Raw genomic sequence first — 115,343 nt, forward strand, 5'->3', positions numbered from 1 at the left:
CTTGGAGTAGGGATCGCCACCCTGCACGACAAATTCCGGAATTACGCGGTGGAACCGGGTGCCGTCGTAGTAGCCACTATTGGCGAGTTTTTCAAAGTTCTCGACGGTGCCGGGGGCATCCTGATCGTAGAGTTCGGCGACGACGGTGCCGCGGGAGGTGACGATGGTGGCCTTCTTCATCGGGCGGGGAACGGGGTGGTCGGGGTCGAGGTCGAAAGGTAGTCAGCGCCTGTGGGGAGGGCTACACGAGGGCGGATGGACAGTGCGTCCGGAGGGTGCACTCGCCGCATTTGGGCCTGCGGGCATCGCAGACCCGTCGGCCATGCCAGATGAGGAGGTGGGAGAGCAAGGCCCAATGCTCGGCGGGGAAGGCGCGCATCAGGTCCTGTTCGACCTTCACCGGGTCGGTTTCGCTCGTTAGGCCCAGCCGGAGGGCGAGGCGGCCGACGTGTGTGTCCACGACGACGCCCTCGTTGATCCCGAAGGCGTTGCCCAGGACGACGTTGGCGGTCTTGCGGCCCACGCCGGGGAGTTTCACCAGCTCGGCGATGGTCCGGGGGAGCTCGCCGGCGTGCCGCTCCGAGATGGCGACCGCTGCCCCGCCGAGTGAACGGGCCTTGGCCCGAAAGAAGCCGGTCGTGCGGATGACGTCCTCGACGTCGGCCGGTGGCGCGGAGGCGAGATCAGCGGGGGTGGGCCAGCGCCGGAAGAGCTCCGGGGTGACCATGTTCACGCGCTTGTCGGTGCACTGCGCGGAGAGGATGGTGGCGGCGAGCAATTCCCACGGGGATCGGTAGTCGAGCTCGCAGTGGGCGTCGGGGTACAAGGCGGTCAGGGCATCCCATAACCAGCGCGCGTGGTCGATCAGCGCGTCGCCGGAACGCTGGGCGATGCGTGGTTTTGTCTGGGTTGGGGATGGCGAGGTTGTAGTCCCCGGCTTTTTCGGCCCTATCTTCGAGTTCGGGGGGGGGGCCCCCCGCGCCCCGCGGGCCGGGGTCGTGGCGAGCGGCTTTCGCCCGGTCGCCACCTTCGGTCGTCGCTGCGACAAGGGCTGTCGCGGTGCTCCCCCTCCCTTCGGCATCTCGGATCTCTCAGGCGTAGGCTCCAGCGAAACCTACCCCGACTGCCCGCCTGCCACGAACATTCTCAGGCGGGGACCCCGGCAAAGTGACGCAGCTCGTCGATCATGGTGTGGAGCTTCTGCTCCGTTTCGTCGATCTCGGCCGCTGCCTCGTCCACTGCGAGCAGCCCGGCACGCATCGAGGTGGCCACCTTGTTGAGGTGGCGGATGTTCTCGAGGACCTGTTCGGTGAGTTTCCGCAGGCCGTGATGCCGACGCTGGTCTGCCTGGGCACGCCGGAATCGTAGCGTCAGGTCGTGGATCGAGAGGGCCCGCGCATGCGCAGCCACCTCTTGCGACGACCGGCCCGGGATGGCGCCATGGTCCCGCACTCCCTCGTCCTCCCACGCCTCATCGGCAAACCAGAGGTGGCCGACGAACTCGATGCCGTCGTTCTCGATGGCCACCGTGACGTTCCAGGTGCGTCCGTCCGCTTCGACCGCCCCGATGTTCACCTCTTCGGCCTGACCCGCGACTGTCATGGGCCTATCCTCCCGCGGAGTCCCGCAAGAATTGTTCGATGGTGGAGAAGAGAGCCTCTGGCTGCTCCACATAGGGCACATGCCCGGATGCCTCGAGGACGACCAGGCGGGCGCTCATGGCACGGGCGGCCTCGATCGAGGAATCCACCGGGATGGGATCGTGCCACCCGTGCGTGATGAGTGTCGGCACGCGAAGCGATCGCAGTCGCGGGAGGAGGTCAAAATCGCCGAGGCTCTCCCAGATCGATTGCTGGACACGCCCGGTGACCCGGAAGGGGGTGAGGTCGGTGGCTCGTCGCGGGTCGGCGAAGTAGCCGGCGACCGAGAGCTCGAACGCGCGTTGGCGGTAGGCGTCGGGATCACGCTCTCGGAGCCCCGACGCGGCGAGCGCGTCCCGGAGGGCCCGGATCTCCGCCCCCTGTTGGCGACTCGCAAACTCCTCCTCGAACCGGGTGCGATGCGTGCGAGTGACCGGCGCTGGGTCGATGAGAACCAGGCGCCGCGGCATCGGGCCCCCGCGTTGAGGGGCTTCCAGCGCGTAGAGGAGCGCGAGGAGCGCCCCCCACGAATAGCCGACGATCGTGAGCGGGTCGCAGGCGAGCTCCCGAGCCACCCTGGCTACGTCGTGGACCTGTTCACTCCAGCCGATGGGGGCAGGGTCGTCAGTGCGGGAGCGTCCACCCCCACGCTGGTCGTAGAACACCAGCTCGCGCGCGTCCCCAAGGGCGAGCATCTGTGGCAACAGGTAGTCGTGGTGGGCGCCCGGGCCGCCGTGGAGGACCAGGAGGGGCGAGACTCCCGCGGGGCCGTACCTTGCCCAGTAGAGCGGGACGGGAGTCGAGGTGGTGAGGCCGCTCTCGCGCGGGGCAGGGATGGGGGAAGGCATGCCGAAAAGTAGGCGCAGCGTCGCCACCGGAAGTGCTGGTCCCGAGAGGCCATCGCACTCGGCTGGCTTGTGCCACGAGGTGGCATTAGGCTGAACCAGGTGCCAACGGATGAGGCGAAGATGCGCCGGAGTTTGTTTTGCGCCCTTGGGCTGGCCGGCTCGGGAATATTGGGCGCGCAGCCTGTGCAACCGGGCAAGCGGGTGAAGGACACCACGCCGGCCCAGTCGTGGGTCGGTCGACTCGACCCCGCGGCAGAACGACGCGGGGCGAACATCACCGAGAACACACTCCTCCAGTCTGGTGACGGGCTGCGGGTGACCACCGTGGTGCCCGCGATCTACTGGCGCGCGGCCAACCTGGCATCGGGCACCTACATCGTGAAAGCGGACTTCGCCCAGGCGCGCGGGTCGGCCACCGAGTTCCACGGCCTCTTCCTCGGGGGCCGTCAGCTCCAGAAGGGTGTGCAGAACTACCTCTACTGCGGGGTCGCCGGGAACGGCACCTTCGCGGTCCGACACATCAACGGGCCCGAGGTCAATGAGCTGGCCGGGCGTACCGCCAGCGTCGCCATTCGCAAGGCGAATGCGGAGGGGCGAGCAACCAATCAGGTGGCGCTGAAGGTCACGCTCGAGCGGACGTCGTGCGTGGTGAACGGGACCGAGGTCTGGGGTTACGCCACGAAGGCGCTGACCGGCCCCGGGAGGCTGGCGTCGACGGATGGGTTGGTGGGGATCCGCGTGAACCAGGCCCTCGACGTCGAGGTGACCGGGTTCACGATCACGGGGACCTAGGCGCTGACGGCAGGCCGTGCGGCCGCGTCGTAGCCCCTGTATCGCGGGCGCGGGGGGCAGTAACTAACGCGCCGAAGCAAGAAGGACATCGCGCGCCAGGCGCACCGTGCGCACATGCGCCTCGACGGTGGTGGCGACGTCCCGGCCATACCCGCCGGCGATGGTGATAGCGACCGGAATCCCCACGTCGCGGCAGGCGGTGAGCACCATGTGATCGCGCCGCGCCAGTCCCTCGTGGGTGAGGGCCAAGCGCCCCAGGCGGTCCCCTTCGTGCGGGTCAGCGCCCGCCAGGTAGAACACCAGGTCGGGCTGCGCGCGCGCCAACACCGCGGGCAGGTGCCGGCCCAGGACCTCGAGGTACTCGTCATCGCCGGTGCCGTCCGCCAGCTCAACATCGACCATCCCCGCGACCTTGCGGAACGGGTAGTTGCGGGCGCCGTGCATGCTGAAGGTGAAGACGTCGGGGTCACCGGTGAAGATCGCGTGGGTCCCGTTTCCCTGGTGGACATCCAGGTCAACGATCGCCACCCGCCGTACGAGGGCCTCCGCCTGCAAGGCCCGGGTCGCCACGGCCACGTCGTTGAACACGCAGTACCCTTCGCCGTGGTCCGCGAACGCGTGGTGGGTCCCCCCGGCCAGGTTCATCGCGATGCCGGACCGCAACGACTGCTGCGCAGCGGCCAGCGTCCCGCCCACCGCCCGCAATGATCGCTCTGCCAGGGCGGCCGACCATGGGAACCCGAGCCGCCGCACCTCTGAGGCTTCGAGACCCCCGTGCAGGATCCGGTCGATGTAGGATGGGGCGTGGACCCGGGAGAGGTCGGCGACGCTACTCCGCTCCGGTTCGTGAAGGTGCGACGGCTCCACCAGGCCTTCCGCGCACACCCGGTCGCGCAACAGGGCGTACTTCGCGATGGGAAACCGATGCCCGTCCGGGAGCGGGATTTCGTAGCGGGCGGAGGTCCAGCAGTGGAGCGGCATGGCGGCGGTTCGGCGTGGCGCCCCCATCCTAACGCCGCGCGCCGCGGCGTGCGCGAGGTCGTTTCCCGGGGATGCCGCCGTGCGTCAGTACGTGTGGAACACCTCCCCGACTCATGACCGCGCAGAATCCATCCAACCCGGCGTTCAACGGTGAGCTGGCACACCTGGTCTGGCTCCTCGTGTACCGGCCAACGCACCTCGACGCCCAGAAGGGAGCGTTGCGACGCGCGCTGGCGATCGTGCTGGAGGACGGTTGCCGTGTGAGCCAGGTGGATGTCGCCAACGCGGCTGCCGAGTTGTCCAGGGCCGAGGCGCGCCCGGACGACTTCCTCTGGCTGACCGAGCTGGCGGCGCGCATGGGGGCCCACGCGGTGCGCGTGGTTGAAGTGCACCAGGGGGCTCGCGCGGTCGATGTGCTCGGGTTGGCTCGCGCGCTCGCCGCGGCTGGCGCGCAGGACGACGGGCGGTCGTTCGACGCGGAGATCCTGTCACTGGCACCGACCACCTTGACCGTGCACCTGGGGCGGACCGGCTTCGTCCGAACGCCAACCCCGCCCGGCGGAATGCGGCCCATCGGTCTGCGGCCGAGTCTCACCCCGCCGGTGGGCCAGATGTCAGTGGCTGACGCCATCAAGGAGCGAGGGCCCCGCTCAGCACTGGAGACGCCCTCTGCACTCCGGCGCCCGACCCCGGAGGCCGCGGTCCGGATCATCCAGGACGCGATCATGCCGCAGTCCACCGACCTTGCCCCGAGCGACCTGGTGATGCGGTTGCGAGGCGAGCTGACGCCCGACGATGCTCCCCCGGTCCTCGATGAGATCGGCCGGATGCTCGAGAGTGCGGCCGGGGTCGGACGCTGGGACCTCATTGTCGACGTGGCCACCAAGCTGCTGGATCGCGAAGCCTTGGTCACCGACCCGGATGTGCGTCGTGCCTTCGGGATCCAGTTCCGTCGGCTCGCCAAGCCGAGCAACATGCGAGGCATCATTGACCTGCTCGTGACCCGTCGCGAACTCCGGGACGACATCCACCGGTTCCTGCAGCGGCAGGGGGAGCCGGCGGCCGACCTCCTGGTGGAGATGCTCGTCGCGGCCGAGGGCGCCGCGGCACGTCGGGCCTATCGTGATGCGATCCTCAAGTGTCCGAGCGCGGTCGAACCGCTGATGCACCTCCTGCGTGACCACCGGTGGTTCGTGGTCCGCAATGCGGCTGAGTTGTTAGGAGAACTCAACGCTACCGAGGCCGACCAGGAGCTGATCAACACCGCACGACACTCGGACGTTCGGGTGCGTCGAGCGGCCACCCTGGCCCTGATTCGCCTGGGGACGCCTCGTGCCATGCACACGATGCTGCATGCCCTGGTCGATGAGGAAGCAGAAGTGCGCCGCCGCGCGGCCAGTGGACTGGGCGCGATGCGACACAATCCTCGGGCCGCCGCGGGGTTGCTGGCCGCGCTGGACGACGAGGAGGACGCGGATGTCATTCATGCCGTCCTCGCCGCGTTGGGCCATCACGCGACCCCGGAGGTTGTCACGCGGCTCATCAAGGAGTCGAGCGCCGGATCGATTCTCCGGCGCCGGACGTCAGCCCGTCGGGTTGCCGCGATCGCGGGGCTGGCCGAGGCCGCGACGCCAGAGGCGCTGGCCCAGCTGCGCGCACTGGCGGGAGACAAGGACCGGGCCGTGCGAGAGGCGGCGGAGCGAGCGCTCGCCGCCTCCGCTGAACCGGCTACTTCGCCCGCTTGAGGATCGAGTACCCGTAGGAGCTGTCGATCCGGAGTTCGGTGGTCGCCGCTCCCGACATGGTGAACACGTAGTGCGTTTCGTCGTCGGCCCATGTCCCGCCACCGAGGTAGACCAGGGTCACCGGCGCGGGCTCCGGGGTGGGCGTCACCATGTTCCGGTCTGGTCCCGCGCGCAGCCTCAGCGTTCCGTTCTCGACGGCAACCCGGGCGCGCATCGTTTGGCCACGAGAGACGCCGGTGTACTCCCCGGCGAGGGCGTTCATGTCGCCGCTGAAGGTCTCGGTCTTCGCCGGCGCACGGCCGAGGATGCTCATCGCCACGTCGACCGCGAGCGGGTCGGCAGCCATCGGCCCGACGGTGTTGATCAGCACGACCACGGTGAGGGAGTCGTCCGGATAGTAGTGCGATGCTGATACAAACCCGTTGATGCCACCGCCGTGCTCGATGAGACGGTGGCCACCGACGGTGCGGAGGGCGAGGCCGGTGCCGTAGCGGAGCCGCGTGCCGTCGTTGAGCACGCCCGGGGTGATCATCTCCGTGTAGGAGGCCGGGGGCAACACCTGGCCATTGTGCAGGGCGCGATTCCAGGCCGCGAGGTCACGCACCGTCGAGCAGAGCGAGCCTGCGGCGTACGGCCAGGTGTGCACGAGGAATCCCTTGTGGTGCAGTGCGCTGTCCGCCCCGTACTCGTAGCCCTTCACCTTGCGCTTCATGATGTCCTTCTCCGAGCAATACGCGGAGCTCGCCATGCCGGCCTTCTCGAAGAGGTTCTTCTGGACGTAGTCGGCGTAGGACATGCCGGACAGTTTCTCGATGATCAGCCCGGCGAGGAAATAGGCAGAGTTGTTGTAGACCTCGAGCGCGCCGGGGGCGAACTCGAACTTCTCGCGGCTGAAGGCCGCGACCAGGGTATCCTTGGGGAGGTCGCGCAGCATGAGCGGCCCGAACATCGGCATCTCGGTGTATCCCTTGATGCCCGAGGTGTGGTCCAGGAGGCGGCGAATCGAGACCTTCTGCCCCTGCATGGGATAGTCCGGGAGGTGCTTGGAGAGGTCGTCGTCCAGGGCGAGCTTGCCGGCGTCCCGGAGTTGCATGATCGCAGCGGCCGTGAACTGCTTCGTGACGGACCCAATCTCGTACACGGCACCCGCTGGCGTGGGCACTTCGAGCTCCAGGTCGGCCGAGCCGTAGCCCTTCATCAGGACCGTGTCCGCACCCTTCATGACGCCAATGGAGAAGCCGGCGGCTTGTCCCGTCGCCATGCGGGCGGCCGCAATGGAGTCGATGCGCGCGACGATCGCGCGTGCGGGCGCGGAGGACGAGCCACCACCCTGGCAGGCGGTGCCGACGAGGGACAACACAACGAGGCGCGCCGCAGCGCGCCATGGATGATGCTTCATGGGAGGGGTCGCGGGAGGGGAACTACCGGGCGGAAAAATCCGTCGCGCGGGTCACGCGGCGGCAGGTGGCCGCGATTAAGGTAGCGGCGCGATCGACGTCGTCCAGACTCACCATCTCGTTCGGCGAGTGCATGTACCGGTTCGGAATGGACACCAGGCCGGTGGCGACCCCTTCTCGCGCGATATGGATGAAGTCGGCATCGGTCGCGGTGTCGCGTCCGACGGCATGCACCGAAACCGGGATCTCCAGCGCGGCGGCGCCCTCGCGGAGCAGCGAAAACACGACGGGAGAGATCACGGAGCCCCGGGCAAGGACGGGACCTCCGCCCAGCGTGTGGTCGCCGTGCTCCTTCTTCTCGACGCCCGGATGGTCCGTGGCAAAGGTGACATCGACCGCAATGGCCATGACCGGCGAGAGGCGGTTGGCCGCGACGAGCGCGCCCCCTCCGTGGTAGGCGATCTCCTCCTGCGCCGTGGCGACGGCCACGACGCGGGCCTCCCCTGGTTCCGCGGCGTACCGGCGGAGCGCTTCCGCGACGACAAAAGCTCCGATGCGGTTGTCGATGGCGCGCGAGACGAGGCGGCCGTTGGGAAGCTCGATGGCCTGCCCGTCGATCACCCCCGGGTCGCCGACCTGCACGAGCTCAAGGGCCTGAGCCTTGCTCGACGCCCCGATATCGACCCACAGGTCGGTCACCTTGGACGCCTTCTCACGCTCGTCCGGCTTCATCACGTGAATGGGCTTCTTTCCCACGACCCCCAGCACGGGACCGCGGGCCGCCAGGAATCGGATCCGCTGGCCGACGAGGACCTGTGGGTCCCATCCCCCGATGGGCGCGACATACACCAGCCCGCCGTCATCCACCCAGGTGACGATCAGGCCGATCTCGTCGATGTGCCCGGCGAGCATGATGGTGGGTCCGCCGCCACCCTCCACCGTGGCCACGCTGTTCCCCATGACGTCAGCATGCACCACCGCCACGTCAGCGACTCCCTCGCGCCACACACGCGCCGCGGCGCCCTCGAAGCCGGATGGCCCCGGCGTGTCGAGCAATTTCTTCAGGAAGCTGACGGATTGGGCGGAAAGCATCACGAAGGGGAGGCGGGTCGGATGGCGCGGCGTCTCACCCGAACGCGCCCCGAGGCACGCGGGCGCTGGGGGCCGGCGACGGCAGGGGCGGGGGCGGGCGTCGTTACATGGACGAGGTGCGTGGACTCGAGGTAATCCAGCCAGCCCCACCGCACCGACATCAGGAACCCCGGCGCGCCGGAAAGGCCATGAAGGTGATGAGGAGGAACAGCAACCCCGGGATGTACCAGACCGGGGAGCCCCCCAGGAACCAGACCACCGCACCAAAGAGGGCCACGGTTTCGCCGAGCGCCCACCCGATGATCGACCAGGTCTGGCGGTGCGAGGATGCCTCGGACTTGTGGTATTGCTGCAGTGCGAAGGCGGAGCCACCAATGGCCATCACCCAGAGCCCCTGACCGATCCACCGGAGCTGGCGCAGCATATCGGCGGTAAGCGTTGGGGCGTCTGGCGAGAGGCGTGAGGCATAGACGACGCCCCCAAACAGCAGGACGCCGAGCAGCATCGCGAACCGGATCGTGAGGGTGGGAGACATGGTGACCGCGCCTTACATGGATGCTTTGCGTTCGTAGGCAACCTTGCCACCCACCCAGGTGGACAACACCCGCGTCTTGAGCACCAGCTCGGCCGGTACCTGCATGATATCCTGGTCAAGGATGACGAAGTCGGCCAGCTTGCCGGCTTCGAGGGAACCGACCTCCTTCTCCATGTTCCCGGCCCAGGCGGCCCAGATCGTCATCGACTTGAGCGCCTCCTCGCGGGTCATGGCTTCCTGCGGAATCCATCCACCGACCGGCCAATTCTTCGCGTCCTGGCGGGAGAAGGCCGCATGGAAGGAGATCAGGGGATTCACCATCTCCACGGGGAAATCGGACCCGTTCGCGATCACGACTCCCGTGTTCAGCAGCGAACGCCAGGCATACGAGCCAAGCAGTCGGCCCTGGCCGAGCCGGTTGCCCGCCCAGTACATGTCGCTCGTCTGGTGGCTCGACTGCATGGCGGGGACGACCCCGAGCTGGGCAAACCGTGGGATGTCCTCGGAGTGGATGATCTGCGCGTGTTCGATGCGAAATCGATGGTCGCCACTCGGGACGGCGGCCAGCGCCTTTTCGTAGGCATCAAGGACCATGCGATTGGCGCGGTCGCCGATGGCATGTGTGTTGAGCTGGAAGCCGTTGCGCAGGGCGCGGGTCGCAACATCGGCGAGTCGCTCGGGGGCGACGCGCACGAGGCCCGTGGTCTTGGGGTCGTCCGCGTATGGCTCAAGAAGGGCGGCACCACGTGACCCAAGGGCACCGTCAGCGTACGCCTTGATGGCGGTGATCCACAACTTCCCGTCGTGCAGCCCGCGCTGGGGTCCGCGCCGGAAAAAGGTCGCCAGCGAGGAGTCGTCGGGCTGGATCATCACGTAGTGACGCAGCGGATAGTCTCCGGTTTTCGCTAGTTCTTCGTAGACGGCGATTTCCCGTCGCCCAACCCCGGCATCGTGGACGCTGGTCAGCCCCCACTTGTTGACCTCGGCAATGGCGGCCCGCGTGGCCGCGCGCAGTTCCGCATCGGAGGCGGGCGGGATCTTCGCGCCCACGGACCCCATGGCGTCGTCGATGAGGACGCCGGTGGGTGAGCCATCTGCGTTTCGCTCCAGCTTGCCCCCACGCGTGTCCTGGGTCGCGGCCGTGACGTTCGCGGCCTTCATGGCCGCGGCGTTCACCAGGGCGGCGTGTCCGTCCACACGCACAAGGTAGACGGGGTGATTCGGCACCGCGCGTGACAGCGCCTCATGCGTCGGGAAGCGGGTATCGGCCCAGTCGTTCTGGTCCCAGCCGCGACCGACGATCCATTGTCCAGCGGGCGTCTCCTTCGCACGCGCGGCGACGCGTGCGACAATCTCCTCGTAGGATGTGGTGCCGACCAGGTCGACCGTGCGGAGGGCCGAGCCAAGACCACCGAGATGGGCGTGGGCGTCGATCATCCCCGGGATCACGGTTCGGCCGTCGAGGTCGACGACCCGGGTGCCACTTCCTCGATAGGTCATGGCCTGGCGTACCGGACCGGTGAACAGGACCTTGCCGTCCTTGACCGCCATCGCGTCAACGAACGGTCGGTTCTGGTCGACGGTGTAGATGCGACCGTTGTGGACGATGAGGTCGGCGGCTGGCGGCTGCGCGTGGAGCGCAGTGGCGAGACCGAGGAGGGGAAGCCAACAGGTGGTCCGGGACATAATTTGGGGAGAGATGCTCCCGAAACATGCTGACGCAACTCCTCGGCCGGGAGGTGTGGTTCGTGGCGGAACCTCGAGCCCACCGATAATGCCCGTCGCCCGCCTCGCCCTGTGCGCCTGCCTAACGTTGATGCCTGGTGCCCTGGTGGCACAGGGTGGCGCGGTGGCGCCCCGAGTGGCCCAGGTCGTCCGCGCGGCCGCCGTGCCCACGATAGATGGTCGGCCGACGGAGTCAGCGTGGCACGCGGCTCCGCTCCTCGGCGGCTTTGTCCAGCGCGAGCCATTCGAGGGGCAACCCGCCTCGGAGCGGACCGAGGTGCGCTTCCTGTACGACGACGACTTCCTCTACGCGGCCGCCTGGCTCTACGACCGGGAAGCGTCGGCGATTGTCGAAGGGGAAGTGCGACGTGACGTCGACGTGTCCGAGATGGACGGAGTCATCCTGGTGCTCGACACGTTTCGCGATCGACAGAATGCATTCCTGTTCGGGACGTCGGCGGGTGGGATCGAATACGATGCGCAGGTGACGCGGGAGGGGGAGGGCGGGTTCAGCGGGAACACGACCCGCCAGCAGGCCGGGGCGGGGGGTGGGCTCAACCTCAACTGGGATGGCAAGTGGGAGGTGCGCACGTCGCGTGACAGCGCGGGCTGGTATGCCGAGTTCCGGATTCCGTTCGCGACGTTGCGGTACGCGAAGGCCGGGCCGCAGGAGTGGGGACTGAACATCGTGCGGTTCATCCGGCGCCGGAACGAGGAAAGCGTCTGGTCGCCGCTGCCGCGCCAGTTCACGCACCTGCGCGTCTCGATGGCCGGGACGTTGCAGGGTGTGTCGCCGCCCGTGCAACGGCCGCTGCAGGTCACGCCGTATGTGTTGAGCGCGACCTCGCGGCAGTTCGCCCCCGGGGCGGCCACGAGAAGCACGGGAGAGTTTGGCGGCGACCTCAAGCTCGGGGTGACGTCCAGTCTCGCACTTGACCTGACGTACAACACCGACTTTGCACAGGTGGAGGTGGACGAGCAGCAGGTCAACCTCACCCGCTTCAACCTCTTCTTTCCAGAGAAGCGCCCCTTCTTCCTGGAGAATGCGGGCATCTTCGCCGTGGGCACGCCGCAGACCGTCGACCTCTTCTTCAGCCGGCGCGTCGGGATCTCCGATAACGGGACCCCGGTGCCGATTGTCGGGGGCGGGCGGCTGACGGGCCGGGCGGGGGGGATGCAGCTGGGACTGTTGAACATCCAGACGGATGGGGTCGGGGCGATTGCGCCGGTGAACAACTCGGTCGGTCGTGTGCTGAAGGAGTTGCCGAATCGGTCACGCGTCGGACTGTTTGCCTCGCACCGTCGCGACACCGAAGGGACTCCCGATGGCAATACCACCCTCGCGGTCGACGGTCGGCTCGGCGTCGGGACGGCGTGGACCTTCGATGGCTACGCGGCGCAGACCACCACCGATGGCGCGCTCGGGACCGGTTATGCGTACGCGGCGAGTGGGGCGTACCTCACGCGGACGTGGGAGGGCGGGCTGACGTATCGCGAGGTGGGCGAGGGTTTCAACCCCGCGATGGGATTCATGGAACGTGGCGCCAATCGGTTCGTGAGTGCGCGAGTGCTGTACCACATTCGGACCCCGGGGGTGCGCTGGTTCCGCGAGTTCCGCCCGCACATCACCTATCGCGAGAACTTCGACCTCGACTGGTTCACCCAGACGCGGTTCTTGCACTTCGACTCGCACTTCGAGTTCGCCAATGGGTCCTTCTTCCAGCTGCCGGCGTTCAACCTCACGCGCGAGGGGCTGCGGGCGCCGTTTACGATCGCGCCGGGGGTGACGATCCCCGCCGGGTCCTACACGAACGCGGAGTGGGGGTTTGCGTACAACTCCAACCTCAGTGCGCCGGTGTCGGTGCAGGGACGCATCGACCTCGGCGGCTTCTATTCCGGGCGTCGGGCGGGCGCGCAGGGAACCCTTAACCTGCGACGTGGCGAGACGTTCACGGCCCAGCTGCGCTACAACTACTACGATGTCACGCTACCGGAGGGTGCCTTCTACACCTCGGTGACCGGGATGCGTCTGTCGTATGCGTTCACCCCGCGGATCTACCTGCAGTCGCTGCTGCAGCGGAACAGCCGCACGGGCCAGTTCAGCAGCAACGTGCGGTTGGGGTGGCTGGGGGACGCGGGGACGGGCCTGTTTGTGGTGCTGAACGACACGGAACTGATGCGCCCGGTCTGGTCGTCCCAGGATCGCGCGTTGATGGTGAAGTTCACTCGGCAGTTCGAGTTGAATCGTTAGGCACTGTCCGTCTCCAACCACCGTCCGCGCCGCTACGATGCCCGAAGCACCCGCCGATGCCCGGCGCTTTCCGTGGGCCGACCACCTTGGCACCATCCTGACCGCCGGCTACCTCCTCCTGGTCGCCATTGGGATGTTCCACAGCTTGCTGGGATACCGACACTTCGGGATCAACATCCTCGACTACGCGGAGGCCAGCGACTTTCTCCTGGCGCCGTTCCACGATCCCATGGTCATGCTGGTCACCGTACTGCCCGCGTTTCTGGCGTGGCGATACCTCGTGTTTGTCGAGCGGATGTCGCGCCGCGCCACGGAGCGCCGTCGAGCCACCGGCCAGGGGCTTGCGTGGTGGGAGAGCAGTGACGCGGCCAAGGCACGGATGAGGCCGTACGTACCGGTGATGAGCGTCGCACTCGGGCTCTTCTGGGTGTTTGTGTCGGCGAGCTCGTACCAACGGATCAACGCGTACCGAGCGATGCGGGGACTGGGAACGAATGTCACCCTGGAGCTGTCGGACGGCACCCTGGAGCAGGGGACCGACGCGCGCCCCCTCGTCCTCATCGGGACCACCGGCCGATACGTGTTCCTGTTTCGCACGCAGGAGTTCCGCACCGTGATCGTGCCGACGGAAAGCGTGCAGCGCATCCTCCCGATCGGCTCGCTGCCGGCGTCCACCGTGGAGCGCCGACAGCGCACCTGGGAGCGGCTCGATCGCTCCCAACGCGACACGGCAGCGCCGTGAATCGGCTAGGCGGCAGCGGGAGGTTCCGCGGCGCGATCCGCTGACGCGGCGTCGCGCGGCGCGTCTCCACCCAGGCGGCCCGAGGCCCCCGGCAGCTCAACGCCGGCGATCTCCTGCAACACGTTCATCATCGGCGGCAGGCTACGCGCCATCCCCTGCAGGAAGCCGGAGGCCCCGCCCGTACCCTGGCCGTTCCCGCTGTCCCACACGACCACCTTGTCGAACTTGATGTTCGAGATCGCCTTGGCCGATGTCTCCGCCAGGGTGTCCAGCTTCTCGATCATCAGCAGTTGAAAGGCTTCCTTGGCCCCTCCGGCCGCCGCGACCAGCTCCTTCATCGCGTCGGCCTTGCGTGCCAGGATCTCGTACTGGCCGCGCGCTTCCGCCTCCAGCTTGACGAAGATCGCGCGTGCCTCGGCTTCGGCCTCGATGCGGCGGCTCTCCGCGGCCGCTTCCGCCTCGACGATGGTCTTCGCCTTGAACGCCTTTGCCACGGCCTCCAGGGCGGCCCGCTGCTCCGCCTCCACGCGCTCCGCGTCGGCGATGGCCGCGCGCGCGAGGGCCCGGTTCTGAGCCTCCTGGACTGCCGCCTCCGCTTCGCGCTTCCTCGTCTCCGACACCTGGTACGCCTCGGCTTCGCGAACCTGCAGCTGTGCGCGCGTCGTCGCGATGAGTGCCTGAGACGTCGCCTCGCCTTCGATAGCGCGCTGCTCCGCCTCGGCCACCGCGATGCGCCGTTCCCGCTCCGCGTCCTTAATCTGCGCGTCGCGCTCGAACGCGGCGCGTTGCTCCCCGATGCGCTGCTCCTTGTCCAACTCCGCCATGCGCACAGCCTGCTCACGCTCGGCCTGTTTCACCAGCGCTTCGCGCTGCAATGCCGCCGTTTGCTCGCCGACCCGCTGTTCCTTGTCGAGTTCCGCCAGGCGCACGAGCTTCTCGCGGTCGGCTTCGCGCATGCCGATCTCGCGGAACTTGCTCGCCGTCGCCACCTGCACGGAGCGTTCGCGCTCTGCCTCGGCCACGCGCACCTCACCGAGCTTCTCCTGGTCCGCTACGTCACCACGCGCCTGCTGCACGGCCATGGCGGCTGCCTTCTTCCCGATCGCCTCGATGTAGCCCGAGTCGTCCTTGAGGTCGGTGATGTTCACGTTGATCAACACGAGCCCGATCTTCTTGAGCTCGGGCTCGAGCGAGGTCTGAATGCGATGGAGGAAGCCCTCGCGATCGCGATTGATCTCCTCGATGCGCATGGAGGCGATCACCTGGCGCAGCTGGCCGAATATGATGTCCTGCGCCTGGCGCTTGATGAGATCGTGGTTGAGCCCCAGCAGGCGCACGGCGGCATTTCCACGCACCTCGGCCTCCGTGCCGATCGCCACCGTGAACACGCTCGGTACGGCGACGCGGATGTTCTCGAGCGACAGCGCATCCTTGAGCGGGATGTCGATCTGGATCGGCTCCAGGCTGAGGTAGGCGTACTCCTGGATGACGGGCCAGACGAAGGCTCCACCGCCCGAGATGCACTTCGCGGCGCCGTCGCCCCCGACGCGGCCGGAAATCACGAGCACGCGGTTGGCCGGGCAGCGTCGGTAGCGCGTGACGAAGAGTGCCACGACCCCGCCGATCGCGGCCGTCGCCAGGGCTGGAATGCCGAGGGTCACGAGCCAACCACCGACATCAGCCACCTGCAACAGGCCCAGTACGTCAGGAAACATCGTTTGCCTCAGGGAGGAGGGGGAGGGACGTCGCGACCACGAGGGTGTCCTGGTCGATGTCCGTGACGAGGATCGTCGTGCCACTGGTTATCGCCGGTCCAGGGGTCACGGCAGGGAGCTCAAGCAGGCGATCGTGCAATGCCACCAACACCTTTCCCGCTCCTTTGCGCTGCGCAGGAATCGTAAGGTGCACACGGCCCTCGATGCCAATGGCGGATCCCAGGTCGAGGGTCTTATCCACTTCCAGCCGTCGGAGCGAACGCATGAGCCACGCGATGCCGGTCGACGCGCCGAGGCCGCTGGCGATGCCGAGCCCCAGCGCGAGGACCGGGCCAGTGCCAGCGCGGAGCGACGCAAAGCCGATGATGCCAAGGAACCCGGTGCCCGCCGCGAGGGCCCGCACGCTCAGCAGGTCCAGTCCATCGTGCGTGAGCGTGTGGGGGTCAGTCGACACGTCGTGCGAAGCCAGGTCATGGTCACCGCCCATGCCCAGAAGGCTCATCGCCAGTTGCGCGGTCAGGACGACCCCACCAATGGCAAAACACGCAAGGAAGAACGTCGCCACGAAACGCCTCGACCGAGTGTGCCCTCAAGCTGGGGTCCGCGCCCAGCCAGTACCAGTGGTGATGGCCCGGCTGGGCCGCTTGACTCGACGCCCGAAACCCGGTAGCGGCCCCGACTAGGCGGTGTGCTTTTTTCGGCCGAGGAAGCGCCAAGCGAGTGCCAGCGCGATCGCCACCGGGATGACTACGCCCAGCGAGCTGATCACCCACGCCACCAGGCCAACAAAGTTGCGCCACATGTCGCGGAAGGCCTCAGCGATCACGTTCGTCCCCGGGTTCGGGCTCACGAGGGGTGCCTTCTCGTGCACCGTGACGCTCAGCGTGCTGATCGCGACGCGCGTCCGGAGGAAGCGAAGTCGGCCTTCGTAGCGCTCGATCTCCTCGCGGACGCGGGCCAGCTCGCGCTCGACCGCCAGAACGTCCTCCAGCTTGCCAGCCCGGGTCGCGAGCAGGTTCACGATGCGCTCTTCCAATCGTTTGGCGTTGGCGACGCGTGCCGTGACGTCCACGAACTCCTCGCCGACGTCCTCGGCGGTCGTGTTGCTTTGCTCGACCTTGCCAAGGGGTGCCACGCCGCCCAGCGCATCGTCGAATCGCGCGGAGGGGACTTTCACCTCAATGGTCGCACTTCGGACCGCATACTCGCCGGTGCTCGTCGACACATTGCCGACATATCCGCCGAGGGTTGCCGCGAGCGTGCGCACGGCGTCGATCGCGAGTTCCAGGGAGTCGACCTCGATCATCACGTTCCCGTTGCGGATGATCATGTTGGGCGCCACGGAGTCCTGCCCGCGCACCGACGGGAGCTGGGAGCCCTGCGCTCCCCCAGGAGCCGGAGCGGCGACCATATCCGACGGCGCGGCCATGCGTGAGGCGACGGCGGGCCCGGCGTCCACATAGTCTGCCTTGGCTTCGAGCGCAGCGGCCGCGGGCGGCACGGCATTTCCGGTGCGCTCGCCGCAGGCGAATGCGCTCGCCAGGAGTGTGGCGCCGAGGAAGTGGACGAGCGGCGTTCGGGTCGAGCGGGACATGGCAGGAGCTCCACGGAGAGTCGGGTGACAACAGGGAGACGTCACCGGCCGGGAAAGTTGCACACCCGGGGGTCGGTGGGGACCCCTTACGTTGGGGTGTCACAGGACCATGACCCGCTCGATGAGTGTTTCCATGACGCGATACCTCACTGGATTGCTGGTTGGGCTCGCCGGGACGGCGTGGGCCCAGGCGGGCGGTGGCGTCCAATACGACGTGACGTTCACCCGGGCGCTCGCGGCGCGCCGCACCCTGCATGTGGAAGCCCGGTTTGCCAGCAACGGTTCGACCCCCCTCGTGGTCAGCCTTCCGGCCTGGACCCCCGGCGCCTATGAGCTGAGTTGGTTCGCGCGGAATGCCACGGCCTTTGCGGCGTCGGCGGGGGGGCGTGCCCTCAGCTGGGACAAGGTGGATCACGACACCTGGCGCGTGTTGCCGGCCGGGGCACGGGAGGTCACCGTGGCATTCGACTACCGGGCGGATTCACTCGACAACGCGATGGCCTGGTCGCGGGACGACTTCGCGTTCTTCAACGGGACCAACCTGTTCCTGTATCGTGAAGGCGCGTCGCTGGAGGGGCCGGCGTCGGTGGCGATCCATTCCGAGCCCGGATGGAAGGTCGCAACGGGGATGCGCGGGTCGAGCGTCACGCGACGGTACTCCGCGGCCTCGTACCATGAGCTGGTCGACATGCCATTCTTCGTTGGTGCGTTCGACCTGGACTCGATGAAGATCGCGGAGCGTTGGGTGCGCCTGGCGACGTACCCCGAAGGCAAGCTGGCCGGTGACGACCGCCGGGCGTTGTGGGATCAGGTCGCGCGGAGTATCCCCCCAATGGTTGCCGTCTTCGGGGACCAGCCGTACGACGACTACACCAACCTGCTGGTCTTTGACGAAGGGACCGATGGCGGGAGTGCGCTCGAGCACGCGAACTCGCACCTGGGGATCTACACGCCGTTCATCATCGGGAACCCGGCGCTGCCGTCGATCACGGCGCACGAGATCTTCCACCTCTGGAACGTGAAGCGCGCGCGGCCGGCGGAGATGTGGCCCTACCGCTACGACGTCGCGCAGCCGACAACGCTCCTCTGGGTGAGTGAGGGGATCACGGACTACTACGCCGATATCGCCCAGTTGCGCGGGGGCGTCCTCGACTCGCTGGACTTCCTCGACGTGGTCCTGGGCAAGATGCTGGAGGTGGACGCGGCTCCTCCGGTCGCGCTTACCGACGCGTCACTGTCGACCTGGATTCACCCCGTGGATGGCACGGCGTACCTCTACTATCCCAAGGGGTCGCTGGTCGGCTTGCTCCTCGACATCCACATCCGCGACGCCAGCGACAACGCGGGCTCGCTCGACCAGGTCATGCGGGACATCTACAACGCGAGCTGGAAGCGGGGACGTGGATTCACGGCAAGCGAATTCTGGGCGGCGGTCGCCCGCGTGTCGGGGGGCAGGGATTTCGCCGACTTTGCCGCCCGCTATGTCCATGGGCGGGAGCCACTGCCCTACAGCTCAACCTTCGCGCTGGCGGGGATCCGGCTCCAGGTGGATAGCACCCGTGAGCCACGACTCGGGCTCTACACCGAGCAGGACTCCAGCGGCGTGCGGGTGACGGCCGTGGACTCGGGGAGCTCAGCCGAGTTGGCCGGCGTCCGGCCGGGAGATTACCTGCTGGTCATCGGGGACGTGCCGGTGACCGAAGGCTTTGGCGAACGATTCCGCGCCCGCCACGCGCGCGGTGAGGGACGGGAGGTGACGGTCAAGGTCCGGCGCGACGGCAGTGAACTGGTGCTGCCGATGCGGATCCAGATGGCCGTGCGCACGTCGTCGCGGCTGGTCTACGACGCGGCCGCGAGTGCGCGCGCCCGGCGCGTGCGGGCCGGGTTGTTGACGGGTCGAACGGGCCGCTGAGCCGCGACCGGGCGGCTCACGGCGTGTAGGCGATGCAGTCGATCTCCACCTTCAGGCCGGGGAGCGGCAGCGCCGCGACCTGGACGGTCGTACGCGCCGGCTTGTGGCCCCCGAAGGCTCGTTCGTACACCGCGTTCATGCGTGCAAACTCCGCCATGTCCGTCAGGTACACGTTGCACCGGAGCACGTGCTGCATCGAGGAGCCGGCGGCTTCGACGATGACGCGCACGTTCTCGAGCACCTGGGCGGTCTGCGTCTCGATGTCGTCGCCGGCGAGCTGGTTCGTGTCGGGTCGACGTGCGCCCTGGCCGGAGACAAAGACCAGCCGATCGAAGCCGATGGCGGGGACGTAGGGGCCGACGGGCGGTGTAGCGCCGGCGGGGAGGATGGCACGATGGGCGGTCATGGATGGGCGAGGAGGGCGCGCTTGAGCATGAGGATCTGGCCGGCGTGGTAGGCATCGTGCTGCACGAGGCCGTTGATCATTCCCTGGTAGGTGTGGCCGGTGCCTAACGGGGGCGACTCCTCGTCACCCGCCTTGCGCTCCAGGAGCGAGGGATCCAGGGCGAGCACCGCCTCGATGACCTCGGCGTGCACCGCGTCGAGGCGTGCGAGCAATCGCGTCCAGGCGAGGTCGTCGACCGGGACGGCTGGATCCGGGAAGTCGCCCTCGTCCGGCGCCTGGGCGGCGCGGCCGTGGAGACGTTGCAGGACTTCGTTGGCCCACGCGGCGACGTGGTGGGTGAGGGCGTGGATCGAGTGGGCGCTTGGGAGGACCTTCGCCGTGGCCATGGCGGCCGTCACGCCGTCCAGAGCCTCGTGCAGGGAGGGGCCGTGCCAAGCGTTTCCGCGCTGGACACGGCGGAGCTGGTCGGCGAGGAAGACCCGAAGGTCAGTCGGCGGGGTCATGGGCAGGATGGGGTTCAGTCGACGGGCGCGAGGCGGCCGCGCCGGTGGACCTGCAGGGTGAAGCAATCGGGACGGGCGTAGTGGCCGGTGACGTCCAGGGCCATTGACTCCTCCCGGATGCGAGCGAGGTCAAGTTCGGCGTGCAGGATGGCGGGGCGGTCGTACACGGGCTCCACGAGGTACTGCCCGTCCGGGCCGATGATGGCGCTGCCGCCGCGAACGATCCACGCATCGGATGAAGGGACGCGCGTCGTGTCCACCTCGAAGCCGGTGGGCAGGGAGCTCCCCCGCATCACCGACGCCGCCACGAGCACGAAACAGCGCCCCTCGAACGCGTATTGGCGGGACGCCACCTGGTTGCGCTCGTGTGCGCCGGGCCAGGCGGCGACGTGGAGGTCCTCCCCGCTCTCATGCAGCGCCTGGCGAGCGAGGGGCATCCAGTGCTCCCAGCAGATCAACCCTCCGACGCGGCCCACCGGTGTCGGGACCGCGCGCACGCCATCCGCGTCGCCGAGCCCCCAGACCAGCCGCTCGGTGTGGGTTGGCATCAGCTTGCGGTGGTGGTTGAGCAGGGCGCCGTCCGGCCCGTACGTCAGGAGCGCATTGAACAACGTGCCGCGACCCGGCCCGCTCGCAACCTGTTCCGACACGCCGATCACGAGCGTCACCCCCAACGAGCGCGCCAACTCGGCGAGCGCCGCACCGGAGTCACCGTGTACGTCGATGGATGCCGCCGCGTACCGGGCATGGAGCGCCTTGGTGGGTGCATGATCCCAGAGTCCGATGTCCCGGCAGACGTCGAACCAGGCGGGGTAGCCGGGGAGCCAGGTCTCGGGGAACACCACACATTGCGCGCCACCCTCGGCGGCCTCACGAGCCAGCGTCCGGGTACGATCCAGGCATCCTTCCCAGTCTGGGAGAATCTCCCGCTGGATGATGGCGACGCGCACGCGGGTCATGACGGCAGATGGGAGAGGAGGGGTGCGGGAGGATGGCGTGTGCGCGTGGCGCGGCGCAAGCGGCCCCGGCGCATGTCCCCCGCGCTGCATCGGAGCCCCGGGTGGCTGGCGCGTCGTCCGGCTGCGGTCGCACGCGTGCTACCATTCGGCATGACGCGACATGCCCTTCGACTCGGGATCTTCTTCGCGGCCCTCGGGGTGGCCGCCGGGGCCTTCGGCGCCCATGCGTTGCGCGGACGGGTGGATGCGGGAGGGCTCGCCACCTTCGAGACGGCCGTGCGATACCAGATGTACCACGCCTTTGGCCTCCTCGTCGCCGGCTGGCAGGGGGCGCGCGCACCGACGGCGGCGGTGTCGTGGGCCGTGCGGTGTTTTACGGCGGGGATTGTGCTGTTCAGCGGCTCGCTCTACGGGCTCGTGCTGCTCGGCGTGCCGGCCCTGGGCGCGGTGACCCCGCTTGGCGGCGTGTGTTTCCTCGCGGGGTGGGCCGCCTTGTTTGTAGCGGTGTCCCGCACCGGCGCCGGGGAGCCGTAGCGGCTCCGGCGCCCCGATGGGTGCCTAACGCAGCACCGCCTTCGCGATCGTCTGCAACTGCATGTTGGACGTCCCCTCGTAGATCGTGCCGATCTTCGCGTCGCGGTAAAACTTTTCGACGGGAAAGTCCTTGGTGTAGCCGTAGCCGCCGAATAGCTCAACGCACAGGGACGTGACCCGCTCACACACCTGGGACGAGAAGAGCTTCGCCATCGCCCCCTCGCGCGCGATATCGCCCCCGGCATCCTTGATGCGCGCGGCGTTGTAGACCATCAGGCGGGCGGCCTCGAGCTCCGTGGCCGCCTGCGCCACCTGAAACTGGATTCCCTGGAACTCGGCCAGCGCCTTGCCGAACTGGCGCCGTTCCTTGAGGTACGCGACCGCCGCCTGCAGCGCGCCACCGGCGACACCGATCATCTGGGCGCCAATGCCAATGCGTCCCACGTTGAGCGTGTCGATGGCAATCTTGTATCCCTGCCCCACCTGGCCCAGCACGTTCGCCGCGGGGACGCGGCACTGGTCGAGGATGAGCTCCACCGTGCTCGAGGCTCGGATGCCCAGCTTGTCTTCCTTTCTGCCCACGGTGAATCCCGGAAAATCGCGCTCGACGATGAAGGCCGTGATCCCCTTGTATCCCGCGTCCGGATTGGCGTTGGCAAAGACGATGTAGACCTGGGCTTCGGCGCCATTCGTGATCCACATCTTGCGACCATTGAGGACCCAATCGTCCCCATCCCGGGATGCCCGTGTCGCGAGTGCAAAGGCATCGGAGCCAGAGCCCGCCTCGCTCAGGGCGTAGGCCCCGACGGTGTCTCGCGTGAGCCGGGTGAGGTACTGCTGCTTCTGCGCCTCCGTGGCGTAGGTGCGCAGCGGATACTCCACAAGGGTGTTCTGCACGTCGACCAGGATCGCGGACGACGCGTCCACCTTGCTGATCTCCTCGACGGCCAGTGCCACCATGGTCAGCGAACCGCCGGCGCCGCCATGTGCCTCATCGACCTCGATCCCCATCAACCCCAGTCCGAAGCACTGTTCGATCAGGGTGGGCTCGATTTTCGAGGCGCGCTCCATGGCCTCCACACGCGGTCGCACCTCGGCGTCGGCAAACGCCGTGACGGCGTCACGGAACAGCACTTCTTCGTCGGAAAGGTGAGTCAGGGGAGCCGACATGTGGGGGGCGCTGGAGGTGGGAGGCAGTCGCAAAGTTGGCAGCGAGCTGTCGCGATCTCCAGTGTGGACGCCGCCGGACCTGTGCCGGTCACCCGGGACGCCGGCCATCAGGCCAGCGTTCGAGGGTCGGCGACACCCAAAGCGCCTCCGCGTCCTCCCCGGACACATCGAGTCGGCGCCTTTGGAGCCAGTCCATCAGCGCGAGGTACAAGGTGGGGAGGACCAGGAGTGTCAGTAGCGTTGAGGTCACCAACCCCCCGATCACGACCGACGCGAGCGGGCGCTGTACCTCGCTGCCCGGGCTCGTGGACAACGCCATCGGGACGAAGCCGAGCGACGCTACCAGGGCCGTCATGAGCACGGGGCGCAACCGATCGAGTGCTCCGCGCCGTACGGCGTCCGCGAGGGAGGCTCCCGCGTCACGCAGCGCGTTCATGTGTGAGACCATGACCACGCCGTTGAGGACCGCGATCCCGAACAAGGCGATGAATCCGATGCTCGCCGAGAGGTTGAGGTTGAGGCCGCGCATCCAGAGAACCGCGATGCCGCCGACGAGGGCGAACGGCACGTTGGTGAGCACGAGGGCGGACTGCGGGACGGACCCAAACGAGGCAAAGAGCAGCAGGAAGATCAGGAGCAGGGAGAGCGGGACGACGACCGCCAGGCGACTCATCGCCCGCTGTTGGTTTTCGTATTGCCCGCCCCACTCGAGAAAGGTGCCAGCCGGGAGCTGGATCTCGCGCGCGACGCGGCGCTTGACCTCGGAAACGAAGCTTCCCAGGTCGCGGCCGCGCACGTTGCTCAGGACCAGGGACCGCCGCTGGCCGTCCTCGTGACCAATCAGTTCGGGCCCGGTCGTGGAGACCAGCTGGGCGAGGGCGTGGAGTGGCACCAGCGCGCCAGCGCTCGTCCGGACCGTCAAGGCTTCCAGCGCGTGCAGGTCGTTCCGGTAAACGTCGGGGTAGCGCACGGCGACGCCAACGCGACGCGGTCCCTCCACCAGCTCGGTGGCGACCCGCGCGCCCATGGCCAGCTCCACCGCGCGCTGGACTTCGGCGACCGAGACGCCGTGGGCTGCCAGGGCATCGCGATTCACGCGCACCGCGATCTGTCCCGTGCCGTCGGCGATCTCGACGGCCCCGTCCGCGTTGCCCGGGACCTGCTCAATGATGCGCAGGATGCGTTCGGCCAGCGCGGCGTTCCGCTCGAGGTCCGGGCTGACCACCTTCACCCCGAGGTCGGAACGAATGCCGCTTTCGGCCTCGTCGATCCGCATGGCGAGGGGCTGGGTGAATGACACCTCAACACCTGGGACGACGGCCAGCGCCGAATCAAAGGCCGCCACGAGGCCCTCTGGATCGTCGGCCGTGGTCCACTCGTCGCGGTCCTTGAGGATGACGTACAGGTCGCCCTCGAAGAGTCCCATGGCCTCGGTCGCCAGGTCGGGCCGCCCCTCCTTGGTCACGACCGTCGTGACCTCGGGAAAGCGACGGATGATGCGCTCCGTTTGTGTGGAGATCTCCACGGCCTCGGCGAGCGCGATGGAGGGAAGGCGCCGCGTGGTGATCAAGATGGAGCCCTCATCCAGGCGCGGCATGAACTCCGTCCCGATCACGGCGAGCGAGCTGACGGCCGCGAGGACGAGCACCACGGCGACGGAGACCACACGTCGACCATGCGCCAGCGACCAGTCGAGTGCCCGCTCGTACGCGGCGCGCACGCGCTCGAACACCGGGGCGCGAGATTCCTCCGCGTGATCGAGCAACCACGCGCTGATCGCCGGCACGTACGTGAGGGCGAGGAGGAGCGATCCCAGCACTGCGGCGACCACCGTGAAGGCCATCGGCTTGAACATCCGGCCTTCCATCCCATCCAGCGTGAAGATGGGGATGTACACCGCCACGATGATGGCGATGCCAAACAAGATCGGCCGCCCGACTTCCTGGGCCGCGGACAGGAGCAACGCGCGTCGCTCGTGCGGGGCGGGCCGGCCGTGTTCGAGGCGTCGCACGAAGTTCTCGACCATGACCACCGAGGCGTCGACGATGAGCCCGAAGTCGAGTGCGCCGAGGCTCATGAGGTTGGCCGAGTACCCAAAGGCGTACATCGCCAGGAAGGCGACGAGCATCGACAGCGGAATGACCGATGCCACGATCAGCGATGCGCGGACGTTGCGCAGGAACAGGAAGAGGACCGCAATGACCAGCAGCCCGCCCTCCACCAGGTTCTTGAGAATGGTGCGCGTCGTGCGACGAATGAGGTCGGTCTGGTCGTAGAACGGCACGATCTCGACATGCCCGGGGAGCGCGGCTCGCACTTCACCCATGCGGATGGCCACGTCGCGAATCACCTGGCGCGAATCGGCACCGCGCAACTTGAGGATCATCCCCGCGACCACCTCGCCGTTCCCGTCCTTGGTGACGGCGCCGGAGCGCTGGAGCGCGCCCGGCTCGATGGTCGCCACATCTCGCACGCGGGTCGCCGTGCCGCCATGCGCTCCGATCACGATCCGCCCGAGCTCCTCACGACGATCGATGCGGCCCAAGCCACGCACCGTGAAGCGTTCCCCGCCGCTCTCGAGGTACGATCCGCCGAACGTCAGGTTGTTCTCGGCGAGGGCCCGGTCCACGTCAACCAGCGTCAGGCGACGCGCGGCGAGCCGGATCGGGTCCACGACGATGTGCACCTGCTCGGTAAAGCCGCCCCACGAGTTCACCTCGGACACCCCGGGCACGGTCCGCAGTCGCGGCCGGACGACGGTGTTGTGCAGGGTGGTGAGTTCGGTCAACGAGAGCGAGTCCGAGGTGAGGACATACTGGTAGAGCTCACCCATCGGGGTGGAGACCGGGCCTAACGACGGTTCGACCCCGTCGGGGAGGAGGTCGCGGGCGTCTCCAAGTCGCTGTTGGACCAGGGTCCGGGCGAAGTAGATGTCGAAGTCATCGGGGAAGGGCACCGTGATGAGCGATAGGCCGAACTTCGAGACCGACCGGACCTCGCTCGCCCCGGGGATGCCCATCAGCGACGACTCGATCGGGAAGGTCACCAGACGCTCAACGTCTTCCGGCGCCATCCCGGGTGCGACGGTAATCACCTCGACGCGGGTCCCGGTGAGGTCGGGGAAGGCATCGAAGGGCACACGCATGACGGCAAAGAGCCCCGCGCCAACGAGCGAGAGGACGCCGCCGATGACAAACAGGCGGTTGCGAACCGAGAACTCGAGGAGGCGTCGCATCAGTGGGCGTCGCCGCCCCCGCTGCCCTGGCGCTTGAGGATCTCGGCGCGGGCGACGGCGGCGCCCTTCACCACAACGCGCGTGCCGGTGTCGACCCCAGCGAGGATCTCGGCGCGATCGCGCGTCAGGCGTCCGACGCGGACGCGCACCGCTTCCACATGGAGCCCCTCGCCACGTGGCGTGGCCGCAATCACGACCGTGTCACCCTCGAACGCCTGCACGGCGGCGGCCGGGATCACGGTCGTCATGGCCGTGCCGGCACCTTCGACTTCGGCCGAGGCAAACATCTCGGCCTTGAGGACCCCACCGGTGGCGGCGATCGCGGCATGCACTTCGACCGTCCGCGTGACACTGTCCACCGCCGGAAAGACGCGCGTCACCCGTGCGGTAAACTGGCGATCCCCGGTCGCGGCCGTCGTGAAGCGTACGGTGGCGCCGGCGGACACGGGAGATGCATCCGGAAGTTGGAGCACGAGGACCAGGCTCGACGTCCGGCTCACGGTCACCAGCGGCGCGCCGACGAGCACCACGTTCCCCGGCTCGACGCTACGGCCCGTCACCTGGCCGTCCATCGGGGCGCGGATCAACACCCAGTGTTCATCGTAGTCGGCGGGGAGGGCGTCGTGTCCTACCAGGTGCTCCACGAGTGCTTCGGAGCGTTCCAGTTCCGCGACCGCCGTGGCGAGCATCGCATCGCCATCCACCAACTCGGCCCGCGCGCGCTCCAGGTCTGCAGTGGAAAGTGCCTTGAGGCCAAACAGTCGCTCGGCACGACCGGCCGCGCTTGCGCGGAGGCGTTGCATGGATTGCGCTCCGGCAAGTCCCGCCTTGGCTTTCGCCAGCGACGCCCGCGCATCCATCAGCTCATGCGAGTGGATGGCCACCAGCACGGCCCCGCGCCGCACCCGGTCGCCCGGGAGGACGTACACCTTCGCGACGCGTCCCTCCACGATCGACCCGATGGGCTCGGTCGCGGAGGGATCCAGTGTGATGCGGGCCGGTGCGGCGACGACCTCGTGCCATGGACTGCGCTCCACCGGAGCGGTCGTGAAGCCGGCGATGCGAACCGTCTCGGCACTGAGGGCCGCCGTATCGCTTGCCGTTGGCGCGGCCGCCGTGGTCGTGGGATCTGCGGCGGGCGTGTCGTCGCCGCACCCCAACGTCAGGCACAGGATCACGGGGAGAAGGCGTCGCATCTCAGGGCAGGAAGGGAAGTCCACTGGTACGGAGCAGGTCGAGTCGGGCGAGGTGCGCGTCGTGTGCCCATCGGGCCGCGGTCGCGCGAGTTTCCGCACGGGCGCGCTGGGCCTCCAGCAGTTCGATGAGCGAGGTCGCCCCTTCGCGATACAAGGCTTCGGCGATTTGGGCGACTTCACTGGCTCGGGTGTCCAGGGTGGTTGCGCCATCGCGCCCGACATCGCGAATCCCCTCCCACGCTCCGAGGGCCGCAGCGAGCTCGCCTCGGGCGCGTGCCTCGGTGTCGCGCTGGGCAGCGCGGGCGAGGAGCGCCTCGCCACGGGCGCGTTCGCGCGGTCCCTCGTTTCGGTTGAACAGCGGCAGGGGAACCAGGACGCCGATCAATCCTGTGTTGAAGCCGCCGGTCCCTTTGTAGCCCCCGACCACGTTGAGATCACCCAGAAGTCCGCGCGACTCCGCCGTGGAGCGTCGTTCGGACTCCTGGAGCGCCAGTTGCGCGGCCCGTAGTTCCGGCCGGCGCACAGATACCGCCGCCCACGTTGTGTCGATGATCGCGTCGAGTGGCGGAGGGGCGAGTGCGGCGAGGGGCGGAAGCTCCTCCATCGTCACGCCTAACAAGCGTCCGAGGTCGGCTGCGGCACGGCGGGCATCGGCGGCAGCTGTCGCCGACGCAATGCGTGCGCGGTCTGCCTCGAGCGCCCCGCGCATGGCGACCACCTCGGCCACGGCTCCCTCGCGAAATCGTTGCGCATCGAACTCCGCGGTGCGCATGCGCGCGTCGCGTTCCGCCGACGCGATGCCCGCGAGTTCGTGGGCGAGCGCCGCGCGCCAGTACGCGCGCAACACCTCGTGGTCGAGCGCTCGCGCGGCGGCGGCAGAATCGGCCTGTCCTCGCACCCGGGCCACGCGGGCTGCCTGCCCCAGGGCCCGACGACGCCCCGTGAGGTCGATCGGGACCTGCAGGGTGGCGAAGATATCGGGCTCGATGGCTCCGGTGAAATTCTCGCGGCGCCACTCGGCGATCGGGTTGGTCCAAGCCGCCTCGGCACGGGCGCGTCCCGCCGTCACGTCGCGCAGTCCCACGGCCACACCAGCGAGAGGGCCGCGCGTCCGGGCCAGGGCCACGGCGCGTTCCGGGGTCAGCAGGTCCTGCGCGACAGCAAATGCGGGCGCGAGGAAGGCAGCGAAGAGGAGGCGGAGCGTCACCCCGAGAACGCTACGCTGCGGACATGAACTGGGCTTAAATCAGGCCGGAAAAGTGGCCGTGAATCGCGCCCCGCCGAGCTCGGAGTCGTCGACCGTCAGTGTTCCGCCGTGCGCTGTCGTGATCGACCGGGCGATGGCGAGCCCGAGGCCGGCACCCTCGGGCGCGAGTTGGCGGGCCGAGCGCCCACGGACGAACCGACCAAACACCGACTCACGCTCTTCCGGTACGATGCCGATGCCGGAATCTTCGACCACCAATTCCGCGCCGCCATCGGTGGACGGACGAGTCGCGATCCGGATGGTGCCGCCCTCCGGGGTATACCGCGAGGCGTTTTCCAGGAGCACGGTGGCGAGCCGGTAGATCAGCTGCGGATCACCCTGGACCGGCGTCTCGACCAACGCGGTAACGGCGACCGCCTGGCCCTTTTGCTCCGCAGTCCGCGCGAACCGCGAGGCGGCGTCCGAGACGACGTCGTCGAGATAGAGGCTCGTCCGTTGTGCGACCATTGCGCCGCTGTCGGCGCGGGCGAGATGTAACAGCTCGTCGATGGTGTGTGCGGTGCGCCGTAGTTCAGACGCGATCTCGGTGAGCGCGTCGCGGTCGGCCGGGGAGGGTGGTTGGGCGGCACGTTCCTCAGCGGCGCCGAGGATGCGAGCGACGGGGGTGCGGAGTTCGTGGGCGGCGTCCGCGAGGAAACGCCGCTGCTCCTGCACGGCGCGGTCCAGCCGGTCAAGGAGTCTGTTGAAGGCAAGTCCCAGCCGCCCGAATTCGTCGTCGGGGTTGGAAACGGGCAGCCTGGCACCGGATGCGTTTTGCAGTCTGTCAGCCGCGGCCGCCATGGTGCTGATCGGCGACAACGCCCGCCCGGTCATCCACCAAGCGACCAGGGCGGCGACGAGCGCGGCGATCGGGATGGCGAACAGCGTTACGCGGTCGATGTTGCGCTGTGCGGCCACGAGGTCGGCGGTGGAGATCGTGAGGCGTAGCTGCCACCCGGGAGCGAGGCGGGGCTCGAGTGCCTCGGCACGGCGGACCAGCGGTGGCAGGGGCGTTGCGGCGGCCAGGGGTTGTCGCGCGGTGGCGAACAGCGAACCGTCCGGGCGCAGGAACTCGATTCCCATGCGGGCGAAGACCAGTTCGCCGGCCAGGTGGGAGACGGTCACGTCCACCTGCCGGTACTCCGCGAGTTCGGCTCGAAAGAACGAACGCACAAGGGCTGCAGCGCCGGCGACGGCCGTCTCGTGTTCGTTGCGCAGCGCGCGCTGTGCGAAGTGCCGCATGGCCAGCAGGGCGGCGAGAAGGAGGCTAAGGGTCGCGACGGCGTACCAGATCGTCAGGCGACGACGGACTCCGGATTGTGTCATCGGCTCCCCAACCGATAACCGGCGCCACGCATGGTGTGCATCAGGGGTGGCTCGCCCGGCTGGTCGACCTTGCGCCGGACGCGCCCGATGTAGACGTCGATGACGTTGCTGGCCGGATCGTAGTTGTCATCCCACGCATGGGCACTGATGCGCTCCCGCGTGACCACCTCGCCCGCATGGCGCATGAGGTACTCGAGGACGAGGAACTCCTTGGCGGTGAGCGGGATGTTTCGTTGGCCGCGGGACCCGGTCCGCGTGGCCGTATCCAGGGTGAGGTCAGCCACGGACAAGGTGACGGGGAGGAGGGGATCCGGCCGTCGCAGCACGGCGCGGAGCCGCGCCGCCAGCTCGCCTAACGCGTAGGGCTTGACCAGGTAGTCATCTGCACCGAGGTCGAGCCCGGCGATGCGGTCGTCCACGCCATCACGCGCCGTGGCCATGACCACGCGCGCGGTGGTCCCCCGGGTCCGGAGTTGCCGACAGACGGCGGCCCCATCCATGTCCGGCAGCCCCAGGTCCAACACCACGGCGTCGTAGCCATTGATGGCCTCCAGCTCCAGGGCGAGCGCCCCGGTGGCCGCGACATCAACGGCAAAGCCGGCCTGCCGCAAGAAGTGCGTCGTGTGACGGGCGAGCGTCGGGTCGTCCTCCACGAGCAGCACGCGCATCAGCCACCACACACGCTCAGGGCCAACTCCACCTTGCCAAACGGTGCAGACACCTGCACGCCCTGCACGGCACCTCGCACGGCCTCGAACATCTCACGCGCGATGGCAATGCCTTCCTGCACGGCGTGTTCACGTGAGCGCTCGTTCGCCCGTCGCATGCGCGTGATCACGCTATCGGGAACCACGACCCCGGGCACCTCATTGGCGAGGAACTCCGCGTTGCGCACGGATACTAGCGGCCAGATGCCGGCGATGATCGGGAGGCACGGCTCGTCCATCCGCGCCAGGAAGTGCTCGAGTTGGGCGACATCAAAGACTGGCTGCGTGATGGCGTACTCGGCTCCCGCCTCCACCTTCCACGCGAAGCGTCGGCGCTCAAGCGCCGGATCCACGGCGGCCGGATTCACCCCGACGCCAATGGCGTACCGCGTGGGCGCGCCGATGGCGTTGCCGCCGGGGTCGAGCCCGTGATTGAGGTTGCGGACGAGGTTCGTCAGCCCGATCGCATCGATGTCGAAGACCGCGGTGGCGTCCGGATAGGGTCCCATCTTGGGCGGATCGCCGGTGATCAGGAGGATGTTCCGGAGCCCAATGGCGGCACCACCGAGCAGGTCGGAGAGCATGCCGAGCAGGTTGCGGTCGCGGCACGCGTAGTGGCACACCGTCTCGAGGCCGACCTGTTGTTCGATGAGCACCGAGCACATCATGGCGCCCATTCGACTCTGCGCGCGGGGGCCGTCGGGCACGTTGACGGCGTCCACCCCGGCGGCCTTGAGGGCCGTACAGTCGGCGATCATCCGGCTCGCGTCCACGCCGCGCGGGGGGACGATCTCCACGGACGTGACAAACTCCCCGCGGGCGATCTTCCCGGCGAGTCGTGACCGTTCGGCGAACGGGACCGGGTCCACACCGCGCGGCTTCGCGGTCACAGCGGTGGTGCCCGTCGGTGTCGTGCGCGGCGTGGCGTGGTGCGTGGCCGCGAGGCGCGGTACCAGGGGACGGATCCCCTCGACCATGGCCTTGATGTGGTCGGGGGTCGTGCCGCAACACCCGCCGATGACTTTCGCCCCGGCCTGCACCAGGTGTCGCGCGTACGTCGCCATGTACTCCGGGCTGGCCATGTACATATGGCGACCGCCGACCTCGCGGGGCATGCCAGCGTTAGGCATGGCGCCCAGCTTGCGGGATGTCACCGCCGCCATCTTCTCGATGGCCTCGAGGATGGTCTGCGGACCGACCGAGCAGTTCAGTCCGATCACGTCCACCCCCAGGGCGTCCAGGTGTGCGGCAATCGCCTCCGGCGAGGCGCCGTACGTCGTCACCCCGTCGAGTCCGATCGTCATGTGCGCGATCACCGGCATCGACGGATCGACGTCGCGCGCCGCGCGCACGGCCTGGGCGATCTCATCGAGGTCCCAAAAGGTCTCCAGAAGGAAGCAATCCGCGCCGCCGGCCGCGAGCCCCTGCATCTGTTCGGCAAAGGCGTCGTGCGCCTCGTCGAGTGAGGTCGGGCCGTAGGGTTCGAGTCGCACGCCAAGCGGGCCTACGGCGCCGGCGACGAGATGGTTCTCCCCGGCGGCCTCACGCGCGAGGCGCGCGGCGGCGGTGTTGATCGCGACCACCTCTTCCTGCAGGCCAAACGGCGTCAGCTTGATGCGATTGGCGCCGAACGAGTTCGTTTCGATCGCGTCTGCGCCCGCTTGCACGTAGGCGGTGTGGATCTCGCGGACGAGGTCCGGGGCCCGCACGTTCAGCTCATCGTAGCACTGGTTGATGAACACCCCGCGTGCGTACAACATCGTGCCCATCGCGCCGTCGAACATCACGACCGTGTCGGGGTCGACCAGGCGGTGGATCAGGGCATCGCGTGCCATCTCAGCCTCGCACCGCGAAGTATTTCGCGTCCGGGTGGAAGACGATCATCGCCGCCGTCGACTGCTCGGGCACGAGCTGGAACGCCGAGGTCAGCGTCATGCCTAACGCATCCTCGGCGGGCAGCAGGCGAAAGACCAGCCCATGGTCGTCCAGGTCGGGGCAGGCGCCATATCCCCACGAGTATCGCTTGCCACGCCCGGCGACCAGCCCGGACTCGGCGCGGATGCGGCGGTGTAACCACTCGGCCGTGGCCTCCGCGGCTTCCACGGCGAGGCCGTGGACATAAAAGGCCTCGCTGTACTGGTTGTCTGCCTGCAGGGCATCAAAACGCGCCGTGGCCGCTTGACCCACCGTTACCACCTGCAGCGCGAGCACGTCCGGCTCGTCGCTCGTGATATCGCGGAAGTAGTCGGACAGGCAGAGTCGGTCCCGCCCGTCCTGGCGCGGGAAGGTGAAGCGACCGATCTCGCGCAACGCCGCGCCATCTGATTCGTATGCGGCGGGGTCGTAGACCACCAAGGCGTTGCCCTCGCTGCGCACCGGGAAGTACCCATACACGGCTTGCGGCGTCAGCCATCCGTTTATCCGGGCATCGGCCTGCAGGCGAGCCAGGGTCGGCACAAATTCGTCGCGGACCGTGGCGTCGTAGCCTTCACCAGAGCCGCGGGCGCCCCACTGGAGCCTGAACAGCTCGTCGAGGTCCAGCAGGTCGAACACCTCGTCCAGCGGAATGTCGCGCATCACGCGCGTGCCGAAGAAGGGCACCTTCGCCACGTCCGCGGTCACGACGTCGCTGCGGCCGGAGTCTGTGCTGCCGCCAAGCTTGTCCTTGCCAACCGTGGCGTGGAGAAAGACGTCCGTCCGGGCCTCGTCGAGGACCTGCGCCACGAACGCCCCGCGGCGCGTGGCGTCCTGGAGCCGGTCCATCGTCTCCAGTCCCTCAAACGCGTCCTTGCAGTAGAAGACGCCGGGGGCATAGGGCCGCTCGCCGTCCACAAACAACGCCCGCCGTCCAAAGCGGCGGTTGATGGCCGCCCCGCCGATCAGCACCGGGATGTTCAGGCCGCGCCGGTCGAGTTCCTGCACACAGAGGGGCATTTGCTTGGACGTGCTGACGAGCAGGGCGCTTAGTCCGACCGCGTCGGCGTCGACCTCGATGGCTTTCTCGATGATCGTGTTGACCGGGACCTGCTTCCCCAGGTCAAACACGGTATAGCCGTTGTTGGACAGGATGGTGTTGACCAGCGACTTCCCGATGTCATGCACGTCGCCGTAGACCGTGGCCAGGACCACCTTGCCCTTGGTGTACCCCTCGGCCTTCTCCAGGAAGCCCTCGAGGTGCTTGACCGCGCGTTTCATGACCTCGGCGCTCTGGAGTACGAAGGGCAGGATCAACTCACCGGAGCCGAACTTGTCGCCAACCACTTTCATGGCGGGCAGCAGGACTTCGTTCAGCACACGCACCGGGGCCTCGCGCACACCAGCCGCGTCGAGCGCCGCCTCGATCCCCTCCTTCTTGCGATGGAGGACCATCCAGTGGACGCGCTCGTCCGGACTCATGCCCTCTGTGGGATCCGCCTTCTCCGCGCCGGTGGCGGTCGAGGCGTCGGACCCGTCGAAGGCACCAATGAAGCGCTGCAGGGCGTCTGGTCGCCGGTTGAAGACGAGGTCGTCGGCGAGTTCGCGCTGGTCGGTCGTGATCTCGGCGTAGGGGGTGACGTGCGCCGGGTTGACAATCGCGGCATCGAGCCCGGCCTGCACGCAGTGATGCAGGAAGACGGAATTGAGGACGGCGCGGGCCTCGGGGGCGAGGCCAAAACTCACGTTCGAGACGCCGAGGATCGTGAGCACCCCGGGCAACTCGCGCTTGATCAGCCGGATCCCCTCGATGGTTTCCTTCGCGCTGTCGATCCACTCGGGGTCGCCGGTGGCCAGAGTGAACGTGAGGGCATCAAAGATGAGGTCCGACGGCGACATGCCGTACTCGTCGACGACAAGGGCGTGGATCGCGCGAGCGACTTCGAGCTTGCGCTCGCGCGTGCGCGCCATGCCTACCGGGTCGATGGTGAGGGCGACGAGGGCGGCGCCGTGGGCGATGGCCAGGGGGACGACACTGTCGATGCGCGCCCGGCCGTTCTCCATGTTGATGGAGTTGATGATCGCGCGGCCCGGGGTGTGCTCAAGCGCGGCCTGGATCACGCCGGCCTCGGTCGAATCGATCATCAGGGGCTGCTCGACGCTCATCGAGAGCAGCTTGACCACCTGCGCCATCTGCTCGGCTTCGTCCCCGCGTTCGGTGAGGGCGACGCAGATGTCGAGGACATGGGCCCCGGAGTCCGCCTGATCGCGCGCCACGTCGAGGATCCCCTCGTAGTCGTCGGCGAGGAGCAGGCGCTTCACCTTCCGCGAGCCCTGGGAGTTCACCCGTTCGCCCACGAGGAGCGGGGGCGGATCCTGGTGCAGGGTGATGGCGCGCATCGCCGAGGACGCGCGCGCGACGGTGTGCCGCGGCGGAACGGATGATGCTGTACTGTGGTAGGCCCTAACGCCAAGGGCGTCGACCGCCGCGTTGATGGCGCGCAGGTGTTCGGGGGACGTCCCGCAGCAACCGCCGACGATCCGGACGCCATACTCCCGGACGAAATCGGCCAGCATCACCGCCATGGGCTCCGGCTCCAGGGGATATACCGCGTCTCCGGTCCCCGTGTTGAGCGGCAGGCCGGCATTAGGTACGACGGACAGCCAGCGCGTGGAATGGCTGGCGAGGTGACGCACCGGTTCCCGCATGTGCTCGGGGCCAGTGGAGCAGTTGAGCCCGATCACATCGACGGGCAACGCCTCGAGCGTGGTCATGGCACTCGCGACGTCGGTGCCGAGCAGCATGCGGCCGCTCGTGTCCAGGGTGACCTGGGCCTGGACGGGGATCCGGAACCCGAGCTCCAGGAACAGCTCGCGGAACCCTGCAATCGCCGCCTTGACCTCGAGGATGTCCTGGGCCGTCTCCACCAACAGCACGTCCACGCCGCCTTCGATGAGGGCGGCCGCCTGCGCCTTGTAGTTACTGGCAAGTTCCGCGAACGTCACCTGGCTCAGCGCGGGGTCGCTGCTGGACGGAAGCATCCCTGTCGGACCGATCGATCCCGCGACGAATCGCGGCCGCTCCGGGGTGGCAAACCGGTCGCAGGCGACGCGCGCGATTCGGGCTGCTGCCACATTGATCTCGTGCGCCTTTCCCAGCAGCCCCCACTCTTCCAGGCGGCGGGGTGTCGACTGAAAGGTGCATGTCTCGACCACATCGGACCCCACCGCGAGGAACGACTCGTGGATCTCGCGAATCACGTCGGGTCGCGTGAGCACCAGGTGGTCGTTGCACCCTTCCAGGCTGGTTCCACCATAGTCTTGCGCCGTGAGGGGGTACCGCTGGATGCTGGTCCCCATGGCGCCATCGTATACGAGGACGCCGCGGGCGAGTGCATCGAGGTAATCCGATCGCAGGGGAAGCTGGTCGAGTCGCGTCACGAGGTCATGAAAAAAGAAAGGCCCGGGGCTGGGCGCCGGGCGTGGCGGTTTAGCGTTTGTTTAGCGTGGCCGCAAGTTGCCCTTAAATCGCCACGTGATGCCAATTGTCACCGGTAATGATTGTCAGACGAGTCGTCGCGGGCAAGCGTCACCCTGAGGCGAGCGCCATCACCCGGCTTTGGGCCGCCTCGGGCACCTCGACCACCTTGCGGCGCGCCGTCTGCCCCGCGACGAGGCGGATCTCGCGGCGCGGAACGCCGAGGGCGCTGGCGAGGAGCTCGACCAAGGCATCGTTGGCCGCGCCATCGACCGGCGGGGCCTGCAACCGAACCTTCAGCGCATCCCCATGGCGCCCCAACACCTCGCTCCGGGAAGCGCGCGGCTGGACGTGCACGGCGAACCGGATGGTCCCGCTGGAACCCCCTGTGAGCGCCAGCGTCACCCGAGGGCGCCGAAGACCAGGGACTCGAGCAGGTTGAGCACCAGAAAGGCCACAATCGGGGAGATATCCACCATGCCTAACGTGGGCACGATCCGCCGCAGCGGCGCGAGCAGTGGCTCACTGAGCGAGTAGGCCCACCGGATCCACCGGGAGTACGGCGACACCTGAAACCAGGTGGAAGCCACGCGAACGATCAGCGCCAGTCGCAGGATCTGGAACGACCACCGCAGGGCGACCACGGCAAAGCCGCCAGCCCCGCCACGTGCGGCCAGCGCCGCGAACGCCACCTGCCCGCGCAGAAAATCGAGCAGGGACAGCACGACCAACCCGCCGAGCACCACGAACACCAACGCCCACCACGGCGCCGACGTGGGATTGCCCCCTGCGCGAACCACCATCCGTTCGATTGGCTTGAAGCGAGGGTCCACGGTGTCGCGCACGAAGCGCGCGACCGGCGAAAAGGGACTCAGGCGCCGCGTGCGGACGAGCCAATCGAGCAGGGCCAGGATTCCGACCACGATCGCCGCCCAGAAGAACGCCGGCCGGAGGAGCGCCAGCACCACGTCGAAGCCCGCAAGCACCTGGTTCATGACGTTCAGTCTGACGTCGCCGCCGACGAGGCACAAGGCACGTGCGTGCTCTTACCGGCCGAGGAACAGGCGAATTGCTGGCCAGAGGCCGCGCAGTCGACCGAACAGGCTGGGGGCGTGGGCGAGGCCCAAGTACTGCTCGAATGCGTGCGACCGGTCGGCGGGATACGGAAACCACCACGGCTGCCCGGCCCATGGCACCACGTCATCGACCATCGTGCGGGTGCGCACGGCCTCGAAGAGCCCCGCCGTCCCGTGGGATCGTCCGCTGCCACTGAGGCCGACGCCGCCATGGCTCACCTCCGCCACCCCGGCGACCAGTGCTACGTCGTTGATCGCCACCGTGCCCGCACGCAGCCTGGTGGCCACCGTTCGGGCGTGCCTTCGCGACCGACTCCACACGCTGGCGCTCAGGCCGAAGGGCGAGGCATTCGCGAGTGCCACGGCCTCGTCATCGCTGGCCGTGACGACGACGGGGAGCACGGGCCCGAAGACCTCCTCGGAGAGGCTGCGCGACCCCATGGGCACGTTCGTGAGGATTGCGGGCGAAACCAGCGGCGCGTCGGTGGCCCCGTGGGGTCGTTCGACCGTCGCGCCGAGCTCCCCTTCGACCCTGATCAGCTCCTCGATATGCGCCGCCGCCGCGCGATGGATGACCGGGCCTACCTCCCAGTGCGCGTCGCCTGGCGTCCGCATACGGAGACGCCCCACTTCCTCCCGCAGCGCGGCAAGGAACGGTGCAGCCACGCTTGCGTGCACGAATACCCGCTTCGCCGCGACACAGGTCTGGCCGGCGTTGGCGAACCGTCCCCACGCGATCCCGCGGGCGGCGAGACGGAGGTTCGCGTCTGCCAGGACCAGCGCGGGGTCGCTGCCCCCCAACTCCAGGGAGCAGGGCACGAGGTGTTCGGCGCATCGCCCAGCGACGACGCGTCCCGCGCGCACGGATCCGGTGAAGAAGACCTTGTCCACCCCGCCCGTGACCAGCGCGTCGCCGACGTCCGCGCCCCCGTGAACGATCGCGCACACCGCGTCCGGAATTCCCGCCTCGCGCAATGCCGCATGCACCAGGGACGCGGTCCCCACCGTGAGCTCGGACGGCTTGTGGACCACCGCGTTGCCGGCAGCGAGGAGCGGAGCGAGCTGCCCCACGGGGAGCATGAACGGGTAGTTCCACGGGGAGACCATCGCCACCGTCCCCCACGGCTCGAAGGTCGTGGTAAGCTGCTTGCGCACGAGGGCGAGCGTGGACGAGCGATGCGAGCGCGGCTGCAGGAGTCCGGTAGTGTGCCGAACGTAGAACCGGATGAGATCGAGTCCGGTCGCCAGCTCGGCTGCGAGCACTTCCGCCTCGGGCTTTCCGGTCTCGCGACGCACCATCTGCGCAACGGCCCGTCGTTCGCGGTACAGCACGGCCCGCCAGCGATCGAGTCGCCGCAAACGCTCCTCGACCGGCAGGGCGGCCCACGCGACCTGCGCCGCGCGCGCGCGGCACACGGCCAGGGCGACGTCGTCGCGGGAGGATGCCGGTACCGACGCCACGAGCTCCCCCGTGAACGGGTCATGGGTCTCGATGGTGCGCCCGACGCCGGTCATGGGCGCCCGGAACGAGCGGCGAGCCAGAATCCCGAGAGGCTGCCCGCGGCCGCGCCGGTCACCTCACCCAGTCCCCCAGGTGCAATGCCAGCGATCAGCGGCACGGCACCAAGGATCACCCCGGAGAGCCCCGCGGCCACCCACCACGGGGCGCGCAACCTTGCACGTCGGGAGTAGAACGCGACTGGGAGGAGCAGTGAGGCCAGGAACCCGGTGGCCATGAGCGTCTCGAACTGTCCATACTGCACCTCAAACGGTGCCAGGGTGTGCCAGAACCGGCCGAGGGTCACGCGATGCACGGTGGCGCGCTGTGCGCTGAGGGCGACGGCGCTGCTGCGGGCATTCACGCGAAAGGTGGTCGCGCTTGTGTCCGCAAAGGCGCCGTCGAGGACAAAGGTTGGCGAGCGCAGGGCGAGTCTCGATGCGTTGCGACGACTCCGAAACACCAGCGCGTTGCCGCGCTGGACGATCTGGGCCTGTTCGCCCAGCGGATTCGCGAGTCGGGCCAGTAGGACTGGGTCCGCTGCGCGAGTGTTTGGGCGGTCGAGGACTCCTTCGAGATCCACTTCTCCTCGCGCGTATGGCGGCGGGCGATCTGTTGGGTCAACGGCGACACCGTTGGGGAGCGGCACGCCAAACAGGCGCAGCCCCCCAAAGGTCCCGAGGAGCGGGCTGTAACCACCACGAACCGGGGTCCATTGGCTGAAGTAGACGAGGTCGGGGACGGCAGGCCGCAGGCTCCACGACGCCACGCCGGCCAGCGCGGTCGCGCCCACGCACCAGCCTGCCACCAACCGAGTGGCCGTTTGAGGGGCGGGGTCTCGCAATGTGCGCTGGTGTGCGGCAAGCCACCCGCCGATCCACGTGCCGAGTGTGTTGGACAGCAGGTCACCGGCGGATGCGTCGCGTCCGGGAATGAGTTTCCATTGCAGCAACTCGATCATGAGGGAGAGCGCGAACCCGATCAGCCAGGCGCGGCCGGGTGGATACCCATCCCGGATGAGGGCGATGCCGAGCGGAACAAAGACCACGACGTTCGCGACGAAGTCGAGCCCACCCAGCGAGCCGCAGATGATGCAGTACCGCTCCAGCGGCTGAGGCGCTCCTGGGGCGGGCCACAATGTGGCCGCGAGCAGTAACGCGGCGACAGCGGCGCTCCAGCGAGGCGTGCGTGATGGGGGGGCGTTCTTCATGCCGAGGCTAATGTAAGGCCAGGGCAAGAGCGCCTTCCGGGCGCGGAGCTTGCTAGCTTGGCCACCGGTGACGGGCCAATGTGACCGCCTCAAGGAGTCGGGTATTCATGGACAGGGTAACGGTGGGGAAGGGAAGACGCCCGCACGCATGGGAATGGGCTCTTGTCCTTGCTCCATTTCTCGCGCTGGTGGCGGTCCATTGGAACGACCTGCCTTCGCGGCACGCCGGCGACTATGCGCAGTACCTCTTGCATGCCCAGGCACTGGTCGAAGGCCGCCCGTACGACGCGACGGGCTACATCTATAGCCCGTACGCGGCGCTGATCAGTCCCCGGGTACAGCCACCGGGCTGGCCACTCATCCTCACGCCGGTGGTGGCCCAGTTCGGCGTGGGACTGTTGGTACCCAAGATCCTGGTGACGCTCGCTGGGGTGCTTTTTCTCGGCTTCGTCATGAAGCGGATGTCACGCGACGAGGACCCGACGTTGCTCGCCGTGGCCATTGGCGGGGCGGGCTTGGCGCTCGAGACCACGTACGCGACCAACTCGCCCCTTTCGGACCTTCCGTTCTGCGCGATGCTCTGGGGGATCGTGCTGCTGGCGGATTCACCGCGCGCGCTGTCCTGGAGTCGTACCGCGCTGATCGGGGCGCTGACCGTGTACGCCATCGCCACACGCATCGCCGGCGTTGCGGTATTACCGGCACTTGTGTTGCTGGCCTGGCGACGGCCGCATGACCGGCGTGTGCTGCTCGGGCTCACCTCGGCGTTTGTCGTGGCCGGAGTGGTGGGGATCCTCGTGGTGGGTCCTGACAAGGTGCCCTTCATGAGTCAGATGTTCCGGTCACCCGAGGTCATGTGGGGCCGGATCACGGCGTTCGGTGACAAGTATCGGCTGCCGTTCTTCGAGGCGACCATGTATCCGTTCCCCTGGGACCTGGCCAACGACGGATATCACGTGCTGGCGATGGGGATGGTTCCGTTCGGGGTGCTCGCCTTCTTCAAGCGCTACGGCCAATCACTGCTTGGCTGCCTGGTGGCGACCTATGCCGTGATGATCCTTCTCGCACCCGTGGCGGACGCCCGGTACCTGTGGCCATTCTGGCCGGTGCTGCTGTACTGGGTGGTGGCTGGCCTGCGCACGCTCGTGTCGCGGCTGCCGCGCGTGGCACCGCAGGCCACTCGTCTTGCCTTGGGGGTGGGATTGGTTGTCATCGTTGGCGGCTTCACGCGCGGTGTGCGGACGCCGTCGCCGGAGGGACTTCTCACCGATCCGGATGTGCGCGACCTGTTTTCGTGGGTCCGGCGCCATCCGCAGAAAGGGGAACTGCGCGTGATGTTCGTGCGTGCACGCGTTCTCACGCTGGCCACCGGTGTCCCGGCGATGGGGGTGTTCCGGGCTGACGATGCGCGGATCACCTCCGAGTTGCGCCGTGGGCGCATCACGCATGTCGTGGTGGGCGACGCAGGTACCGGGCATGTGGGCGCCGCCGCCCTGGAGGCGACGGTGAGGGCGATGCCGTCGGCGTTCCAGCGCGAATACGAGAACGCGTCATTCGTGGTGTATCGCGTCGTCGGGGCTGCGCGCGGTTCCTGACGACTGCCTGACGAGTGCACGGCGTGTGCGGCACTTTGTGCCGCACACGTCGGCGTCGTGACCACGACGGTACTTGCGGTGTGATGCTGCGTACAGAGCGGGACGCCATTCGCTGTTAGTTTCGGCCGGCGATGCGTGAACCAACACCATGGCTTCGGTGGGCGCACAAGCGAAGTGTGACCCGGGTCAAGTCGGTCGCGTGTTGCAACCCCCTGTCCTGCAAGCAGTTACCCCCTCCTCGGTTGCTCGTCTTCTTCGTGAGCACCACCGCAAATTCCTAAGCACGTGATGCAACCTGCACCAATCCGCGTCCCATGTCCGGGTCGCGACAAAGGCAGCCTCCGGGAAACCGGAGTGAGTCCGCAAAGCTGACGGGGCTACCGCACCCACCGGGTGCCATGCTGGCCGAGTTGCCGAACGAACCCTAGCCGCACGAAGGGACCGCCATGATCATGGATTCGACGAGACGCCGACTCACCACCTTCGCCGCAGCGCTACTGGTCGCATGCGGGGACAACGCGCAGCAGACGGAACCTCCGCCAACGCCGCCGCGGGACCAACTCTCGGTTCGCCTGGACGTAGAGAGCGACTCGATGTTGCTCGGCACGACGCGGCTGTTCGCCGCCGCCGTGACGAATCAGTTCAACGCACCTCGGTCCGCGTCCGTGACATGGGCGTCCACTAATCCTGCGGTACTCACCGTGGGCACGGACGGCCTGGTCACCGCGATTGGCGAGGGGAGTGCGCAGGTGGTTGCGTCGATCACGGGCAGCGCCGACACCGCCCTCGTGCGGGTGTACGGGCTCCCGATCTCACTGGCCGTCTTCCCCGAGGTTGTGAGCCTCGCGGTCGGCGACGACTTCCAGCTCACGACGGAATCCGAGAACGTCGCTGGGAGCGGCAGCACACCGATCGCGTGGTCGGTCTCCGACTCGAGCATTGCCGCCATTTCGCCGGAAGGCGTGGTGACGGGAATGGGCGAGGGCGACGTCACGGTGACGGCGCGATTCGGTACGGCGGAGGCGAGCGCTTCTGTTGGGGTGTTTGCCACGCCGGTCGCGAATGTCGCGGTGAGTCCGGCGTCTGCAACGATTGCTGTAGGCGGGCGGCTGGATCTCGACGCCGTCGCGCGGAGCTGGACGGGCAAGATCCTCGGCGGCGCGAAATTCAAGTGGAGCACGAGTAATGCTACGGTTGCCTCGGTCACCGAGGTGGGCCTCGTCACGGGCAAGACCCGTGGCTTTGCGGTGATCACGGCGACGGCTGGTGGCAAGAGCGCGAGTGCGACGATCAATGTCGCGGCGCCCTCGGTGGTTAGCGTTCGGGCGCAGCTCCCGGACTCTTCCCTTCTGGAAGGTCAGTTGCTCACCGGGACTGCGGCGGCGCTCGATAGCTCGGGTCGGGTGATCACCGGACTTCCGGTGGCGTGGCAATCGAGCAATCCATCGGTGGCTACCGTGACGGCGGGCGGGGCGGTGACCGCCCTCGCCGCGGGGACGGTCACCATCAGCGCGATTATTGGTGGCAAGGTGGGGTCGATTCCGATCACGATCGCGAGACGCGCGGCGACGTCGCTGGCGATCGTCCCTGCCAACCCGACCATCATCGTCGGTGGGTCGAGTCAGTTGATCGGCGAAGTTCGCGACCAGAATGGCGTGGCCATGCCCGGCTATCCGGTGACTTGGAGTTCCGCCAGCACATCGGTGGCCGTGGTGTCTTCGGCCGGCGTCGTGACCGGGGTGTCGCCGGGCACGTCGATCATTCGGGCCACGAGCGGTCCGCTCACCCTGACGACAACTGCGACAGTGAACGCGGTGGCGGTGAACCGCGTTACCGTCTCGCCGTCCACCGGGCAACTTGTGGTTGGCAACACCTTCACCCTCACTGCCACGGCCCAGGATAGTCAAGGCAACGTCCTGCCCGGGCGGGTGATCACCTGGACGTCCTCGGCACCTCAGGTGGCCACGGTGTCGCCATCGGGTGTGGTGATGGCGGTCGCCGTTGGGTCGGTCGTCATCACCGCGACCTCCGAGGGCAAGTCCGGTGGCGCGCTACTCAACGTGAACCCGGTTCCGGCGGCCACGGTCGCGACGGTGGGAGTGACGTTGAACGCGTCGCAGCTGAATGTGGGACAGGCGACCCAGGCCGTGGTGCAGCTTCGCGACTCCTCGGGGAATACGGTGTCTGGTGTGCCGGTGACCTGGGCGTCCAGCGCGCCGAGCGTAGCCACGGTGTCATCGAGCGGTCTGGTGTCAGCCGTCAGCGGGGGGACGGTGTCTATCACCGCCACCGCCCAGGGCGTGGTGGGTGGGGCGGGCTTGAGTGTGGCCGCGCCGTCCGCGCTGCCCGTGGCGACCGTCGCCGTAACCACCAATCCGGGTGCGATTCCCTCCGGCGCAACGGCCACGGCGCAGGTGGTGGTCAAGGATTCACTCGGGACGATCCTCTTTGGTCGCTCCATCGGGTATTCATCGAGCAAGCCCTCGGTCGCCACGGTCAACGCGAGTGGCGTGATCACGGGCGTGGCGTCGGGCAACTCCTACATCTCCGCAACGAGCGGTAGTGTCGTGGGTCGAACGCAGATCGCCGTGACCACTGGTACCCCCGTGGTGACGCGGGTCAGCGTGGACGCGCCCGTCACGACCCTGCAGGTGGGGGACACGGCGCGCGCGGTAGCGACCGCCTACGATGCGTCGAACGCCACCGTGGGCGGCCTGATCTGGACGTGGACCTCCTCGGACACCTCGGTGCTCAAGGTTGGCACCCAGGGCAAGGTGACCGCGCTCAACGTCGGGAGCGCGAGCATTACGGCCTGGGCGCAAGGCGTCACCAGCGGACTCGGGTTTACCGTGACGAACGCAGCGCCCGCGCCGGTGGCGTCCGTGATGTTCTCGCTCAACGCGAGTGCGTTGCAGGTAGGACAAACAACGCAAGGGAGCGCGATCCTGCGCGACGCCAACGGCAACCTCCTGACGGGTCGCACGATTTCGTACTCGAGCTCCAACACTGCCGTGGCCACGATCTCCACGACGGGCCTGGTCACGGCGGTGGGCTCCGGGAATGCGACGCTGTCCGCCTTGAGCGGCGGCGTGTCCGGTGGGGCGGGGGTTACTGTCGCGGCCGCGCCGGCCGTCGGGTCCGTATCGGTCACGCTGACGCCGGCAAGCATCAGCGTGTCGCAGGCGGCGTCTGCAACCGCACTCGTGCGCGACGTCAACGGCGCCATCATGACGGGCCAGTCGGTGACCTGGAGCATCGTTAACAACGGGGTGGCGAGCATCACGCAGAGCGGTGTCGTCACGGGAACCAGTGCTGGCTCGACCACCGTCTCGGCGTCCGTCCAAGGGGTCTCGGGTTCAGCGGCGCTCGCGGTGACGGCGGTGTCGCCCATTGCCACCCCGCAGCTCCCGCGCGCGGTCCCGGCATTGCCCGTCGCTGCGTTGAATCGAAGCTGTACCGACCGGCCGACGACGGTCACCGCGCTGCAACAGGCGCTCAACGCCGGCGGCGCGCGTACGATCTGCCTCGCCATGGGGTTGGTCCTCAAGGGCTCGTTCGATATCCCCGCCCGGGCAGCCAACGACACGTCGTGGAGCATCTTGCGGGCCGACACGACACTGACGCTAGGCACGCGCGTTACGGGGGCGGAACGTCTGCCCAAGATCCAGATCGTTGATGTGCGATTCCCCGCGTTGTGGTTCCACTCGCGCGCCGCACGTTGGGTGGTGCAGGGGATTGAGATGACCACCGATCCGGCCGTCGTTGCCGGTCCGTTGTCCCTGGTCGAGGCGGGTGAGCGGATCGCCGAAACCACCGTGGCAGCGCTTCCGCGCGAGATCCACTTCACGCACGTGAACGTGCACGGCTGGCCCAACCAGAACCTGCGCCGTGGGTTCATGCTGAACGGTGCCGGTCACATCGTCCGCGACTCGCGTTGCACCGAGATTCACGAGCGCAACTCGGACAGCCAGTGCACCCTCAGCTACAACGGGCCAGGGCCATTCCTCATCGAGAACAACCTCCTCGAAGCGGCCTCGGAGAACGTCATGTGGGGTGGGGCGGATCCGGGGATCAATGGGTTGGTTCCCTGCGACATCACGGTACGCAACAACCGGATCTCGAAGCCCGCGACCTGGAAGCAGGTCGGTACGCCGAGCCAGTCGGGGAGCTACCTGATCAAGCTGCTGTACGAGTCGAAGAGCTCTTGCCGCTCGCTGATCGAGGGGAATTCCTTTGATGGCGTGTGGAAGGACGGCCAGATGGGATATGCCGTGTGGCTCAAGTCGGTGAACCAACAGGGCAATTGCCGCTGGTGTCGTACGACCGACGTCACCTTCCGGAACAACACCTTCCGCAATGTGGGCGCCGGCTTTGCCTTCAGCGGGTCGCCCGAAGTCTTCCCGGTCGACAGCGCCTTGCGCCGGGTGCTGGTGACCGGCAACTGGATCGAGAACATCAACGTCCAACCGTACGATGGCGACTCACGACCCATCCTGCTCAACGTGAATGCGCGAGATGTCTCCTTCATCCGAAACACCTGGACCGGTGGGAACTTCCCGAAGGACGCCATCATCTTTGACATCTCGAACGGCATCAAGGCGGTCACGAACTTCCGCTTTGAGGACAACGTGATCCCGACGGCACAGTATGGGGTCGGGGCGACGGCCGTGGGCGAAGGGACCGTCGCGCTCAACGCAGGGGTCGGGGGGTCATGGACCTTCCTGCGCAACACGTTCATCGGCAACCAGCGGAACGGTTATCCCGCCACGACCAAGTGGGCGTCGTCGCTGGCCGGAGCGTTGTCGACCGGGTCCGGAGTGGCGGCCCCGCCGGTGCCCTAGCGGCGACGGGTAGGCGCGGCGGGTAGTGGCGAGGCGGGCCTCCGATCCAGGGGGCCCGCCTCTTGCTTGGCGGGACCCCGCGTGCCGTCCGCTACCAGCAGATCCCTTCGTACGTCTTGCCGTCGCTGCGACGCGCACCAAAGGCGCGCACCAGGTCCACCACGACCTGGCCCTCGCGCACCTTGTCGCTGATGGAGCGGAATTCCGGCGAGCCGTTGCCGATGATGATCGTGTCGCTCTTCGCCAGCACGTCATCGATGGAACCGGACATCAACTCCCAGATATGGGGGATCTCGCGCTCCACGTACTCCTTGTTGGCCCCAATCAGGCGTGCGCTCGTCACTTCCCGGTCGTAGATCGAGAGCTGGGCGCCCTTGCCGATCAGTTTCTCGATCAGGGTCACCATCGGGGACTCCCGCAGGTCGTCCGTTCCGGCTTTGAACGCGAGACCAAGGACGCCGATCCGGCGGCTCCCGGCCGCCTGCACCATGTCGAACGCTCGCGTGACCTGCAGGTCGTTGGACCGCAGGGTGGCCTCCAGGATCGGGGTCGGGACGTCGAGCTGGCGGGCGCGGTAGCTCACCGCACGCAGGTCCTTGGGGAGACACGATCCACCGAACGCGAAGCCCGGCTTGAGGTAATACGGCGAGATGTTGAGCTTCGTGTCCTCGCAAAAGATCCGCATGACCTCGTGCGAATCGACCCCGCTCGCCTTGCACACGTTCCCGATCTCGTTGGCAAAGCCGACCTTGAGCCCGTGGAAGCAGTTGCAGGCGTACTTGATCATCTCGGCGACCCGGATCGCGACCGTCCGAACCGGCGCGTCGAGGCCGGCATAGATCGCGGCCACGGTCTGGGCGGTCACATCGTCACCCGCGCCGACCACCGTGAACGGGGGATCGTAGAAATCCTTGATCGAGGTCCCCTCGCGCAGAAACTCCGGGTTCATCGCCAGCCCAAAGTCACGATGCGCCTTGAGTCCAGAGGCCCCCTCGAGCGCCGGCAGCGCCAGCTCCTCGGTGGAACCCGGCAGCACGGTGCTCCGGATCACGATCGTGTGCCGCGTCGACTTCTTCTTCATCGCCGCGCCGATCTGCGAACAGACGCGCTCGACGTAACTCAGGTCCAGGCTGCCGTTGGGCGCACTCGGCGTGCCCACGCAGACCAGCGAGATGTCCGTGGTGAGCACGGCGTCTTCCACACTGGTGGTGGCCCGGAGCCGCCCGAGGGTGCGCATCTCGCCGACCAGCTCGGCGATACCGTGTTCGACGATCGTCGCCTTGCCGTCGTTGACCATGTCCACCTTCGACTGGCTCACGTCGACGCCGACGACCTGATGACCTTCCTTTGCAAAGCACGCCGCGGAAACACAGCCGACGTAGCCGAGCCCGAAAACACTGATGTTGGATGCCATGATGATGTGTGTGCTGCTCAGGGAAACCCGCTTACGCGCGAGCCAGCTCGCGCACCCAGCCACCCGCACTGCAGACGCGCGAACCGGTCAAAACGTCTCAGTTTCGTCTGGAGGATAAACGCTCCACCACCGAGGCACAGGTCTGGGCGAACTGTCGGGCGACTCCATCCCAGCTGAAGTCTCGGCGAACCCGGGCCGCGGCCCGCTGCCCCAGGGCGTCGGCACTGGAAGGATCGGCCAATACGCCAGCGACCGCTGCGGCAAAGTCGGTGGCGCTGTCAGCGATCAGGATCTCGGCGCCGTGGTGCACCGGCAGCCCCTCGGCGCCAATGGTGGTGGACACCGTCGGTCGGCCCATCGACATCCCCTCGTAGATCTTGAGCCTCGTGCCGCCGCCAATGCGGAGCGGGACGACGAGCGCCCCTGCGCGTTCGAGGTACGGTCGCACGTCGGGAACCGTCCCGGTCACCGTGACGCCGGTGTGACGCGCGGCGAGCGATTTCACGCGCGGCGAGGGGTTGCGACCAACGACCGACACGGTCGCCACGGGGACCTTGGCCCTGACCAGGGGAAGGATCTCGTCGCAGAACCACTCAAGGCCATCCTCGTTGGGCAGCCAATCCATGGAGCCCGTGAAGACGATTTCGTGTGGGTTGCGTGCCACCCCCGTCGGCGAGAAGTAGTCGATGTCCACCCCGGTCGGGACGCTGGACACCTCTGAGACCCCCATGCGATCGCGAAAGGTGTCGCGGTCCGCGTCCGAGACGGCGACCACGTGGTCAAAGCGCTGGCACTCGCGGGTCTCCCAGCGCAGCATCCGGCGCCACTGTTCCCGCATGTAGGCCTTCTTGATGGGGTGGGTCGCGACAGCGGCGTGCCGTTCCCAGATGGCGGCCTCCACGTTGTGCTCGAACAGGACCGTGGCTACGCCGAGCCCCGCAGGCACATTCACGCTAGGCGTGAGGAAATCGCAGACGACCACATCAAAGCGCCCACGTGCGACCGTCCCGGCGATGGCGTGACGAAAGGTGGGCGACCGGTACTTGGATACCGCGTACGGCAGCGGGGAGAACACGTTGCGAAGGAGGTCCGCGTAGAAGGCCAAGGTGCCGCGACGCGGTTGCGTGAACGGGACCGTGATGACCTCCTGGCAGTACTCCATCGCCTTGTCCCGCGCGTCCGCAGCTGCGGTTCCGTCATCGAGCGTGAGGTAGGTGACGTGGTGCTGCTTCCGCAGTTCTCGCAACATGGCGTACGTGCGGATCTTCCCGCCCTTGTCGACGGGATGGAGCAACTCGGTCTTGAGCCAGAGGATGCGCATCTACGCCATGCGGATGGCGTCGATGGGCTCGCCATCGAGGAAGATGCGCTGCCAGATCTCGAAGTTGAGCAGGGCCCACAGGCGCTGGCCCTGGTTCCGCTCCCCACTCGCGTGCGACGCGGCGATCTGGCGCACGGCCGCGGGGTCGAACCAGCCGCGGGCCAGGGCGCGCGGCGAGGTCACGTACTCGTCGACCAGCCGCTGGTGCGAGGTGCGCAGCCACGGGCCGATGGGCACCGGGAAGCCCATCTTCTTCCGCGACAGGATCTCCGGCGGGAGCATGTCCTTCATCGATTCGCGGAGGATGTACTTGGTCGTCCAGCCGCGGAGCTTGAGGCGTTCGGGCAACCGCGCGGCGAATTCCACCAGCGGGTGGTCGAGGAAGGGGACGCGGCTTTCGATGGACGCGGCCATGCTCATCTGGTCTTGCTTCATGAGCAGCTCGTGCAGGTACGTCTTGGTGTCGGCGTAGAGGAGCTGGTCCAACAGGGTCCGTCCGTCCGACGCGCCTAACGCGGTCGAGGCCGCGGCGTACGGATCGATTCCCCCGAGTCGGGAACGGGCGTCCGCACTCAACAGCCGCTGCTGGGTGGCGCGATCGAAGACGGCGAAGTTGTCGAAGTAGAGCGAGGTCAAGTCGGCGGGAAGGACGAGGGCGGTGCGAGACAACTTCTGCCGGAGCCGCGAGGACGCGGGCAAGGTCCCGACCAACCCGCGCACGGCGTCACGCATAACGCGCGGGGTCCACTGCTCGTAGCGGCGCCCGAGCATCGCATTGGCGATGGTCACCCGATAGCGATTGTACCCGGCCAGTGTTTCGTCGCTCCCCTCGCCGGTCAGCACCACCTTGACCTGCCGAGCCGCGAGCTGCGACACGGCGTTCAGGGCGACGGACGATGGGTGCGCCATCGGCTCGTCCTCGTGCCAGATGAGCCGCGGTACGGCGTTCCAGAAGTCCGTGGGACTGACGACGACCTCGTGGTGGTCGGTGCCATACCGCGTGGCGACCAGGCGAGCATACTGTAGCTCGTTGGCCTCGCGTTCGGCAAACGCCACGGAGAAGGTCTTGATCGGGTCCCGAACCAAGGTGCTCATCGCGGCGGTGATGCTGGCCGAGTCGATGCCCCCGGAGAGGAACATGCCTAACGGGACATCGGCCATGAGCCGCAGGCGCACAGCCTCGATGAACCGTTCCTTGTATTCCGCGATCAGGGTGGCGTCGTCGCGCTCGTCGGTGGCCCCGAAATGCAGGTCCCAGTAGCGCGCAATCCGTACCTGCCCGTCCCGCCAGGTCAACGTGTGGCCGGGCGGCAGCCGCCGGATCCCCGCGAACAGCGTCTCCTCCCCGCTCGGGGCGTGGTTGGCGAGCATGTCCGGGAGCGCACGTTCGTTGAACGCGGCGCGCACGTCGCCGGCGGCCAGGATCACCTTGATCTCGGAGCCGAAGAGCAGCGAACCGTCGGCGAGGTGCGCGTAGTAGATCGGCTTGACGCCAAAGCGGTCTCGGGCGAGAAACAACTCCTGCGAACGCTCATCCCAGATGGCGATGGCGAACATCCCGCGGAGCTGCTCCGGCATCGCCGCCCCATGCCGCTCGTACAACCGCAGGATGGTCTCGGTGTCACACCGCGTGTGGTAGTGCACCCCCTCCGATTGCAGCTGCGCGAACAGCATCGGGTGGTTGAAGATCTCGCCGTTGAACACGAGCTGAACCTGCCCGTCGTCCGAGGCCATCGGCTGGGCCCCGTGCTCGACGTCGACAATGGCCAGCCGGCGATGGCCTAACGCGACCCGTGCGCCGAGGTACAGGCCGACGCCGTCCGGTCCCCGGTGCGCCATGACGTCCCGCATGCGCTCCGCGATGTCCCGCGTGACTGGCGCCGTGCTCCTCCGGGGCCGGACCAGGCCGCTGATGCCGCACATGTCAGCGTCCTCCCGTGGTCGACGGGAGCGAAACCCCGGCCTGCCGAATCCCCTGGCTCCCGGGCGCGATCCAGCACGCCACGACATCGTGGGTCAGGTCGCGCTGCAGCCACCACGCGGTGGCGTCGACGTCCAGGGACATGTGTGACGAGTGAAAGGGCCCACAACCGATCAACTGCACCTCGCCGGGTGACGTGACTTCCAGGCATCGACCGATCTCCCCGTCGATCCACCGCACGCCCTGCACCGAACCCGGACAGGCGATGACGGTGGCGATGGTGAGTTCGCCACGACCGTACAACTCCGCCCGCAGCCGCGGTGCCTCGACGCGGGCACCGTAGGCCGGTGACACCTCCCCGGCCTCCACCGATAGCTCCCCTGTGGGGACGAACACGACGGCATCGACCTGGTCGCCTCGCATTACCTGCACGACCTGTCCGGTCGCGACCAGGTCAGTGCCTGCTGCCCCCTGCAGGTGTACTGCGGCGCTGCCGCCCGACGCGGCCTGCCATGAGTCCACCACCACAAAGTACCGGTTCCGGCCCCGCCCAAGCACCATGAGGTCGCGCCGATACGTGGCGTCAGGCTCGAACCCATCATGGTGCCCCCGGAGCCACGCCCCCCACCGATCGGTTGCCCACCACTCAACCTGCGTTGTGGCCTTCGTGGACCAGGCAAACGGCCCCGCCATCACAGACGATGACCGCCCGTCAAAAGTCGCGGCATTGTGGCTCGACGTTGCGCGAAACCGGTCCCGGATGCTCGGGTCGGTCGAGTAGCTGCAAGTCCCGGGGTCCACGAACAGGGGGCGCCCGCCGAGCGTCAGGTCGAACGAGAGGGCGTCCGCGTGGGCGTGCCCGCAGTTCAACGCGCCGTGGGGCCCGGCGTCGACCACCATGAACGAATCGGCAGGGGAGGACGGGTCCCGCAGGACGGCGAGCCCCCCGTCGGGAGCGAACGAAGAATCCGGAGGGTGCCCGCGGGTACCGGTCGACGGGACCGCACCGAGGATCCACGCGACATCAGCCATCGCCCCTCCCGCGGCGGCGAGCAACGTCTCGTCCTGTGTGAGGGCACCAGCCAGGGCGAGCGCCGGCCGGGCGTCGGTCCCCGGACGACCGTCAAGAAAGAGGAGGCGGCCGCCGTCGTCGTCCCCGATCAGCGGGAAGGTTCCATCGGGACGGGTGGTCGCCGCGAGCACGTGTCCCATCCGCCGGACCGCGTCGCGCACGGCGGGGAGGGGCTCCCCCTGGCGCTCCGCGAGCGCGGCAAAGTGGGCGTAGAAATCGAGCGTGTAGCGATGGTACCAGGTCGACTGCTCGAAGTACGTGCCGTCGGGACGGACGTGGCGCGGCAGCCACTGCAGCAGCACCGCGCGTCCCACGGAGCGCCAGCTCGCGGCGGCACTCACGTCGCCCAGCTCAACACCCAGGTGATACAGGGCCAGCGCTTCCCCGGTGAGGTGGGTGTTGGGACTGAAGTACGTCGACAGGTTCCGCTCGAGATGCCGGGCGGCAAGCACCAGGTGCCCGAGGGCGCGCTCCACGGTGCTGCTGCGGAGGGCGGGGGCGTCCGCGGCGAGCCGCAGGGCCCAGAGCCAGGCGATCGCGCGAAAGCCGACCTCCAGGCTGCTGGCCCAGTTGACCCCACGTTTTGGTGGATTGGCGTCCATCCAGCTGACCAAGGCCGCGTCGATCGCCGCAGCGTACGTCGGGTCACGGGTGATCCCCCAAGCCTGGCCTAACGAGACCAGCCATTGGTGCCGATTGATCTCCCACACGCGCTTGTGGTCGCCGGCCACGGCAGGGTCGAGATAGGGAACGCGTGACCAGTGCAGGCGAGGAGCGGCAATGCCGGCCACGGGGTCGCGGTGCCAGTCGATGGGCGTTCCGACGTCCATGGCCCCGTATCCCAGCAGGTGGAGTCGGCCTGCCAAAACAGCGTTGGCCCGTTCCATGACGAGGCGCACCCCCTCGGGATCGCTCTGCCTCGCGAGGGCGGCCGTCCGCTCCGGGTGGTCCAGCCCGGCAAAAAAGCCGCGACCACCGCGCACGCGCAGCGCGCTGACCCACGCCGCCGCCGTGGGGTACGTCGCGCGAGCCTCTGGGCGCAGGTGCGCGTGTAGCGCCGTGGGGGTGAGCTCCTCCTGGTCCAGCCACCCCGCACGCTCCAGGACCACCCCGACAAATTGCCGGGCTCGGAATTGCAGTTCCGCCCCCGAGCGGCCCCGGAGTCGGTCCAGCGAGAATCGGCGTCCGCTGTTCATCGTGGCCTAGTGACGCCAGACATCCCAATCCCCTCGCGCCGCATTCCAGGTGGCGCGCACCACCGCCACCTGCATCAACAGCAGGCCCCACGCGATCGCGCGCAGTCGACCGCTCACCAGCAGCGCGACACAGGCGTAGATCACCCCGGCGGTGACCACGCGCATCGTGTCGTCGGGCCAGCGCCCGTGCGCGCTGCTGATGCCCCCGACCGCCACGGCGAGCACGAGGTACGGGGTCAGGAGGCGCAGCAGCTTGTGGCTGACAAACTGCACCCAGATGGGATTGCGCCCCGGGTGCACCACCGCCGGAAGCCACGCGCACAACTGCAGCACCCCGGTGAGCGTTCGGGTCTTGCGTCGGTATTCCGTCCCCTGGCCGAACGCGCGATCGTCACGCGCCACGGCCGACGGCTCGAGGCCAATGCGATACCCGCGGGTGGCGAGCTGCATCGGCGTGAAGAGGTCGTCGAGTATCAGGCCGGCCGGCAGCGGCTGCCAGAGGGCGCGCGGCATGGCGTAGATGGCCCCGGTTACACCAACCGCCGAATGCAGCCGAGCTTCGTTGGTGCGCAGCCATCGCTCATACCGCCAGTACATCGAGGCGACGTTCCACCGGCTGGCCCCCTCGATCTCCAGCGCGCCCGACACTGCGCCCATTCGTGGGTCGGCGCCCAGGGCGTCCACGAGTCGCGGAATGGTCTGGCGATCAAACAGCTGGCCGGTATCGGCGAACACCAGCACGTCCCCGGTGGCGACGCGCACGCCCGCATTGAGGGCCCCGGCCTTGCCGCGCGGCGGCTCGCCGGCCACCACGCGGGCCCCATTCACCTGTGGAAGGGCCCCGGGGCGTGACGCGTCACACGCGACCACCACCTCCAGCGGGCCAGAGTACGCCGTGTCGCGGAGGTTGGCCACCCGTCGGGCGATGTCCGCGTCACTCTCCCGGGTGGCCAGGATGACACTGAGGGGTGGGGACGCGGCCTCGCGCGCTGCGGGCTGCCGCCGCGTGCGCGCCAGGAGCCACACGCCAATCGGGTATCCGACCCAGGTGTACAGCAACACGCCAAGCGACAGCACCGCGAGCACGACCATGGCGCTACGCCCAGGGAAAGACCGACAGTCCCATGCGGCGCCGGATGAACCAGACCAACACGCCACTGCGCGCCACGGTGGCGCACAACGTCGCGATCGCCGTTCCGATCAACCCGTACATCGGCGTCAGGATCAGGGTGAGCACCAGGTTCAGCAGGGCACTGCCCCCAATGATCCACGCGGCTTCGCTCTGGTATTCCGTCATGGTGAGCAGGAATCCCGCCGTGGCACCCACGAGCGCCGCGGTCGTGATGGCAATGCTCAGGATGACCAGCACCGGGTACGCTGCCTCGAACTCCGGGCCATACGTCCATCGCAGCAACAGGTGGCCGAACGCCACCAGGATCGCGAGGATGGGGAGCCCGATCGCCGCGTTGGCGACGAACACCTGGCGCACCAGATGCTGCAGGCGCACGTAGTTCCGCTGCTCGTGCAGCTCGGCAATCAATGGCGCCGCCACAAAACTGATCGACGTCTGGCCAAACTGCAGGAGCATCGTGAATTGCGCGGCCGCGCCGTACAGGCCCGTCTCCTTCGCGCCGACGAGCCATCCCACCACGATCAGGTCGGACTGTTGCGAGATGACCAGCTGCGCGATGCCAATCGTGACCAATCCCTTTGCCGCGGAGATCCATCGCGGCTTCTCGAAGGTCATCGGCGCGCGGCGCATCGCCGGCGGAACGGCGCCCCGGAGCCAGTACTGCAACAGCAGCACCGCCAACGTCGTCGCGCCAAGATTGATGGCAATGACCTGCGCCGGGCTCGGCGTCGCCCCCAGGACGAGCCACGCCCCGACTGTCGCCGCCAGCAGCGCGGGACGAAGGACGAGCCCCGGCACCTGCGACTGCACGTACCGCTTGAGGGCCTGCAGGTGACTCGACGTCAACAACATCTGCGCGTTCATGACCAGCATGCCTGCGACGACCATGAGCGCCGCGGGCAAGGCCTCGTGCTTGGTGGCGAACTCCGCACGCCAGACCCAGGCAATGGCCACCCCGAGCGCAGCGACCCCCAGCGAGGTCCAGCGCACCACCCGTCGACTCCAGGTGGAGTACCCGCGGGCGTGGCCCCATTGCTCGGCGCCGATGTACCCGGCCAGGAACCTCGTTGACGTGCCGTCCAACTCCATCTTGGCCAGGACAGACGCCGCGTTCATGCAGGCGAGGGCCAGGAGGTAGACCCCGAATCCCTCCTGCCCGAGGGCACGGGCCAGGATGATCTGCCCTAGAAACGAAATGCCGGCCCCGCCCACATTCACCATGAAGGAGCGAAAGGCACTCCCCGTGACTCCTCCGCCGCCAATCCGATCGCGCACTTGCTCGATCAGGCTGGCCATGGCGCCTCGTGGTGGCGTCGGTGGAGTCGTCATGCGCCCGGCCCCTGGCCACAGACGGCAGGCGAAAGGGCGCCCGCGAGCAGGCGCGCCACCCGGGCGGCACCGGCGTCCGTGAAGTGGACGAAGTCCGCGAAGTTCCCGGACCAGTCGCCGCTAAACGCGGGCGCGAGATCGACGTACGCCACGGCGGAATCGCGCGCCACGCGTTCGGCGACCACGCGGGCGGCGCGATGGAACTCCACGAGTACTTCGCCCGTGACCCCCGGAAATTGGAATTCCCAGGCCGTGAGCAACGCTGCATCGCGGAACCCAGGCGCCATCGTCGCATTCACGTGGCCAGCCAGGGTCACTGGTACGCCCAGCGATCGCGCGACACCGATGGTGGTGCGCAGGTCATCCTCCAGGAGCTGCAGGCGCTCCTTCGGGAGGGCACGCACGATGAACCGTTCCCGGCGGCGCATGAGCAGGGCGCGCCGGACCCCGGTCATCACCGCGTCGGGGAGCAGTCCCTTCACTTGCGAGACGAGGCGTTCCTTCGACCGCCAGGCGAGCGCGCGCCGCCACGGGAGCGTGGAGTCGCCATCCGTTGGGCCACGTGAGGCGGTCGGTGACTGTCGATTGAGGTAAAACGCCGGAGAAGGGTAGAGCAGGAAGTGCGTCGGCTGGAGCTCTCGCACCACCCGATCGATGACCGGGTTCATGGACGGGAGCGCCATCCCGGGCAGCGCCGCATTCACGACCTCGACGTTGCGGCATCCTGCCAGGGCGAGCGAGTCCTGCAATTGTCGCGGATATTCGCGTCCCGCGGACTCGTACAGGCCAAAGGTTTCCGAGGCCCCTACGACAACAATCCTCGGCGTGCCAGCCGGTCGCGGGATCGTGACGGACGGGCTCCGCAGTCCGAGCTCGTTCAGCGCCCATTGGCGGTACCGCGCGTTGGGACGACCACGGGCCCCGATCGAGTCCAGCCAGATCAGGTCGGCGGGTCCCGCTACGCGGGAAAGCATGGGAATCTCCGCCGCCACCCGATCCTCGATGCGGGTCACGGCCTCCATGACCAGCGCCGCTGCGCCAGTGAGGAGCAGCCACTGCCACGTCCAGCGGGGGCCCCGGCGCTCCTCAAGCGGTTGCATGCGCCTCCACCGGTGGGGCGTCCATGAGCGCGACATACAGGGCGCGCCATCCGCGTCCGGTAGCTTCCCACGTGTAGGTCGCCAGGCAGTGGGCGCGCGCCCGGGCGGCCAGCCCGGCCCCGACGCCTGGCTCGCGGATCACCCGCAGGGCCGCCGCGGCCAGTGCCTCGTGGTCGCCGCGCGGAACGAGGATCCCGGTGATGTCCTGGGTGACCATCCAGGGAATGCCCCCGGCATCGGTGGTGACCACAGGTAGCCCGGCGGCCGATGCCTCAATCAGGGAGAGGGGCATGTTGTCGATGTCCGGGCTGTTCAGGTAGATGTCGGCCTCATCGTACAGCTGCGCCATCTGGTCCGGCGTGACTTTGCCGCGAAACTCCACCGCGCCACCCACACCCAGCTCGTCCGCGAGTGCCTCCAGACGCGCACGCTCAGGGCCGAACCCGGCCACGATCAGTCGCGCCTCACCGAGCACCTGGCGCACCGCGGCGAACGCCCGAATGATACACCCGACGTTGTACAACCCCTGCAGGTTCCGGTTGGACAGGAAGATCGGGCGAGGGCTCGGCCGCTCCCGGAACGGAAATCGGTCGACGTCGACAAAGTTGTGGATCGCCAGCGCAGGCAGGCCGAACCGGGCGAAGACGTCCACCAGGTAGCCCGACGGCACCACGATCCGGTGTGCCAGCCGCATGGCCGGTAGCGCGGTCCGGCGCCAACGCGCGAGGTGGTCCTCCGCCTCACCGCTGTGGTAATTGAGGACCACGCGCTTGCCGAACAAACGACCGATGAGCATAGCGGGCAGCGGGGCCAGGATGAACGACCAGTACGAAGCGGAGAACGCGTGGATGACGTCGTATCTCGGCACCGTGCGCAGCAGCGAGAACAGGTAGGCCACCGAGGTGACGATCGTCCGGACGAACTTGATCCGCTGCAGGGCGCCCAGGGGGCCAGGCAAGGCCGGGTTCACGGCGAGGAATCCCGGCACGATCCCCGGCAACGTCTCCAGCTTGTCGAGCAGCCGCTTGAGCTGCACGCTCTGGCCCCCGACGATGGCGAGGGACGGCCCCACGAGCAGGACCCGGATCGGGCGCGCGTCGGTGGTCATCGTCGCGCTCAGAACTGGAAGTAGAGGAAGGGCGACGACCGCGTGCCCAGGATGATCGCGAGGCTCGCGGCGAAGGCGAGGGTGATCGCCACGCGTCGTCGCGCCGTGTCCCGCACCTCAATGTCGAAGGCATTGGGCCCGACCATCGACCACCAGGCGGCGGCGCCCAGGGCCACCGCCGCGAGCCCGGCGTGCGGGACGAGGCTCCCGCTCACCGGTGAGAACATCCGGCCGAGGAGCCCGGTCGCCATCTCGAAGCTCGTGGCCCGGAACCAGACCCAGCCGACCACGGCGGCCAGGAACATCCCGACTTGGCGAACGACGCGCGGGAGGGCGTCCCATGGCCGCCCAAATGCCCGGTGCACGCAGAGCAGCGCCCCGTGATATGCGCCCCAGATCACGAAGACCCACGACGCCCCATGCCAGAGCCCGCCGAGCAGCATGGTGATCATGAGGTTCCGGTAGGTAGCCGCGGTGCCGTTGCGGTTGCCGCCTAACGGGATGTACAGGTAGTCACGCAGGACGCTCGAGAGCGAGATGTGCCAGCGTTGCCAGAACTCGGAGGGGTCCAGTGCCTTGTAGGGCGAGTTGAAGTTCTGCGGGATGCGAATACCGAACAGGTAGCCCAGGCCCACCGCCATTGAGCTGTAGCCGCAGAAGTCGAAGTACAGCTGGAAGGTGTAGCCGAGCATCGCCATCCAGGCGCCGGCCGTGGAGAGCGACGACCACTGGTGCAACGCCGGATCCACGAAGGCCGCAATGGAATCGGCCAGCACCACCTTCTCCACCAGGCCGATCACAAAGAACTGCACCCCGGGGACAATCCAGCGCGTCCGCGAGGCGCTGTCCAGGTGGTCCAGGTCCTCCTCCACCTGCCGAAAGCGCACGATGGGACCGGCCACCAGCTGCGAGAACAGCGAGACGTAGGTCGAGAACTCGAAGAAGTTGCGCGTGGGCGTGATCACCCCACGATACGCGTCCACGATGTAGGTGATCGTGTGGAACGTGTAGAATGAGATCCCGACGGGCAGGATGATGTCGAGGTGGGGCAGCGCCACCTCGGTTCCGAACCACGACGCCACCGCCCGCGTCGAGTCCAGCGCGAAGTTGAAGTACTTGAAGAACGCCAGCAGCAGCAGGTCCACGGTGATCGGCAGTACCAGGCACCAGCGCCGCTGTCGGGGCTCGGTATAGCGCAGGAAGCCGAGGCCGGCGAAGTAGCTCACCAGCGTGGAGAAGGCCATCAGCAGGCAGAACCGCGGGTCCCAGTACCCGTAGAACACGTAGCCGGTGAGCGTCAGCCAGACGTATCGCGAGGACTTCGCACGCAGCCGCCAGAACACCAGGTACGTGACCGGCAGGAACGCGAACAGGAAAATCGCGCTGTTGAAGAGCATCGCGCGTTACCCTGACACCGGGGTGATGCCGTAGGCGCGGCAATACGCGTCGACCATGGCATCCCGGCTGTAGGTGGCGGTCACCGTCCGCTGACCCGCCGTGCCCATGCGCGCCGCCGCGTCCGGCGCGCCGCGCAGGGCGCTGAACGCTCGGGCCATCGCGGCGCCGTCCTCGGAGGGCACCAAGCGGCCGGAAACACCGTCCGTCACCACGTTGGGGATGTCGCCCACCGCGGTGCTTACCACCGGGACCCCGGCACTCATCGCCTCGAGCATGGCCATCGGCAGCCCTTCCGAAAAGGACGAGAGCGCGAACACGTCAAGTCCCGGCAACAACTCGGCGACGTCGCGACGCCATCCCAGGAAATACACCCGGTCGCCAACCCCGCGGTCCGCGGCACGGGCATGGAGGGCGTCGCGTTCACTCCCATCCCCGATGAACACGAGCGCCGTCTCCGGATCGCCGGAAAAGGCGCTGGCAAACGCGTCGACCAGTAACGGAAAGTTTTTTTCGGGGGCAAGGCGCCCCACGGTCGCGACGACAAAGGGCTCGGTCACCCCCAGGCGGTCCCGCGCGTCGGCGCGACGCGTCGGCGTGGTGGCCGGGAGCAAGGCCACGCCGTTGGGGATGACCTGCAGGCGGCGACGTGCGATGCCTAACGACGCGTAGTACCCGCGCATGCGCTCACCCAGGACGGCGAACGTGTGCACCGACCACGCCAGTCCACGTAATCCGGCGCGCAATCCGGGCCGCTCCAGGAGGTACTCGATCGAGTGCTCCGTGTGCACCAGGCGGGGAAAGCCGGCCATGGTCCGCGACACGGCGCCGTACAGGAGGGGGGCGAAACCGTGGGTGTGCACGGCGGACGCGTCAGCGCCCCGCAACACGTCGGCGACCGCACGGTAGTACCCGGGGGAACGCATGCGCCGACCCCCAAGCGAGGTAAACATCACCCCCTGGTCGCGCAGGCGCGCCTCGAGTTCACCACCGGCGTCGAGCCCGACCACGGACGACCGGATTCCCCGGCTGGCGAGGGCAATGGCCAGGTCCGCGCACATCGTCTCAAGCCCGCCGCGGCCGACCTCGAGGACGACCTGGACAACACTCGCCGGTGTGGCCGCCACGTGTCAGGACTGCACGGCGCGAGACGCGGGCATTCCGGCGGCCGCGACCGGTCGGGCCGTCCGCCACCCGCGCATGCCGCGCACCGGACGACGCGCGGGCGCTGCCTGCGGCGCGGGGCCGCCAGGTCCGCTGCCAAAGGACCGGTTGCCCAGCCACTGGCCACACGCCGCTCCCACCGTGAAATAGAGCATCGACGAGTAGCCGAGCGACAGGAAGAAGCCGGTGCACATCACCGAATACAGCGAGAGCTGCGCCATCCCGGCCCGCAACATCTCGCGAAACGCCTCCGGATCGCGTTGCTCGGCGAAGAGGCGCCCCATGCGGACGCGCACCTTCCCCGCGATCTGCAACCCGCCGAGCAACATCATCATGAACCCCGTGAACCCGATCAATCCCAACTCGGCCGCCACCTGGATGTACATGTTGTGCGCCGCCGTTTGCCGCACGCCAAAGCCCTTGTCGCTCTTGGAAGCCAGTTCCTTGTATCCGAAGCCGTCCATGCCCACGCCATGCAGCGGCGCGGCCGCGATGTACCCCAGGCCTCGCTTCCATACCTCCACGCGACCGTCTTCCGTCGTGTAGTTGTATTCCTCGGTGTCAAACGCCTTCATGAGGCGATAGGTCGTTTGTTCGCCCATCGCCAGCGTCGTGGCCAGCCCACCCCCGATCACCGCCATGATGAACGGCCCCCGACGCTTGGGTGGCGACAGGTAAATGAGGAACGGGAGCAGCGCGCCCACGCCGAGCAGCCCGCCGCGCGATCCGGTCTTGAGAACGCCAATCACGCACAGCGGGATCGAGGCGATGCCCACCCACCGCGGCCAGCCCTTTTCCGTGAGGAAGAGGTAGATCCCCCACGGGATGCACATGACGAAAAACGCCGCCGTCTCGTTGGCGTCGTACGTATCGCCAATCTCAAAGCGGCCCGCCGGTGCTCGGATCGACGCCGCCCCGGCCAACATGACGTCAATCACCAGCGCGAGCACGATCCAGCGCATGGTCCGGCGGTCCATGAATGCCAGCGCGGCGCAGGTGAAAACCAACAGCGCGTTGTAGTGGATCTTGCTCAAGTAGTTGAAACTCGCGCTTGGCCAGATCCCTGTCGGAATCGTCAAGGCGGCGAACGCCGTGGCAATCACCAAGCCCTTACCCGGTGTCGTCGAGAGGAGGGCGGCGAAGTCCGCGCGACGGAAATACCGGAAGGCCATCCCAGCCGTCACCAGCGCCCCGAGGATCCCGAGCCGCAGCGGCTGCAGCTGCGGGATGATTTCATGAGCTCGGCCGAGCGCGATCAGGAAGTACACCGAAACACATACCGCCAACGCCTGCGGGTAGCGCAGCGGCGGCGTTCGGAGGGTCGGAATGGCGGCGGCAGTCACTGGAAAATGTTCGCGGAGACGGATGGCTCGGGGAACCCCTGCAAGTGCAAGAACGATACCCCTGCCCGCAAATTCCGGGCAGTGCGCAAACGCTTACCCCGCATAAGCTTGGACGCCTCCAGCACCCGGATCGTCACCGACCGGCCACCTAGAGGTACCCAAGGCCCGCGAGCCGCTTTCTGAGGGACTCCTCGCCCGTGTCGGCCTCCACACGTCCCTCGGGGTTGATGATCCCCAGGATCTCGAGCGTCCGAATCACCTTCCACGCCCCCTGATCCAGGCTTTCGGTCGCCGTGTTGACGTGAACCTCGGGTGCCAGCGGTGATTCGTAGGGCCCCGTCACCCCCGTAAAGTCCGGTAGTTCACCCCGTCGCGCTCGGGCATACATCCCATCGGCGTCCCGGGCTTCGGCTACCTCGACCGGGCATTCCACGTACACCTCGACGAAGTTCGTCGTGTTGCCGCGGACTTCATCCCGGGTGCCGCGATATGGCGACACCGCGGCACAGATGGCGATGACGCCATTGCGCGACAACAGCTTGGCGACGAACCCGATACGCCGGACGTTCTCCTCGCGGTCCTCTCGGGAGAATCCGAGATCCCGGGACAGGCTCTCACGCACCCCGGACCCATCGAGCAACTCCACGGCACACCCGCTGTCGTGCAGTCGCTGATAGACCTCACGCGCGAGGGTGCTCTTCCCAGAGGAGGGGAGGCCGGTAAACCAGAGAGTGGCGCCCTTGAGGTTCACGACGCGTAGCCGGGGGAGTTCGGGACGGCCAAAGTTAGCACACGGCCCTATGGCGCGAGCAGCCCGATCATCGGCCACCAGAAGCGGATCACCAGGGCGAGGATCGCCACCGATGCTACGGTCATTGCCGAGCCCAGCCGCAGAAAATCCGACGTGCGCAGGTACCCGGACGCGAAGATGATGGTGTTCGGCGCCGTGCTCATCGGGAAGATGAAATCGAGGCCGGCACCAAAACTCGTGGCCAGCACCATCGCCACCGGCGATGCCCCCGCATCCGCACCCACCGTGAACGCGAGTGGCAGCACGACGGCGAGCGCCGCCGCGTTGGACATCACTTCGGAGAGGAGGAGGGCCAGGATGCCAGCCCCAAGGATGGCGACGTAGGGGGAAAGGTGCTGCAGCGTGGAGCCGAACGCCGCGTCGAGCAGCCACCGCGTCGCTCCCGTACGCTCCAGTGCCACGCCCAGGGCGATCGCGCCGCCATACATCAACACGATGTTCCAGTAGACGTGGCGCTCCGCCCGCTCCCAGGTCAACACCTTCGTGGCAAAGAGGGACACCGCGCCGAGCAATGCGATCACGGCAAGGTCAACCCGGCGGCCACCCACGGTCACCCAAGCCAGGATCGTCAGCAGGATGATCGCGAGCGAGAGGTACTGGGGTCGGCGCATCGGGCCAAGTTCTCCCACGGCGCGTTCCAGGACTCGCCGCCCGGACTCGAACTCCACGGCCTCCGGCTTGAGCATCAGTCGCAGGATGATGGGCGTCGTCAGCAGCCCGAGCACGACGATGGGAAACGCCGCCAGCACCCACTGCATGAACGAAATCCCTTCACCCGAGGTACGCTGCAGCATCCCGAGGGCGAGCGCAGCCCTGGAGCTTCCCAGGAACGTGAGGTTTCCGCCGACCATCGCGCCCCACGCCATCGAGAAAAAGATGAGCTTGCCGTATTGGCTCTCGCGCGGGCGAAGGCGCAGTGCCGTAGCGACCTCCATCGCGATGGGGAAAAGCATGGCGGTGGTCGCCTGATTGGGCATCCACATCGTGGCGAAGGCGCCGGTGAGCATCAGCCCCATGGCAAACCGGAACGGGGACCCCTCGAACCGCCGCAAAAGCAACAGGGCCAGGCGTTTCGAAAGCCCGGTCTCCGTGAGCGCGCCGCCGATCAGGAAGATCCCGATGAGGAAGAAGATCGCGGAACTGCCGAAGGCGGCATACGCCTCGGACGGCTTGAGCGCGCCAGACAGGCCTAACGAGGCAACCGCCAGGAGTGCCGTGACGCCGTACGGCATGGCATTGGTCACCCAGAGGCCCGTACACAACACGAACACGGCGAACGCCTTCCGCGCCTCGGGGGCGAGCCCCTCGCCGCCCGGGGCGAGGAGAATGGCACCCGCCGCGACGACGCCGACCGTGACTCCGATGCGCTGGCCCCACGTTTCCCAGGGGCTGCCCTGGATGGCGCCCGTAGACGCCGTTGGGGTGCTCCTTCGGCGCTCTTCCGGCCACTTGAACGCCGGACGCCCTCCCCGTCGCTCGGGGGTTCCCGGCGGCAACTCCCTTGGGGGGGTCACTTGTTCGCCGCCCGCCGCGGGCCACCCGCAATCGCGAAGCACGCCCCGCTGGACGCAGGGGAGGCCCACCGACCCTCGAAGGGGCGGGTGGTGCTCGGTCCTCCGGTCTGCCAGGAAAGGATCACGCCGTTTTCGCGAAAGGGGGCAAGCAGCATCGGGGAAAAAACCCGCGAGTCCCGTTCTTGCATGAACAGGACCGCGGTGAGCAGGCGTTGCCTAATCGCCACATAGACGTTTAAGGGGTGACCAGCGTAAGCTAGTCACCAGAAACCCAGGTCCCCGAACGGAGCCAGCGAACCGCCATGTATATCGGTCCCGACGCCCTCATGCCCCTCGCGTCCGCGTTTGCCGCGGTGGTGGGCTTTCTCCTGATGTTCTGGCGTCGCGTGGTCGCCGCCGTCCAGTTCGTCTTCTCCAGAATCAGCGGCATGTTTGGCAAGCGGTAGACGGCGAGCGTCTTGCCGGGTTCGAGGGGCCCCACGCGTGGGGCCCTTTTCGTTCCTGGCCACACGGGAGCAATAACGAAAAGGGGCCCGCGGTTGCGGGCCCCTTTCGCCAACCTTCCGAATCCTCAGGAGCAGTGCCCCGGTCCAATCAGACCATTGTTGTAGTCGTCGAGGAGCGAAGCCAACCCGGTGATGTCACCAGCTCCGGTCGAGAAGTATGCCTCGGCGGCGGTGAGCGCGGCCGATACGTTCGCCGGGACGCCAGCGCCATTCAGCACGTTGAGCTTGGCCGCCATGTACTGGTGCGCGAGCTGAATGTAGACGTTGCCCTTCTTGGGCGGGGTGTTCCAGAGCGCGAGCCACGTCTTGCCGGAGCCGTAGAACGGCGTGTTGTGCTCGAGCGGTCCGATGTTCTGCCAGCCGGCGTCATACGGGGCAGGTCCGGCGAGCGAGTGCGTCTTCCAGTATCCCTGGGTGTAGGTGCAACCGCTCGGGGGCGGGGGGAGTTCGGTGTTGATGAAGCGGACGAGGGTTCCCTCGCCCGGGTTGCCGCTGACATTGCCGCTGGACGTGTTGCCGCTTGCGGCTGGATCGACCGTGTAGGTCGTGCGGGTCTTGACTTCCTTGACAAACGACGTGGTGTATCCAGCGACCGGTTGCTCCGTGACCGTCACCACTTCGGCGGCGCCGCCATGGAGCCAGATGTCGCGGCATTGGCCGTCGGCCAGCGTGACCTGGAACGTGGTGTCCGTCGGCAGGCTGGGGCGATCCACCTGCACGTCGACCGTCACCGCCGGCCCGACCGCTCCGACGTATTGCTTGCACACCTCGAAGAACTCGATGTCCGCCAGGCCGAGGGACGGTGACGGGTTGACCGGAACGCGACCGAAGTTCGCATCCATGTCGAGCACGAGCACCGTGGTCGGCGCGTCGGCGCACGCGGCGAGGGCCGCGGCCAGGGCCAACGTGCCGGCGCGATGCAGAAGGGTGGAAACGGACATGAGGTGGTGTTTCTCCAAGAGAGGAAGTGGGAACGCCAACCCCTTTCGGTGGCCCGCGGACCTCGGCGAGGTCGAGAGCTTGCGACAGCGGGCCTCACGACCCGTGCGCCTTTTCGAGGGGAGAACCAAAGCAATGAAGAGCAAGGCAAGCAGCATACCATTGTCGCCGCCTCATCTTTCACGCCGTGAGTCACCACCGGGCACCAACCCTTGTTAGTGTTGGCGACATGTCGAAACGCAGCCGACCGTACCGAAAGGTGATCATCGTCGGCCTCGATGGACTCGATCCGTCGCTGCTGCGTGAGCTCATGGTGCGCGGCGGCCTGCCCCACCTGTCCGCCCTGGCGTCGCGCGGCACCTTCTGCGACCTCGGGACGACACTCCCCGCGCAGACCCCCACGGCGTGGTCGACCTTCGCGACCGGGCTCAACGCCGGTGGCCATGGCATCTACGACTTCATCCGCCGCGATCCGGCCAACTACCGGCCAGACCTCTCCCTCTTCAAGCTGGTGCAGCGAAATCCGCTTCTCCCAGTCGAAGCGGTCAACCTTCGCGGCGGCCGAACGTTCTGGGAACGTCTCGCCGAGCGTGGGATTCCCGCGACGGTGCTGCGCTGTCCGGCGACGTTTCCGCCACGGCCATTCCGTGGTCGGCTGCTGGCTGGGGTCGGCGTCCCTGACATCGGAGGGAACATCGGTAAAGGGTTGGCTCTCTCGTCGTCGGTGGCGGACCCAGGAGAGGCCACACGAGTGCCATTGTCGCGGCAGGGCGATCGCTACCATGGCCGGCTGTCGACACGGACTCCGCTAGGAGAGGGGGCGGTCGATTTGACCCTTCAGGTGTCCAGATTGAGTGGCACAGCGTCACTGGAGATCGGCAGTGTTGTGGCGGACATGCGACAGCAGGAGTGGAGTCCATGGCTTCAGGTGGCGTTCAAGCTGCCATGGCGGGGCTCAGTGTCAGGTCTCGTCCGCGTCTTCGCGTCACGACTTGGCGACGACCCACTGATCTACCTTGGCCCGATCAATCTCGACCCCCGATCTCCCGTTCTCCCGATCAGTCATCCGTGGGGGTACGCTGGCGAGCTCGAACGCGCCATTGGCACCTTCGGCACCCTGGGCATGCTGGAAGACCACGGTGGGCTGACCGATGGCTACCTCGATGAGGACGCCTTTTGGTGGCAGGCGCGAGAGTCGATGGCCGAACGCGAACGCATGTTCTTTCGGGAGGTCGACCAGCTGCGCGAAGGGCTTCTGTTCTGTGTCTTCGACACGCCGGATCGGGTGCAGCACATGTTCTGGCGCTACCGGGAGCCGAGCCATCCCTCACGGAACTACTACGAGAGGAGCGAGCGCCACGCGGATACCATAGGGGCGATGTACGCTCGGTGCGACGACGTCGTGGGTCGGACCCTCGCGGTCGCAGACGACGAGACTCTCGTGATGGTGGTGTCCGACCACGGATTTGGGTCGTTCCGCCGGTCCGTGGAGCTCAATAGGTGGCTGCTCGCACACGGCTGGCTTACGCTGCGCCGTGGGGTCGACCCGGCTGACCCGGCCACGGATCTGCTCCAGGCGATCGATTGGGACACCACCCGGGCCTACGCCCTCGGGTTCGGAAGCGTCTACCTCAATCTCGTGGGACGCGAAGCCAACGGAATCGTCCATGAGGCGGAGCGAGCTGAGCTGGCGTCTCGGCTGGCGGGTGCGCTGAGCGGTCTCGTGGACGAGAGAGAACGGGTGCCGGCGGTGGTCGGGGTATCGCGAGCAGAGGAGGTGTGGTCCGGCGAGCGGATGTCGGAGGCCCCCGACCTCGTGGTCCGGTTCAATCGCGGGTACCGCGCGGGTTGGCGATCAGCGACTGGGGGGATTGGGACGGACGTATTTGCGGACAACACGAGCCGGTGGGGCGGAGACCACATCTTCGATCCGGCGCTCGTACCGGGGGTGCTCTTGATGAACCGATCCGTGGGTGTGGGGCGTGCGCCTTGGCTCGCGGATTGCGCTCCGACCGTGCTGGAAGCCCTGACGGGGGCCGGTGGTGGACGTGAAGGCGAGAAAGACGAGATGGAAGGGCGGTCTTTTTTGGATGGATGAATGCCGGGAGGGCAACGGTGACGAGTCTGGTGGAGTGGTTGGAAGCCGCCGCGGCGACGCGGCCGGACCACATCGCGGTGGAGGCCCCGCCGGCGGGAGGGATGACCTACGCCGAGCTGGACCTCCTCAGCGATCGCGTGCGCGATCGCCTGGTTGCCATGGGGGTGGTCCGGGGCGACCGGGTGGGGGTCTACGCGCGAAAGTCGATCGACGCATACGCGGCCATGCTCGGTGCCATGAAAGCGGGGGCGGCGTACGTTCCGGTCGACTATTCCGCGCCGGCCTGGCGCACGGCCTACATCCTGTCTGACTGCGCGGTCCGCGTGGCGATTCTCGAGGCCACGTTGGCGGCGCCCTGGCGCGAGGAGATCGCGAAGCTGGGCGAGACGCCAGCGACGATTGAGCTGCAGGGGGCCGGCGACGGCTCGTGGCTGCATGCCGCGCTCGACGCGCTCGATGCCGTCGATGGGGCTCCGGTGCCGGTGGGGGACGTGTCGGTCTCCGCGGGCGACCTGGCGTACATCCTGTACACCTCGGGATCGACGGGGAAGCCTAAAGGGGTGATGCTATCCCACCTGAATGCGACGTCCTATGTCGATTGGTGCAGCGCGGCGTTTGCGCCGGCAGCGGAGGACCGCTTCTCGTCCCACGCGCCGTTCCACTTCGACCTGTCCATCCTGGACCTCTACGTCCCGCTGAAGCACGCGGCGACGGTGGTGCTGATCACGGCCGACCAGGGCAAGGAGCCCGCGGGCCTGGCGGCCCTGATCGCCGACCGGCGGCTCACGGTCTGGTACTCGACGCCGACCATCCTCACGATGTTGTCCCAGTACGGCAAGATGGAACGGCATGACTACGGGGCGTTGCGCTACGTCTTCTTTGCCGGCGAAGTTTTTCCGGTCAAGCACCTGCGGGCGGTGATGGAGCGCCTGCCCAGTCCCCGGTACTTCAACCTCTACGGCCCCACCGAGACCAACGTCTGCACCTACCATGAGATCCCGGCGACGATCGAGCCCGATCGCACGGCGCCGTATCCCATTGGTCGGGTGTGCGAGCAGTTTCGCGCGCGGGTGGTCGACGAGGACGGGGCGGACGTCGCACGTGGTGCGGAGGGCGAGCTGGTGATGTCGGGCCCGGGGGTGATGCAGGGGTACTGGAACCTCGCCGAGCGCACCGCGCAGGCCTTCTTTGTCGATAGCGCCGGCGGGCGATGGTATCGTACGGGCGACCTCGTGACCGAGGATGCGCACGGCGTCTTTACCTATGTGGGGCGACGCGACCGGATGGTGAAGCGGCGCGGATACCGGATCGAACTCGGGGAGGTCGAGTCCGGGCTGTACAAACACGCCGACATCAAGGAGGCCGCGGTCGTGGCGCTCAAGGATGCCGATGGGGGCGTGCGCATCAAGGCGTTTGTTGCGTCCAGCGGCGTCGCACTGAACCTGATTGGCATGAAGCAGTTCTGTGCGCAGGTGTTGCCGTCGTACATGAGTCCGGATGCGTTCGGGTTCCTGGACGCTCTGCCGAAGACGTCGACCGACAAGGTCGACTACCAGCGACTCATCGCGATGGGCTGATCATGGACTTTTCCTATTCCGCGGAGCAGGAGACCCTGCGCCGCGAGATCATCAAGTTCGCGAAGGAACGCCTGAACACGGGCGTGATCGCGCGTGACCACCACCAGGAGTTCCCCCGGGATCTCTGGCTCGCGTGCGGCGAGATGGGGCTCCAGGGCCTGCCCGTGCCGGAGGCGCTCGGCGGGGCGGGGATGGACCCCCTCTCCTGCACGATCGCGTTGGAGGCGTTTGGGTACGGCTGTCGGGACAACGGGCTGGTCTTCTCCGTCTGCGCCCACCTCCTGAGCTGCGTGGTGCCCATGTGGCGCTTCGGGACCCCCGAGCAACAGGCCCGCTACCTCCCGCGGCTGTGCAACGGGACCCTGATCGGCATCCACGCGATGACCGAGCCGGGGAGCGGGTCCGACTCCTTTGGCCTCAAGACGCGGGCCGTCCGCGATGGGGACGGCTGGCGCATCAACGGGTCGAAGACCTTCATCTCGAATGCCCCGGTGGCGGACGTGATCATCGTCTTCGCTCTCACCGATCCCGCCAAGGGGTTCCACGGGGGCGTGACGGCCTTCCTGATGGAGCGCGACACTCCGGGCCTCACGGCCTCGAAGAAGATCGAGAAGATGGGGATGCGCACGTCACCGTTTGGCGAGCTGGCCTTTGATGACGTTTTCGTTCCCGACACCGCCATCCTGGGCACGTTAGGCGGGGGCAGCGCCATCTTCACGCACGCTATGGACTGGGAACGGATTCTCCTGTTCGCGGCGCACGTGGGCCAGATGGAGCGATTGCTTGACCTCGGCGTGCAGTACGCACGCACGCGCCAGCAAGGTGGCAAGGCGATCGGCAAGTACCAGGCGGTGTCACACAAGCTGGCAGACCTCAAGGTGAACCTGGAAGCCTCGCGCCTGCTGCTGTACCGGTCGGCCACGAAGCTCGACCGGACGCGCGCGGTGTCGCTCGATGCCGCCATGACCAAGCTCTTCGTCAGCGAGTCGCTGGTGAAGGGGGCCATGGACGTGCTCCAGGTCTTCGCGGGGTACGGCTATTCCGTGGAGTACGAAATCGAGCGCGAGGTGCGTGACGCCATCGGGAGCCGCATCTACTCGGGCACGTCGGACATTCAACGCAACATCATCGCCTCATGGCTGCGCCTGTAACCTCCCACGCGCCGCGCCCTTTGGGGGTCGCGGCCGCCGCTCTCGGGTCGGTGGATCGTCTTGCGGAGGCACGGGCGATGGGCGTCCTCGCCCTGCAGCTCGTGCTCGTGGCCCTGGTCATGAAGGGGCTCCGGATCGAGAACCCGGTCTTCCACGACACCATTGTCCCGCTCGCCTTTGGTGGGGCCCTGGTGCACCACTGGCTGCCGGCGGGTTGGCGTCCCTGGTTCTTCATCACGCTGTCCATCGTTGGCTACGGGCTCGTCTTCGGCGCGACCGGGACCCTCTGGTTCCTCGGGCTGTCCGGCGTGGTCATCGGCTGGCTGCACGCCCCGCTGCCGTTCCGCGTACGACTGGTCGGCTGGCTGCTCCTGGCGGCCGTGTTAGGCTGGGCCCGCGCGGGGAAGGTGGACGTCCCCTGGACCGGCGCGATCTGGCCGGTCTTCGGGTCGATCTTTTTCATGCGGGCCATCCTGTACCTGTACGACCTCCGGCACCAGAAGGGACCCACCAACTGGCGCATGGCCTTCTCGTACTTCTTCATGGTGCCGGGTGTGGCCTTCCCGTTCTTCCCCATGGTGGACTACGGGATCTTCCGGCGGACCTACTACGACAAGCCCGCGCTCGGGATCTACCAGACCGGCCTGCACTGGATCGTCCGCGGGGTCACCCACCTCGTGGTGTACCGCGCGATCTACCAGTACTTCACCCTCGCCCCGTCCGAGGTGGATAGCGGGGCAGAACTCGTCCAGTACCTGCTGGCCAACTTCGGCCTCTACCTGCGGGTCTCCGGCCAGTATCACGTGATCACCGGCATGCTGCACCTGTTTGGCTTCCGCCTGCCGGAAACGCACCGGTTCTTCTATGTAGCGGCGTCGCTGCCCGACCTTTGGCGCCGGATCAACATCTACTGGAAGGACTTCATGCAGAAGGTCTTCTACATGCCGGTGTTCTTCCCGCTCATGAAGAAGCGCGGCGAGGTGTTTGCCATCGTGGTGGCCACCTCCCTCACGATCGTGGCGACCTGGTTCCTGCATTCCTGGCAGTGGTTCTGGCTGCTGGGACGGTGGCTCTTCACGTCCACGGACGTGTTGTTCTGGGCCATCCTCGGCGTGATGCTCATCGTGGCCGCCCTCCATGAACGGAAGAAGGGTCGCGTCCGACCAGGGAGCCCGGAGGCGCGCACCTGGCAACATCAGGTACGCATCGGCTTCAGCGCGATCTTCTGGTTCGCCTTCATGGCGAGCCTGTGGGGGTTCTGGACCGCGCCCTCGGTGGCGGAAGGGCTGAACCTGTTCGCCGTCGATTCGTGGGACATGCGCGCGACCCTCATGGTATTGGTCCTGGGCGTCGTGATCGGCGTGTCGGCCGGCTGGACCGAGCGTATTCGTCCCCCCGGGCACGAGGGGCTGGTGCCGCCCACGGCGCTCCGGACCGTCGTCAGTGCCGTACCGCTGCTGGCGCTTTGGGGGGCTGGCTCCCCCCGCATGGGCGAGCAGCTGCCGACGCTGGCGCGCGAAGTCGCCCGTGACCTTCGCGTAGCGGAACTCAACGCGCGAGATGCGGCCCAGCTGCAGCGCGGCTATTACGAGGAACTGGTCGGCGTAAACCGGTTCAATGGCGAGTTGTGGAACCTGTACGTGCAGAAGAGCGCCGACTGGCCGCGCCTGCAGGACCTGGGCGGCCTGCGGAAGACCAACGATATGTTGCGTGTCGAGCTCAATCCGTTCCTCGGCCTGATGTTCCACGGGCACCCGTTTCGTACGAACGAGTGGGGGATGCGGGACCAGTCCTACGACAAGGTGCCTGCCACGGACACGTGGCGCGTGGCCGTCCTCGGCCCGTCGTACGTCATGGGCGACGGCGTGCCTGACGGTCACACCTTCGAGGCCTTGATCGAGGGACGGCTCAACCGGGAACGACCCATTGCCGGCCCCGCGCGCTGGGAGTTCCTCAACTTCGGCGTGTCGGAATACAGTCCGATCTCGAACCTCATCATCCTCGAGAACGGTCGAGTCACCGGATTCAAGCCCAACGCGATCCTGATCGTGGGCCACGGCGCGGACCTCATGACCACTGATCATGTGTTGTGGGGAATCAACAACGACGCCATCACCCACGACTACCTGCGTCGGGCCGTGGACTCGGTGGGGATCACTCGCGACCTGCCCCGATCGGAGCAACTCAAGCGGCTGCGTCCCCTCGAGCGCCAGATCGTGACCGAGACGTTCCGGCGGTTAAAGGCGGTCGGTGAGGCTGCTGGCGCCCGCGTCTTCTGGGTCTACGTCCCCACCCCGATGCAGAAGCCCACGGAAGCGCGTGAGGCGATGGTGATCGAGGTGGCCAAGGACGCAGGCCTGGACGTGATCGATCTTCGGGGCCTGTTCGCGGGGAAGGACGAGCTCTCGCTGGTCGTGGCCGACTGGGATCGGCACCCAAACGCGGAAGGGCACCGGCTCATCGCCGAGCGGCTGTACCAGGAACTTCTGACCCGTGCGCAATACCTCGGCGGCCCGCAAAATGCAGCAGTCTCACCCACGCGTCCCTGATCGACGCGCCACCCCCGTTGCTCTTTATGGACACCATCGAACAGACCGTCAAATCATTCATCCTGGACTCCTTCCTGCCGGGGGCCGATCCCAACCAGCTGGAGGTCGACACGCCGCTGATCACGGGCGGGATCCTGGATTCCCTCGCGACCGTCCAGTTGGCCGTGTTTCTGGAGCAGCATTTCAAGGTAGAGATCGCCGCGCACGAGACGGGGACGGAGAACCTGGACTCCCTGGCCCTGATCGGCGCGTTTGTGCGATCCAAGCTGGGGACGTAGACCAGCGACCTGTCGGGCGACGGTTGCGGGGTGCCTCGCGCGCGGTCCGACGTCACACTGATCAACCAGGGAATCGGGTCATGAAGATGAAGACGGATGTTGCGATCGTGGGTGGCGGGCCGGGAGGCTGCGTCATGGCGATGTACCTGCTGGAGCAGGGGATCACGCCACTGGTCATCGAGAAGGAGACGTTCCCGCGATACCACATCGGGGAGTCCATGACCGGGGAGGCGGGCAATCTGCTTCGCGGCCTGGGGCTCGAGGACATCCTCGTACGGAACGCCCATCCACGAAAGCAGGGAGTGAACGTGGTGGCGCGCAACGGGAACGGCTGGTGGGTTCCCGTCATGAAGCGCAACGAGGCGAACCAGCTCGAGCCGGCCCAGACCTGGCAGGTCCGGCGTTCCGACTTTGACCGGGACCTCATGGCTGAGGCCATCCGGCGTGGCGCGCGCTGGCTGCCGGGTCGTGCGGCGCAGGTGCGTCGGTCGGCGGATGGGACGGTGACCGGCCTCCAGGTGAACGGCGCGGATGGCGGGACGATCGAGGTGGAGTCGGAGGTCGTCGTGGATGCGAGCGGCCAATACACCTGGTTGGCGCACCAGGGGGTGACGAGCCCCAAGAACCCTGGTCGCTACGACAAGCAGATCGCGATCTTCTCGCAGGTGCGTGATACGATTCGCGGCGAGGGGTGGGACGGATCCGACCGTGCTCGGCACCCGGACAACACCTACATCTTCTATTCCGGCCAGTATCACTGGGCGTGGTTCATTCCGCTTGATGACGATGCGGTGTCCGTGGGGGTGGTGTCGCCGTCTTCGTACTTCTCGGCGAAGGGCGAGAGCCGTGAGGCGTTCCTGCGGCGAGAACTCGCCGAACTCAATCCCGAGATGGCGCGTCGGCTGAAGGACCTGACCCTGGTCGAGGAGGCGCGGGCCATCCCAAACTACTCGTACCACATCACGGAGTTCACCGGGAAGGGGTGGATGTGCATCGGTGACACCCATCGGTTCATCGATCCGATCTTCTCGTTCGGGTTGTATGTCTCGATGAAGGAAGCGCAGTTCGCCGCCCCGGTGATCAAGCGCTACCTCGCGGGCGAGGGGCGGGACCTCCCCAACCCCTTCGTGCAGCACATGCAGCGGATGGAGGGGGCGATCGATCACCTGCAGGACCTGATCGACGGGTTCTGGGGGGCGTCGACGTCGTTTGCCTACCTCGTGAACAACCCGCGCACCCGTGACCAGATGATCGACCTGTTTGCGGGCCGCATCTACGACGTGACGCCGCAAACGCACCCGGCCATCCTTGAACTCCGGGCCCTGGCCGAGAAGGCGCGACAGAGCGGGGCGTTGTGGGGTGAGGACCGGCGGGGGACGGGATTCGTGCCGGCGGTGGCCTCGGTAGCAACATAGAGAAAACATCCTGCGTCGGGATGCAATCTTGATGTATGGTGTCGGGCACTCTGGTACTTGACGCTGGGTGTGGTTAGGCGCGAATTCTGCGGATGAGGTCGCCACGGCTCCTGGCATCGCCGGGGGCCCCCACTCTCGCCGCGTCTGACCATGCATCACGATGTCGCCATCCTCGGGGGAGGCCCCGGGGGAGCCACGCTGGCCATGCACCTTCTCCGGGAGGGACTCCGTCCCCTGATCATCGAGAAGGAAAGCTTCCCTCGATATCACATCGGGGAGTCGATGACGGGGGAGGCCGTCAACGTCCTTCGGTCGCTCGGGCTCGGGCCCCTGATCGAGGCGAACGGGCACCCCACCCGCAAGGGGGCAGTGGTGCTCAGTTCCAAGGGCAAGAACTCCTGGTGGGTGCCCGTGATGTTGCGCGACGCCAACAACGAGCTGGTGGAAGGGGAGGCCTGGCAGGTGCGACGGTCGGTCTTCGACCAGACCCTGCTGGACGAGGCGGTCAACCGCGGCGCCACCTACCTGAAGGCGCGAGCGGTGGAGGTCGTCAGGGGGCCCGATCCGGACGAGGTAAGCGGCGTCGTCGTCGAGCATCCTGGCGGCCAACGCGAGGTGATCCCGACCCGGATGCTGTGCGACGTGACCGGGCAGGCGACCTGGCTGGCTCACCAGGGCGTGACCAGCACCAAGGAGCCCGGGCGCTACGACAAGCAGGTCGCGGTGTTTTCGCAGATCCGCAATACCGTGCGTGGCGAGGGATTCGACGGCGTGGACCGTCCCACGCACCCGGACAACACGATCATCTTCTACGCGGACCTCTACCACTGGGCCTGGTTCATCCCGCTGGACGACGAGGTGGTCTCCGTGGGCGTCGTCGTCCCCAGTTCGTACTTCAATGGCAAGGGGGAATCCAAGGCGGATTTCCTCCGCCGGGAGCTGCGAGAACTGCACCCCGAGCTGGCCAGGCGGGTGCGCGACACCACCTTGGCCGAGGAGGCGCGGGCGATCCCGAACTACTCGTATTACATCGAGCGTTTCGCGGGCAAGGGGTGGCTCTGCGTCGGGGACACACACCGTTTCATCGATCCCATCTTCTCCTTCGGGCTCTACCTGACGATGAAGGAAGGGCAGTATGCCGCTCCGCTGATCCGTCGCTACCTTGCGGGGGAACTGGGCGACGGGCGCGAGGCCTTTGCGAACCACGCTCGGCGGATGGACACCGCCATCGACCACTACCAGGACCTGATTGACGGTTTCTGGGGCGAGGCGCAAGGATTTGCTTACCTGGTGAACAACCCGCGAACGCGAAACCAGGTGATCGACATGTTCGCCGGCCGCATCTATGACGTTACCGAACGTGACATTCCGGCGATCAAGGAGATGCGGGCCCTGGCGCGCAAGGCGCGCGACGGCGGCCGCCTGTACGGCGAGGACCGGCGTCGCTCGGGGTACGCGACGCCTGCCGGGTAAGCTCGCATGAGCGCGAGCGCCGATCGGGAGTCCCGGCCGGTGCTCGCGCCGCTGGTGCGGCGCGCGATCGCGGTCGCGTCGCTCGCGTCCCTCGTGCAACTGGCCTTCGTATACCGGAAGGTCCAGGTGAAGGGGACGTTCGCGTGGGCGTCCCGGGACATCTACTGGATGTCGCCCCTGGCCAACATCGCCCTGCTCGTCGGCCTCGTCCTTGTGCTCTGGATGGCAGGGGCCTGGATGCGGCGATGCCGGACATCGGCAGTGGTGGACACGGCCGTGGGGGCGGTGGGCGGGCTGGCCGCGCTGCTCGTGGTTGGGGGATTGTCTGAATGGGCGGTGCTCCTCCTGGCCATCGGCGTCGGCGTGCAGTGGGGCCGCATGCGCGAGGGGCAGCTCCGGAGGGTGCGCGATTGGGTCACCATGGCCGGCGTCGCGATTGGCGTGGCGTGCGTGGTTGGGGGGCTCCTCGAGCGGGCGACCCGATCGCGGCGGGCCGGGGACGCGGTGGCTGCGGTTCCCGACGGCCCCAACGTCCTGCTCATCATCTGGGACACGGTGCGGGCCGCGAACCTGGGCGCCTACGGCTACGGGCGTGCCACCACCCCCGAACTTGACCAACTGGCGAAAAGCGGTGCGACCTGGAATTGGGCCATGGCACCGGCGCCGTGGACGCTCCCGTCCCACTGTTCGATGTTCACCGGTCGACACCCGGGGGAGCACAGTTGCCGCTGGGATGATCCCCTACGCGGGGCGCCCGAGACGGTGGCCGCCGTCTTCCGGCGGCAGGGCTGGCGCACGGGAGGGTTTGTCGCGAACCCCTTCTACACGACACACGAAACCGGGCTGCAACACGGGTTCGATGTCTGGGAGGACTTTCGCCTGACCCCGCGCCAGCTCTTCCTCTCCTCCACGCTCATGCAGACGGCGATCGCGCGGGACCTGCTGATGGGTGACGGGTGGGCCGGGCGGACGCGAGCCGTGCGTCAGCTCAAGCTTCGCGGGGATCCCAAGCCGCTGTCCGACCGCAAGCTGGCGACGCACGTCACCGATCAGTTCCTCGCCTGGCAGGGGCGCGACACCCGACCCTTTTTCGCAGTCCTCAACCTTTTCGACGCGCACGATCCCTACGATCCCCCGGCGCCGTGGGCGACACGCTTCAGCGCTCAGCCCGACCGGGTCGCGCTGTACGATGGCGGGATCGCCTATATGGATGACGAGCTGGGGCGGCTCGTCAAGACCCTCGAGGAACGGGGGATCCTGGACAACACCATCGTCGTCGTGACCTCCGACCATGGCGAGATGTTCGGTGAGCATGACCTGGGGAACCACGGCCATGCCCTGTACATGCCGCTGCTCCATGTGCCCCTGGTCGTTCGATATCCGGCGCGCTTGGCGGCCGGGGCGCGGAGCGAGGCGACGGTGGGGCTGCGCGATCTGGCGGCGACCTTGCTGGACCTGGCCGGAATTGGCGCGACACCGGGGATCGAGGGCCGGTCGTTCGTCGCGACGGCCGGCGCTGGGCGCGATACGACACTTGGTGGCAACCTCGCGCTCGCCGAAACCGAGCAGTCCAAGCTGTTCTGGACGAGTGGTCCGGCACGTCATGGCGCTATGCACAGCCTGATCGACGACGCGTACCACTACATCCGCGACGGGAAGGGTCGGGAAGAGCTCTACCGCTACCGGGAGGATCGGCCCGAGGCGAACGACCTCGCCGCCAGCGACTCCTCGCGTACCGCCTGGTACCGCGCCAGGTTGGGCACCATCAGTCGGCAACTGGTCCGTTAGCTTCCGTCAGGCCTCCTCCGACGTTGAGTAGGTCGGGGGTTGGTCGTCCTTGGGGCATCTACACAACCCGACCCATGAACAGAGAAGGAACGCCCAAGGCACGCGGGACTCTCTCTGCGACGACCCTCTGGTGGTTGGTCGCAACCGGGGGACTGATCTCCGCGGCATGGTTCTCAGCCCGCGCCCTGACAAAGGTGCTGCTCCTCGGTGGGTTCGGGGCGGTGTCCCGCGATGTCCTCTGGATGTCCCCACTCGCGCATCTCATCCTGTTTGGCCTGGCGGGGGTGGTGGTGTATGGCCTCACGAGGGTGTTGCCCGCGACGATGCGCCTGCAAGCCGGTGTGAGCCTGGTCGCAGCGCTTGCCTTGCACGCCGTTCTCCTGCCCTGGACACAGCTTGGCATCTACTCGGCCGTCCTGCTGGCCCTGGGCGGCGGTGTCGCCCTCGCGCGCCGGTTGGTACGGTCCGGTGAAGCAGAGTTGGTGGTCGGGCTGAAGCGTGTATCCCTCAGTCTCGCCGCCGCCTTCGTTGGCGCACTCCTGCTCCAGGGGGGCTGGTCCGTGATGCAGGCTCCGGCCCGCTCTGCGCCGGGCGAGGGGCCCAACGTCCTATTCATCGTGCTCGACACCTTTCGCGCGAACACCATGTCTGCGTATGGCTCCCGTGAGCGCCTAACGCCGACGCTGGATTCCCTGGCGGCGGAAGGGACAAGATTCGACTGGGCCATCTCGAACGCGGGCTGGACGCTGCCGGCGCACGCCACACTGTTCACCGGCCGGTATCGGCAACACCTCAGCGTCTCCTTCGAGCGGCGGCTCGATACGCGCGATCGTGTCCTCGCGGAGGCGTTTGCAGGCGAAGGGTACGAGACCGCGGGTTTCGTTGGAAATCTGCACTACACCACGTGGGAGTCGGGGCTCGCCCGGGGCTTCCACTACTTCGAGGACTATCCCCGGTCCCTGGAGATGTTGGCCAAGAATACCCTGCACGGGCAGACGGTGATGGCCGAGGAGGTGTTGCGCGCGACCACCCCCTCCCGGTTGTGGCGCGCCGTGCGACGCAAGCGGCTGATGGTGCAGCCCAAGCCGGAAGGCCCACCGGTGCAGGCCGAGGAGATTACCAACCGGTTCCTGCGCTGGCATGCACGTCGCGATGGCGGTCGGCCGTACTTTGCCTTCCTGAACTATTTCGACGCGCACCGACCCTACCCGGCGCCTGCACCGTATCCCCGGAGCACTGCAGACGAGGATACGACCGCGGCGGGCTACGCGCGCGACGTGCAATACATGGACAGGCACATCGGTCGGTTGCTCCGCGACCTGCAAGGGCGAGAGTCGCTCGACTCGACCATCATCATGGTGGTCGCGGACCATGGCGAGCAGTTTGGTGAGCACGGGCTGTACGGTCACGCCAACTCGGTGTACACGCCCCTGGTGCGCGTGCCGCTGTTCGTGGTATGGCCGGGCCGGATCCCGAGCGGTTCAGTAGGCGACGTGGTCTCGCTGCGGGATGTGCCGGCCACCCTGGCTGACCTGGCGGGGCTCGGTGCCGGGACCTTTCCCGGCGTGAGTCTCGCCGGATTCTGGCGGGACAGCGTTGCGCATGGCAGCCCGGCGATTGCTCAACACCTCCCAGGTTCGGGTCGCGACCCATCGGTGCCGGCGTCCGAGCAAGGCATGAGTGCAGTATTCACGGCGGATTGGCAGTACGTGCGTACCATGCGCCGTGCCCTCGCGGAGGCGTTCCACTACCGCACGGACCCGCTGGATCTGGAGAACCTGGCGGGGACCGACAGCGCTCACGCAGGACACGCGGCCGCCTGGGACGAGTATCGCGAGGCACTGGCCGCGGATACCGCACACACGCCGATCCCGGACGGCCGTGACTGAACGCGGTTCGACACGTTGGTGGACGCCGATGGTTGCGGCGGTCGTCCTTGGGATGATCACGGGGGCCGCCCATGTCCTCCTGACGTGGGGTCGCGGCGCCCTCCTTGATCGGTTCACGTGGACCAGTCGCGACCTGGCGTGGATGTCACCCGTGGGCCATGTCGCCATGTTCGCGGCGCCCGCGGTGGTGCTGGCCGTCGTGTGGTTGCTCGGATGGGGGCGCAATTCCCCGTTTGTCTACCTGGTGGTGCCTTGTGTGCTTGCGACCACCAGTCTCGCGTTGCATGCGACGGGCCTTCACCCGTACGCGGTGGCGGCGTTGGGGCTCGGTGGTGGGGTGCAGCTGGCCCGGTGGGCGGTGATGGGCCCCACAGCGGCGCGCTGGGGACGTCGGCTGGCCCTGGTCGGCGTCGGTGTCTGTGCGGCCCTCTCGTGGCTCGCCACGCGGCGGCCGGGCAATGGGGGAGGGTCGGCGGCCGGGGCGCCGAACGTGCTGGTTCTCGTGTGGGATACCGTGCGAGCGGCGAGCACGTCGCTGCATGGCTACACCCGGCCCACCACGCCCACCCTGGACGCGATGGCGCGCGAGGGGCTCACCTTTGGGCTTGCGATCAGCCCGTCCTCGTGGACGCTGCCGTCCCACGGCGCGATGTTCACTGGTCAACCGGCCGCCCGCCTGTCATCGAGCTGGCGGCGTCCCCTCGACGCGACGTACCCAACGATCGCTGAGGCCCTCGGCCAGGCGGGATACCGCACCGGGGCGTTTGTCGGGAACCTCTTCTACACGCACCACGAATCAGGCGTGGATCGTGGTTTCGCCACGTTGCGCGATTTTCGTCGATCGCCAAAACAGCTCTTCTGGTCGACGGCGCTCGGCCAGACGCGCCTCGCCACGCGGCTCGCTTGGGGCCGGGGCCTCGGGGACTGGTGGGCGGCCCTGAAGGACTTTGAGCTCCGTCTCAAGGCCGAGCCGTTCAGCGACCGACGACGCGCCGACGAGATCACGTCGGAGTTCCTCGCGTGGCAGGCGGAGTCCTCCGCGCCGTTCTTCGCCTTTCTTAACCTGTACGACGCGCATGACCCCTATGAGCCTCCCGCAGGGTACGACACCCTGTTTGCACGCCCGCAATCGCGGCAGGACGCGTACGATGCCGGCATTCGGTACATGGACGACCAGCTGCGCCGCGTGCTCGACGCCTTGCAGCAAACGGGCGTCCTGGACCGCACCCTGGTCATCGTGACCTCGGACCATGGCGAGCAGTGGGGCGAACATGGCCTGCACAACCACGGCAACTCACTGTACCTCCCGGCCGTGCATGTGCCACTGGTCATGCGCTGGCCAGGCCAGCTCCCTGCGGGTCGCATCCTGGGGCCGGTGTCACTGACGGACCTGGCCGCCACGATTGCCGCAGCCGCACGACTACCCGAAGGTACCTTTCCCGGCCAGCCCTTACATCAGGGAGGGCGGGGCCTCGTGGTGACCGAGACGGAAGCGCTGGACCCATCGGCGCGGGCGAAGTCGCCTGCCGAACATGGCGCCCTCGCGGCGCTCTTTCAGGATTCCCTGCAGTACTTCCGGAATGGGGACACCACGTACCAGCTGTTCGATATTCGTCGTGACCCCGGGCAGCTCAATGACCTGATCGCCACCCCGGCGGGATGTCGAGTGGCCGTGGAGCTCGATGCGCACCTGCGGGGGGTGGCCGCCCTGCCCGCCACGCCCCCATTTACCGCCACGCGCTGCCTGGGCATGGGAGGGACGCCGTGACACACCGGCAGTGGTGGGGCGGAATGGCGACACTGGCCGTCGCCCTGGCGATCATCGCCGGTGGCCTGCAGGACGTCGTTGGAGCGGCGCGGCATGTCCTTGGCGGCGACTTCATCTGGCTAAGCCGCGACTACGTGTGGATGACTCCCCTGGCCAACGTGCTGCTCTTCCTGGCGGCGGCGATCCCGCTCGGGGTGCTCGGCAGCTCGTGGTCCGGGGCGCGGACGCTTCCCCTGGCGGCCGGCGTGTTTGCAACCCTTGGCGCGCTCACGCTGACGTTGCTGATCCCCGGATTGCATCACCTTGCCTCGCTGGCGGTCGCGATCGGGATCGGGAGTCGCATGGGCGGGTGGATCGGGCGGGATCCCCGGCCACGGATCCGGACCCTCGCCCGGGTGGCGTCGGGCGTCGCCGCGATCATTCTCGTGGTCGCCATCGGTCGCGAGGGGTGGCAACGGCGGCAGGTGGGGACAAGCATTGCGTCACTAGGTGCCGCGCGCCCGCAGGCGCCGAATGTCCTCGTGATCATCCTGGACACGGTCCGCGCGGCCTCGATGTCGTTCCTGGGGTATAGTCGAGAAACGACGCCGCGGCTCGCGGCCTTCGCCGCCGAAGGGGCGGTCTTTGAGCAGGCCTGGAGCACCGCACCGTGGACCCTCCCGTCGCATGCCGGCATGTTCACCGGCCGGTATCCGAGCCAGCTCTCGACCAACTGGCGTGACCCCCTCGATGGATCGGTGCCGACCCTCGCCGAAGCCCTCCTGGCGCGAGGGTATCGCACCGCAGGATTCGCCGCGAACCACTTCTACACGAGTTACGAGTCCGGGCTGACGCGCGGATTCCTCGAGTACGCGGACTATCGCCGCACGCCCAAACAAGTGCTGCTCAGCAGCACACTGACCCAGACGAACCTGTTTTGGGCCCTGTTGCATGGCAACGGCGTGTTGCCCAGGCTGCGCGACCTCGTGCGTCTTGACCTACGGCTCCAGACCATGTGGACGAGCGATCGCAAGCTCGCGTCGCACGTGACGGAGGAGTTCCTGACGTGGCAGGCTGCGACCGCGGGGCGGCCGTTCCTCGCCTTCCTTAACATGTACGACGCGCACCTGCCTTACGATCCACCCGCCGGGTTCGCCGAGCGATTCGCGGCCGAGCCGTCCGAGCTGGACCGGTACGATGGCGGGATTGCCTACATGGATGAGGCACTCGGCGCGATGTTCGACACCCTGCGGGCGCGCGGGGTGCTCGACAACACGCTGGTGATCATCTCGTCAGATCATGGCGAGGGATTCGGGGAGCATGGGCTCCATGGTCATGGCAATTCGCTGTATCGCCCCGAATTGCATGTGCCACTGGTCGTGCGCTTTCCTCCGCGCGTGCCCGGCGGGCTTCGCGTCTCGGAACCTGTGACCCTGCGCGACCTGTCCGCGACCGCGCTGGACGTTGCCGGACCTTCCTCGAGTGCGCCGAGCCTCCCCGGCACCTCCTGGCTATCGGTCATCGAGGGTGGCCAGGGGTCAGCGGTCGTGTCCGAGGTCTCTGCCGGGGTGAACACTGAACCACATCACCCGGTGTCTCGCGGGGCGATGCGATCGCTCGTGACCGACTCCCTGCACTACATTCGCAATGGCGATGGGGTCGAGGAGGTGTACCGCTGGCGCGAGGATCCGGGCGAATCCGCTGACCGCGCCCGCGACGCGGGGGCACTCGGGTGGATCACGAGCCTCCGCGACCTCGTGGCCCGCGCGCTGCGTTAGGCGACCGGGCAGTCTGCGCGGCCGCGCTCGCGGCAGCGCCACCAGGTCAGGAAGGGGGTCCACGGGTTGGGCCACCGCTCGGGCTCCCAGCGGCCGGCGGGCTGCCAGAATCCCCATCGCAGCGACGCAGCGTTGTCAGGTCCGGGGCGTCGGCGTTGCAGCGTCGCACTGGGGTGCGGCGTGCAGGCGAGCACGGTCCAGCATGCGTTGTCCTCTGTTGGCACGTGGAGCGAGAGGCCGTCCGTGGTGCCGGCAGTGCGGAGGTTGGGGGTGGGCAGTGGCGCGGGCCACGGGCCTGCCTTCGGGCGTGTCACGAGCGCGTCCACGGCCGCAGCGAACGGGGCTTCCGCCGCTTGCCGGGCGGAACCGGCCGCCTGCTTGGCGAGCAGCAGGAGCGCCAGGGGTGGCGGCCCCCGGCGTGAGGTAGCTGCGGAGGGTTGGTCGAGCGAAAGCGTACGTCGCGACCACGGTGCCCAGCGCTCCCCATGCCAGGCCCTGGGCCATCCGTGTATGGGGCGCAGCCGATAACCAGAACACGGCGCCCGCGCCGAGCGCGAACCAGGTGCCACGCCACGGCGCGGCACGAATGGCCCCGCGGGGTGCGGCAACCAGGAGCGTCGCCAGGAGTAGCAGTGGCAGGGTGAGCTGAACGAAAGGGTCGCCCCGTACCACGATGCCGCGGAGCCAGGGCGCCACCCAGGAGAATCCCGGGTAGATGACGTTGGTGTTAAGGTTGCGGGCGCTCATCGTGACCCAGGCGGCCTCCGCCCGGGCCTGCTCAAGGGGCACCCGCCAGTCGACGTCCACGGCGGCGAGGGTGGACGGATAGAAGGGATATCCGCTCAACACAACGCCGCGGACCAGCCAACCCACCACCAGCAGCAGTGCAGGAGCGGCCAGCCAGGCCGCCCGCAGGGGCCGCGCGCGGACGGCATGCCAGGCGGCCGAGAGGGCGACCACCACGAGCCCTGCGGCGAGCACGGCAGCACTCAACTTGACGACCAGGGCGCCGGCCGCGAGCGTGGTCAACACCGCGAGGTCGCCGAGGCGACGCTCACGCGCCTCCAGCATGGTGACCAGGGCGCGGATCGTGACGAGGAGCAGGACGGCGACGGCTGCATCGGTCGACAGGGAGCGAACGTCCTGACGGACGACGGCGTGCACCATCGCCGGGGCGATGGCCACCGTGAAGGCGTCATACGCGGAGGTGCTGCCGCCGCGGAGGGCGCCGACGGCATACGCGGCCTCGGCGAGGAGCATGCTCACGAGCAACCCGTTCGCGACGTGCAAGGCGTGACCGTCCAGCGGCCCGAGGTCCAGGGCGGCGTCGACAAGCAAGGCGCCCGAGTTGAATCCAAGCCGTCCGTGGAGGTTGGCCAGCCCCGGCACCGCGGGCCAGGCGTTGGCCCACGCGACCGCCGGTTGGTGATACATCCCCGTGTCGAAGAGGGCCGTGGGGCCGAGGGCGCGATTAGCGACCCAGAGGGCAAGGCCAAACGCCAACAGCCAGTCCCATCGCTGTCCACCCAACGAGGGGCGCTCACCCCACCACCCCAACAGGGCGAGCCCCGTCAGCAACCCCACGGCCCGGGCGTCGATGGGCCAGGCGAGGTGCCAGAGCTGCAACACGCCCATGGCGGCGACGTACCCGAGCCAGAAGGCCGTCGCCACCTGGCGCCATCCGGTGCGCGAAACCCCAAACATTCGCAGCATGCCTCGGCCGAGCCCGAGGGCGATGGCCGCCGCAACCACCCAGGTGCCGAGGATGAGCGCGTGTGCCGCGATCATGGGGTCACGTGGCGAGGGCCGCCCCGAGCGCCGATCAACCCGCGTACCTCGCCCCCGGCCCATGCGACGGCGAGGGTCGCCAGCACGGGAGTCGCGCGCGCGAACTCGGGGATCAGGTGCGGTGTCCGACGGAGATGTGATCCGGCGCGCACGAGCTGGACCACGGGAATCAACGGGGCGGAGAGGAGGCGGAGCGCTCGCGCGAGCAGGCCCACATGCGCGGCCAGGTCCCGCCCGAAGGCCGCGCCGTGACGGCGCAGCTCGGCGCGCGCGTCAGCCAGGGACTGGTGTCGGTGCTGGTCCACGACGAGCCCAGGATCCAGCCACAGCTCCTCCCCGGCGGCGAGCAGGGCCAGGTGTACCGTGGTTTCGTGCATGTGGTGCGGCCAACTCGATGCCACGCGATCAAGAGCAGCGCGTTTGTAGGTCACGTTGCACGCCGAGAGCCAGCGGGTCGCGCCGGCCGACCGTGGCGGGATGTACCGGCCGTAGTCGAGGAAGTACATCGCCCATCCGGTCGCACCGTCGGGAGCGGTCTTGTCGACCACGCCCCCGATAGCGGCCCGCGGGTTCGTCGCGTGGGCGGCGAGGACCTGCGCGCCATAGCCGGGCGTTGGCAGCGCGTGATCCTCCAGGGTCGCAACGATGGGGGCGTGCGCCGCGCGCACTCCCACGGCGCGCAAGACCCAGGGATCGTCGCCGTCGGCTGCGGCAAAGACCACGCGCATCGCGAGGTGCGGTGGCACTTCCGGCACCTGGGTGCGCCGCCGCTCAGGGAGGGGCAGGACCAGCTCGGCGTCGATCCCCTCACAGGCCAGGGCGATGGCCGCCACAGCGCGTCCCAGGGCGGCCGCGTCGCCTAACGATACCAGGACGACGCTGAGGGCGGGGGAGGGAGGGATCACGCCCGTCGCGCGCTCGCGTGGAGGATGGGCCCGATCACCCGGAGGAAGGACCGCACGCCGGGGACGGCGCACCACCGGTTGAAGGCGCGCCCCATCCATTGGCCCAACGGGCCGACGGTGGCGAGCTGGGCGTCGGACACGCGTGCCAGCTCAACGGTTGTGGCCTCGAATCCGGCGCGCTGCAAGGCCCGGCGGAGGCCGACGGCCGTGAGCAATCGGCGCAGGGGTGGGCGGGCCATCCGCTGCTTGGCAATCGTGTTGACCACAGCAGCGGGCAAGAGTCCACCGGCCGGAATGCCAATGTGCGGGTCCGGCCCGGCGCTCCAGCGATTCGGCGTGGAGACGACCAATCGTCCCTCGGCTTCCAGGACGCGCGCGGCTTCGCCCAACGCGGCCTCCTGGTCCGCCGTGATCTCCAGGTACGAGTCCATCAGGACGGTATCCACCACGCCGGCGCGAAATGGTAGTGCCTCGCCACATGCCGCCACCAGCGGAAGGCGCAGGCCATGGTCGGCGAGCCGTCGCTTGGCCATCACCAGCCAACGAAACGAGACATCGACCCCGACCCGATAGGGAAACCGGTCCGCAGTGGCGATCAGCATGGGGGCCGTGCCGCACCCCACCTCGAGCAGGCGCGCGCCCGTCACGTGGCCGAGCGAGGCCTCGAGCGATGACAGGGTGGCGGCGGCACGCTCCACGGCGTGTCGCAACCGCGTCAGGTTGAGCGCCACATCCCGCGGCGGAGTTTCCGGCGTGATGTGGTAGTAGGTGCGTGCCATCGCCTCGAGGTCGCTCGCCTCACTCGTGGACTCCAACATGCGCCCCTTGATGACATCTCCCTCGATCGAGATGTAGGGGTCGGCCGCAACCCTCAGGTCCGGGATTCCACAGACCACATCAAAGGCACGGCCACAGGGGTGACAAGTCAGGATGTGGTCGACGTGCCCGGCCCGCGCGGGGCCCTGGTTGAGCTCCCCTTTGCAGTAGGGGCAGACGAGTTCGATCCAGTCCAGGTGATAGGCCATGGTGCGAGCACGACGTGGGACGGTGCCAGGATGCAACGTCGAGCGGGAAGATACGCTGCGAAGTTGGCCACACGGGTGCCCGCGGCCGGTCTTTGACCGGCTGGGCGGCCCCGCCAGCGACCTTCAGCACCCGAGAACGGACGGTCCAGCCGCCGCGCTCTTGGGGATGCAACTGAGGCGTGACTCGGAGCCCCCGTAAGTAGTCGTCGCGGAAGAAGATACGTGCGGCGTGTCACGCTCTGCCCTGGCTTCGGAATCGGTAATATTGTCCGACACGGTGGCGTGTATCCTGCATTCAATCCCGGCACACCCGCGCGCACCACAGGCACCCCCAGATGAGCCCAATGAACCGGATCGCCAGCCCGCCATGGTGAGTGTGAGTCAGCCTGGCCGAGCGTGGGGGACGCGGGGGGTGGTGTGGCTGGTCGCGCTGATGGCGGCGGTCCTGCACATGGTGCCCTACTGGCACGCGCAGTCCAGTGCGCGCGACGGCTACGAGTTCTCGGGCAACCTGACGATCTCGCCGGACTACATGCAGTACCGGGTGTGGGAGCGTCAGGCGGTTCGAGAAGGCCCCATCGTGAGCAATACGTTCACGACGGAGTCCAACCGCCCCCACCTCCCGGTGTTCTACTACTGGGCGATCGGTCGGACGGCGGTGGCGCTGGGGGTTCGGCCGGAGGCCGTCTACGCGTACAGCGGCGCGATGTTCGCTGTGGCGCTGGCACTCCTGGTCTGGGCGTTCGTGGCCCGCTCGATGGCGCCGGGTGCCATGCGATGGTGGGCGTATGGAGCGATCATGTTCGGGGGCGGCCTGGGCGGCCACATCAAGGTGCTCGAAGCGACGCCTGGCTTGAGTCAGGTCGGCGTGCTTCGCCGGCTGTTGATCGAGCCCGCGGCTGCCTGGCCGGTGTTCGAGGAATACCGTGGTCACTACGTCTTCCGGGCTCTGTACGACTCGCACTTCCTGTTGTTGTGGGTTGTGGCGCTCCTTGCCATCCTCGCGATGGCGCGGGCGATTGAGTCGTATGAACCACGACGGGTGATCCTGGCCGCGCTGGGGTGTGCCGCGATGACGCTCCTGCACGTGTACGAAGGGGTGACCCTGTGGGCGATCGCGGCCGCGGCGGTGCTTGCGGCGTGGCAGCACCCGGTGGAACGGCGCGCGGCCTGGCGCGTGTTGGGGTGGTGCACCGTCAGCGTGGCGGTCGTGTATGCGGCGTTAGGCACGATGTACGCCCGCTCCGGGCTCCCGCTACCAGGGTGGCACGCCGTCAACATCCTGTTCTCCGTCGTGGTCCTCGCGTTTCCGATCTCCTGGGCCCTCATGGCGATCGGCCTGCGGGACTATTGGCACACGTCGGGCCCGCGCGAGCGATTTCTCGTGGCCTGGGCGGGGGCGTGTACCGCGTTGACGCTTTCCGGACCGTTTTATCCGTATCCCGATCGCGGGACGCTGACGATGTCGGTCCCGGTGCTCCTCATCGGCGCGATGATCTTTGCCGTCCGGTATGGCCGACCCGGGTGGCGTTCGGCGATCATCGCGATCGGCATCTTCGCGGCCGGGCCGGTGTGGCAGGGCGCAAGGTCATGGGTGTTTTCCGGCTTTCGACCGGACGCGCCGTTCATTTACCTGTCGCCAGGGCACCGGGCGGTGCGCGACAGCCTGATCGCGCACAGTGACACGAGCCACGTCCTGCTCGCGGAGCCGGCGGAACTCCTGTGGCTCGCGCCCACGTTCCCCGGACGGTTGCATGTGGGCCACTTCTTCCTGACCGTCGGCTACAAGGCCAAGCACGAGCAGCTGCAGCGGGCGCTGGCCTTCCCGACAGACAGCTTGCCGCGGTTGTTGGCCGCTTCCGGAAGCGACTGGCTCTTCGTCGGAACCACGCGTGACCGCGCCGCCATCGAACGGGCGGTCCCACTGCGGAGGGTCGTCTCGGTCCCCGAAGGCACCTTGTACGCCGTGGAGCGAGGGGCGGTGGGAGCCACGCCGTGAGGATTCCCGGGCCGTTTGCCCCCCTGACACCCGTGCCATCCCGTGAGACTGTTGCGGGTCGCGTCACGGCCATGGAGTGGCTCCTGCTCGTCGGCGCCGTCGTCGTGGGGGCGCTGCTGCGAGGATGGCAGGCGGACACCCTCGCGCTGACGCACTTTGACGAAGGGGTGTACGCCTTCTCGGGGTACGGCATCGCCACGGGACGCGATCCGGCCCTCTTCCCCGACCAGATCAAGTTCTCGCCACCCGTCTACTTCACGCTCGTGGCGGCGGCGAACCTCCTGGGCGTCACGCCTGAGCTTGCGCCGTTCGCGGTGAGCATCGTGGTCGGCGTGTTGACCATCCCGGTGCTCTGGTGGCTGGTGCGCGGGTGGTTCGGAGCCATTTCCGCGACGGCGGCGACCTGGTTTCTCGCGATGAATGAGTTCCACGTCCTCATGTCGCGCACCGCCCTCACGGACGTGACCTTCGCGCTCGTGTTTCTCCTCGCGTTAGGCGCGGTGCGTTTCGCCCTGGAGCGCGGGACGATGCGCGCAGCGGTCCTCGCGGGGATCCCCGTGGGCCTGGCCTGGCACACCAAGTATCACGGGTGGTTTGCGCTGGTGATCGCCGCCATGGTGATTGGGGGACAGTGGCGCCTGCAGGGCCGGGGATGGCCCGCGACGCGCAACGCCCTCGTGCGGTGGCTGGTGATGTCGGTCGTCGCCCTCGCCTGCTACCTCCCCTGGATGGCCTTCATCCAGTCGCAGCCGGGATCCAGCGCGGGGTGGGTGTCCTATTTTGCCACCATGCTGCGGCTGGATTGGTTCGGCAACTTCTGGCAGCAGGTGCAGCAGCAAGGGTACCTGGAGGGGCCGTGGACGCGGGCTTCGGCCGTGGCCGCCCTCGTCGCGGCCCAACTCGTGGCCATGGGGCAGTCGCGGTCCCTCGCGCCCTGGGTCCCGATGGGTGCGGCCGGCATTGCGTTGTTGGTTGGTGGGGCGGCCGTGCCGGTGGTGTTGATGGGCGCCGCCCTGGCGATCCACTGGCGGCGGGGGATGACCACGGCCGCCTGGGTGCTCACGGCCCTCGTGGTCCTGTGGGTTGTCATGGCCCCGGTGTATCACCCGTACTTCCGCTTGCTCCTCCCGCTGGCGGTCACCTGGTTTGCGTTAGGCGGTGCTGGGGTCGAGGCGCTGGCACGCCCCACGCATCGACCATGGCCCAGTCTCGCGGTCGCCGCGGTGGCGCTTGGGCTGGTGGGCGTCCTCTCGCCGCGCATGCCGGATCCGTCGAGCCCCTGGCGGGCGTCGCGCGGGCTCGTCGAGGCGGCGGAGCAGCTCAGCGATCGAGTCCCGGTGGGGGAGCCGATCAGCGTGATGGGCGAGCCTGCGCTGGCCTTCTACCTCCATCGTCGCGGTCACCCGGCCTGGGAACGGGGCACGCTGGAGGCACTCGATACGCTGGCCACGCCACGCTACCTGGTGACGGGCATTTATCAACGCCGGGCGCCGCTCATCCAGAAGCGCTTTGAGGAGCGCGCCGACCAGCTGGAGTTGCTGGCGCGCTTCCCGGCCGGTCTGCCATCAGACTTGCGACTCCTGGACAACTTCCTGCCAGACAGCGCCCGGGTCTGGATGACCCATCCCGACACGACCTACGACCTGCTGTTGTACCGGTTCACCCCACGCGGCGCGAGGCGTCCCTGATGCGCCCCGAGTTAAGCTGGCGTGCACGTGTGAGGGCCTGGCTCCTCCTGGGCGCGGCACCGGCCGTGCTCCTGCCGGGTTCCGTGGCCGACGCCAGCGGGGCGGGCCCGTCCGCGGGGCTCACCGCCTGGCTGGTCGTTCCGTTGATCGCCCTGTCATCGGTCGTCCTGGTACTCGCGCCCGGGCTTCTGGCGGCCCTCGCCCTCCGGCGGACCCGGTCGCTGGAGCAGTGGCTGGTCGATGGGTGTCTGTTGTCCGTCGTTGGGGTCAGCGTGGCCAGCGGGATCGCGCAGGCGCTGGTGGGTGAGGCGCTGCGTGGACGGACGTACTCGGCCTTCCTCCTGGGGCTGGGCGCCATCGCCGGCGCATGGGCCATGCGGCGGCAGGACGAGCCCGACCCCGCGTGGGCGCCCGCTGCGGGTCGCTGGTTGACCACCCTGGCCGTCACCTGGTGGGTGGCCTGCTTGCTCCTGCTGCCCAAGCTGCTGTGGGAGAGCTTCAATGGGGACGGCGCCCATGCGTGGGAGTCTTCTCGCCGCCTCTTGTATCACGCCATGCCCTTCTGGCCGGGGGATGCAGGACCGGTCGCCGGATTCCCCGGGCTGACGTCGATGCTGTACGCGTTCCCCAACGCCTGGTTCCTGCGGTTGTTCGGGGAAGTGGAGTTCGCAGCCCGCGTGCCGTTGCTCCTGTACCTGGTGGTGCTGTGGGCCGGCGTGCGCCGTGTTGGCGCCGCCCTGATGTCCCCACGTCGGGTGTCCGGGGCCGCGGAGATCGGGCTGGCGCTGAGTCTCGTGGCGTACCTGTTGGCAATGTCCTTCAGCGCCTCGTACAGTCCGTATAGCGCCGACATGGCCCTGCCGGCGACGCAGGACACCTTGCTCGTCATCGCCTTTCTCGGCGTGGTCACGGCCGCCGTCGAGCGCGACCGTCCCGCGCTCTTCGTCTGCACGTTCCTGACGTACGTTTCGCTCCCCAGCGGCTTGCTGTTGATCGGCTTCTGGCTGGCGGCCCGGGTGGTCGTGGAGCGCCCTGTGCCGTGGCGCGAGGTGGTGTGGGGTGGGGGGGCGCTCCTGGTGGCGATGGTGCTCGCCGCCGGCATCGGGCGGGTCGGCGTTGCGTTAGGCGGCGCCGCTCCGGGGGGTGAGTACGGGATCGTCGGCATCCTTCGCTACTTTGCGTTCGTGCAGTTCACGGACCTCGCCCGGCTGCGTTACGTCGCGATCCCGGCGGGGGTACTCCCGGTGCTGCTGCTTGCGCGTTGGCGGCACATGGACGAGCTCGGGCGCGCCTTGGTCCTCGTGACGGTCGCGTACTTCGGCTTCTTCTTCGTGCAGGCGCACGTCTCCTTGCACCATTTCGTTCCTGCCATGGTATTGCCGATGGTCGTGGCCTGGCGACAGGTGCTGCCCTCGTCCGCGTCGACGTGGGTGGCCCCAGCGTGGACTGCTGCCGCGGCCCTCGCAGTCGGCCTCGCGTTCCCGTTCGGTCGCACGGCCATCCATCGTGACGGCCAGGAGGTCGGCGCACGGGTCCTGGTGCGCATTCCCGGATATGCAACCGCGCAGGCCGCGCCAATGCGGGCCGGGACGTTGCTGGACCGCCTGTTTCCGTATGATTGGGATGCCACGGTCCCTGCCACGTATGGCGGGTCGCCCCTGGTGTGGAGCCACTATGCACGTCATGGGGGCGACCCGGGCCCGGAGACAAACTACATAGTACAGCTTGCCGTGATGCCAATGCCGGATGGGTTCTCCCTCGCCGGCGCCGACAGTGCCGGTGCGGTGGTGCTGGTGCGATCCGACAGTGTGCTCGCTGTGGATCGCGCCCGGCGCCCCCCAACCCCGGCGGGGAGCCGCTGGCTGGACGTCCCGCGCGGGATCCTCTTCCACGGAATTCCGCTGGCGGGTGGTCCACGGATCATTGACGTCGCGGCCTCATTAACTGCGGCCGGGCTGGATCCGGCTCCGCTGCTCGAACGGCTCGGGGTCAAGCGACGGGGGGGCGCATGACGCCGCGGCGCAGCCCCTGGTTGATCGTGATCCCGCTGCTCCTCGGCGCGGTCGTTGCCGCGTGGTGGGCGGGAGCCGTGGGTGGGGCCTCGCTCTTGCGCGACGTGTCGCAGGCCCGGGTCGTGTGGGTGCTCGTTGCCCTGGGCGCCACGGCCGCCTGGCTTGCCGCACGCTTCATCCGGTGGCAGTTCCTTCTGCGGAGAGTTGGGGTACGGCTGCCCATTCGCAGCACGCTCGGGACCTACGTGGCCGGCCTGGCCGGGACGATCACCCCGGCATACCTCGGCGAAGCGGTGCGCGGCCTCTTTATCAAACGACGTTTCGGCGTGCCGATGCGGATTTCGCTCGCCGTACTCGTCGTCGAACGCCTGTATGACGTCCTCGCGGTGGCTTTGGTCCTCGCGGTGGTCGCCGGGCTGACGCGCGAGACCGCGACCCTGCGCATTGCGGTGCTCTTTCTCGGGGTGGCGGTCGGCGCCGCGGTCGTCCTGTGGCCGGTTGCGCGCCGCGTTGGGTTGCGGAGTGAAGCGACGGCGGCCCTTCGGCAACCCGCGGTGGTGGTGCCCGCCCTCGTGCTGTCCCTGTTGGGGTGGGGTGCTGCATCGGCCTTGATTTGGGTGGCGGCGCAGGCACTGGGCTCATCTCTGCCTCTGCTCGATGGGATGCGGACCTTCGGCCTTGCGACGCTCCTCGGCGCGGCGACCCTGCTCCCGGCCGGCGTTGGCGTGACGGGCAGCGTGGCGATCGTCGAGATGGTCGATGGCGGCCTGACGGAGGCGGCGGCGGTCGCGATTGTGACCCTCTGGCGCCTCACGAGCACTGGGGCGGCCCTGGGGGTCGGTGCCGTATTCCTCTGGCGCGAGCTGCGCGTGACCTCGCGCGGTGACCAGCGACCTGCCGAGGGTGCCGCGCACTTCGACCACATCGCCGAGCAGTACAACGCCCAGTGGTCCCCACATGTATGGGACCTGCTCCTCGATCGGAAGATCGGCTTCATGGCCGAGGCGTTGCCGGCGCCGGAGGTGGCGGGGACGGGGCTCGACCTCGGATGTGGGCTTGGGCTGCAATGCGCAACCCTACGCAAACGGGGGTATGCCGTGATCGGACTGGACCCGTCGGTCGGGTTGCTGGCGGTGGGGCAACGTCGGCTTGGCCCGTCGCCGGTCCTCGCCGGGTCGGCACTCCAACTCCCGTTTGCAGATGCGTCGCTTGGGTTCATCTATACCATCGGCGTCCTGCACCACTTGCCCGGTCGTGAGGCGCAGCGCGCGGCGCTGGCGGAAGTGGCGCGCGTCCTCAAGCCCGGCGGGTTCCTTCTGGTGCACGAGAGCAATCCGCGAAATCCCATGTTCCGGTTCTACATGGGGTATCTCTTTCCGATCCTCAAGTCGATCGATGAAGGCACGGAATGGTGGATCGATCCCCGGACGTGGGAGCACGTCGAGGGGATCCGCCTGCGCGACGTGCGCTACTTCACCTTCCTCCCCGACTTCACGCCGCGGTTCCTGATGCGCCCGGCCGTCGCATTCGAGCGCCTGCTGGAGCGAGGACCGACCCGCACCTGGTCCGCGCATTACATGGCGGTGCTGCAGAAGCCGGAGGTCTCGCCTCCATGAGGTGGGCAGTCGGCGGGCTGGTCGTCTGCGCGGCTTGCACGGTGCCTGCCCCCCCACCGCCGGGCAGCGCCCAGTTCGCGATACCAGCTCACGACGTGTTGGTGCTTGCAGTGGGCGAACAGGCCCGGTACGACGCCCTGTGGTTCGATCGGGATGGTGTCCCCCTCACGGCGCCGCGCCCCACGTGGCGGGCGTCAAAGCCCGGGAGCGTGACGGTCGATGATCGCGGGCGCATCGCAGCCGTGGCCCCCGGCGACACGCACGTTGAGGCGATCGATGGTATGGCTCGGGCGACCACCCTTGTCCGGGTGGTAAGCCAGGCCGACACGGGGGCCGTGGTCGATGTCGCGAGCACGGTGCGTCACCAGGTGGTCAACGGGTGGGAGGCTGTGGCCGGCATTGGGGAAGCGGATTGCCATCCCGATGCGGTGGCGCGGTATCGCGATGAGGTGCTGCGTCGTGCCGTCGAGGAATTGGGGATCACGCGCCTGCGCATCGCGCTGCGTTCGGGAACGGAGTCGCGACACGATCCCTGGCCGGACTACCGTGCCGGGCGGATGCGGTATGCAGAGTGGCGTGCGACCTGGATGGTGGCGACCAATGACAATGCCGACCCCTTCGTCGCCGATCCCGACGGCTTCCAGTGGGGCTGGTTTGATACCCAAATCGAGACGATGGTGCTCCCGATGCGCGTGCACCTCGCGCGCCGTGGCGAGCGCCTGTATGTGAACCTCAACTACGTCGACTTCTTCCTCACGCGGGGAGTGAAGCCGTTCGCGCAGATGCGCGAGGCGGACGAATACGCGGAGCTGGTGCTCGTCACCTTCCAGCACATGCAAGAGCGCTTTGGGTTTGTCCCGGATGCCGTCGAGCTGAACCTCGAGCCGGAAAATACCACGTACACCGGGGCGGAGATGGGCCGCGCGCTCGTGGCCACGGAGCGACGCCTCGCCGCGGCGGGGTTCCATCCGGAGTTCATTGGCCCGTCCACGACGCGCGCAGCCAATGCGATACCGTGGCACAATGCCATGCTGGCCGTCCCCGGGGCGCGTGGCCTGTTGCGCGAATTCTCCTATCACACGTATACCGGCGTCTCGACCGCCACGCGACAAGCCATCCGGATCCGCGGGCTGCGGGACTCAATGCGCACCAGCATGTTGGAGCACATCGGCGCAGGGTTCGACGGGCTGTATGAGGATCTCACGGTCGCACACGTGTCCGCCTGGGAGCAGTTCACTTTGGCGTATTGCGGGATGCGCAGTCAGCCGGGGAATGGCGGCGTCTACTATCAGGTCGACCAATCCGATCCCCAGGCGCCGCGGGTCAACATGACCTACGAGGCGCGCCTCCTCCGCCAGGTGTTCGCCTGGGTGCGGCCAGGGGCCGTCCGCGTGGCTGCGGTCTCGCAGGATCCGGCAGTCCGTGTGTTGGCCTTCGTCGATGAGGGGGGGAGGGAAACGGTCGTGTTGCGTTCGCGGCAGGCCCGCGCGGTTCGCGTCAGGGGTCTCTCCCCTGGTCGGTACGTGGTCAACTACAGCGAACGAACAGGGCGGGTGTCCGTGGACGGAGACCCGATGGTCGTCGGCGATGATGGAGTGGGGTGGGTGCGACTCCCGGGGGATGTCGCCCTCACGGTGCAGCGCCGCGAGGTGGAGCCATGACGTCCTTCGCGGCAGCGTGGCGGTGGGGGACCCTGCTCGTGCTGGGCCAGGCGGCTGCGCTGGTCCTCGCCGAGGCAGGTCCCCGGGTGTCCTATCAGCACCTGCGGGCACCCACGTCAACGGTCGGGTGGGCCGCACTGGCACTGCTGGTGTTGCAAGCCGTGTGCGTAGGCCGGGCCCTCGCGCCGCGCATGGCGGCCATCCGCGGGTGGACGCGCGACCAGGTCCCGGTGGCCGCGCGCTGGATACTCGTCGCCGCCTTTCTCGGGACGAGTGCGGTCGCATCCAAGGAGCCGGTCATGTGGGCGGCAGAGCTCGTCGCCACCACGACCCTCCAGGCGGTTGCGTTAGGCAACATCATCCTGCTCGGCTTCGCCTTGCCCGGTGGCTCCTTGCGCGGGAATGACACACCGGCCGCACGCCCCTGGCGTGACCCGGTCGCCTGGTGCGTCGCGGGCTTCGTCCTTGTGGTCGCCAGCGTGCTCGCGGTGTTCGCGTATGAGCGGCATCCCCACGTGCCGGACGAAGTGGCCTACCTGCTGCAGGCGCGCTATTTCGCCGACGGGCGACTCTGGCTCCCCGCACCGCCCGCACCGCTGGCGTTCAACCTGGACCTTTTGCACTACGAGGCGACGCGCTTCTACACGCCGACGCCGCCGGGGTGGCCGGCACTGCTCGCCCTCGGCGTACTGGCCGGAGTCCCGTGGCTCGTCAATCCACTGCTGGGCGCGGCGAACGTGCTGTTGGCGCATCGCGTGTTCGTGGGGATGTTCGATGGGCGCACCGCGCGGCTGGCGACCGTTTTGCTGGGGAGTTCTCCGTGGTTTGTGTTCATGTCGATGAACTTCATGACGCACCAGGCCACCCTGGGCCTCGCGCTGCTCGGCGCGGTGGCCGTCCTGCGCGTCCGGGAGGCCCGTGCTCGGCATGCCGGGGCGAGTCCGCGGACCGCGATCACGACGTTTCTCGGGGGCCTCGCCATCGGTGCCGCCTCCATCGTCCGGCCCCTCGAGGGGCTCGCGATCGCGCTGCTACTCGGGTTCTGGTCGCTGCCTGCCCGCTGGTGGACGCGGTGGCGCGACGTGTTGGCGTTCGTGCCGTCCGCCGTGCTCGCCCTGGGGGCCATCGCCGCCGGCGCCCTCGTCCGGCCGTACAACACGCTCATGACCGGGAAGGCGTCGTACTTCCCCATCATGGCCTACATCGACAAGTACTACACGGCAGGATCGAACGACCTTGGCTTCGGGGCGAACCGTGGCCTGGGATGGTCGGGGCTTGATCCCTTCCCGGGGCACGGCGTCATCGACGTGGTTATCAATGCGGCGCTCAACCTCGCGGCGCTGAACCAGGAGTGGCTCGGCTGGGCGACCGGCTCCGTGCTGGCATTGCTTCTCGTCTTCGTCCTCCGGCGCTGGTCACGCGCCGACACGTGGCACGGGGTCGTCCTGGTGTCGATCGTCGTGGTGCATTCCTTCTATTGGTTCAGCGGCGGTCCCGATTTTGGGGCGCGCTACTGGTTCCTGATCATTGTTTCGTGCGCGGCCCTCACGGCGCGCGGGTTGGTCGAACTCGATGCGCGCCTTCCCGGCACACGGGACCGCGCGGTGCGTGCTGCCCTGGTCCTCGTGGCCGCGAGCTGGGTGACGTTTGTCCCCTGGCGCGCGGTCGATAAGTACCATCGCTACCGCGGGATGCGGCCTGACATCCGGCAGCTCTCCCGCGCCTCGGGGTTCGGGCGCGGGGTGGTGTTCATCCGGGGCGCGCGACACCCTGACTACGCGTCCGCAGCAGCCTACAACCCACTCGACCTCACGGCCGATGCCACACTCTACGCCTGGGACGTGTCCCCCGAAGGACGCGCAGAGGCATTGACCGTGTACCGTGATCGTCCCGTGTACTTCGTGGATGGCCCTACTGTGACGAAGCGTGGGTTCGAAGTCGTCGCCGGGCCCCTCTCTGCGGAACAGGCGCTCGTCTTTCCGCGCGTGCCATGAGGAGCGACGCTCGCGGCGCGGTGGTGTTTGGTGCGTCGGGTTTCATTGGGGGGTGGGTCGCCCGCGAGCTGCAGCAACGGGGAGTGCCGGTGACCGCCGTAGTGCGGGATCTCGATCGCGCCGCCACGACTTTCGCGACCTGGCCCCAGACGCCGGCGTACGAGCGGGCGGACCTCGAGGCACCCGGCGACGGCGCCAACGTCATCCGTCGCCACCGACCATCCGTGGTGTTCAACCTGGCCGGGTACGGGGTTGACCGCGACGAGACGGATCCCGCGCGCGCCAGGCGCCTCAATCACGACCTGGTCCGCGAGCTCGCAGCCGCGTGCGCCGAACCGGGGATCGATGCGACCCTGGTCCATGTGGGATCCGCGGCGGAGTACGGCGAGGCCGTGGGCGTGCTGCGCGAGGACGGTCCCGCCCGGCCCCACGGAACCTACGGAACGACCAAGCGCGATGGCACGATGGCCCTGGTGGAGGTCGCACACCGGACCGGTGCTCGCGCGATCTGCGCACGCTTGTTCACGGTGTTTGGGGAAGGGGAGCATGAGGGACGCCTGCTCGCGCTCCTCCGTGCGGCCGTCGGTGGCTGTGACGCCGTGCCCCTGTCCGCTGGGACGCAGGAGCGCGATTTCGCCTGGGTGGGTGATGTTGCCCCGGCGTTGGTGGACCTGGCGAGCGCTCGATGGGCACCCGGGACCGTCGTGAACCTGGCGAGCGGCCGCTCCCACACGGTTCGGGCCTTTGTTCTCGCCGCGGCGCGGGCTCTCGGCATCGACGAGGCGCGCCTGGCTTTTGGCGCGGTGGCATCCCAAGCGGGTGACCTCGCTGGATTCACCGTGTCCGTCGAGCGCATGCAGTCCATCCTGGGGCGCGTGCTTCCCGGCGACCTCGACACCATGCTGGCCACCGCGGTGCGTTCGGGCCGCTAAGGGCGGCGCGGGTTGGGTCGTGCCTAACGACCTCCCCCCGACAGGACCCGCAGGGAGTCGCGGAGCCGTTGCACCAGGGCCTGATGCTCGGGTCGACCGGCCAGGTCCGTCGACTCCATGAAGTCGGTGGCGAGGTCGAACAACTGCTCGCGGCCGTCGTCCGATCGGATCAGGTGCCAGCGATCGTCGGTGATCAGCGATCGGAGGTTGGTCCGGGAAACGGGATAGCGATCGGGCAGGTTCGCCAGCCGATTGACACTGGAGAAGGCCGGTGAGGTGACCACGGACGAGTCGCCGCGCCACAAGGGACGCAGTGATGCGCCGGGGAGTGCGCGCGCCGAAGGGTGTGCTGCTCCCTCGATGGTGGCCGCAAGGTCGCGGAGCGAGACAAACCGTGAAACGCGTGGGGTCACCACGGAGTCCCGCGCCGGGAGCACGACCAGGGGCACGTGCACGACCGGCGTGTAGAGTGAGCTGCCATGCCCTGTATGACCGTGCTCGCCAAATTCTTCCCCATGGTCCGACGTGATGATCACCATCGTGTTGGCGAGCACCCCGCGACGGTCCAGGTCGTCGAGGAGTGCCCCGACCTGGGCATCCAGCGAGGCTAACGCACCGTCGTACGCGGCCTGCAGCGCGCGCAGTTCTTCCGGTGGTCGCTGGCGAAGCACCGCAAGGCTTCGCCATTGCTCTTCCGTTCCCGGGAACTGCTCGCGATACGGTGCCTCGGGATCGTACGGGTCGTGCGCGTCGAAGTAATTGACAAAGGCAAACCACGGACCCGTGCCAGTGGTGCGACGTTCCCACGACAGGAATTCCGCATTCACCTCGGCAGCGGACTTGCGGCCCACCATGACATAGGTCCCGCGGGCCTTGTTCCAGCCGTCGATCAGGCGACGGCCGATCGTGGACGCGCCCAGCAATTCCGAGGGCGAGAACTGGTAGTCGTGATATACCGAAAAGCCGCGATGCAGCCCGAAGAGATAAGAGCAGTAGACGAAGTTCGCCGCGAAGCCTCCCGTCGCATATCCCAATGCCGTCATTCGCTCGGCGAGTGTCTGGGGCTCACTCCCGAGCGGAATGGACCACCCGACATCGAGCTCATGCGGCCACTTTCCGGTGAAGACGGAGGCGTGCGTGGGCAGGGTCCACGGCGCAGGCGCAATCGCACGATCGAAAACGACCCCCCGTTTGCTCCACCGGTCGATATTCGGGGTTGTGCCCTTCCCATATCCGCCGATTCCGAGCTCGATCCCTCGGACCGTGTCCAGGACCAACAGGAGGACATTGGGAAGGTCCGTCACCCCTTCCGGTCGTAGCGAGAGGACCTGCCGTTCGGTCAAAATGCGCCTGCCGGCGAGCGTCGCGGCCGCCGCGCCGCAGACCGCGAGGAGCGTCACGGCGGCACGACGCACCCAACGTACGGTTGCCTCGGGGCGATGCTGCGCCAGGCGGGCGAGCGGCGTCGCGAGTCCGAGGGCCATGATGGCGAGCGAGGAATCGCTGATCCGCCGCGTGATCATGGCGATCGAGAAGAACGCGAGGGCGGACGCCGCAAAGACGGGCGCGGCCCACGCGTAACTACCCCCCTTGGTGCGTCGCGCAATCGCGTACGTGATGAGAACGGGTCCCGCGAGCAGGAGCGCCGACATCAGGGGGCCCATCCAGACTGCCTGCGGATTCAGGTACACCCGATTCGAGAGCAATTCTCGGTACCGGAGGAGGGCGAACCGGAGCGCCACCTCCCCGAGCCCTGCCAGGAGCCCGGCGGCGAGCACCAACCAGAGGCAATCGCGCAGTCGGACCGGCGGTGTCGCGCGAGGGTTGGCTGCCGTCATATTTGGGGCATGGGGAAGCCGGCGCTGTCACCGGCGTCGCGTAAGATGCTGGGGGCTGAGGGTCGTTGCCAACCAGCGGACGAGTCGCGCCTCGCGCGGGAAACGACCGGAGATCGTCGGGCGTCCCGACGGTAGCGGGTTCGCCGGAGCAACACCCGAGCGGTGGCGCCCCGGCGGGATGTGATCAGCGACTTCAGGGTACAGAGTCATCTCGACCGTCTTTTCGGACGGCGCTGTGGTGCCGAGGCTGAGTCCGTCGGAAAACACCGAGGAAATTGCATGAACGCGATTGTCCGGGTCCTGGTCCTGAATGCGGCCCTGTTGGTGGGAGGGTGCGGCGGCGACGGCGGGCCGAGCACCTCGGTCGTCACCTCGGATCAGGTGGCTCGCGTTGACGTATCACCCGGCACGCTGACGCTCGCCGTCGGCGGCACCGGGCAGCTTTCAGCGCTCGCCATTTCGACCACGGGGGCGGCCCTTCCGGGTCGCGCGGTCACGTGGTCCTCGTCGGATGCCGCGGTGGCCTCTGTCTCGTCGACGGGCTTGGTAACCGGTCTCGCGGCCGGGACGTCGACGATCGTGGCCTTGAGTGAGGGGAGAACCGGGAGCGCGACGGTGACAGTCACCTCGCTGCCCGTTGCGACCGTGCGAGTGGTTCCTGCCTCGGTGACCCTTGGCGCCGGGAGCACCACCCCGCTGCAGGTGGTCGCGCTTGGCCCCGCCGGCGAAACCCTTGCCGGCCGAACGGCGAGCTGGGCCTCCAGCAACACGGCGATCGCCACGGTAACGCCTGCCGGTGTGGTGACCGGGGTCGCCGCGGGTGCGACTACTGTGCGTGCGACAGTGGAGGGGGTGTCCGGAGACGCGACCGTGACCGTTCAGTCGCCTACGGCGACGTCGGTGGCCCGCGTAGTCCTCACGCCGGCCGCCTTGCAGTTGGTAATCGGCAGCAGCGCAGGACTCGCAGCGACCGCACAAGACAGCGCGGGGGTCACGTTGCAAGGGAAGTCGTTTACCTACACCTCGAGTGCGCCGAGTGTGGCCACCGTATCCGGGGCCGGGCTGGTCACGGCATTGGCAACCGGTACGGCAGTGATCACGGCGGCGAGCGAGGGGAAACAGGCGTCGGCAACCGTCACGGTCACGGGGGCACCGGGGCCCGTCGCGCGCCTCGTCCTCTCGCCGCCAGCGCTCTCCATTGTCGCGGGACGGCAGGATCAGCTCACGCCGGTGGCATACGACTCCGCGGGCATCCCGGTGACCGGGTTGACCTACGGGTTCACGTCGAGTGCGACCAGTGTGGCGACGGTATCGGCCACCGGGCTGGTGGCCGGTGTCGCGCCGGGGAACGCGACGATCACCGTCTCGGCGGCCGGGAAGACGGCGACCAGTACGGTCGTGGTGAACGCGGCCAGTGGTGGGACCATCACGCGGGTGGATGTCACCCCGCCGTCGGCGACGCTCGCCGTCAATGCGACGGTGCAGCTTACTGGTGCCGCGTATGACGCGCAGGGACGCGTCTCGACCGCGGAGTCGCACATCTGGTCCACGAGCAACGCCAACATCGCAACCGTCACGACGAACGGCCTGGTCACTGGGCTGGCTCCCGGCACGGCCAACATCACCATGTCAGCGGCCGGCTTCGTGAAGTCCGTCCCCATCACGGTGACGGGCGCGGTCACCAACCGCATCGACCTCAATCCCGCGGTGACATACCAGCGGATTACCGGTTGGCAGGCGCTCACGCAGAACGGGTGGCTGGACTGCAATCCCACGGCGTTCGCCGCGTATAAGAACCAGCTTCATGACCGGGCCGTGAACGAGCTCGGCATCAATCGCATGACGCTGATGCTCCGGAGTGGGGCCGAAAATACCCGCGACTATCACGCGGACTTCGTGGCCGGGACCATCTCCGACACCGCCAACCGCCTGAGTTGGTATCAGCCGGTGAATGACAACACCGACCCGTTCACCGCAGTCGCGTCGCGCTTCCACTGGGGATTCGTCGACGGCCAGGTCGACAACGCCATCCTGCCGATGCAGCAGCGGCTCGCGGCGCGCGGCGAGAAACTCTACGTGGTGCTGCAGGTTGTGGACTTCAAGTCGTCGGACCACGGAAACCTGGCCCGTCCGTTCGACGTGATGACCAACGCCGAGGAGTATGCCGAGCTGGTGGCCGAGGCCTTCAAGCACCTGCGCCAGAAATACAACCTCGTTCCGGACGCGCTCGAGATGATCCTCGAGCCGGAGCACACGCCGTATTCCGGGTCCATCATCGGGCGTGCCGTCGTGGCGTCGGTCAACCGGTTGCGGGGACTCGGCTTCACCCCCGCCATCATCGCACCGTCAACGACCTCCATGCAGAATGCTTCCACCTGGTATGACCAGATGATGCAGACGCCGGGGATCCGGGGGATGGTGACGGAACTGGCCTACCATCGGTATGTCGCGGTGTCGTTTCCGAACCTGCAAGCGATTGGGCTGCGGACGCTGCGTGATGGTGTGGCGTCGTCGATGCTCGAACACATCGGGAGTGGCTTCAATGACCTGTACGACGACCTCACGGTGGGCATGGTGAGCTCCTGGCAGCAGTTCACCTTGGGCTTCTGCGGGAATCGGAACAATTCGGCGAACCAGGGGGCGTACTTCCAGATCAACCAGTCCAATCCGGCGCAGCCGAACATCAACATCACGGACCACTCCAAGCTGCTGCGTCAGGTGTTTGCGTACGTCCGAAGTGCGGCCACGCGCATTGGCGCCGTCTCGGCCAACGCGGCCGCGATGCGACCGCTCGCCTTCCGCAATGCGGACGGTCGGCTGGTCGTGGTGGTGGCCACCACCGGGCCAGCCACCTTCGCGATCCGGGGCCTCGCCGCCGGGACCTATGGCGTGAACTACGGAACCTCGGGTGCGCAGTACAACGTCGACCTTGCGGACGTGGTGGCTACGTCGGGGGCCGACGTGACCATCGCGATGCCGGCGGGAGGCGTCGTGACCGTCTACGCGCGTTAGGCGGTGACCCGTGGTTCCACCGCACGCCAGCCGAGGAGCATCCAGGCGAGGGCTGCGGCATAGGCCACGAGGGAGGGCACCTCAAAGCGCTGGAACTCCCCGGCGTGCGGCCACGCCGTCCACACCATCAGGGGGAACGGCGCCGTCACCCACACGCCGGTAGCCCAGCGCCGCAGGAGGTGTCGTGATGGCAGAAGCATCGCCGGCAGCAGCAACCACAGCACATACCACGGCCAGACGTGGGCGGCCGCGATGAACAGCACCGACAGCATGATCCCCGCCACCGCCACCTGGAACGTGGCGATGTCCGGCGTTCGCAAGAAATGCCACAGGGTGATGATCGTGGCGACCGGAAAGATCACCTGCACCGCGTAGGCCAGAGGCAGGAGGTTCAGGCCGGCGAGGGTGCCGATCGCCTTGACGCCATCGGCGGGCAGGAAGAAGTAGCCCTCGCGCACGGCCGTGGTCTCGCGGAAGAAACTGAGTGAGTCGACGAACGGGGCAAAGGTGACCAGCCAGATCGCGACGGCGATCGCTGCATTGGGGAGATAGGTGCGCGCGCGTGCGAGGAGGTCGCGCCACGCCCATGGCCACGCGCGCTCGGGCCAGGCGTCGAGGAGAAAGAGGGGCGCGGTCACATACTTCACGCTGACACTGCAGGCCAGGGCGGCCGTGGCCCACCGCGCGTGCCCGCGCGAGCGCAGGAACAGCCAGGCCAACAAGAAGAACACCATCACCGCGTCGTTGTGGCCGTCGCCGCCGATCTGGACGGCGCCCAGGGGCATCCACGCGACCGTCACCAGCGCCATCGCCCGAAGCCGTGCGGGTCGATCCGCGAGCAACGCTGACACCAGCCAGAGGATCCCGCTCCACGCGGCCACCAGGATGGCCTTGAACACCACCGCGCTCCCCAGGACGGAACCGTGGGTCACCGCAGTGACTCCCCAGGAAATCAACGCCCAGAGCGGACCGTACGTCATGCGCAGGATGGGCGCATCGAACGGGAGGCCGACCACGGCGGCCGCCGGCACGTCGTAGTACGGGTTCCCACCCCACCACAGGGTGCGACCCCAGGCAAACGACAGCCAGAAGTCCGGTACGAGCACCGGCATCGCCCAGGCCATGGCCACGACGTACGCCACCCCCCAGCGCCTGACCAGCGCGACGGTCGCCTCGTCCGGTTCGGTCCGGCTACGGGCCAGCACGAGCAGCGCGAGCCCGGCGAGGAACGTCGCGACCACCAATGGCCACGCGTAGGCATCCATGAACCAGTCCGGCGCCACCAGATCGCCGCCGAGGGCCGCCGCGACCTCCCGCTCCGCTCGGCGAATGTGCCAGGCTCGATCAGCTGTCACGCCGCCGGATGCGGCTCCGGCCCGCGGCCCGGACTGCGTGACGGCCAGCAGGAGGTCAGGGGCGTGGTCGGCCGCCGCGCGTGCCACCCGATCCCCGATGTGCCCATAGAAGGTCAACTGGCCGTGGGGGCGTGCGCTGTACGTGGCCGCTGGGGCGAGTACCCAGCTGTAGGCGGCCTGGACGAGGAAGGTCCCGAAGAGCAGCGCCGCCAGGACGTGTAGCGAGCGCCTCACGTGCGCGCCGGCTCGCGGACCGTCCGCAGCTCAGGCCACCAAAGGGCGACGAGGGCCAGGGTCGCCAGGCCAAGCACCGCCAGCGGACCCCAAGCGCCAAATTGCAGCTGCGGGTATCCGGACGCCATTTTCTCCAGCACCAGGAAGACCGGCAGCGTCGGGCCCGAGCGCCAAAGCCACGCGAAGGCGTCCGGGACACTCTCCCGGGTCATCGACACCGCGAGTGAGATGGCGAGCGAACTCACGAGGAGTCCCCAGCGCGCAACGCCGGGCAGGCGCTGGAGCACCGGGATGGCCAGGAGGAACAGGATGGGCACCAGCGGCACGAGATACCGCACCCCCGTGTTCCATTGCAGGTTCGCGAACTGGTTGGCGCTGGAGAACACATACAGCCCCGCGCAGGCAAGGAGTGCCCAGCCGACGGACCCCACCTGCCGGCGGGCGTCGCGCGAGATCGCGACGATGGCCAGGCCCGCGGCCAGGAGTGGGCAGAAGGCAAACAGGCCATAGCGCCCATCAAACAAGTTGCCCAGCAGCAACTCCGTGGTCGGCACGAAGAATCCGTTCCAGCCGATCACCGAATACTCCGTCGCCGGCATGTACCGCTGTGCGGGGAACCACGGCGCACCGAAGGCCATCTGCTGGTACCCGAGGAGCAACCCGATCATGGGGAGCGCACCTGCCGTGAACGTGGCGCCGGCTACCAGCGCACCGCCCACGCCCCCACGGGACCACCCAATGGTCGTCGCCCAGGCGCCGAACACGAGCAGGAGCGGGGCTGCGCTGTAGTCACAGAGCAAGCCAAACCCCAGGAGCAGTCCGGCGAGCGCCAGCGCACCGAGGGGAGGGGCCTGGCCGGCGGGACGCGGACGCCATCCGGTCATCGCGATCCACGCACCAAGGGTCGCATGGGCCAACAGCGCATTCTGGTTGAGGAACGCCGAGCGAAAGAGCAGGGGGGTCGCAAAGGCGTAGGCCAGGGCCCATCCTGCTGCCTGGCGCTCGGCCATCCCCCGATGTGCCAGGTAGCGGAAGAGCAACCATGCGGCGAGCGCACCCAGCGGTGCCATCGCCCCCGCCCCGGTGAGCAGGGCCGCGAGACCCAGCTTGATGTCGAGCCCGCGTGCCCGCGCGGCATTCATGAACTTGCTGCGGTTGGGACGTGGGTCGTCGTAGGCAGCAGGCGGTTTGGCGGCGATGAGTTCCGGCTTCCACGCGAACAGGGCAGCGAGCGCGGGGCGCGCGACTACGAGGGGCACGGCGCCCGCCAACGAGGCACCCGGGTTGTTGTTGATGTATCCACCCCTCCCCGGAATCTCGAACAGGTCGGAGTGCAACCCCAGGTACTCGTCCACGCGAATCGAGCCGCGCTCGGCAAGGCTCAGCGCGAGATAGGTCTCCCGCGCGACGTTGGTGGTCGCGAAGAGGGCGTAGACGAACCAGACCGAAAGGGCGAGCCGCGTGCCCGCCCGGCCACGCCAGCTCGCGAACACGGTCCTCACGTCGTGGCCGCAGCCTCCTCGGTGTCCGCCGCGGAGCCGCTCGTCGGGAAGATCACGTCGGGGAGGGGTTGGCGCAGGTGATCCGGGAGTGGATCGGCCTTCTGCCACGCCTTGCTGGCCGTGGCGGCACGCACCAGTTGCACCGGCTGGTAGACGATGCTCGACCACATGAAGACCTCGGTCGTGCAGTGGCACTCCTTGCGGGCGATGGTCTCACGCAACGCGTGCGCCTCCGGCGACTTCCAGATTTCCCAAAAACGCTTCTGCCGCAGGTTGCCCAGGGGCTTGTGGATCTCGCACACGCCGACGTCGCCGTTGGCGTATACCACGGCCGAGATCTGGCCGGCCTGGCAGGGCACCACCTGCCGGTCCTGCTTGATGGTCTCGACCTTGGCCCATTGCAGCATCGGTTCCACGATCCCGCCGTAGCGGCCCACTTCGCGCGGCGCCCAGAGGCGGCGGATGTACTCGTACAGGTCCTCGTACTCGGCCAGCAACGGCCCGGTCAGCGACTTGTCCTTCCGGTCACCACGGATGATGGCGAGGTTGTGGTGGTCCATCTGCGGGCAGCGGTCATACAGGTACGTCGTCAGCTGCCGGATCTCCGCCATGTTGCGATCCGTGGCCGTGGAGATCGAGTGGATCCGCAGGCGGGGATCGCGCTTCTGGATCTCGACCAGCGCGTCATAGGTCTCCATGGCCTTCTTGAAGGCGTTGCGCGCCACGCGGAACTCATCGTGGAACGCGGGCATGCCATCGAGCGAGAGCTCGACCACGAAGAGGTCCAGCTCCTTCTCCTCGAGCACGCTGTTCACGGCCGCGACGCACCGCTCCGTGAAGTAACCATTGGACGGCACGTAGATCTGCCGCACACCGTTCGTGTTGATGAACTTGCGCACGATCTCGGCAAATTCCTTGCGCAGGAAGGGCTCGCCGCCGGACAGGTTGAGGTTCTCGATCTTGCCCAGGTCGTCGGACAGCTGGAAGATCTCCTCCTTCGACATGTCGTTCTTCTGGTTGAGCGCCGTCCAGTAGAAGCAGTGCTCACACTTCATGTTGCAGATCGAGTTGATGAACAACACGAGGAATGGCGGGCTGGGCAGGTCCTCATAGACCTTGGCCGTCAGCCGGGCATGTCGTGCCACACGATCCACCAGGTTCATCACTTCCATGGGAACAACCTCCGGGGAGAACCCTCAGGCGCCGGCCTGAGTCAGGACAGGGCGATGGTGCGCGCCGGCGCCGTCGCCACTACGGGCACCGGTCGTCGGTTCGCGTCGAGCGCCCGCAAGGAACGCCAGCGCCCCACCCACGAGGCCACCAGCGAGAATCACCACCTCAAACACCAACCCCGTGGCGACCGCCTTCGCGGCCGAGACGCCAAAGGGAGCAAACAGCGCGGCCTGCGCGGCTTCGCGCACGCCGATCCCACCCTGCGTCAACGGCAGCAGGCCGGAGATCTTCGCCAGGGGCCACACAAACAACCAGACGTACAGCGGGATCTCGATCCCGATCGCCCGCCCCAGCTGCCAATTGAGCACCACGAGCAGGGATTGCAGGATGGCGCCAAGGAGCAAGGCCATGCCTAACGCACCTGGACGCACCGCGGTGGCGCGGAACGCTCGCCGGATCGGGACCAGCTTGCGCCGGTGACGAAAGCGCAGGCGGCGCACCGGAAACAGCACCAACGTGAGCACCCCCGCCACGCCGCCGGCCGTCAGCAACCCGACCGCCAGGAGAAAGATGCGGCGGCTGTCAGCGGTTAACGCGAGCGGGGAGAGCCACGCGCCAATCCCCGCGACGAGCAAGAGTCCCACAATGTCGAGCAGCCGGTCCACGAGGCTGCCCAGCACCAGGCCGTGTCCCGACCGGGCGCTCTTGAGCGCCATCGCCATCCGCACCGCGTCACCGCCAACAATGGACGGGAGGAAGGTGTTGCCGAACAATCCCCAGTAGTACGCGCGCGCCGCGCCGCCAATCGTGAGCCCGGCGCCGGCGACGTTCGTCAGCAACCGCCATTTCACGACGCCGATCAGGTGCAGGGTCATGTACGTCACCAGCGCCACGGGCCACACCCACCAGGCCACGCTCGAGATCGCCGACCGGATCTCATGGAACGGCAGGATCGTGAAAAGCATCGCCAACAACACGAGGCTCCCCGCTATCCGCACGATCGGGCGCTTCCACCAGCGCACGGGACGCTCCACCGCGGCGGTCACAGCTTGAGTGCCTCCTCGTCGGCGGTGGCGCGCGACTCCAGCGCCGCTTCCACCTTGCGTACCCGGTAGACCGCTTCCTCGACAATCTTGCGGTTGAACGAGATCAGGTCAGCGAGCAACCCGATCAGCAGCACCTGGAAGCCGACCACGATGAGGATGGCCGCGAGGATCAGGCTCTGCACGTGACCGACGCGATTGCCTGTGACGTAGAAGTACACGAAGCGCAGCGCCGGCAGCATGCCCAGGCCGATGAACAGCAGGCCCGTGGTGGCAAATACGCGCAACGGGCGGTACATCGTGTACGCCCGCAGGATGGTCACGCCGCTTTTCCTGATGTAGTGCGGGATGCTCTTCATCAGGCGTGACGGGCGCGTCTGCGGGTTGATCCCGATCGGCACGAACTCTACCGCGGCGCGCCGGGCGCCGGCCTGGATCAGCGACTCCAGCGTGTACGAGTAGTCGCTCAGGACCAGGGTGCGCAGCGCCGCGTCGCGCGTGATCGCGCGAAAGCCGCTCGTTGCATCCGGGGTGTGCAACTCGGCTGCACGGCCGACCACGGCGCTCCCCAGAACCTGCAGCTTGCGCTTCAACGGCGAGAAGTTGTCGAGCGAGGCCACCCCACGGTCGCCCACCACCAGCTCGGCCCGACCCGCCAGGATCGGTTCCACCAGCCGGGCAATGTCCGCCGCTTGGTACTGGTTGTCCGCATCGGTGTTCACAATGATGTCAGCGCCCGCCTTTACCGAGGCGTCGAGGCCGGCCTTGTAGGCCGCCGCGAGGCCCCGGTTGCGCTCGAACGTCACCACGTGCGCCACACCGTGCGCTCGCGCAACGGCCGAGGTGCCGTCGGTGCTACCGTCATCCACCACCAGGATTTCGATCCGGTCGATCCCCGGCAACGCGCGCGGCAGCTGCGCCAGCGTCGCTGGGAGCGTCGTGGCCTCGTTCAAGCAGGGGATCTGGATGATCAGCTTCATGCGCTAGCAGTTGCCCTCAGGGTGCACACCATCACCTCACCGCCACCAACGGTACCCACAAACGCCCGCGCTGCACGGCACTCGCGCTCCACCCAGGCGGCCAGGGGAGCGTCATACCGTGCCAGGTACCGGGGGAACGTATACACGAACCAGACCGGTCCCGATTTCCGAAGTTGTACCAGCGTCGCTACATCGCGAACGTCGTGCCACGAGCGGCCGAAATACCGTCCATAGATTTCGGTCGTCATGTCCGCTGTCGCAATCGTGCCACCACCACGGGCGGCCTCCCCTTCGACGAACCGCAGGGCCCCTTCGTAATCCTGCTTGGGAAGCCGCCAGTTGCGCGGCAGGGTCGCCGCGGAGGCAGTCGCGCCAAGGATGAGCACCGCCGAGGCGAGCGTCGGCCCCACGCCGGTTCGCCCCAGCACCCGCCCGACCAGTTCACCGGAGAGGACAACCCCACGAACCCCCACCAAGAGCGCGAAGCCCGCCAGCAAGAAGAAGAACCGCGGATACATCGTGCCCCGGCTGGCCAGTGCCCCACCCAGCATGGTCAGCGCCGGGAGTAACAAGAGCGCCGCCACCCGAGGCTCGCGCCGGAGATAGTCCACGGCGCCGGAAGCGCCGATAACGGCCGCGGCACCAAGGACCACCAGTCCGATCGTCGCCAGGACTGCGCTACCCCCGGACAGGCCCACAAGCAGCACCCGTACCGCCTCGGCGGCCGCCCAGGCGGGCGAAGAAATTCCGGCCAGCGCCGACTCCTTATGGAGAAAGAATTCCACCACCCGGGCGGCCATGGGTGCGTACATCGCCGCGGCCAGAGCGCCACCGGCGAAAAACGCGACCGCGGCGGTCATCCCACGTGCGCGCGAAGCTTGATCGCGGCGGGCGCGCCACAGCAGCACCACGACCACGAGGAATTGCGCCAACACGGCAAACACAAACGTCAGGTGCGTGTACGCGCCGAGTGCGATGCACAGGGCAAAGGCGACCGCGTCGCCCCGGCGACCCTCGTCGAGGATACGCAGGAGCAGCCAGGTGCTGGTGATTGCACAGAATCCGAGGATGCTGTAGCCCCGGGCATTCTGCGAGAACCACGCATGATGGTACGACACGGCGAGCAGGAGCGCAGCAAATCCGGCCTCTCGTCGACTCGCGATGCGCCGCCCGAGGGCGAACAGCATCGGCACGCTCGCGACCCCGAACAGCACCGCCGGCAACCGGAGCGTCCATGGCGCCTCACCGAGCAGCGACGCGGCGCTGTGGGCGAGCACCGAATAGAACGGATGCTTGTTGTCGCCGTGGAACTCGACGAATTGTGCGGGAAACGGGGTCCGGAAAGCGTACAACGTCGAGTAGATCTCGTCCGCCCAAAGCCCCGTGTTGAGTCCGGGGAGGCGGACCACGAGGGCGAGCAGGGCCAGGCCGACGATCAACCAGCGATCGCGCTGCTCAATCCTCGACGACATGCGCCTTGAAGACCTCCCGATACCCCGCCCATCGTTCCCGATCAAAACCGCCCGGTGTCAGGCACTCCACCGCGGAGTAGGCCATGAACAGTGCGTGATGCGTGTTGTCGTGCGCAAACAACCCCTGGCGACCGTACACCAGGAGGTTCGGCTGCGCGGCAGCCCATTCGTCCAGGACGGCGAGCGGCTTCTCGTAGCCCATCTGGTAAATGGGATACGCCTGCGGCAGGCGTCGCACATGGACCGCGATCGGCTTGGCCGGGAGGGGAATGGCCGCGGTGGCCGTGTCCCGCGCAACCATCTCGGCGAGGGCCTCATCGCTCGCCGACCAGATCTCGTCACCGACCGTACACGGATATTCGGCGCAGAGGACCGTCGTGCCCTTCGGCGAGGTGCTCCGGAAGTAGTTCTTCGGCTCCGACAACCGGGTGACGCGCACATTCCCTTCCGGGAAATAGTGCGCGTCGGTCGTGGTGTACTGGTCGACCGGGAGCTGCACGTACACCAGCACCATCGCGCGATAGGTGATCTGTTGGGTCGCCGACATCACGGCCGCTGGCGGCGCCGGATCGCAAATCTTCGCAAGGAGCGTGATCGGGATCGTCGTCCAGATGTGGTCCGCGTGGATGGTGCGCCGCTCGGTACCATGCTCCGCGCTGATCGTCCACGTGTAGCCCGGCTCGGTGGATCGCGTGATCTTTGTCGCTCCCCAGCCTAACGCGAGCTCGGCACCCGCGTCGGTCGCCGCCTTGGCGTACGCGCGGGAGATCTGGCCATAGCCTTCCCGCATGTAGTAGTACTTGCCACCACCGACCGGCTTGAGCAGCCGCTTGATCAGCTTGCCGAAGCTCCCGGCGGTGACCCGCTTTCGTGCCTGGATCCCCGAGAGCACCTCGGGCTCCTTCCCCCACAGCTTGCGCGAGTAGGGGAAGTAGAAGTGGTGGCACATCGTCGGGCCCAGATTGGCGAGCAGGACGGAGGCGAACGTCTGCCCCTCCGCCGGCCGTCGCAGCTTACGCATCACCAGGTCACGCACCATCCCCAGTGCAAATCCCTTGTCCAGCCGGCGCAGCAGGTCGAGCGACTTGATGGGGAAGTGCAGCCATTCCCCACGCAGGCGGATGCGACCATGGCGGTCGAAGTCCCCGAAGTCGTCGCCGAGCAAGCGCTGGATGTCGGCGAGGATCCGCGGATCCACTGTGTGGTGGAGGCGATGGCTTCCGTAATCGAGCCACTGGCCGCCCCACTCGAACGAACCGGCGACACCGCCCACGACATTCTGCCGCTCGAGCAGGGTCACGGTGGCCTTGCCTTCGCGACGCAGCTGGTACGCCGCCCCGCATCCGGCAGGGCCGCCCCCGAGGACGACCACGTGTGGCAACCGGCTCATGCCTTGCTCCCGCCGTTGGAGGTCCGCTTCCAGGGCGCCGTTCCCGAGGCCCAGAGCGACTCCAGGAGGTCACGCTCGCGCAGCGTATCCATGGGCTGGAAGAACCCTTCATGTTGATACGCCATCAACTGCCCGTCCCGCGCGAGGCGCTCCAGGGGTTCACGTTCAAGGATGGTGTCGTCCCCGGCAAGGTAGTCGAACACGGGGGGCTCGAAGACGAAATACCCTCCGTTGATCCACCCCCCCTCCGCCTGCGGTTTCTCCGAAAATTCCTGCACCTGGTCCGACGAGATGCGCAGCCCGCCAAAGCGCGCCGGCGGCCGTACCGCCGTGACGGTGGCGAGCTTGCCGTGGCTCCGATGAAAGGCGACAAGCTTGCCGAGGTCTACGTCCGACAAACCGTCACCATAGGTCGCCATGCACGTCTCCTGACCCACCAGCGCACGCAGGCGCCGCAGGCGTCCGCCGGTCATCGTATCAAGCCCGGTGTCGACGAGGCCGACCTGCCAGTCCAGCCGGGATCCATGGATCGTCCGCAGCGCCCCGTCGCGCAGGTCCACAAAGAAATCACTCTCGTGGATGGCGATGTTCCGGAAGTATTCCTTGATCATCTCGCCCTTGTACCCGCAGGCCACCAGAAACTGCTTGAACCCGTGCGAGGCGTAAAAGCTCATCAGGTGCCACAGGATCGGACGGCCCCCGATCTCCACCATCGGCTTTGGGCGTGACGACGTCTCCTCGGCGAGGCGCGTGCCGCGGCCGCCGGCCAGGATGATTACGTGCATAATTGACGAAAGAGGCGAGGGGGACGGCGCTTACTCGCCACCGCTCCCGCTGGAAGCAGAGGCCACGTGCATGGGGGTGGCGCGACGCCACACCGAGAGTTCAGACGAAAAGCGATAGCGAATCAGGCCCGCGAAGAAGTTCACGCAGGTCCCCGCATTGACATGCGACAGCCCGCGGCTGCGCATGCGCGCAAACACGCTGTACTCGATCACCCGCACGCCAAGGTAGTACGACTTGATCATGATCTCGGGATCGAGGAACCAGTCGCGTGACGACAGCCCCATCCCGCGCACCACCTCGCGTGGCATGATCTTCGGCAGCCCGTTGATGTCGAACGACCGGATGTTCGGCCACAGGAGCCGAAACAGTCCGTTGAAGGTCACCGACACCACCTTGCGGGCGAACCCGTCCATCCGGAATCGACGCCTCGCCTTGGCCAGCACCGGCTCCTCACAGGCCACGGCCTCCTCGAACAGGTGCACCGTCTCGTGCGCATCCACCTGCGAATCCGCGGGGATGAACCCGATCCAAGGGGCCGTGGCGTGCGGAATTCCGCTCAGGATCCCGAACCCATAACCCTGGTTCTGCTCGACGCGGACGCGCACCACAGGATGGCCAGCGTCAACGTACTCCTGGATGATCTCCCCAGTCCGGTCGCGCGACCCGTTGTCCACAGCGATCAGCTGCAATCGGTGGCCGGCGCCCCGGAACGCGCTCAGGGTCCGACGAATCGTCTGGCCGACGATCGCCTCTTCGTTGTAACACGGCATGACCAGCGAGATGTCTGGCGTCGCCAGCAGCTCGCTCGGATCCGGTGGGGGCAGTGGAATGGACGGCATGGCCGAGCACGTTCTCCATCAGATGGTTCGAACCCTCGATGCGTCCGCGGGTCTCAAGGGACCGTCAAACGCAATTTCACGACCACGAACGCCCAACCAGTAAGCGGCGCGTTCCCCCAAAGACAGGGCAATAAGGCCCCCCACGTGTTGCGCGGGCGCAACGACCTGCCGATTACGTTGTGGCGGTCCGCCCGAAATTGCGGCGTGCCCGCCTGACTCGTCATCGACGATCATGGATCGGCTTTGGCAATTCGCCCCGGCGACCCCGGCCGTTTGCCGGGTCGAGGGACCGCCTTGGCCGGGACCTTGCCATCGAGTTGCTCGACTTCCCTCCTGCGGACTTCAAGAAACGACATGCCAGACGCTGTGCTGAATACCGGGGCCCCCGCTGGGGTCACCTCCTCGATCATTCTCGAAGATGCCGCCCACGCGGCCCGGGCGCTCGGTGACGCCGCCGACCGACTGGAAGGCGCGACCGTGCTCGTCTCCGGGGGAGCCGGATTCCTCGGGGCTGCCATGGTGGACGTCCTCGTTCACCTCAACAAGCATCGATTCTCGCGGCCGGCGCGAGCGATTGTCGTTGACAACTTCGTTACGGGAGTCCCGGCCCGCCTGCAGGCCCTCGCCACCGATCCGAACGTCGAGATGATCTCGGCGGATATCTCCAAGGACGTCGCGATCGGCGCAGAATTCCAGTACGCGATCCATGCAGCCGGGATTGCCTCGCCGATCATCTATCGCGCCAAGCCCCTCCAGACCGCCGACGTCAATGTGTGGGGCCTGAGGCGCATGCTCGAACTTGCCAGGGCGCAACGCGACCTGCGCGGCTTCCTGTTCTTCAGCACCAGCGAGATCTATGGCGACCCGGATCCGGCGCATATCCCCACGCGCGAGGACTATCGCGGATATGTGTCGTGTACGGGACCGCGCGCCTGCTACGACGAATCCAAGCGATTTGGCGAGACGCTCGCGGTGGTCTACCATCAGGAATTCGGCTTTCCCATTCGGAGCGTGCGGCCGTTCAACGTGTACGGCGCCGGGCAACGCATCGACGACGGCCGCATCATCCCGGACCTGATGACGGCGGCGGTGGCGAACAAGCCGCTGGTCCTCCTCTCCGATGGTAGTGCGACTCGCTCCTTCTGCTACATCTCGGATGCTACCGCGGGCTTCTACCGGGCGATGCTCCTCGGCAAGCCGGGCGAGGCGTACAACGTGGGGAACCCTC

Annotated in this window: 83 protein-coding genes and 2 riboswitches (2 of these 85 running past the window's edge); of the genes, 29 read left to right on the forward strand and 54 right to left on the reverse strand. The window is 67.7% G+C overall.

The features are described 5' to 3' along the window. From IPK85_11540 to IPK85_11555, 4 genes are all read right to left on the reverse strand, one after another. Positions 1-180, reverse strand: partial view of a peptidylprolyl isomerase gene (locus IPK85_11540; GenBank protein MBK8248017.1) — the 5' end (the start) only. It extends 279 nt beyond the left edge of the window; 180 of the gene's 459 nt are visible here — the first part of the coding sequence; its start codon is at positions 178-180; the stop codon falls past the left edge of the window. A gap of 61 nt (positions 181-241) precedes the next feature. Beyond that, a complete protein-coding gene (nth, locus tag IPK85_11545) occupies positions 242-1,081 on the reverse strand; it encodes an endonuclease III (GenBank protein ID MBK8248018.1) in 840 nt (279 codons plus the stop codon). A gap of 65 nt (positions 1,082-1,146) precedes the next feature. Continuing rightward, positions 1,147-1,602: a hypothetical protein gene (locus IPK85_11550; GenBank protein ID MBK8248019.1), complete on the reverse strand. Its 456-nt coding sequence runs from the start codon at positions 1,600-1,602 to the stop codon at positions 1,147-1,149. A gap of 4 nt (positions 1,603-1,606) precedes the next feature. Beyond that, entirely contained in the window at positions 1,607-2,488 is an 882-nt protein-coding gene (locus IPK85_11555; GenBank protein ID MBK8248020.1) for an alpha/beta fold hydrolase, read from the reverse strand. Between the two features lie 120 nt (positions 2,489-2,608). Here IPK85_11555 and IPK85_11560 point away from each other — a divergent pair, with 120 nt between their 5' ends. Then, a complete protein-coding gene (locus IPK85_11560) occupies positions 2,609-3,280 on the forward strand; it encodes a hypothetical protein (GenBank protein MBK8248021.1) in 672 nt (223 codons plus the stop codon). A gap of 63 nt (positions 3,281-3,343) precedes the next feature. On the opposite strand, the gene IPK85_11565 is transcribed toward IPK85_11560, so the two are convergent. Beyond that, positions 3,344-4,261: a histone deacetylase gene (locus tag IPK85_11565; protein ID MBK8248022.1), complete on the reverse strand. Its 918-nt coding sequence runs from the start codon at positions 4,259-4,261 to the stop codon at positions 3,344-3,346. A 113-nt stretch (positions 4,262-4,374) separates the two neighbouring features. On the opposite strand from IPK85_11565, the gene IPK85_11570 reads away from it, so the two are divergent. After that, entirely contained in the window at positions 4,375-6,006 is a 1,632-nt protein-coding gene (locus tag IPK85_11570) for a HEAT repeat domain-containing protein (protein MBK8248023.1), read from the forward strand. Here the strand turns inward: IPK85_11570 and IPK85_11575 are convergent. The 4 genes from IPK85_11575 to IPK85_11590 form a co-directional block, all read right to left on the reverse strand. Continuing rightward, entirely contained in the window at positions 5,990-7,405 is a 1,416-nt protein-coding gene (locus IPK85_11575; protein MBK8248024.1) for a beta-lactamase family protein, read from the reverse strand. The two genes, IPK85_11570 and IPK85_11575, sit on opposite strands and share 17 nt — an antisense overlap. Positions 7,406-7,427: 22 nt before the next feature. Next, positions 7,428-8,495: a M20/M25/M40 family metallo-hydrolase gene (locus tag IPK85_11580; protein MBK8248025.1), complete on the reverse strand. Its 1,068-nt coding sequence runs from the start codon at positions 8,493-8,495 to the stop codon at positions 7,428-7,430. Positions 8,496-8,655: 160 nt separating this feature from the next. After that, positions 8,656-9,030 carry a hypothetical protein gene (locus tag IPK85_11585; protein ID MBK8248026.1) on the reverse strand — a complete coding sequence of 125 codons (375 nt, stop codon included), beginning with the start codon at positions 9,028-9,030 and terminating at the stop codon, positions 8,656-8,658. 12 nt (positions 9,031-9,042) lie between these two features. Continuing rightward, positions 9,043-10,716: an amidohydrolase gene (locus IPK85_11590; protein ID MBK8248027.1), complete on the reverse strand. Its 1,674-nt coding sequence runs from the start codon at positions 10,714-10,716 to the stop codon at positions 9,043-9,045. An 88-nt stretch (positions 10,717-10,804) separates the two neighbouring features. Between IPK85_11590 and IPK85_11595 the strand changes: the two genes are divergently transcribed. Together IPK85_11595 and IPK85_11600 are read left to right on the forward strand one after the other, a co-directional pair. Further along, complete coding sequence (locus tag IPK85_11595) at positions 10,805-13,006, forward strand: carbohydrate binding family 9 domain-containing protein (protein ID MBK8248028.1); 2,202 nt, start codon at positions 10,805-10,807, stop codon at positions 13,004-13,006. Between the two features lie 37 nt (positions 13,007-13,043). Then, positions 13,044-13,748, forward strand: coding sequence for a hypothetical protein (locus tag IPK85_11600; GenBank protein ID MBK8248029.1), 705 nt, complete (start codon positions 13,044-13,046; stop codon positions 13,746-13,748). Positions 13,749-13,753: 5 nt separating this feature from the next. Here IPK85_11600 and IPK85_11605 read toward each other — a convergent pair whose 3' ends face one another. From IPK85_11605 to IPK85_11615, 3 genes are all read right to left on the reverse strand, one after another. Then, positions 13,754-15,463 carry a flotillin family protein gene (locus IPK85_11605; GenBank protein MBK8248030.1) on the reverse strand — a complete coding sequence of 570 codons (1,710 nt, stop codon included), beginning with the start codon at positions 15,461-15,463 and terminating at the stop codon, positions 13,754-13,756. Further along, positions 15,453-16,028 (reverse strand): hypothetical protein, encoded by a 576-nt coding sequence (locus IPK85_11610; protein ID MBK8248031.1) that lies wholly within the window; start codon positions 16,026-16,028, stop codon positions 15,453-15,455. Before IPK85_11610 ends, IPK85_11605 begins: the two co-directional genes overlap by 11 nt. Before the next feature lie 114 nt (positions 16,029-16,142). After that, a complete protein-coding gene (locus IPK85_11615) occupies positions 16,143-16,793 on the reverse strand; it encodes a DUF4349 domain-containing protein (protein ID MBK8248032.1) in 651 nt (216 codons plus the stop codon). Between the two features lie 397 nt (positions 16,794-17,190). On the opposite strand from IPK85_11615, the gene IPK85_11620 reads away from it, so the two are divergent. Then, positions 17,191-18,969, forward strand: a complete 1,779-nt coding sequence (locus IPK85_11620) for a PDZ domain-containing protein (GenBank protein MBK8248033.1) — start codon at positions 17,191-17,193, stop codon at positions 18,967-18,969. 16 nt (positions 18,970-18,985) lie between these two features. On the opposite strand, the gene IPK85_11625 is transcribed toward IPK85_11620, so the two are convergent. From IPK85_11625 to IPK85_11635, 3 genes are read right to left on the reverse strand one after another with little or no spacing between them, the layout of a single operon-like run. Continuing rightward, entirely contained in the window at positions 18,986-19,375 is a 390-nt protein-coding gene (locus tag IPK85_11625) for a reactive intermediate/imine deaminase (GenBank protein MBK8248034.1), read from the reverse strand. Then, complete coding sequence (locus IPK85_11630; GenBank protein ID MBK8248035.1) at positions 19,372-19,878, reverse strand: DinB family protein; 507 nt, start codon at positions 19,876-19,878, stop codon at positions 19,372-19,374. The genes IPK85_11625 and IPK85_11630 overlap by 4 nt, the downstream gene beginning before the upstream one ends. Positions 19,879-19,892: 14 nt before the next feature. Then, entirely contained in the window at positions 19,893-20,837 is a 945-nt protein-coding gene (locus IPK85_11635; GenBank protein MBK8248036.1) for a carbon-nitrogen hydrolase family protein, read from the reverse strand. Positions 20,838-20,987: 150 nt separating this feature from the next. On the opposite strand from IPK85_11635, the gene IPK85_11640 reads away from it, so the two are divergent. Beyond that, positions 20,988-21,371, forward strand: a complete 384-nt coding sequence (locus tag IPK85_11640) for a DUF423 domain-containing protein (protein MBK8248037.1) — start codon at positions 20,988-20,990, stop codon at positions 21,369-21,371. A 24-nt stretch (positions 21,372-21,395) separates the two neighbouring features. Here the strand turns inward: IPK85_11640 and IPK85_11645 are convergent, their stop codons facing one another. The 12 genes from IPK85_11645 to IPK85_11700 form a co-directional block, all read right to left on the reverse strand. Next, positions 21,396-22,541 carry an acyl-CoA dehydrogenase gene (locus IPK85_11645; protein MBK8248038.1) on the reverse strand — a complete coding sequence of 382 codons (1,146 nt, stop codon included), beginning with the start codon at positions 22,539-22,541 and terminating at the stop codon, positions 21,396-21,398. An 88-nt stretch (positions 22,542-22,629) separates the two neighbouring features. Beyond that, positions 22,630-25,776 carry an efflux RND transporter permease subunit gene (locus IPK85_11650; protein ID MBK8248039.1) on the reverse strand — a complete coding sequence of 1,049 codons (3,147 nt, stop codon included), beginning with the start codon at positions 25,774-25,776 and terminating at the stop codon, positions 22,630-22,632. Continuing rightward, positions 25,776-26,972, reverse strand: a complete 1,197-nt coding sequence (locus IPK85_11655) for an efflux RND transporter periplasmic adaptor subunit (GenBank protein ID MBK8248040.1) — start codon at positions 26,970-26,972, stop codon at positions 25,776-25,778. Before IPK85_11655 ends, IPK85_11650 begins: the two co-directional genes overlap by 1 nt. A gap of 1 nt (position 26,973) precedes the next feature. After that, on the reverse strand, positions 26,974-28,179 hold the full coding sequence (locus tag IPK85_11660) for a TolC family protein (protein ID MBK8248041.1): 1,206 nt from the start codon (positions 28,177-28,179) through the stop codon (positions 26,974-26,976). A 39-nt stretch (positions 28,180-28,218) separates the two neighbouring features. After that, positions 28,219-29,544 carry a HAMP domain-containing histidine kinase gene (locus IPK85_11665; protein MBK8248042.1) on the reverse strand — a complete coding sequence of 442 codons (1,326 nt, stop codon included), beginning with the start codon at positions 29,542-29,544 and terminating at the stop codon, positions 28,219-28,221. Next, the gene (locus tag IPK85_11670) at positions 29,541-30,212 is read right to left on the reverse strand and encodes a response regulator transcription factor (GenBank protein ID MBK8248043.1); all 672 of its coding nucleotides are present in this window, start codon (positions 30,210-30,212) and stop codon (positions 29,541-29,543) included. The genes IPK85_11665 and IPK85_11670 overlap by 4 nt, the downstream gene beginning before the upstream one ends. Beyond that, a complete protein-coding gene (locus IPK85_11675; GenBank protein ID MBK8248044.1) occupies positions 30,212-32,086 on the reverse strand; it encodes a bifunctional homocysteine S-methyltransferase/methylenetetrahydrofolate reductase in 1,875 nt (624 codons plus the stop codon). The genes IPK85_11670 and IPK85_11675 overlap by 1 nt, the downstream gene beginning before the upstream one ends. A gap of 1 nt (position 32,087) precedes the next feature. Next, positions 32,088-35,525 (reverse strand): methionine synthase, encoded by a 3,438-nt coding sequence (gene metH, locus IPK85_11680; GenBank protein ID MBK8248045.1) that lies wholly within the window; start codon positions 35,523-35,525, stop codon positions 32,088-32,090. 110 nt (positions 35,526-35,635) lie between these two features. Continuing rightward, positions 35,636-35,710, reverse strand: a riboswitch (SAM riboswitch). A gap of 44 nt (positions 35,711-35,754) precedes the next feature. After that, positions 35,755-36,042, reverse strand: a complete 288-nt coding sequence (locus IPK85_11685) for a DUF167 domain-containing protein (protein ID MBK8248046.1) — start codon at positions 36,040-36,042, stop codon at positions 35,755-35,757. Positions 36,043-36,044: 2 nt separating this feature from the next. After that, positions 36,045-36,638: a YggT family protein gene (locus tag IPK85_11690; protein ID MBK8248047.1), complete on the reverse strand. Its 594-nt coding sequence runs from the start codon at positions 36,636-36,638 to the stop codon at positions 36,045-36,047. Positions 36,639-36,689: 51 nt separating this feature from the next. Then, positions 36,690-38,234 carry an aldehyde dehydrogenase family protein gene (locus IPK85_11695; protein MBK8248048.1) on the reverse strand — a complete coding sequence of 515 codons (1,545 nt, stop codon included), beginning with the start codon at positions 38,232-38,234 and terminating at the stop codon, positions 36,690-36,692. Beyond that, on the reverse strand, positions 38,231-39,427 hold the full coding sequence (locus tag IPK85_11700) for a VanZ family protein (protein MBK8248049.1): 1,197 nt from the start codon (positions 39,425-39,427) through the stop codon (positions 38,231-38,233). Before IPK85_11700 ends, IPK85_11695 begins: the two co-directional genes overlap by 4 nt. Positions 39,428-39,615: 188 nt before the next feature. Between IPK85_11700 and IPK85_11705 the strand changes: the two genes are divergently transcribed. Both IPK85_11705 and IPK85_11710 read left to right on the forward strand, forming a co-directional pair. Beyond that, positions 39,616-41,022 carry a hypothetical protein gene (locus IPK85_11705; GenBank protein MBK8248050.1) on the forward strand — a complete coding sequence of 469 codons (1,407 nt, stop codon included), beginning with the start codon at positions 39,616-39,618 and terminating at the stop codon, positions 41,020-41,022. Between the two features lie 323 nt (positions 41,023-41,345). Beyond that, positions 41,346-41,440, forward strand: a riboswitch (cyclic di-GMP riboswitch). A 28-nt stretch (positions 41,441-41,468) separates the two neighbouring features. Beyond that, positions 41,469-45,863 (forward strand): Ig-like domain-containing protein, encoded by a 4,395-nt coding sequence (locus IPK85_11710; GenBank protein MBK8248051.1) that lies wholly within the window; start codon positions 41,469-41,471, stop codon positions 45,861-45,863. Positions 45,864-45,954: 91 nt separating this feature from the next. Here IPK85_11710 and IPK85_11715 read toward each other — a convergent pair whose 3' ends face one another. The 13 genes from IPK85_11715 to IPK85_11775 form a co-directional block, all read right to left on the reverse strand. Continuing rightward, the gene (locus IPK85_11715; GenBank protein MBK8248052.1) at positions 45,955-47,277 is read right to left on the reverse strand and encodes a UDP-glucose/GDP-mannose dehydrogenase family protein; all 1,323 of its coding nucleotides are present in this window, start codon (positions 47,275-47,277) and stop codon (positions 45,955-45,957) included. Between the two features lie 97 nt (positions 47,278-47,374). Beyond that, a complete protein-coding gene (locus IPK85_11720; GenBank protein ID MBK8248053.1) occupies positions 47,375-48,598 on the reverse strand; it encodes a glycosyltransferase in 1,224 nt (407 codons plus the stop codon). After that, positions 48,599-50,521: an asparagine synthase (glutamine-hydrolyzing) gene (asnB, locus tag IPK85_11725; protein ID MBK8248054.1), complete on the reverse strand. Its 1,923-nt coding sequence runs from the start codon at positions 50,519-50,521 to the stop codon at positions 48,599-48,601. Position 50,522: 1 nt separating this feature from the next. Beyond that, complete coding sequence (locus tag IPK85_11730) at positions 50,523-52,787, reverse strand: alginate lyase family protein (protein ID MBK8248055.1); 2,265 nt, start codon at positions 52,785-52,787, stop codon at positions 50,523-50,525. 6 nt (positions 52,788-52,793) lie between these two features. After that, the gene (locus IPK85_11735; GenBank protein ID MBK8248056.1) at positions 52,794-53,879 is read right to left on the reverse strand and encodes a glycosyltransferase; all 1,086 of its coding nucleotides are present in this window, start codon (positions 53,877-53,879) and stop codon (positions 52,794-52,796) included. 4 nt (positions 53,880-53,883) lie between these two features. Then, complete coding sequence (locus IPK85_11740; protein ID MBK8248057.1) at positions 53,884-55,215, reverse strand: oligosaccharide flippase family protein; 1,332 nt, start codon at positions 55,213-55,215, stop codon at positions 53,884-53,886. 29 nt (positions 55,216-55,244) lie between these two features. After that, the gene (locus tag IPK85_11745; protein MBK8248058.1) at positions 55,245-56,348 is read right to left on the reverse strand and encodes a hypothetical protein; all 1,104 of its coding nucleotides are present in this window, start codon (positions 56,346-56,348) and stop codon (positions 55,245-55,247) included. Then, positions 56,335-57,456, reverse strand: coding sequence for a glycosyltransferase family 4 protein (locus IPK85_11750; protein MBK8248059.1), 1,122 nt, complete (start codon positions 57,454-57,456; stop codon positions 56,335-56,337). Before IPK85_11750 ends, IPK85_11745 begins: the two co-directional genes overlap by 14 nt. Positions 57,457-57,464: 8 nt before the next feature. Continuing rightward, positions 57,465-58,853, reverse strand: coding sequence for an MBOAT family protein (locus tag IPK85_11755; protein ID MBK8248060.1), 1,389 nt, complete (start codon positions 58,851-58,853; stop codon positions 57,465-57,467). A 6-nt stretch (positions 58,854-58,859) separates the two neighbouring features. Beyond that, complete coding sequence (locus IPK85_11760; protein MBK8248061.1) at positions 58,860-59,978, reverse strand: glycosyltransferase; 1,119 nt, start codon at positions 59,976-59,978, stop codon at positions 58,860-58,862. 3 nt (positions 59,979-59,981) lie between these two features. Then, a complete protein-coding gene (locus IPK85_11765; GenBank protein MBK8248062.1) occupies positions 59,982-61,358 on the reverse strand; it encodes an O-antigen ligase family protein in 1,377 nt (458 codons plus the stop codon). 148 nt (positions 61,359-61,506) lie between these two features. Further along, on the reverse strand, positions 61,507-62,109 hold the full coding sequence (gene cysC, locus IPK85_11770) for an adenylyl-sulfate kinase (protein ID MBK8248063.1): 603 nt from the start codon (positions 62,107-62,109) through the stop codon (positions 61,507-61,509). Positions 62,110-62,156: 47 nt separating this feature from the next. Beyond that, a complete protein-coding gene (locus IPK85_11775; protein MBK8248064.1) occupies positions 62,157-63,725 on the reverse strand; it encodes a DASS family sodium-coupled anion symporter in 1,569 nt (522 codons plus the stop codon). Between the two features lie 260 nt (positions 63,726-63,985). On the opposite strand from IPK85_11775, the gene IPK85_11780 reads away from it, so the two are divergent. Continuing rightward, positions 63,986-64,129: a hypothetical protein gene (locus IPK85_11780; GenBank protein ID MBK8248065.1), complete on the forward strand. Its 144-nt coding sequence runs from the start codon at positions 63,986-63,988 to the stop codon at positions 64,127-64,129. A 125-nt stretch (positions 64,130-64,254) separates the two neighbouring features. Here IPK85_11780 and IPK85_11785 read toward each other — a convergent pair whose 3' ends face one another. After that, the gene (locus IPK85_11785) at positions 64,255-65,130 is read right to left on the reverse strand and encodes a hypothetical protein (protein MBK8248066.1); all 876 of its coding nucleotides are present in this window, start codon (positions 65,128-65,130) and stop codon (positions 64,255-64,257) included. A 227-nt stretch (positions 65,131-65,357) separates the two neighbouring features. Here IPK85_11785 and IPK85_11790 point away from each other — a divergent pair, with 227 nt between their 5' ends. The 11 genes from IPK85_11790 to IPK85_11840 all read left to right on the forward strand — a co-directional run bounded on the left by IPK85_11790 (position 65,358) and on the right by IPK85_11840 (position 82,871). Continuing rightward, complete coding sequence (locus IPK85_11790; protein ID MBK8248067.1) at positions 65,358-67,226, forward strand: alkaline phosphatase family protein; 1,869 nt, start codon at positions 65,358-65,360, stop codon at positions 67,224-67,226. After that, positions 67,223-68,803: an amino acid adenylation domain-containing protein gene (locus IPK85_11795; GenBank protein MBK8248068.1), complete on the forward strand. Its 1,581-nt coding sequence runs from the start codon at positions 67,223-67,225 to the stop codon at positions 68,801-68,803. Before IPK85_11790 ends, IPK85_11795 begins: the two co-directional genes overlap by 4 nt. A 2-nt stretch (positions 68,804-68,805) precedes the next feature. Beyond that, positions 68,806-69,954: an acyl-CoA dehydrogenase family protein gene (locus tag IPK85_11800; GenBank protein ID MBK8248069.1), complete on the forward strand. Its 1,149-nt coding sequence runs from the start codon at positions 68,806-68,808 to the stop codon at positions 69,952-69,954. After that, complete coding sequence (locus IPK85_11805) at positions 69,939-72,503, forward strand: hypothetical protein (protein MBK8248070.1); 2,565 nt, start codon at positions 69,939-69,941, stop codon at positions 72,501-72,503. The genes IPK85_11800 and IPK85_11805 overlap by 16 nt, the downstream gene beginning before the upstream one ends. Positions 72,504-72,529: 26 nt before the next feature. Continuing rightward, positions 72,530-72,781: an acyl carrier protein gene (locus tag IPK85_11810; GenBank protein MBK8248071.1), complete on the forward strand. Its 252-nt coding sequence runs from the start codon at positions 72,530-72,532 to the stop codon at positions 72,779-72,781. Between the two features lie 80 nt (positions 72,782-72,861). After that, positions 72,862-74,196, forward strand: coding sequence for a tryptophan 7-halogenase (locus tag IPK85_11815; protein ID MBK8248072.1), 1,335 nt, complete (start codon positions 72,862-72,864; stop codon positions 74,194-74,196). Positions 74,197-74,346: 150 nt separating this feature from the next. Then, positions 74,347-75,669 carry a tryptophan 7-halogenase gene (locus tag IPK85_11820; protein ID MBK8248073.1) on the forward strand — a complete coding sequence of 441 codons (1,323 nt, stop codon included), beginning with the start codon at positions 74,347-74,349 and terminating at the stop codon, positions 75,667-75,669. Positions 75,670-75,675: 6 nt separating this feature from the next. Further along, complete coding sequence (locus tag IPK85_11825; protein MBK8248074.1) at positions 75,676-77,457, forward strand: sulfatase; 1,782 nt, start codon at positions 75,676-75,678, stop codon at positions 77,455-77,457. Positions 77,458-77,531: 74 nt separating this feature from the next. Then, complete coding sequence (locus IPK85_11830) at positions 77,532-79,346, forward strand: sulfatase (GenBank protein ID MBK8248075.1); 1,815 nt, start codon at positions 77,532-77,534, stop codon at positions 79,344-79,346. Further along, positions 79,339-81,114, forward strand: a complete 1,776-nt coding sequence (locus IPK85_11835; GenBank protein MBK8248076.1) for a sulfatase — start codon at positions 79,339-79,341, stop codon at positions 81,112-81,114. The genes IPK85_11830 and IPK85_11835 overlap by 8 nt, the downstream gene beginning before the upstream one ends. After that, complete coding sequence (locus IPK85_11840; protein MBK8248077.1) at positions 81,111-82,871, forward strand: sulfatase; 1,761 nt, start codon at positions 81,111-81,113, stop codon at positions 82,869-82,871. The genes IPK85_11835 and IPK85_11840 overlap by 4 nt, the downstream gene beginning before the upstream one ends. A gap of 135 nt (positions 82,872-83,006) precedes the next feature. Here the strand turns inward: IPK85_11840 and IPK85_11845 are convergent, their stop codons facing one another. Genes IPK85_11845 through IPK85_11855 form a run of 3 tightly spaced genes read right to left on the reverse strand, consistent with a single transcriptional unit; the run spans position 83,007 to position 86,589 of the window. Further along, positions 83,007-84,659 carry a hypothetical protein gene (locus IPK85_11845; GenBank protein MBK8248078.1) on the reverse strand — a complete coding sequence of 551 codons (1,653 nt, stop codon included), beginning with the start codon at positions 84,657-84,659 and terminating at the stop codon, positions 83,007-83,009. Continuing rightward, positions 84,656-85,564, reverse strand: coding sequence for a hypothetical protein (locus tag IPK85_11850; GenBank protein ID MBK8248079.1), 909 nt, complete (start codon positions 85,562-85,564; stop codon positions 84,656-84,658). The genes IPK85_11845 and IPK85_11850 overlap by 4 nt, the downstream gene beginning before the upstream one ends. Beyond that, entirely contained in the window at positions 85,561-86,589 is a 1,029-nt protein-coding gene (locus tag IPK85_11855; protein MBK8248080.1) for a methyltransferase domain-containing protein, read from the reverse strand. Before IPK85_11855 ends, IPK85_11850 begins: the two co-directional genes overlap by 4 nt. 376 nt (positions 86,590-86,965) lie before the next feature. On the opposite strand from IPK85_11855, the gene IPK85_11860 reads away from it, so the two are divergent. The 7 genes from IPK85_11860 to IPK85_11890 are packed head-to-tail and all read left to right on the forward strand — an operon-like array spanning position 86,966 to position 98,491. Next, positions 86,966-88,588 (forward strand): hypothetical protein, encoded by a 1,623-nt coding sequence (locus IPK85_11860; GenBank protein MBK8248081.1) that lies wholly within the window; start codon positions 86,966-86,968, stop codon positions 88,586-88,588. A 32-nt stretch (positions 88,589-88,620) separates the two neighbouring features. Further along, positions 88,621-90,276: a glycosyltransferase family 39 protein gene (locus IPK85_11865; GenBank protein MBK8248082.1), complete on the forward strand. Its 1,656-nt coding sequence runs from the start codon at positions 88,621-88,623 to the stop codon at positions 90,274-90,276. Next, positions 90,276-92,288 (forward strand): hypothetical protein, encoded by a 2,013-nt coding sequence (locus IPK85_11870; GenBank protein MBK8248083.1) that lies wholly within the window; start codon positions 90,276-90,278, stop codon positions 92,286-92,288. Before IPK85_11865 ends, IPK85_11870 begins: the two co-directional genes overlap by 1 nt. Next, a complete protein-coding gene (locus tag IPK85_11875; GenBank protein ID MBK8248084.1) occupies positions 92,285-93,904 on the forward strand; it encodes a flippase-like domain-containing protein in 1,620 nt (539 codons plus the stop codon). The genes IPK85_11870 and IPK85_11875 overlap by 4 nt, the downstream gene beginning before the upstream one ends. Continuing rightward, complete coding sequence (locus IPK85_11880) at positions 93,901-95,565, forward strand: hypothetical protein (protein ID MBK8248085.1); 1,665 nt, start codon at positions 93,901-93,903, stop codon at positions 95,563-95,565. The genes IPK85_11875 and IPK85_11880 overlap by 4 nt, the downstream gene beginning before the upstream one ends. After that, positions 95,562-97,559 carry a hypothetical protein gene (locus tag IPK85_11885; protein MBK8248086.1) on the forward strand — a complete coding sequence of 666 codons (1,998 nt, stop codon included), beginning with the start codon at positions 95,562-95,564 and terminating at the stop codon, positions 97,557-97,559. The genes IPK85_11880 and IPK85_11885 overlap by 4 nt, the downstream gene beginning before the upstream one ends. Continuing rightward, positions 97,556-98,491: an NAD-dependent epimerase/dehydratase family protein gene (locus tag IPK85_11890; protein MBK8248087.1), complete on the forward strand. Its 936-nt coding sequence runs from the start codon at positions 97,556-97,558 to the stop codon at positions 98,489-98,491. Before IPK85_11885 ends, IPK85_11890 begins: the two co-directional genes overlap by 4 nt. A 23-nt stretch (positions 98,492-98,514) precedes the next feature. Here the strand turns inward: IPK85_11890 and IPK85_11895 are convergent, their stop codons facing one another. Continuing rightward, entirely contained in the window at positions 98,515-100,329 is a 1,815-nt protein-coding gene (locus tag IPK85_11895) for a sulfatase (GenBank protein MBK8248088.1), read from the reverse strand. A gap of 279 nt (positions 100,330-100,608) precedes the next feature. On the opposite strand from IPK85_11895, the gene IPK85_11900 reads away from it, so the two are divergent. Next, positions 100,609-103,341, forward strand: a complete 2,733-nt coding sequence (locus IPK85_11900; GenBank protein MBK8248089.1) for an Ig-like domain-containing protein — start codon at positions 100,609-100,611, stop codon at positions 103,339-103,341. Here the strand turns inward: IPK85_11900 and IPK85_11905 are convergent. Genes IPK85_11905 through IPK85_11945 form a run of 9 tightly spaced genes read right to left on the reverse strand, consistent with a single transcriptional unit; the run spans position 103,338 to position 114,115 of the window. Continuing rightward, complete coding sequence (locus tag IPK85_11905; protein ID MBK8248090.1) at positions 103,338-104,930, reverse strand: hypothetical protein; 1,593 nt, start codon at positions 104,928-104,930, stop codon at positions 103,338-103,340. The two genes, IPK85_11900 and IPK85_11905, sit on opposite strands and share 4 nt — an antisense overlap. Then, the gene (locus IPK85_11910; GenBank protein MBK8248091.1) at positions 104,927-106,432 is read right to left on the reverse strand and encodes a hypothetical protein; all 1,506 of its coding nucleotides are present in this window, start codon (positions 106,430-106,432) and stop codon (positions 104,927-104,929) included. The genes IPK85_11905 and IPK85_11910 overlap by 4 nt, the downstream gene beginning before the upstream one ends. Continuing rightward, positions 106,429-107,604 carry a radical SAM protein gene (locus IPK85_11915; GenBank protein MBK8248092.1) on the reverse strand — a complete coding sequence of 392 codons (1,176 nt, stop codon included), beginning with the start codon at positions 107,602-107,604 and terminating at the stop codon, positions 106,429-106,431. Before IPK85_11915 ends, IPK85_11910 begins: the two co-directional genes overlap by 4 nt. 24 nt (positions 107,605-107,628) lie before the next feature. Next, positions 107,629-108,651 carry a flippase-like domain-containing protein gene (locus IPK85_11920; protein ID MBK8248093.1) on the reverse strand — a complete coding sequence of 341 codons (1,023 nt, stop codon included), beginning with the start codon at positions 108,649-108,651 and terminating at the stop codon, positions 107,629-107,631. Continuing rightward, the gene (locus IPK85_11925) at positions 108,648-109,628 is read right to left on the reverse strand and encodes a glycosyltransferase family 2 protein (GenBank protein MBK8248094.1); all 981 of its coding nucleotides are present in this window, start codon (positions 109,626-109,628) and stop codon (positions 108,648-108,650) included. The genes IPK85_11920 and IPK85_11925 overlap by 4 nt, the downstream gene beginning before the upstream one ends. Continuing rightward, a complete protein-coding gene (locus IPK85_11930; GenBank protein ID MBK8248095.1) occupies positions 109,625-111,100 on the reverse strand; it encodes a glycosyltransferase family 39 protein in 1,476 nt (491 codons plus the stop codon). Before IPK85_11930 ends, IPK85_11925 begins: the two co-directional genes overlap by 4 nt. Beyond that, positions 111,084-112,490 (reverse strand): FAD-dependent oxidoreductase, encoded by a 1,407-nt coding sequence (locus IPK85_11935; GenBank protein ID MBK8248096.1) that lies wholly within the window; start codon positions 112,488-112,490, stop codon positions 111,084-111,086. Before IPK85_11935 ends, IPK85_11930 begins: the two co-directional genes overlap by 17 nt. Further along, the gene (gene rfbF / locus IPK85_11940) at positions 112,487-113,275 is read right to left on the reverse strand and encodes a glucose-1-phosphate cytidylyltransferase (GenBank protein MBK8248097.1); all 789 of its coding nucleotides are present in this window, start codon (positions 113,273-113,275) and stop codon (positions 112,487-112,489) included. The genes IPK85_11935 and rfbF overlap by 4 nt, the downstream gene beginning before the upstream one ends. 30 nt (positions 113,276-113,305) lie before the next feature. Continuing rightward, positions 113,306-114,115: a glycosyltransferase family 2 protein gene (locus IPK85_11945; protein MBK8248098.1), complete on the reverse strand. Its 810-nt coding sequence runs from the start codon at positions 114,113-114,115 to the stop codon at positions 113,306-113,308. A gap of 354 nt (positions 114,116-114,469) precedes the next feature. On the opposite strand from IPK85_11945, the gene IPK85_11950 reads away from it, so the two are divergent. Then, positions 114,470-115,343, forward strand: the 5' portion of a protein-coding gene (locus IPK85_11950) for an NAD-dependent epimerase/dehydratase family protein (protein MBK8248099.1). 221 nt of this gene lie beyond the right edge of the window; 874 of the gene's 1,095 nt are visible here — the first part of the coding sequence; the start codon lies at positions 114,470-114,472; its stop codon lies beyond the right edge, outside the window.

The organism is Gemmatimonadota bacterium, assembly GCA_016712265.1.
GTDB lineage: Bacteria > Gemmatimonadota > Gemmatimonadetes > Gemmatimonadales > Gemmatimonadaceae > RBC101.

Excerpts from the sequence above, each read along its gene's own strand:
- nth (MBK8248018.1), bottom strand. The coding sequence starts at position 1,081 with ATGCCGAAGGGAGGGGGAGCACCGCGACAGCCCTTGTCGCAGCGACGA.
- IPK85_11550 (MBK8248019.1), bottom strand. The coding sequence starts at position 1,602 with ATGACAGTCGCGGGTCAGGCCGAAGAGGTGAACATCGGGGCGGTCGAA.
- IPK85_11555 (MBK8248020.1), bottom strand. The coding sequence starts at position 2,488 with ATGCCTTCCCCCATCCCTGCCCCGCGCGAGAGCGGCCTCACCACCTCG.
- IPK85_11560 (MBK8248021.1), top strand. The coding sequence starts at position 2,609 with ATGCGCCGGAGTTTGTTTTGCGCCCTTGGGCTGGCCGGCTCGGGAATA.
- IPK85_11565 (MBK8248022.1), bottom strand. The coding sequence starts at position 4,261 with ATGCCGCTCCACTGCTGGACCTCCGCCCGCTACGAAATCCCGCTCCCG.
- IPK85_11570 (MBK8248023.1), top strand. The coding sequence starts at position 4,375 with ATGACCGCGCAGAATCCATCCAACCCGGCGTTCAACGGTGAGCTGGCA.
- IPK85_11575 (MBK8248024.1), bottom strand. The coding sequence starts at position 7,405 with ATGAAGCATCATCCATGGCGCGCTGCGGCGCGCCTCGTTGTGTTGTCC.
- IPK85_11580 (MBK8248025.1), bottom strand. The coding sequence starts at position 8,495 with ATGCTTTCCGCCCAATCCGTCAGCTTCCTGAAGAAATTGCTCGACACG.
- IPK85_11585 (MBK8248026.1), bottom strand. The coding sequence starts at position 9,030 with ATGTCTCCCACCCTCACGATCCGGTTCGCGATGCTGCTCGGCGTCCTG.
- IPK85_11590 (MBK8248027.1), bottom strand. The coding sequence starts at position 10,716 with ATGTCCCGGACCACCTGTTGGCTTCCCCTCCTCGGTCTCGCCACTGCG.
- IPK85_11595 (MBK8248028.1), top strand. The coding sequence starts at position 10,805 with ATGCCCGTCGCCCGCCTCGCCCTGTGCGCCTGCCTAACGTTGATGCCT.
- IPK85_11600 (MBK8248029.1), top strand. The coding sequence starts at position 13,044 with ATGCCCGAAGCACCCGCCGATGCCCGGCGCTTTCCGTGGGCCGACCAC.
- IPK85_11605 (MBK8248030.1), bottom strand. The coding sequence starts at position 15,463 with ATGTTTCCTGACGTACTGGGCCTGTTGCAGGTGGCTGATGTCGGTGGT.
- IPK85_11615 (MBK8248032.1), bottom strand. The coding sequence starts at position 16,793 with ATGATCATCCGCAACGGGAACGTGATGATCGAGGTCGACTCCCTGGAA.
- IPK85_11620 (MBK8248033.1), top strand. The coding sequence starts at position 17,191 with ATGACGCGATACCTCACTGGATTGCTGGTTGGGCTCGCCGGGACGGCG.
- IPK85_11625 (MBK8248034.1), bottom strand. The coding sequence starts at position 19,375 with ATGACCGCCCATCGTGCCATCCTCCCCGCCGGCGCTACACCGCCCGTC.
- IPK85_11630 (MBK8248035.1), bottom strand. The coding sequence starts at position 19,878 with ATGACCCCGCCGACTGACCTTCGGGTCTTCCTCGCCGACCAGCTCCGC.
- IPK85_11635 (MBK8248036.1), bottom strand. The coding sequence starts at position 20,837 with ATGACCCGCGTGCGCGTCGCCATCATCCAGCGGGAGATTCTCCCAGAC.
- IPK85_11640 (MBK8248037.1), top strand. The coding sequence starts at position 20,988 with ATGACGCGACATGCCCTTCGACTCGGGATCTTCTTCGCGGCCCTCGGG.
- IPK85_11645 (MBK8248038.1), bottom strand. The coding sequence starts at position 22,541 with ATGTCGGCTCCCCTGACTCACCTTTCCGACGAAGAAGTGCTGTTCCGT.
- IPK85_11650 (MBK8248039.1), bottom strand. The coding sequence starts at position 25,776 with ATGCGACGCCTCCTCGAGTTCTCGGTTCGCAACCGCCTGTTTGTCATC.
- IPK85_11655 (MBK8248040.1), bottom strand. The coding sequence starts at position 26,972 with ATGCGACGCCTTCTCCCCGTGATCCTGTGCCTGACGTTGGGGTGCGGC.
- IPK85_11665 (MBK8248042.1), bottom strand. The coding sequence starts at position 29,544 with ATGACACAATCCGGAGTCCGTCGTCGCCTGACGATCTGGTACGCCGTC.
- IPK85_11670 (MBK8248043.1), bottom strand. The coding sequence starts at position 30,212 with ATGCGCGTGCTGCTCGTGGAGGACGACCCGACGCTCGCCCGTCACACG.
- IPK85_11675 (MBK8248044.1), bottom strand. The coding sequence starts at position 32,086 with ATGGCACGCGATGCCCTGATCCACCGCCTGGTCGACCCCGACACGGTC.
- metH (MBK8248045.1), bottom strand. The coding sequence starts at position 35,525 with ATGGGGACCAGCATCCAGCGGTACCCCCTCACGGCGCAAGACTATGGT.
- IPK85_11690 (MBK8248047.1), bottom strand. The coding sequence starts at position 36,638 with ATGAACCAGGTGCTTGCGGGCTTCGACGTGGTGCTGGCGCTCCTCCGG.
- IPK85_11695 (MBK8248048.1), bottom strand. The coding sequence starts at position 38,234 with ATGACCGGCGTCGGGCGCACCATCGAGACCCATGACCCGTTCACGGGG.
- IPK85_11700 (MBK8248049.1), bottom strand. The coding sequence starts at position 39,427 with ATGAAGAACGCCCCCCCATCACGCACGCCTCGCTGGAGCGCCGCTGTC.
- IPK85_11710 (MBK8248051.1), top strand. The coding sequence starts at position 41,469 with ATGATCATGGATTCGACGAGACGCCGACTCACCACCTTCGCCGCAGCG.
- IPK85_11715 (MBK8248052.1), bottom strand. The coding sequence starts at position 47,277 with ATGGCATCCAACATCAGTGTTTTCGGGCTCGGCTACGTCGGCTGTGTT.
- IPK85_11720 (MBK8248053.1), bottom strand. The coding sequence starts at position 48,598 with ATGCGCATCCTCTGGCTCAAGACCGAGTTGCTCCATCCCGTCGACAAG.
- asnB (MBK8248054.1), bottom strand. The coding sequence starts at position 50,521 with ATGTGCGGCATCAGCGGCCTGGTCCGGCCCCGGAGGAGCACGGCGCCA.
- IPK85_11730 (MBK8248055.1), bottom strand. The coding sequence starts at position 52,787 with ATGAACAGCGGACGCCGATTCTCGCTGGACCGACTCCGGGGCCGCTCG.
- IPK85_11735 (MBK8248056.1), bottom strand. The coding sequence starts at position 53,879 with ATGGTCGTGCTCGCGGTGCTGTCGCTTGGCGTGTTGCTGTACACCTGG.
- IPK85_11740 (MBK8248057.1), bottom strand. The coding sequence starts at position 55,215 with ATGGCCAGCCTGATCGAGCAAGTGCGCGATCGGATTGGCGGCGGAGGA.
- IPK85_11745 (MBK8248058.1), bottom strand. The coding sequence starts at position 56,348 with ATGCAACCGCTTGAGGAGCGCCGGGGCCCCCGCTGGACGTGGCAGTGG.
- IPK85_11750 (MBK8248059.1), bottom strand. The coding sequence starts at position 57,456 with ATGACCACCGACGCGCGCCCGATCCGGGTCCTGCTCGTGGGGCCGTCC.
- IPK85_11755 (MBK8248060.1), bottom strand. The coding sequence starts at position 58,853 with ATGCTCTTCAACAGCGCGATTTTCCTGTTCGCGTTCCTGCCGGTCACG.
- IPK85_11780 (MBK8248065.1), top strand. The coding sequence starts at position 63,986 with ATGTATATCGGTCCCGACGCCCTCATGCCCCTCGCGTCCGCGTTTGCC.
- IPK85_11785 (MBK8248066.1), bottom strand. The coding sequence starts at position 65,130 with ATGTCCGTTTCCACCCTTCTGCATCGCGCCGGCACGTTGGCCCTGGCC.
- IPK85_11790 (MBK8248067.1), top strand. The coding sequence starts at position 65,358 with ATGTCGAAACGCAGCCGACCGTACCGAAAGGTGATCATCGTCGGCCTC.
- IPK85_11795 (MBK8248068.1), top strand. The coding sequence starts at position 67,223 with ATGAATGCCGGGAGGGCAACGGTGACGAGTCTGGTGGAGTGGTTGGAA.
- IPK85_11800 (MBK8248069.1), top strand. The coding sequence starts at position 68,806 with ATGGACTTTTCCTATTCCGCGGAGCAGGAGACCCTGCGCCGCGAGATC.
- IPK85_11805 (MBK8248070.1), top strand. The coding sequence starts at position 69,939 with ATGGCTGCGCCTGTAACCTCCCACGCGCCGCGCCCTTTGGGGGTCGCG.
- IPK85_11810 (MBK8248071.1), top strand. The coding sequence starts at position 72,530 with ATGGACACCATCGAACAGACCGTCAAATCATTCATCCTGGACTCCTTC.
- IPK85_11815 (MBK8248072.1), top strand. The coding sequence starts at position 72,862 with ATGAAGATGAAGACGGATGTTGCGATCGTGGGTGGCGGGCCGGGAGGC.
- IPK85_11820 (MBK8248073.1), top strand. The coding sequence starts at position 74,347 with ATGCATCACGATGTCGCCATCCTCGGGGGAGGCCCCGGGGGAGCCACG.
- IPK85_11825 (MBK8248074.1), top strand. The coding sequence starts at position 75,676 with ATGAGCGCGAGCGCCGATCGGGAGTCCCGGCCGGTGCTCGCGCCGCTG.
- IPK85_11830 (MBK8248075.1), top strand. The coding sequence starts at position 77,532 with ATGAACAGAGAAGGAACGCCCAAGGCACGCGGGACTCTCTCTGCGACG.
- IPK85_11845 (MBK8248078.1), bottom strand. The coding sequence starts at position 84,659 with ATGATCGCGGCACACGCGCTCATCCTCGGCACCTGGGTGGTTGCGGCG.
- IPK85_11855 (MBK8248080.1), bottom strand. The coding sequence starts at position 86,589 with ATGGCCTATCACCTGGACTGGATCGAACTCGTCTGCCCCTACTGCAAA.
- IPK85_11870 (MBK8248083.1), top strand. The coding sequence starts at position 90,276 with ATGCGCCCCGAGTTAAGCTGGCGTGCACGTGTGAGGGCCTGGCTCCTC.
- IPK85_11875 (MBK8248084.1), top strand. The coding sequence starts at position 92,285 with ATGACGCCGCGGCGCAGCCCCTGGTTGATCGTGATCCCGCTGCTCCTC.
- IPK85_11880 (MBK8248085.1), top strand. The coding sequence starts at position 93,901 with ATGAGGTGGGCAGTCGGCGGGCTGGTCGTCTGCGCGGCTTGCACGGTG.
- IPK85_11885 (MBK8248086.1), top strand. The coding sequence starts at position 95,562 with ATGACGTCCTTCGCGGCAGCGTGGCGGTGGGGGACCCTGCTCGTGCTG.
- IPK85_11890 (MBK8248087.1), top strand. The coding sequence starts at position 97,556 with ATGAGGAGCGACGCTCGCGGCGCGGTGGTGTTTGGTGCGTCGGGTTTC.
- IPK85_11895 (MBK8248088.1), bottom strand. The coding sequence starts at position 100,329 with ATGACGGCAGCCAACCCTCGCGCGACACCGCCGGTCCGACTGCGCGAT.
- IPK85_11900 (MBK8248089.1), top strand. The coding sequence starts at position 100,609 with ATGAACGCGATTGTCCGGGTCCTGGTCCTGAATGCGGCCCTGTTGGTG.
- IPK85_11915 (MBK8248092.1), bottom strand. The coding sequence starts at position 107,604 with ATGGAAGTGATGAACCTGGTGGATCGTGTGGCACGACATGCCCGGCTG.
- IPK85_11925 (MBK8248094.1), bottom strand. The coding sequence starts at position 109,628 with ATGAAGCTGATCATCCAGATCCCCTGCTTGAACGAGGCCACGACGCTC.
- IPK85_11930 (MBK8248095.1), bottom strand. The coding sequence starts at position 111,100 with ATGTCGTCGAGGATTGAGCAGCGCGATCGCTGGTTGATCGTCGGCCTG.
- IPK85_11935 (MBK8248096.1), bottom strand. The coding sequence starts at position 112,490 with ATGAGCCGGTTGCCACACGTGGTCGTCCTCGGGGGCGGCCCTGCCGGA.
- rfbF (MBK8248097.1), bottom strand. The coding sequence starts at position 113,275 with ATGCACGTAATCATCCTGGCCGGCGGCCGCGGCACGCGCCTCGCCGAG.
- IPK85_11945 (MBK8248098.1), bottom strand. The coding sequence starts at position 114,115 with ATGCCGTCCATTCCACTGCCCCCACCGGATCCGAGCGAGCTGCTGGCG.